This is a genomic window from Methylomonas sp. (assembly GCF_023228165.1).
Classification (GTDB): Bacteria; Pseudomonadota; Gammaproteobacteria; order Methylococcales; family Methylomonadaceae; genus Methylomonas.
Genome location: NZ_JALOBS010000023.1, coordinates 1 through 95,468 on the forward strand (window position 1 = coordinate 1; position 95,468 = coordinate 95,468).

General features: G+C 52.0%; 93 protein-coding genes. 37 read left to right on the top strand and 56 right to left on the bottom strand.

What is annotated here, in order from left to right; genetic code table 11:
• Positions 1 to 350 precede the first annotated feature (350 nt).
• Genes M0R33_RS16585 through M0R33_RS16600 form a run of 4 tightly spaced genes read right to left on the bottom strand, consistent with a single transcriptional unit; the run spans position 351 to position 3,741 of the window.
• A complete protein-coding gene (locus tag M0R33_RS16585) occupies positions 351 to 1,223 on the bottom strand; it encodes a phosphate ABC transporter ATP-binding protein (RefSeq protein ID WP_292571712.1) in 873 nt (290 codons plus the stop codon).
• Positions 1,220 to 2,056 (bottom strand): phosphate ABC transporter permease PstA, encoded by an 837-nt coding sequence (pstA, locus tag M0R33_RS16590; RefSeq protein ID WP_292571715.1) that lies wholly within the window; start codon positions 2,054 to 2,056, stop codon positions 1,220 to 1,222. The genes M0R33_RS16585 and pstA overlap by 4 nt, the downstream gene beginning before the upstream one ends.
• Entirely contained in the window at positions 2,049 to 2,927 is an 879-nt protein-coding gene (gene pstC / locus M0R33_RS16595) for a phosphate ABC transporter permease subunit PstC (protein WP_292571718.1), read from the bottom strand. Before pstC ends, pstA begins: the two co-directional genes overlap by 8 nt.
• The gene (locus M0R33_RS16600) at positions 2,884 to 3,741 is read right to left on the bottom strand and encodes a phosphate ABC transporter substrate-binding protein (protein WP_292571721.1); all 858 of its coding nucleotides are present in this window, start codon (positions 3,739 to 3,741) and stop codon (positions 2,884 to 2,886) included. Before M0R33_RS16600 ends, pstC begins: the two co-directional genes overlap by 44 nt.
• Positions 3,742 to 4,021: 280 nt before the next feature.
• Here M0R33_RS16600 and M0R33_RS16605 point away from each other — a divergent pair, with 280 nt between their 5' ends.
• Positions 4,022 to 4,948, top strand: coding sequence for an HD domain-containing phosphohydrolase (locus M0R33_RS16605; protein WP_292571724.1), 927 nt, complete (start codon positions 4,022 to 4,024; stop codon positions 4,946 to 4,948).
• A gap of 47 nt (positions 4,949 to 4,995) precedes the next feature.
• Here M0R33_RS16605 and M0R33_RS16610 read toward each other — a convergent pair whose 3' ends face one another.
• From M0R33_RS16610 to ppx, 12 genes are all read right to left on the bottom strand, one after another.
• Entirely contained in the window at positions 4,996 to 9,441 is a 4,446-nt protein-coding gene (locus M0R33_RS16610) for an EAL domain-containing protein (protein ID WP_292571727.1), read from the bottom strand.
• Positions 9,442 to 9,447: 6 nt separating this feature from the next.
• Positions 9,448 to 10,395 (bottom strand): ABC transporter substrate binding protein, encoded by a 948-nt coding sequence (locus tag M0R33_RS16615; RefSeq protein ID WP_292571730.1) that lies wholly within the window; start codon positions 10,393 to 10,395, stop codon positions 9,448 to 9,450.
• 50 nt (positions 10,396 to 10,445) lie between these two features.
• Complete coding sequence (locus tag M0R33_RS16620) at positions 10,446 to 12,641, bottom strand: TonB-dependent receptor (protein WP_292571733.1); 2,196 nt, start codon at positions 12,639 to 12,641, stop codon at positions 10,446 to 10,448.
• A gap of 64 nt (positions 12,642 to 12,705) precedes the next feature.
• Complete coding sequence (locus M0R33_RS16625; protein ID WP_292571736.1) at positions 12,706 to 13,530, bottom strand: citryl-CoA lyase; 825 nt, start codon at positions 13,528 to 13,530, stop codon at positions 12,706 to 12,708.
• Positions 13,527 to 14,333 (bottom strand): citryl-CoA lyase, encoded by an 807-nt coding sequence (locus M0R33_RS16630; protein ID WP_292571739.1) that lies wholly within the window; start codon positions 14,331 to 14,333, stop codon positions 13,527 to 13,529. Before M0R33_RS16630 ends, M0R33_RS16625 begins: the two co-directional genes overlap by 4 nt.
• 9 nt (positions 14,334 to 14,342) lie before the next feature.
• A complete protein-coding gene (locus M0R33_RS16635; RefSeq protein WP_292571742.1) occupies positions 14,343 to 15,101 on the bottom strand; it encodes an SDR family oxidoreductase in 759 nt (252 codons plus the stop codon).
• A 4-nt stretch (positions 15,102 to 15,105) separates the two neighbouring features.
• Positions 15,106 to 16,980 (bottom strand): thiamine pyrophosphate-binding protein, encoded by a 1,875-nt coding sequence (locus M0R33_RS16640; RefSeq protein ID WP_292571744.1) that lies wholly within the window; start codon positions 16,978 to 16,980, stop codon positions 15,106 to 15,108.
• A gap of 436 nt (positions 16,981 to 17,416) precedes the next feature.
• Entirely contained in the window at positions 17,417 to 17,617 is a 201-nt protein-coding gene (locus tag M0R33_RS16645) for a zf-HC2 domain-containing protein (protein WP_292571746.1), read from the bottom strand.
• 1 nt (position 17,618) lies between these two features.
• Positions 17,619 to 18,206 carry a sigma-70 family RNA polymerase sigma factor gene (locus M0R33_RS16650; protein ID WP_292571748.1) on the bottom strand — a complete coding sequence of 196 codons (588 nt, stop codon included), beginning with the start codon at positions 18,204 to 18,206 and terminating at the stop codon, positions 17,619 to 17,621.
• Positions 18,207 to 18,220: 14 nt separating this feature from the next.
• A complete protein-coding gene (locus M0R33_RS16655; protein WP_292571750.1) occupies positions 18,221 to 19,264 on the bottom strand; it encodes a methyltransferase domain-containing protein in 1,044 nt (347 codons plus the stop codon).
• A 245-nt stretch (positions 19,265 to 19,509) separates the two neighbouring features.
• A complete protein-coding gene (locus M0R33_RS16660) occupies positions 19,510 to 20,775 on the bottom strand; it encodes a hypothetical protein (protein ID WP_292571752.1) in 1,266 nt (421 codons plus the stop codon).
• A gap of 3 nt (positions 20,776 to 20,778) precedes the next feature.
• Positions 20,779 to 22,272, bottom strand: a complete 1,494-nt coding sequence (gene ppx, locus M0R33_RS16665; protein ID WP_292571754.1) for an exopolyphosphatase — start codon at positions 22,270 to 22,272, stop codon at positions 20,779 to 20,781.
• 106 nt (positions 22,273 to 22,378) lie between these two features.
• On the opposite strand from ppx, the gene M0R33_RS16670 reads away from it, so the two are divergent.
• Together M0R33_RS16670 and M0R33_RS16675 are read left to right on the top strand one after the other, a co-directional pair.
• Complete coding sequence (locus M0R33_RS16670; RefSeq protein WP_366044143.1) at positions 22,379 to 23,296, top strand: ABC transporter ATP-binding protein; 918 nt, start codon at positions 22,379 to 22,381, stop codon at positions 23,294 to 23,296.
• Complete coding sequence (locus M0R33_RS16675; RefSeq protein WP_292571758.1) at positions 23,293 to 24,057, top strand: ABC transporter permease; 765 nt, start codon at positions 23,293 to 23,295, stop codon at positions 24,055 to 24,057. The genes M0R33_RS16670 and M0R33_RS16675 overlap by 4 nt, the downstream gene beginning before the upstream one ends.
• 41 nt (positions 24,058 to 24,098) lie before the next feature.
• Here M0R33_RS16675 and M0R33_RS16680 read toward each other — a convergent pair whose 3' ends face one another.
• The 16 genes from M0R33_RS16680 to M0R33_RS16755 form a co-directional block, all read right to left on the bottom strand.
• Positions 24,099 to 25,841 (bottom strand): CHASE domain-containing protein, encoded by a 1,743-nt coding sequence (locus M0R33_RS16680; protein ID WP_292571761.1) that lies wholly within the window; start codon positions 25,839 to 25,841, stop codon positions 24,099 to 24,101.
• Between the two features lie 603 nt (positions 25,842 to 26,444).
• The gene (locus M0R33_RS16685; RefSeq protein WP_292571764.1) at positions 26,445 to 26,918 is read right to left on the bottom strand and encodes a hypothetical protein; all 474 of its coding nucleotides are present in this window, start codon (positions 26,916 to 26,918) and stop codon (positions 26,445 to 26,447) included.
• A gap of 113 nt (positions 26,919 to 27,031) precedes the next feature.
• Positions 27,032 to 27,892, bottom strand: coding sequence for a carbon-nitrogen hydrolase family protein (locus M0R33_RS16690; RefSeq protein ID WP_292571767.1), 861 nt, complete (start codon positions 27,890 to 27,892; stop codon positions 27,032 to 27,034).
• A complete protein-coding gene (locus tag M0R33_RS16695; protein ID WP_292571770.1) occupies positions 27,885 to 28,487 on the bottom strand; it encodes a GNAT family N-acetyltransferase in 603 nt (200 codons plus the stop codon). Before M0R33_RS16695 ends, M0R33_RS16690 begins: the two co-directional genes overlap by 8 nt.
• 153 nt (positions 28,488 to 28,640) lie before the next feature.
• Positions 28,641 to 29,141 carry a hypothetical protein gene (locus tag M0R33_RS16700; protein WP_292571774.1) on the bottom strand — a complete coding sequence of 167 codons (501 nt, stop codon included), beginning with the start codon at positions 29,139 to 29,141 and terminating at the stop codon, positions 28,641 to 28,643.
• Between the two features lie 492 nt (positions 29,142 to 29,633).
• Positions 29,634 to 30,002 carry a hypothetical protein gene (locus M0R33_RS16705; RefSeq protein ID WP_292571777.1) on the bottom strand — a complete coding sequence of 123 codons (369 nt, stop codon included), beginning with the start codon at positions 30,000 to 30,002 and terminating at the stop codon, positions 29,634 to 29,636.
• A gap of 148 nt (positions 30,003 to 30,150) precedes the next feature.
• A complete protein-coding gene (locus M0R33_RS16710) occupies positions 30,151 to 30,717 on the bottom strand; it encodes a HupE/UreJ family protein (RefSeq protein ID WP_292571780.1) in 567 nt (188 codons plus the stop codon).
• 283 nt (positions 30,718 to 31,000) lie between these two features.
• On the bottom strand, positions 31,001 to 33,253 hold the full coding sequence (locus M0R33_RS16715; protein WP_292571782.1) for a TonB-dependent receptor: 2,253 nt from the start codon (positions 33,251 to 33,253) through the stop codon (positions 31,001 to 31,003).
• 182 nt (positions 33,254 to 33,435) lie between these two features.
• Entirely contained in the window at positions 33,436 to 34,761 is a 1,326-nt protein-coding gene (locus tag M0R33_RS16720) for a sensor histidine kinase (protein ID WP_292571785.1), read from the bottom strand.
• Complete coding sequence (locus tag M0R33_RS16725) at positions 34,758 to 35,423, bottom strand: response regulator transcription factor (RefSeq protein ID WP_292571788.1); 666 nt, start codon at positions 35,421 to 35,423, stop codon at positions 34,758 to 34,760. The genes M0R33_RS16720 and M0R33_RS16725 overlap by 4 nt, the downstream gene beginning before the upstream one ends.
• A 78-nt stretch (positions 35,424 to 35,501) precedes the next feature.
• A complete protein-coding gene (locus M0R33_RS16730) occupies positions 35,502 to 35,933 on the bottom strand; it encodes a hypothetical protein (RefSeq protein ID WP_292571790.1) in 432 nt (143 codons plus the stop codon).
• Between the two features lie 42 nt (positions 35,934 to 35,975).
• On the bottom strand, positions 35,976 to 36,464 hold the full coding sequence (locus tag M0R33_RS16735; protein ID WP_292571792.1) for a hypothetical protein: 489 nt from the start codon (positions 36,462 to 36,464) through the stop codon (positions 35,976 to 35,978).
• Between the two features lie 30 nt (positions 36,465 to 36,494).
• A complete protein-coding gene (locus M0R33_RS16740) occupies positions 36,495 to 37,115 on the bottom strand; it encodes a hypothetical protein (RefSeq protein ID WP_292571795.1) in 621 nt (206 codons plus the stop codon).
• Entirely contained in the window at positions 37,112 to 37,507 is a 396-nt protein-coding gene (locus M0R33_RS16745; protein WP_292571797.1) for a copper resistance protein CopC, read from the bottom strand. The genes M0R33_RS16740 and M0R33_RS16745 overlap by 4 nt, the downstream gene beginning before the upstream one ends.
• A gap of 5 nt (positions 37,508 to 37,512) precedes the next feature.
• The gene (locus tag M0R33_RS16750) at positions 37,513 to 37,920 is read right to left on the bottom strand and encodes a hypothetical protein (RefSeq protein WP_292571799.1); all 408 of its coding nucleotides are present in this window, start codon (positions 37,918 to 37,920) and stop codon (positions 37,513 to 37,515) included.
• Positions 37,921 to 37,935: 15 nt separating this feature from the next.
• On the bottom strand, positions 37,936 to 38,514 hold the full coding sequence (locus tag M0R33_RS16755; RefSeq protein ID WP_292571802.1) for a hypothetical protein: 579 nt from the start codon (positions 38,512 to 38,514) through the stop codon (positions 37,936 to 37,938).
• 132 nt (positions 38,515 to 38,646) lie between these two features.
• Here M0R33_RS16755 and nikR point away from each other — a divergent pair, with 132 nt between their 5' ends.
• Entirely contained in the window at positions 38,647 to 39,096 is a 450-nt protein-coding gene (nikR, locus tag M0R33_RS16760) for a nickel-responsive transcriptional regulator NikR (RefSeq protein WP_041363885.1), read from the top strand.
• Between the two features lie 346 nt (positions 39,097 to 39,442).
• Here nikR and M0R33_RS16765 read toward each other — a convergent pair whose 3' ends face one another.
• The 9 genes from M0R33_RS16765 to M0R33_RS16805 all read right to left on the bottom strand — a co-directional run bounded on the left by M0R33_RS16765 (position 39,443) and on the right by M0R33_RS16805 (position 49,647).
• Positions 39,443 to 41,716, bottom strand: coding sequence for a C13 family peptidase (locus tag M0R33_RS16765; RefSeq protein ID WP_292571809.1), 2,274 nt, complete (start codon positions 41,714 to 41,716; stop codon positions 39,443 to 39,445).
• Between the two features lie 261 nt (positions 41,717 to 41,977).
• Positions 41,978 to 42,445, bottom strand: a complete 468-nt coding sequence (gene ybaK / locus M0R33_RS16770; protein WP_292571812.1) for a Cys-tRNA(Pro) deacylase — start codon at positions 42,443 to 42,445, stop codon at positions 41,978 to 41,980.
• A 133-nt stretch (positions 42,446 to 42,578) separates the two neighbouring features.
• Entirely contained in the window at positions 42,579 to 44,585 is a 2,007-nt protein-coding gene (gene asnB / locus M0R33_RS16775; protein WP_292571815.1) for an asparagine synthase (glutamine-hydrolyzing), read from the bottom strand.
• A 3-nt stretch (positions 44,586 to 44,588) separates the two neighbouring features.
• Positions 44,589 to 45,647 carry an aspartate carbamoyltransferase gene (locus M0R33_RS16780; protein ID WP_292571817.1) on the bottom strand — a complete coding sequence of 353 codons (1,059 nt, stop codon included), beginning with the start codon at positions 45,645 to 45,647 and terminating at the stop codon, positions 44,589 to 44,591.
• Complete coding sequence (locus tag M0R33_RS16785) at positions 45,641 to 45,763, bottom strand: hypothetical protein (protein WP_292571820.1); 123 nt, start codon at positions 45,761 to 45,763, stop codon at positions 45,641 to 45,643. The genes M0R33_RS16780 and M0R33_RS16785 overlap by 7 nt, the downstream gene beginning before the upstream one ends.
• Positions 45,760 to 47,199, bottom strand: a complete 1,440-nt coding sequence (locus M0R33_RS16790; protein ID WP_292571822.1) for a sodium:solute symporter family protein — start codon at positions 47,197 to 47,199, stop codon at positions 45,760 to 45,762. Before M0R33_RS16790 ends, M0R33_RS16785 begins: the two co-directional genes overlap by 4 nt.
• The gene (locus M0R33_RS16795) at positions 47,196 to 47,945 is read right to left on the bottom strand and encodes an isochorismatase family cysteine hydrolase (protein ID WP_292571825.1); all 750 of its coding nucleotides are present in this window, start codon (positions 47,943 to 47,945) and stop codon (positions 47,196 to 47,198) included. Before M0R33_RS16795 ends, M0R33_RS16790 begins: the two co-directional genes overlap by 4 nt.
• Positions 47,942 to 49,189, bottom strand: coding sequence for a Zn-dependent hydrolase (locus M0R33_RS16800; protein WP_292571828.1), 1,248 nt, complete (start codon positions 49,187 to 49,189; stop codon positions 47,942 to 47,944). The genes M0R33_RS16795 and M0R33_RS16800 overlap by 4 nt, the downstream gene beginning before the upstream one ends.
• Positions 49,186 to 49,647 carry a hypothetical protein gene (locus M0R33_RS16805; protein WP_292571831.1) on the bottom strand — a complete coding sequence of 154 codons (462 nt, stop codon included), beginning with the start codon at positions 49,645 to 49,647 and terminating at the stop codon, positions 49,186 to 49,188. Before M0R33_RS16805 ends, M0R33_RS16800 begins: the two co-directional genes overlap by 4 nt.
• Before the next feature lie 217 nt (positions 49,648 to 49,864).
• Between M0R33_RS16805 and M0R33_RS16810 the strand changes: the two genes are divergently transcribed.
• The gene (locus M0R33_RS16810) at positions 49,865 to 50,431 is read left to right on the top strand and encodes a MarR family transcriptional regulator (RefSeq protein ID WP_292571834.1); all 567 of its coding nucleotides are present in this window, start codon (positions 49,865 to 49,867) and stop codon (positions 50,429 to 50,431) included.
• A 638-nt stretch (positions 50,432 to 51,069) separates the two neighbouring features.
• Here M0R33_RS16810 and M0R33_RS16815 read toward each other — a convergent pair.
• The 4 genes from M0R33_RS16815 to M0R33_RS16830 all read right to left on the bottom strand — a co-directional run bounded on the left by M0R33_RS16815 (position 51,070) and on the right by M0R33_RS16830 (position 53,766).
• Positions 51,070 to 51,441, bottom strand: coding sequence for a hypothetical protein (locus M0R33_RS16815; RefSeq protein ID WP_292571837.1), 372 nt, complete (start codon positions 51,439 to 51,441; stop codon positions 51,070 to 51,072).
• Between the two features lie 258 nt (positions 51,442 to 51,699).
• Positions 51,700 to 51,966: an RnfH family protein gene (locus M0R33_RS16820; RefSeq protein ID WP_292571968.1), complete on the bottom strand. Its 267-nt coding sequence runs from the start codon at positions 51,964 to 51,966 to the stop codon at positions 51,700 to 51,702.
• Between the two features lie 4 nt (positions 51,967 to 51,970).
• Positions 51,971 to 52,408 carry a type II toxin-antitoxin system RatA family toxin gene (locus tag M0R33_RS16825; protein WP_292571839.1) on the bottom strand — a complete coding sequence of 146 codons (438 nt, stop codon included), beginning with the start codon at positions 52,406 to 52,408 and terminating at the stop codon, positions 51,971 to 51,973.
• Entirely contained in the window at positions 52,408 to 53,766 is a 1,359-nt protein-coding gene (locus M0R33_RS16830; protein ID WP_292571843.1) for a sodium-dependent transporter, read from the bottom strand. The genes M0R33_RS16825 and M0R33_RS16830 overlap by 1 nt, the downstream gene beginning before the upstream one ends.
• A gap of 99 nt (positions 53,767 to 53,865) precedes the next feature.
• Here M0R33_RS16830 and smpB point away from each other — a divergent pair, with 99 nt between their 5' ends.
• The 15 genes from smpB to M0R33_RS16905 all read left to right on the top strand — a co-directional run bounded on the left by smpB (position 53,866) and on the right by M0R33_RS16905 (position 68,013).
• On the top strand, positions 53,866 to 54,351 hold the full coding sequence (gene smpB / locus M0R33_RS16835) for an SsrA-binding protein SmpB (RefSeq protein ID WP_292571846.1): 486 nt from the start codon (positions 53,866 to 53,868) through the stop codon (positions 54,349 to 54,351).
• Positions 54,344 to 54,922 (top strand): hydrolase, encoded by a 579-nt coding sequence (locus M0R33_RS16840; protein WP_292571849.1) that lies wholly within the window; start codon positions 54,344 to 54,346, stop codon positions 54,920 to 54,922. Before smpB ends, M0R33_RS16840 begins: the two co-directional genes overlap by 8 nt.
• A gap of 16 nt (positions 54,923 to 54,938) precedes the next feature.
• A complete protein-coding gene (locus M0R33_RS16845) occupies positions 54,939 to 55,961 on the top strand; it encodes an FAD:protein FMN transferase (RefSeq protein WP_292571852.1) in 1,023 nt (340 codons plus the stop codon).
• 49 nt (positions 55,962 to 56,010) lie between these two features.
• Positions 56,011 to 56,730, top strand: a complete 720-nt coding sequence (locus tag M0R33_RS16850; RefSeq protein ID WP_292571855.1) for a DUF2231 domain-containing protein — start codon at positions 56,011 to 56,013, stop codon at positions 56,728 to 56,730.
• Positions 56,731 to 56,834: 104 nt separating this feature from the next.
• Positions 56,835 to 57,455 carry a phosphoribosylanthranilate isomerase gene (locus M0R33_RS16855; protein ID WP_292571858.1) on the top strand — a complete coding sequence of 207 codons (621 nt, stop codon included), beginning with the start codon at positions 56,835 to 56,837 and terminating at the stop codon, positions 57,453 to 57,455.
• A gap of 6 nt (positions 57,456 to 57,461) precedes the next feature.
• Positions 57,462 to 58,664, top strand: a complete 1,203-nt coding sequence (trpB, locus tag M0R33_RS16860) for a tryptophan synthase subunit beta (protein ID WP_292571860.1) — start codon at positions 57,462 to 57,464, stop codon at positions 58,662 to 58,664.
• Positions 58,661 to 59,464, top strand: coding sequence for a tryptophan synthase subunit alpha (gene trpA, locus M0R33_RS16865; protein WP_292571863.1), 804 nt, complete (start codon positions 58,661 to 58,663; stop codon positions 59,462 to 59,464). The genes trpB and trpA overlap by 4 nt, the downstream gene beginning before the upstream one ends.
• Before the next feature lie 24 nt (positions 59,465 to 59,488).
• A complete protein-coding gene (accD, locus tag M0R33_RS16870) occupies positions 59,489 to 60,409 on the top strand; it encodes an acetyl-CoA carboxylase, carboxyltransferase subunit beta (protein WP_292571866.1) in 921 nt (306 codons plus the stop codon).
• Between the two features lie 6 nt (positions 60,410 to 60,415).
• A complete protein-coding gene (folC, locus tag M0R33_RS16875; RefSeq protein ID WP_292571869.1) occupies positions 60,416 to 61,681 on the top strand; it encodes a bifunctional tetrahydrofolate synthase/dihydrofolate synthase in 1,266 nt (421 codons plus the stop codon).
• Between the two features lie 11 nt (positions 61,682 to 61,692).
• On the top strand, positions 61,693 to 62,430 hold the full coding sequence (locus M0R33_RS16880) for an SPOR domain-containing protein (protein WP_292571871.1): 738 nt from the start codon (positions 61,693 to 61,695) through the stop codon (positions 62,428 to 62,430).
• Between the two features lie 32 nt (positions 62,431 to 62,462).
• Positions 62,463 to 62,981 (top strand): CvpA family protein, encoded by a 519-nt coding sequence (locus tag M0R33_RS16885; RefSeq protein ID WP_292571875.1) that lies wholly within the window; start codon positions 62,463 to 62,465, stop codon positions 62,979 to 62,981.
• A 15-nt stretch (positions 62,982 to 62,996) separates the two neighbouring features.
• Complete coding sequence (gene purF / locus M0R33_RS16890) at positions 62,997 to 64,496, top strand: amidophosphoribosyltransferase (protein ID WP_292571878.1); 1,500 nt, start codon at positions 62,997 to 62,999, stop codon at positions 64,494 to 64,496.
• A gap of 12 nt (positions 64,497 to 64,508) precedes the next feature.
• Positions 64,509 to 65,690 (top strand): O-succinylhomoserine sulfhydrylase, encoded by a 1,182-nt coding sequence (locus tag M0R33_RS16895; protein ID WP_292571881.1) that lies wholly within the window; start codon positions 64,509 to 64,511, stop codon positions 65,688 to 65,690.
• A 9-nt stretch (positions 65,691 to 65,699) separates the two neighbouring features.
• Positions 65,700 to 67,346, top strand: coding sequence for a bifunctional diguanylate cyclase/phosphodiesterase (locus M0R33_RS16900; RefSeq protein ID WP_292571884.1), 1,647 nt, complete (start codon positions 65,700 to 65,702; stop codon positions 67,344 to 67,346).
• A gap of 88 nt (positions 67,347 to 67,434) precedes the next feature.
• Positions 67,435 to 68,013: a PilZ domain-containing protein gene (locus tag M0R33_RS16905; protein ID WP_292571886.1), complete on the top strand. Its 579-nt coding sequence runs from the start codon at positions 67,435 to 67,437 to the stop codon at positions 68,011 to 68,013.
• An 8-nt stretch (positions 68,014 to 68,021) separates the two neighbouring features.
• Here the strand turns inward: M0R33_RS16905 and grxC are convergent, their stop codons facing one another.
• Together grxC and M0R33_RS16915 are read right to left on the bottom strand one after the other, a co-directional pair.
• The gene (grxC, locus tag M0R33_RS16910; RefSeq protein ID WP_292571889.1) at positions 68,022 to 68,276 is read right to left on the bottom strand and encodes a glutaredoxin 3; all 255 of its coding nucleotides are present in this window, start codon (positions 68,274 to 68,276) and stop codon (positions 68,022 to 68,024) included.
• A gap of 35 nt (positions 68,277 to 68,311) precedes the next feature.
• The gene (locus M0R33_RS16915) at positions 68,312 to 68,962 is read right to left on the bottom strand and encodes a class II aldolase/adducin family protein (RefSeq protein ID WP_292571892.1); all 651 of its coding nucleotides are present in this window, start codon (positions 68,960 to 68,962) and stop codon (positions 68,312 to 68,314) included.
• A 46-nt stretch (positions 68,963 to 69,008) separates the two neighbouring features.
• Between M0R33_RS16915 and M0R33_RS16920 the strand changes: the two genes are divergently transcribed.
• The 11 genes from M0R33_RS16920 (at position 69,009) to M0R33_RS16970 (ending at position 79,615) form a co-directional block, all read left to right on the top strand.
• The gene (locus tag M0R33_RS16920; protein WP_292571895.1) at positions 69,009 to 72,392 is read left to right on the top strand and encodes a mechanosensitive ion channel domain-containing protein; all 3,384 of its coding nucleotides are present in this window, start codon (positions 69,009 to 69,011) and stop codon (positions 72,390 to 72,392) included.
• A 92-nt stretch (positions 72,393 to 72,484) separates the two neighbouring features.
• Positions 72,485 to 72,937: a transcriptional regulator NrdR gene (gene nrdR, locus M0R33_RS16925; protein WP_292571898.1), complete on the top strand. Its 453-nt coding sequence runs from the start codon at positions 72,485 to 72,487 to the stop codon at positions 72,935 to 72,937.
• Positions 72,934 to 74,022 carry a bifunctional diaminohydroxyphosphoribosylaminopyrimidine deaminase/5-amino-6-(5-phosphoribosylamino)uracil reductase RibD gene (gene ribD, locus M0R33_RS16930; protein ID WP_292571901.1) on the top strand — a complete coding sequence of 363 codons (1,089 nt, stop codon included), beginning with the start codon at positions 72,934 to 72,936 and terminating at the stop codon, positions 74,020 to 74,022. Before nrdR ends, ribD begins: the two co-directional genes overlap by 4 nt.
• Positions 74,023 to 74,038: 16 nt before the next feature.
• The gene (locus M0R33_RS16935) at positions 74,039 to 74,695 is read left to right on the top strand and encodes a riboflavin synthase (protein ID WP_292571904.1); all 657 of its coding nucleotides are present in this window, start codon (positions 74,039 to 74,041) and stop codon (positions 74,693 to 74,695) included.
• A complete protein-coding gene (ribBA, locus tag M0R33_RS16940; RefSeq protein WP_292571907.1) occupies positions 74,692 to 75,804 on the top strand; it encodes a bifunctional 3,4-dihydroxy-2-butanone-4-phosphate synthase/GTP cyclohydrolase II in 1,113 nt (370 codons plus the stop codon). Before M0R33_RS16935 ends, ribBA begins: the two co-directional genes overlap by 4 nt.
• Positions 75,805 to 75,855: 51 nt before the next feature.
• Positions 75,856 to 76,332, top strand: a complete 477-nt coding sequence (ribE, locus tag M0R33_RS16945; protein WP_292571910.1) for a 6,7-dimethyl-8-ribityllumazine synthase — start codon at positions 75,856 to 75,858, stop codon at positions 76,330 to 76,332.
• Entirely contained in the window at positions 76,332 to 76,775 is a 444-nt protein-coding gene (gene nusB, locus M0R33_RS16950) for a transcription antitermination factor NusB (RefSeq protein ID WP_292571913.1), read from the top strand. Before ribE ends, nusB begins: the two co-directional genes overlap by 1 nt.
• The gene (thiL, locus tag M0R33_RS16955) at positions 76,775 to 77,710 is read left to right on the top strand and encodes a thiamine-phosphate kinase (protein WP_292571914.1); all 936 of its coding nucleotides are present in this window, start codon (positions 76,775 to 76,777) and stop codon (positions 77,708 to 77,710) included. Before nusB ends, thiL begins: the two co-directional genes overlap by 1 nt.
• On the top strand, positions 77,694 to 78,191 hold the full coding sequence (locus tag M0R33_RS16960) for a phosphatidylglycerophosphatase A (protein ID WP_292571917.1): 498 nt from the start codon (positions 77,694 to 77,696) through the stop codon (positions 78,189 to 78,191). Before thiL ends, M0R33_RS16960 begins: the two co-directional genes overlap by 17 nt.
• Positions 78,192 to 78,449: 258 nt before the next feature.
• Positions 78,450 to 79,226 carry a heme-binding protein gene (locus M0R33_RS16965; RefSeq protein ID WP_292571920.1) on the top strand — a complete coding sequence of 259 codons (777 nt, stop codon included), beginning with the start codon at positions 78,450 to 78,452 and terminating at the stop codon, positions 79,224 to 79,226.
• A gap of 131 nt (positions 79,227 to 79,357) precedes the next feature.
• Positions 79,358 to 79,615 carry a hypothetical protein gene (locus tag M0R33_RS16970; protein ID WP_292571923.1) on the top strand — a complete coding sequence of 86 codons (258 nt, stop codon included), beginning with the start codon at positions 79,358 to 79,360 and terminating at the stop codon, positions 79,613 to 79,615.
• 35 nt (positions 79,616 to 79,650) lie between these two features.
• On the opposite strand, the gene M0R33_RS16975 is transcribed toward M0R33_RS16970, so the two are convergent.
• Positions 79,651 to 80,049 (bottom strand): hypothetical protein, encoded by a 399-nt coding sequence (locus tag M0R33_RS16975; RefSeq protein WP_292571925.1) that lies wholly within the window; start codon positions 80,047 to 80,049, stop codon positions 79,651 to 79,653.
• A gap of 33 nt (positions 80,050 to 80,082) precedes the next feature.
• The gene (locus tag M0R33_RS16980) at positions 80,083 to 81,399 is read right to left on the bottom strand and encodes a TolC family outer membrane protein (protein ID WP_292571928.1); all 1,317 of its coding nucleotides are present in this window, start codon (positions 81,397 to 81,399) and stop codon (positions 80,083 to 80,085) included.
• A 144-nt stretch (positions 81,400 to 81,543) separates the two neighbouring features.
• Here M0R33_RS16980 and galU point away from each other — a divergent pair, with 144 nt between their 5' ends.
• Positions 81,544 to 82,425 carry a UTP--glucose-1-phosphate uridylyltransferase GalU gene (gene galU, locus M0R33_RS16985; RefSeq protein WP_292571931.1) on the top strand — a complete coding sequence of 294 codons (882 nt, stop codon included), beginning with the start codon at positions 81,544 to 81,546 and terminating at the stop codon, positions 82,423 to 82,425.
• A gap of 127 nt (positions 82,426 to 82,552) precedes the next feature.
• Positions 82,553 to 83,860 (top strand): ATP-binding protein, encoded by a 1,308-nt coding sequence (locus M0R33_RS16990; protein ID WP_292571934.1) that lies wholly within the window; start codon positions 82,553 to 82,555, stop codon positions 83,858 to 83,860.
• Positions 83,861 to 83,875: 15 nt separating this feature from the next.
• Here M0R33_RS16990 and M0R33_RS16995 read toward each other — a convergent pair whose 3' ends face one another.
• Together M0R33_RS16995 and purD are read right to left on the bottom strand one after the other, a co-directional pair.
• Entirely contained in the window at positions 83,876 to 86,524 is a 2,649-nt protein-coding gene (locus M0R33_RS16995) for a PAS domain S-box protein (RefSeq protein WP_292571936.1), read from the bottom strand.
• A gap of 376 nt (positions 86,525 to 86,900) precedes the next feature.
• Complete coding sequence (gene purD, locus M0R33_RS17000; protein ID WP_292571939.1) at positions 86,901 to 88,175, bottom strand: phosphoribosylamine--glycine ligase; 1,275 nt, start codon at positions 88,173 to 88,175, stop codon at positions 86,901 to 86,903.
• A 167-nt stretch (positions 88,176 to 88,342) separates the two neighbouring features.
• Here purD and M0R33_RS17005 point away from each other — a divergent pair, with 167 nt between their 5' ends.
• Complete coding sequence (locus tag M0R33_RS17005) at positions 88,343 to 88,681, top strand: histidine triad nucleotide-binding protein (protein ID WP_292571942.1); 339 nt, start codon at positions 88,343 to 88,345, stop codon at positions 88,679 to 88,681.
• 16 nt (positions 88,682 to 88,697) lie between these two features.
• On the opposite strand, the gene M0R33_RS17010 is transcribed toward M0R33_RS17005, so the two are convergent.
• From M0R33_RS17010 to M0R33_RS17030, 5 genes are all read right to left on the bottom strand, one after another.
• The gene (locus M0R33_RS17010; RefSeq protein WP_292571945.1) at positions 88,698 to 89,012 is read right to left on the bottom strand and encodes a DUF190 domain-containing protein; all 315 of its coding nucleotides are present in this window, start codon (positions 89,010 to 89,012) and stop codon (positions 88,698 to 88,700) included.
• Positions 88,988 to 89,695 (bottom strand): fluoride efflux transporter CrcB, encoded by a 708-nt coding sequence (gene crcB, locus M0R33_RS17015; RefSeq protein WP_292571948.1) that lies wholly within the window; start codon positions 89,693 to 89,695, stop codon positions 88,988 to 88,990. The genes M0R33_RS17010 and crcB overlap by 25 nt, the downstream gene beginning before the upstream one ends.
• Positions 89,696 to 89,779: 84 nt before the next feature.
• Entirely contained in the window at positions 89,780 to 90,508 is a 729-nt protein-coding gene (locus tag M0R33_RS17020; protein WP_292571951.1) for a TSUP family transporter, read from the bottom strand.
• A gap of 44 nt (positions 90,509 to 90,552) precedes the next feature.
• Positions 90,553 to 91,443, bottom strand: a complete 891-nt coding sequence (rsgA, locus tag M0R33_RS17025) for a ribosome small subunit-dependent GTPase A (protein ID WP_292571954.1) — start codon at positions 91,441 to 91,443, stop codon at positions 90,553 to 90,555.
• A complete protein-coding gene (locus tag M0R33_RS17030) occupies positions 91,443 to 92,693 on the bottom strand; it encodes a M48 family metallopeptidase (RefSeq protein WP_292571956.1) in 1,251 nt (416 codons plus the stop codon). Before M0R33_RS17030 ends, rsgA begins: the two co-directional genes overlap by 1 nt.
• A gap of 101 nt (positions 92,694 to 92,794) precedes the next feature.
• Here M0R33_RS17030 and orn point away from each other — a divergent pair, with 101 nt between their 5' ends.
• From orn to M0R33_RS17045, 3 genes are all read left to right on the top strand, one after another.
• On the top strand, positions 92,795 to 93,340 hold the full coding sequence (orn, locus tag M0R33_RS17035) for an oligoribonuclease (protein WP_292571959.1): 546 nt from the start codon (positions 92,795 to 92,797) through the stop codon (positions 93,338 to 93,340).
• Between the two features lie 85 nt (positions 93,341 to 93,425).
• Positions 93,426 to 94,697, top strand: coding sequence for a serine--tRNA ligase (serS, locus tag M0R33_RS17040; protein WP_292571962.1), 1,272 nt, complete (start codon positions 93,426 to 93,428; stop codon positions 94,695 to 94,697).
• A gap of 151 nt (positions 94,698 to 94,848) precedes the next feature.
• Positions 94,849 to 95,229 carry a group 1 truncated hemoglobin gene (locus tag M0R33_RS17045; protein WP_292571965.1) on the top strand — a complete coding sequence of 127 codons (381 nt, stop codon included), beginning with the start codon at positions 94,849 to 94,851 and terminating at the stop codon, positions 95,227 to 95,229.
• Positions 95,230 to 95,468: the final 239 nt, after the last annotated feature.

Here is a 95,468-nt window from a genome sequence, read left to right on the forward strand (position 1 = left end):
GTAGACTTTTGCCAGGGCTTGCTCTCTGAACTCGTCAGAATACTGTTTCTTGGAAAGATTCATTTTTTATCTCAAATTTAAAGGGTTCTAAAAATTTGAGGCGACAACTATTTTGACGCGGGGGGGCTCTGATAACCTGCTGGCCGATCTGCACCCAGATTACCCGTTACTACATCTATGGCTTGGGTCTAGCGCGGGTTGACTCGCAGCCCAACTCGATAGGTGTGCGGATAGGAATGCCGCCGTCATGCGCATCGGTCGCGATCGGGTGGAGATAAGGGGATTGCGTCCGTTATCCTTCCCATACCGTCGGATATGCGGTTGAACCAGTGTAACGCCGTTTTGCAGGTTTACCCGCGTTGGCCGTTCACATAGGCCGCCGTCAGACGATGGGCGGGGGCTTCGAATACCTGCTGACAGCGTCCGAATTCGATCAGGCGGCCGCCGCGTTCCTGCATCCAGAATAGGGCGGCATAATTGGCGATGCGGCGGGCTTGGGCCAGATTATGGGTGACGATGACGATGGTGTAGCGGCCTTGCAGGCGGCTGATCAAATCTTCCACGACGGCGGACGCGATTGGATCCAGCGCGCTGCAGGGTTCGTCCATCAGCAACACCTTGGGCTGCAAGGCCAGCGCCCGGGCGATGCACAAACGTTGTTGCTGGCCGCCGGACAGCGCCTGTGCCGGTGTTTCCAGCCGCTCCCTGACTTCATCCCATAAACCGACATCCCGCAGCACTTCCTGCAACCGGTCGTTTATTTCGGCTTGGCTGCGCATGCCATGTTCGCGCAACGGCAGTTCGATATTGCGGCGGATGGATAACGGAAACGGCACCGGTTTTTGAAAAATCATGCCAATGTCGCGGCGTAAATGCTGTACATCCAGGTTCGGGCTGCGTACATCGAGGCCGTCAAAGCGGATGGAACCGCTGACCCGGCAGCCCGGAATCATATCGGTCAAGCGGTTTAAGGAAGACAGAAAGCTGGTTTTGCCGCAGCCGGAGGGGCCTATCAAAGCGGTGATACAACCCCGGTAAATAGCCAGCGATATGTTTTCCAGGGCTATTTTGTCGGCATAATGCAGCGATAGATTGTCAACCCTGAGCAGCGGTTCGGGATCGCAGCAGGGCGGACCGACCTGTAGAGGGCCGAGGGTATAAGCGTGTTCCGGCGGGTTACCGTTGTCCGCGCAGTGGGATGTGTTGCTAGTGTTGGTAGTCATGAAGTCATAATTCTATTCCGCAGCCAATGCTGCGTCAGGCTGCTTGCCAAACTGTTGATGATCAATAACAGTACCACTAAAACCAGTGCCGAGGCATAGGCATTGGCATCCCCCCCGGCCACGTTCATGGCCAAGTCGTAAATATGCACGGATAAAGCCCGCCCGGAATCCATTAAGGTGTCCGGCATGCGGTCGACATAGCCGCTGGTAAAAATCAGCGCGGCGGTTTCGGCACCGGCCCGGGCTATGCCCAGCATCAAGCCGGCGATTATGGCCGGTGCGGCGGCGGGCAGCAGTAGATGAAGCAACGCCGCGCCGCGGCTCATGCCCAGGGCCGCGGCGCACAAGCGGTAATCGTCCGGCGCGGAGCGCAGGCCGACCGTCGCGGTGTTGATCATGATGGGCAGCGCCATGCAGGCCAAGGTCAAGCCGCCGGAGAGTATCGAAAACCCCAGACCCAAATAAATACAAAAAAAGGCATTGCCGAACAAGCCGAATACGATGGACGGCACTCCGGCCAATACCTCCAGACTGCGTTCGATTACCTGACAAAAGCGGCTGTTTGGCGAGCTGAATTCGCTGAGCAATATGGCGGTGGCCAGACTTAGCGGTGCGGCGGCGCTAACCGCAACCAGCACGATCAGGCCGGTTGAGACAATTATCGGCGCTATGCCGCCGGCTCGTCCGGCATCGCTCGGTGCTTGGGATAAAAACGACCAGGACAGCCGGGGTAAACCGTTCCGCAACATGTCGGCCAATAAACAAACGAATACTGCGCAGATCAGCGCGGCACTCAGCCAGATCAGCACAGTGGCCAGCCGGTTTTTAAGCATAAGTCGCTTTCCTTTGAAACACATCGGCCATGCCGACCAGTATCAGTACCAGTAGCATCAAGGCTAAGCCCGAAACGAACAGCGCGGCACGGTGATCGCCCATCGCATAAGCCATTTCCAGGGCAATATTCGCTGTCAGGGTGCGTACCGAATCGAACAGGCTGTGCGGTTGTTGCACGGCATTGCCGGCTACCATCAGCACTGCCATGGTTTCGCCCAGCGCCCGGCCCGTGGCCAGTAGCAGGCCGGATACCAAGCCAGTGCGCGCCGCCGGCAAGGCGACACCGGCTATCATTCCCCAGCGCGATAGGCCCAACGCGGCTGCGCCGCGCAAATAGGCCGCCGGTATGGCGGCGAGCGCGGCATCGGCAATCAAGGCCACGGTCGGCAATACCATTAGCGCCAATACCAAAATGGCAGTCAGCAGGCTGACGCCGGGCGGATGCAGCCGACCGACCAGCGGCGCCAAGGTAACTAAACCCCAAAAACCGTATACCACCGAGGGAATGCCGGCCAGCAGCTCGATCAACCGCCGGTAAACGCCGGCCAGCCGCGGCGGCGCGTAATAATGCATGAACAGCCCGGAGGCGATGCCCAACGGACCGGCCAATAATAAAGCGCCCAGGCTGGATAGCAGGGTCGCCGTCAGCATGGGCATGACGTTATACAAGTGTTGGGTCGGGTGCCATGAAGCATCGGTGAAAAAATGCGTCAGCGGCGCATGATGTAAAACCGGCCATGATTCGCCAAGCAGGAAGCCTAAAATCAACACCACGACTAAAGCCGCCAGCAGCGCGCAGCCGCCCAGCAACCGCGCCAGGCGCTTGTCAGTGAGCGACAGGGACAAAATATTGCGCTTCGATAAGGTCATTGACTTCAGCCGAACCGGCAAAATCGATAAAGGCTTTGGCAACCCCGCCGGGTTCGGTTTTGGTGACCAGATTCAAGGGTCTGGACAGCGGGAAACGACTGTTGCGGACATTTTCCACCGAGGCTTCTATGCCGTCCAGCGGCAGTAATTTAATGGCGACCGCATGACCGGCTTCGTATTCGGCGGCGCCGACCGACACATAGCCGATGGCATCCGGATTGCCGGCCACGGTTTTAATCCCTTGTTGATTATCGCCTATCACTACTTGCGCCTTGATATCGGTATTTTTTAAGTCGAAATAATGTAAGAACAATTCCAGCGTGGAACGGCCTTCGGCTTTGTTGACCACGGTAATCGGGGCATCGTGACCGCCAAGCTCGTTCCAGTTAGTAATATTACCGGTAAAAATGTCGATGATTTGTTGCTTGTCCAGCGTGGTCAGCGGATTGGCTGCATTAAGGATGATGCTGATGCCGTCCAAGGCAATGGTAAAACCTCTTAGCTCGGCTTCATCCGGTTTCAATGCCCGCGAAGCCATGCCGATGTCGGCTAAACCCGACCGCGCATCGTTAACGCCGCGGGATGAGCCGCCGGTTTGCACATCGATGCGGACCTTGGGGTGCCGCGATTCGAAGCGTTTGCCGATCTCCGCCGCCAAGGGCGCCACCGTGCTGGACCCGGTCAATACCAGTTTTTCAGTGCTGCTTGCAGCTGGATTAGCCGCCTCGCTGCCGGATAGATTGCTACGGTTAGCAAAATAGCCCAGGGCTAAAATAAGCAACGACAAGACCGCGACACTGATAGCTTTTTTCATGAATATTCCTTAATGTGTTGACCTGCCTGGGCAGGGCGCCTCTGTGGGTCGTTATTTTGCTACTTTCCTTACATGATGCGGAAAAATTTTGTACCGGCGGCGGATGGGCGGGAGTAGGCTACAGCGCTTTATCGGTTTGGCATGGGCGCGTGGACACGGGAAAGTTGAAATAACAGGCCAGCCGTGTAAGTTAATCCGGGTGCTTGACGACTAACGATATCCAGCTTGCTTAGCAGCCGAGTCAAATAATCATTACTGACGTGAATGCGAGGAGAACCGAATGAAACTGACCAGTACCCATACCGAAGACTTGCTGCATACTCTTTACAGCATGGCGTTTTTGGTAGAAGCGCGAGATCCTTATACCGGCGGACATTTATGGCGGGTATCGCAATTTTCAACCCGGTTGGCATTAGTGTGCGGCTTTAGCAAAAAGCAAGCTGTGATAGCGGGATTAGGCGGCTTCTTACATGATCTGGGTAAGGTAGGGGTGCCGGACAGCATACTGAATAACAACAGCCAACTTAGCAATGCCGAATACGAGGTGATGAAAACCCATCCGCAATTGGGTTCACAGGTGTTACAAGGCCACCCTTTGGCGCCGTTGGCGATGGACGCGGTAATTGGACATCATGAGAGGATGGATGGCCTGGGTTATCCTTTGGGTTTAACCGGCGCCGCCATTTCGAATACCGCCAAAATCGTTGGTTTGGCGGACGCGTTCGACGCAATGACCAGCTCCCGGCCATATCGCAAAGGTATGGCGGTGGCCGCGGCTGTCGAACAAATAGTCGTGAATTTAGGTACGCAGTTCGAGTCTACTTATGGGCGACAACTGGTCCTGCTGGCCAATTCGGGCGAGTTGGACGATATTGTCGGTCATAGCGATGCGGGTATTCCGATGCACGATTGCCCTATGTGCGGGCCGGTTGTAGTGGTGCATAAACACCAAAAACCCGGTGATAAGGTATTTTGCCGGGTATGCGGAAATGGCTTTCAGCTGGAAAAACAGGCGGACGGGATACAGTTGCAGCCCAGTGGCGGCCTCGGTACGGCCCAAGAGCTGCAAGCCACTATCGATCACGATTTGTTGGGGCGCTTGCTGGAAGAGAGTTTGCCGCATTTGAGCGTTGATGCTGATAACAGCGGCAAGAGCTGGCTGAAACGGTTTCGCGAGGCGTTGTCTTCCGTAAAGCCGGTTGTTTAAACCCTATCCGGCTTGCTGCGCCGCGCGGCTGGCTTCAAAAGACCGAATTAGTGCATACGGGTGCGCGGATGCTGGGTTTCATCCAGCATCCGGGTAAACGCTTCGGCGATCATTGGCTTACCGAACAAATAGCCTTGCGCTTCGTTGCAATTGTTTTGTAATAAATATTGCGCTTGTCGCTCGGTTTCCACGCCTTCGGCAATGACTTTGAATTTCAAGATTTTAGCGATGGAAATGATGGCCAGCACGATGGCGGCATCGTCCGCGTCATGCATGATGTTGGCGACGAACGATTTGTCGATCTTCAGTTTGTCGAACTCAAACTGTTTCAGTTGATCCAGACTGGAATAACCGGTGCCGAAATCGTCGATTGAGATTTGCATGCCGGCTTCTTTCAATTGCGCCAGAATCGCGCGTTTCTGTTCCGGGTGGCGGATAAACAGGCTTTCCGTTAATTCCAGTTCCAGATATTCCGGCGGCAATCGGGCTTCGGTGACGATATCTATGACTTGGGTGGCGAAATAATCCTGGTCCAACTGGCGGGCCGAAACATTGACCGCCATGATGAACGGTGCGTAGCCGGCCTGCTGCCAGGCCTGGTTTTGCCGGCAAGCTTCCCGCAATACCCAGACACCTATGGCTTCGATCAAGCCGATTTCTTCGGCAACCGGAATAAACACGTCGGGTGGAATCGAACCGAGTTCGGGATGTTGCCAGCGTATCAAGGCTTCGGCGCCGATAATGCGCCCGCTGTCCAAATCGATTTGCGGCTGATAATGCAGAGAAAACTCTTCGCGTCGCAGTGCACGGCGTAAATCGCTTTCCAGCCGTAACTTGGACGACACTGCAAATTCCATGCTGTCTTCATAAAAGCAATAGGTATTGCCTTGCTCTTTGGCGCGGTACATCGCAGTATCGGCGTGTTTGATCAGCAAGCCGCCATCGGTACCGTCGGCCGGATACAGGGAAATGCCGATACTGGCGCTGATATAAAATTCCTGATCCATCAGTACAAACGGCATGGCGATGTTTCTACAGATTTTATCGGCCACCGCCGCCGCGATTTGCGGGCTATCGATTTTTTCCAAAAGCAAGGTAAATTCGTCGCCGCCGAAACGCGAGACCAGATCTTCCTTGCGCACGCAGCCTTGAATGCGCTCCGCGGCGGCTTTCAGCATTTGGTCGCCGACCTCGTGGCCCATGGTGTCGTTGGTCAGCTTGAAGCGGTCCAAGTCCAAAAACAGCACCGCATGCGGGTGACCTTGCGTGGAGGTACAGTGGATTACCGTGTCCAATCTGTCCATGAATTGAGCGCGGTTGGCCAGATTGGTCAACGGATCGTGATAGGCCATACGGTTCAAGGTGCGCTGGCTGTGGCTGGCCTCCAGTAGCAGGGAGATACGTTTGCGCAGTACCGCGAAATGGATGGGTTTGGGAATGAAGTCATTAGCACCCGTGGAAAAGGCCAACTCGACCGAATGCTCGTCCTCCAACGCGGTAATCATTAATATAGGCACTTCGGCTCCTTTTGCCAGCGCCCGGATTTTTTTGCAGGCCTCGAAACCGTTCAATTCCGGCATCATGGCGTCCATTAAAATCAGATCGGCCATATTGCGTTGGCAAAGAGTTACCGCCATATGGCCGGTGCTGGCCACGTCGACCACATAACCGTCTTTTTCCAGGACATCCTGCAAGGCAAACCGCATCGCTCTATCGTCATCGGCCACCAGAATTCGGGGGCCGAATTGTTCGACGGGTTCGGCATCGATGACCCCGCCGCTTTCCCGTTGCAGCAATTGTTCGATGAGTCGGTATTCTTCGCGAAGCTGAGCCAAAAGAGCATCGCTGCCTTCGGTTTGCCGTTGCCCGGCCTGTTCTTCCAGCTGTCGGGCGATGGCCGCCAGTTTTTCGGCGCCCAGGTTACGGCTGGCGCCTTTCAGACTGTGGGCCAGATCGCGCAATGCGAGATAGTCATTCGTAGCCAGGGCGCGGCCGATTTGCTCGATTTGCTGCGGGGTGTCTTCCAGATAAAAACTCAGCATTTTGACGAAACCCTGGCCGATTTCCTCGCGTAGCTGCTGCAAGACCCGCCCGTCCAGCGTCTCCAGAGATTGAGTGTTGACGGATAACAGGGCCTGTTCCGGCGGTTTCGAGCGTTGGTCCAGCCAGTTTAACAACTTGTCCCGCAATGGATTCAGCTTGATGGGTTTGGAAAGATAATCGTTCATGCCGGCGGACAGGCATAAATCATTATCGCCCTGCCGGGCATTGGCGGTCATTGCTACAATAGGCAACTGCCCAATCGGTTCCGCCAACAGACGAATCCGACGGGTGGCTTCGAATCCGTCCATGTTGGGCATGTGGCAATCCATCAAAACCAAATCGAAGTCTTTCCGCTGCAGCCATTCCAGCGCTTCGACGCCGGAAGAGGCAATTTCGTAGCCGCAACCCAGCCGATCCAGCATGCCGGCCGCCACCATCTGGCTGGCTCTATTATCTTCAACGATTAGAATGTTGTATCCCAGCATTTCCGGGCGCGGGGTTTCCGTCGGCAACACCGGCGCGGGCGCGGGCTCTTGATAATTCTGGCCGACTGTCAAAATAAAGTCATAGAGTCTGGAAGCTTGTATCGGTTTGGTCAGATTGGCAGCCACATTGGGCAAGTCGGTCAGTCTGTTGGGGTTGCCCGGATTGGATAGCAGAATGATTTTGAGTTCGGTCAGCGCCGGGTCGTGGACGATCAGATCTATCCAGCCGGTATCGCTAGTATCTTTGAGGTCGATAATGGCAAATTGATAAGCCGTGTCTTGTTCGCTGGCGGAACGGAGCATGTCGACCGCGCGTATACCGTAGCTGGAATGGCTGTGGTGGATATGCCAATGATCCAGGCTATGAGCCAAAAATTGGCGCATTTTGTCGTTTTCCGTGATTAGCAATATCCGCAAGTGCGAGAAATAGGCCTGTCGCGACTCCGATAGAATTCGGCTACCGCAGGGCGGACCGAAAGGTACGGTAAACCAAAAGCAGCTACCCTGGCCGGGCTGGCTGTCCACACCGATCTGGCCGCCCATCAGTTTCACCAATTGTTGGCAGATTGCCAGGCCCAGTCCAGCACCTTCGTGATGCCGGGTAGTTGAGCCGTCCGCCTGCACGAAAGCATCGAATATGCCGGCTTGCGCGGCGGCGGGTATGCCTATGCCGGTATCGATAACGTTGAACCGCAGCAAGGTTGAGACGTTATTCGATTCTTCGGCGTTGACCTTGATGTAGATGGAACCTTGTTCGGTAAATTTGAGTGCGTTACCGACCAGATTGATCAGTACTTGGCGCACTCTGGAGGCTTCGCCGTTCAACACCAAGGGAATGTCGTCGACGATGTCGTAGTCCAACTGCAGATTCTTGCGCTGAGCTTGGGCCGACATCAATTCGGCGACTTCGTCCAGCGTTTCGTACAGCACGAAATCGACCGGCTGACGCTTCAGCATGCCGGCTTCAATACGGGAAAAATCCAGGATGTCCTCGATCAGTTTTAGCAAAGCTTCGCCGGCATTGCGGGCAATCACGGAGTATTCCAGTTGCTTGGGGGTCAAGCCCATATCCTGCAAAAGTTCCAGCATGCCCAGTACCGCGTTCAGCGGAGTCCGCAGTTCATGACTGACCGTGGCGGCAAATTCGCCTTTCATGCGGGCCGAATCCAAAGCCGCGTCGCGGGCGCTTTCCAGCTGTTTTTCACGGGTTTCCAAAACTTCCATCATGGTGTTGAAAGCGGTCCCCATATCCGTGATGTCGCGCGGACCAGTCAGTTTGGCCCGCACCTTTTTTTCGCCGGCCGATGCCTGGCCCATGCTCAGCGCCAGTTGTTTGATGGGCGAGGTCAGGCGCCGCGACATAGCCAGCAAATATAATAAAAATAATAATGCTGAACAGCTGGAAACCGTCAGGGTGGTCAAAAGAATTTGCTTCTGCATGACGTTGAGCGATTGCTTGCCGAGTCCCAGGCGCACGTAACCGATCAATTCGGGGTCGGGAATTTGCGCTTCGAACGGCGAAGTCTCTTGCCGGGTACGATTATGGGCAAATACCGGTGCGGTAAAATACCACGCATCAGGCGTTTCCTGGGTTGACGGCGATGAGAGCGGCCATTGCGATCCGTTATCGACCGCGGCGAGCGGTTCGCCGCGCTCCAGTAAGGGTTGGTGGGCGATATTATAGACGGCCACACCGCGTACATCCGGAAACGCTAAAAAACGCCTGGCCGGTTCCTCGGCATTCTCCTGGCTTTCGTAAAGCAGGGCCAGCGCGCTTTGGGCGGCAAAAACCTCGGTCGACTGGCGGCCTTGCGCGATCCATTTGTCGCGTACGATCTGGTACGACAATGCGGATATGCCGAACGAGGAAAGTAGCGACATGATCAGCAATCCGAACAGAAATGTTACCGTCAGTTGCTGCTGGAAACTGGTGCCCTTGAAGCGGGGCAGGCTGGGAAACTTCATCAAGATTTAACGGGTTGGGAAAACCATGGCGAATTCGCGCCGAGTCTGATTGGAAAAACGTAGGCCTAAGTGATCGGCGGTACGTAAATTGACCGCGACCAGTAAATCCCTTAGTAACTTAACCGATTCGAATTTGCCCTTCGACTGCGTTTGCTGTAAGGCCAGATTGGCCAGGCTGCGGCCCATGCCGAAATTGTCAGGGTAAAGCGAAAACAGTGCGCCCTTGCGGACGTGATCCAGATTGCTGGAGAATACTACGAAGTTTTTCTCCCAGGCCTCCCTAAGTACTTCCGGCAGCAACGATTGTTCGTCCATGGCGGTGTTTTCGCGCGGCAACCATAAGGCAATGGAATTGTCCTTTACTTCCCGCAAAATCTGCTGGAACAATTCGGAGGAATCGCGCAGGTTTTCGGTTGGCTTGGCGTTCAAAATCAAGCCTCGTTCCAGGGCGGCTTGCTCGGCGTGATCAATTTCCCAGGCGGTTTGGCGAGAATCGTAGATGACCGTGACTTTCTTGATATTCGGCACCAGCTTGATCAAATGATCGAACATGGCTTCCGGGGCCGGTGTCAGACTGATGCCGGTCAACCCGCGCGGCACTTCGTTCGGCCGTATTATGGTGGCGCCGATCACTACCGGAAACACGGAGGACAAAGGCTTTGCGACTGCCAGCCCGGCCCGGCCCAAGGTGACGACCACGTCGATCCGGTCGTTTTTCAAAGTATTAATTAAGCGTTCGGCCGTGACAGTATCGCTTTCGTTTAACAGATAATGCCTGACAGGCTTGCCTAATTCCTGCTCCATGCCCCGGGCGATTTCCTGAAACACAGACAGGTAAGGTTCATGAACTTCAGGATAAACAATGGCTACCGAAGGCGTATCCGCGCGCGAAACGACGCAGAAAGGCAGTAACCAAAACGCTAACCAGAGCGGAAAAAAGACTCGATAGAACAAAATGACTCCTGGGTAACTCAATATAAGCGTAATACCGTTAAGGGGTATGGCTAAAATTTAATATTGACTTCGCCGTAAAAATGCCGGGATGCCAGTGGTAAGTCGTTGGGTATAGCGGCTTGCGGGTTGCCGGCCAAGCTAGGTTCCCGAGCGCTGACATCGAACAAATTGCGCACCGAAAAGGCTACTTCGACATGTTCAAGTATATTGTGCCGACGCAGAGTCAAATCTACCCAAGTATAGTCGGCTACCGGCTGACGTGTGTCGCCAAAACTACGGGCGCGGCCGATTATCCATTTGGCTTGCGGGCTGACACTCCAGTCCGGCAGAAATTCCCAATTGGCGCGCAAATAAACCTGGTGGTGCGGCGCGTAGCCCGCATCGTGGTCTAAGGCTTCGTCGCGGTTGCGTTGATAAGCGTAATTGCCGACGATTTTTAAGGTGTCTGTCGCCTGCCATTCCGCCTCCAGCTCCGTGCCGTAACCTTGTTGAGTTCCGGCGTTGCGGGCCATCGATGTCGTGGCATTGCTGTCCGGCACGAAGCGGATGATGTCCTTCCACCAGTAACCGAAGAAATTCAAGCCCAGACGCAGGCTGTCGGCCGGGCGGTAATCGAAACCCAGTTCGATATTTTGCATTGTTTCCGGTTTCAGGGCCGGATTGCCGAGCTGTGCCGGGTTGTTGATAATATACATCTCCTGGAATGACGGCGCCCGGAAGGCCGAGCCGTACATCAATTTGGCGGTCAGGTCGTAGCTGGCCTCCCAAATCAGCGCCGCGCGCGGATTGAAGGTATTGCCGAAATCCGAATAATGGTCGTAACGGGCACCGGCTGTCAATGTCCAGTCGTTGGCGAAATTCCACTGGTCCTGTAAAAACAGATAGGCCACTTTTCGATCCACTTCCGGAATAAAGGTGGATGAGGTGCCGGAGACGTCGGTTAGTGGTATGCCGGGTAACGACGGTATCGGTGTGCCGGTGGTGGGATCGATGCCGAAGTTTTGGCTGACGTTGGCTTTGAAGAGGCTGTCGTAATTAAAACCGATACCGCTGCGCAGTTGGTGCTGCTGGAAACCGCTGTAAGCGAAGGATTGGCTGATGCGGACATGGCGTTCCCAAACTTCCGGGTTGCCGATGTATCCGTTAGGGAACGTTACCGGCGCGCCGGCGCCGATCTGACCGTTGGCGCCGATCGGCAACGTGGTACCGGCCGGAAATAGAGTCAGGTTGCGCTCGATTTCCTGACTGGTTTCGAAATAGCTGAGCTGAGTGGTCAGGTCCCAGTTATCGATTTCGTCGGTATGGTAAGTCAGGTCGGCGTTCCAGCGGTCGCTGGCATAGCGGTTGACCGGGTCCAAGGCCTGGGCTATGCCGGCACCGTTACCGAAATTGCTGCGGTGTTGCAAACCGCCGCGAAACCGCCAGTTACCGCGCGACAAATCCAGCCTGGCATCCAGATTATCCCGCGACAGATTGACCGGTCCGGGTGCCAACGAAGCCCGGGAGCCTAAGTTCAGACTGTCGAACTGGCTTTGCAAATCGGAGTCGACAATCGCGCGTTGGCCGTTGCTCAGGTGGGATTGCAGGGACAGCGCCACGTCGAAGCCTGCCCATTCGCCGCCGTGTAGCGCCCAGCTGTCGTAGGTGTCGAAACTGCCGACCCGGCCGCCGACCTGGGTGCCGTCGATGTCCTGGCGGGTTTTGGTAATGACGTTGATCACCCCGGCGAAGGCGTCGGCGCCGTATACCGCCGAGCCTGGCCCGCGTACCACTTCGATCCGGGCAATGTTTTGGATCGGCATGCCGCCCCACACTTCGCTACGGCTGCCGGTATACGAGTTGGTGATCGGAATTCCGTTGATCATCATCAACACTTGCTGGTTGAACTGCGAATAAATGCCGCGAAAGGTGTAGATGGGGTTGTAGCCGATGCTACTGCGTTCGACGTGAAGGCCCGGCACGGTTTCCAGGGCTTCGTCGATGTCGGTGGCGCCGATCTGCTTGATGTCGGCGGCGGTGATTACGGTAGCGATGGATGGGGCCTTGGAGATAGGTTGTTGATAACCGCTGGCGATGCTGACCATTTCCTCGCCACCGTATATCTGCGACAGGGCCTTTTCCTCTTCCTCAAGCGAGATCGGTTGTGCTAGCGCATGAGTGCTAAGGCTGGCGGCGCAGGCCAGCAATTGCATGCGTTGTGACAAAACGAACGTCGGTTTGGGTACATTCACGTTTACAAAACTCACGGTTATTTATGATTAACATTGGCCGGATCGGGGCAACCCGCCGGCGAATTTGATCTATTTTAGTTCAAAGCGCGCGGTTTGCCTTTGATCGGGCCCAAGCTCGCTTGGGCGGGCCAGCATACAAAACATGGTCGCAAGGGAGAGGATAGAGCGTACCTTCCGTGCGGTAGCTGGCTTCGATGTAGCCGGGCGGCATGCCGGCTAGAAATACCGGAAAGACGAATAAGTATAGTTCCCGCGCATTGAGACCCAAGTCCGAACCTAATGCGGCTACCAGCGCCGCATAATTCATCCGCATCCGCCAGCGGCCGTGCAAAAGTTTATCTTCCACCGCGAGTGCCAGTTTGAGGTAAGGGCCGTTATGTAGGTTCAGCTCGGCGGCCAGATTAAGCAAGGGTTGGATGCGCTCGTCGCTGTTGACCAGCGGTCGGCCGTAACCGCCGATATTGCGGTGTCTCGCCAGCTCTTCGCGAATACACTGCTCCAAATTTTCACCTTGGTCGAGCTGTTCTAGGCAACGATTGAAAAATGCAACGGCGCGTTGCATAGGTGGGCCACCGTAAATGGAGGCTTCCGAAACCGCCAAGGCCGCCGCGATCCCCAACATACCCGAACTGCGGGTACTGCCGGCCAGGGCGGCGACCCGGTTATTCCACAGTCGCACATCGGCGTAACTGGTGTAAGACCATAGTGCGTTCATCAGCCGTAATTGCGCTTGGCTGAAGTGTCGGCCGGTAATGCCGAACACATACAGCGCCAGCCAGTCCATATCTTTCAAGTCTTCATGCAGATTTTGGCCGCGATAGATAACGTGGCTGCCGGGATAAAAAGTACCCATGCGGCTTTTCAAAACGCCGACGTGCTCGTTCAGTAAATCCGGTCCGTTCATGCGGTTTGCTCCTCGGTAGCGCTTTCCAAGTCGACGACGCCGAACGGAAATTTTTTATACCCCAGCGCTCGCTGCTCCAGAGCGTGAGCCGCCGCGCCGGGTAGCCGCAGCAACAGATACAGCATTTCACTTTGTTCCGGATTAAATTCCAGATCGGCAAGCGCGGCGGCGGCGACGCCGGACAGGGACAATGGCCGGCCCGCCGCCGCTTCCATCTCAGGCAAATATTGTTGTAACCAGGGCAGGCGTGGGCCGGCACCGTAACCGGCCAGACAAGCCAAGGTCTGCCTGACCGGTGTTGCGGTCCCGAGGCCGTGAGGGTCGAATCCCGGCGGATGTTCCGGAGCCGGCCAGATGCCGTTCGCCAGCTCGCTTGTATTGGCAAGCCACCCTTGCCAGGCGGCAAGATTGGTTCCGCAGCTTGCCCAGCCACTTGCTGCGCTGTACACCTCGCGCGCACCGCCCAGTTGCCCGGCGCCTACCGCCAATGCGGCCATTAAGGACGAGGCCGCGGTGGAACCGCAAACGCCGCCGCACATGGCTGCATGCACGGATGGCTCGCGCGGGCCGGGATTGGCCAAGGCCAGAGCCAAACTCTCCAATAACTCGGTTTGCGCGGGCGTCGGCGGGTCCGGCATAAACAGCAGATACAACATCTCCGCCCAGCGGGCTTGCCCCAGCATTTCGCCGTAAACATCGTAGCCCCGGCAGTAGGCGGTCCTTGCGGCAAAGGGATTGTCGGGCTCGGCGTCCTCATGCCAAATGCTGCTGCGGACGGTATTCGGGTTTTCGTCGCTACTCATCCCCATTCCTTAAGGTAAACATACTAAAGTCATGCCACCGTCGACGACAATTTCTTCGCCGACCACATAGGCCGAGTCTTCGCAAGCCAGAAACAAGGCTACCTTGGCGACCTCGTCCGGCGCACCGAAGCGTTTGATCGGCGAGCGAGCCTCGATATCATTTTTGATGGCCTGAAAAACCTCGCCGGGTAATGGCAGGCGGTTGAAACCCTCGGTATCGATCGGGCCGGGATTGATGGCGTTGACCCGAATGCCGTGTTCTATCAATGTTAAGGCCAGCGATTGCACCAGCGAGCGTAGGGCAGCCTTACTGGCTGCATAAATACTGAAATTCGGCGTACCGCTGCGATTGGTGATGGAGGTGGTCACGATGATGGAGGCGCCCGGGTTTAGTAGCGGCAAAGCTTTCTGGATGGTAAAAAACACCCCTTTAAAGTTAACCCGCATGATATTGTCGAATTGTTCTTCCGTGGTCATTTCCAGCGGGGTGGGTTCGGCAATGCCCGCGTTCAGAAACAATACATCCAGCTTGTCGTAATGCTGTTTGACCCGGGTCAGCAGGGTTTCGATATCGTTCAGGCAGCCGGCCTCACTGGCAATAGTCACGGCGGCGTCGCCCAATTGCTGTTGGGCGGCGGTCAGCCGGTCAGGGTCTCGCCCGGTAATCGCCAGCCGGGCGCCTCCCGCGATGAAAAGCCGGGCCGTTGCCAATCCTATACCGCTGGAACCGCCGGTAATCAATACTGTTTTGCCTTCGAGTTTTCGCATGGATTTATCTGTCTCCTGTGTTAACCAAAACCCGCATCCGCACATTCATGGGCGGTTCTTCTTCGGGATCTATGTATACATCCAGCAAGGTCGGCCCCTTGTAGGCGCAGATGGCGGGGATGTCCAGTTTTGCCAGGTCTTCCGGTGAACGGATGGTATGCGCAACGGCACCCAATGCCCGGGCCAGGGCGGCGAAATCGTTGGGCGGTAGATCGCAACCGATTTGCTCGGCACCGGCCATGCGTTGACCGTGCTTGACCATGCCCAAGGATTGGTCGTTGAGTACCACGAAGACGATGCTGACCTTTTCGGCGACGGCCACCGAGATCTCCTGGCCGTTCATCAACATGCTGCCGTCGCCGGTAATGCAGACCACCGGGTCCTTTCGATTGGCGACCGCGGTACCGACCGCACCGCCTATGGCCCAGCCCATCGCGGCAAAGTTCATGGTTACCCGCAACCAGCCGCCGTCAGTTTTGCGCTGGCCGGGCGAGATTTTGCGTCCCCCGCCGCCCAACCGTCTTTCGCCCATGCGCCGGTCTATGCCGGAATGTAAATAGTGCACCGACCAGGATACGCTGTTACCGGTATCGGCCAGAAAGCGGGTGGTCGGCGGAAATATCAAGCCCAGCTCCTTCATCAGTCGTTGCGGTTTAATCGGCACAGCATCGCTTTCGTATTTCTCCGGTTCCATGAGCATCAAGTGAGGTTCCCAATGCGCGGCGTTGTTATCGCGGGATTGGCGATGGCGGGCATATTCGAAATTGTCGGATTTTTGTTGATTGTGTAATTGCTCCACCAGTCGGCTGAAGATCGATTGGATACGACCGCGCACATGCAGTTTGGCCATGGGCGTGCGAGACAGATGTTCTTCCGATTCGTCGATATGTACCAGGCGGTTATTTAATACGCTGTCGCTCCAGCCGCCGCTGTTCCATTCGCCCATGTTGGCGCCTATGGCCAGAATCAGGTCGACCGATGCATCCCGCAGGGCCGCTTCGGCCGAATTATGGCCGCCGAAACCGAATACACCCCGAAACAATGGGTGTCTGGGGTTAACCAGGCCTTTGCCGTCCGGGGTGGTGACGATGACTGTTCCTTTCAATGCAGCAAACTGCAAAATCGAGCCTATCGCTTCACCGCACAAACCGCCGATCAGTAAGACTACGTTCCGAGCCGTGGTCAGCATGTCCCGCAGGTGTTCGATGGCATCGTTATCCACCATGGAAGATGGAGCTAAAAGATTTCTCAAGTCGTAGGAGGGTTCATGACGAGCGCTGGGGCTGCGGAAGATATCGACCGGAACCGTTAGATGAGAGGGGCCTTTCGGCGCGCGCACCGCGCGTTGCAAGGCGGTCACCAGTTTGGCTTCCAGTTGTTTGGGGTGGGAGACCAAGGAGTTATAGCGGGTACAGTGGCGAAACATACCCAGGGTGTTGATACCGGTACAGGACGATTCTTGCAGCGGGTTTTTGCCGAAGGCTGGCAGAGCCGGTTGTCCGGTAATGACCAGCATCGGAATATTATTATCGTAGGCGCAGGCAACGCCGGTGATCAGATTAGTGGCACCCGGTCCGGAGGTGGAGCAGCAGACGCCGATCTTGCCGCTTTCGCGCGCATAACCGTCGGCCATGAAGGCGGCTCCGGCCTCATGACGGGCCAAAATGTGGCGGATACGGCCGCGGCGGGTGCTTCTGGCAATGGCGTTATAAAACGGTTCGATCGCGCCGCCCGGAACCCCGAATACGTATTCGATTTCCAATTGTTCCAGATATTCCACCAATAAGTCCGCGACATCCTTGGGAGAGGGCGGTTTGCCTTCGGGATTTCCCCCGCTTAACTCCGGTTGATTGTGAATAAGAGAAATGAGAGCATTCATGTTTTCCTCTGTATTAAAAATGGGGTGTCATTGTTGGCCGACCGGGGCCGGATAATGGTGCTCTATGCCATAAGCAGATGAGCGTCCTGATTACGCACTGGACTAGCGGTGCCGGTGCCGTTCGAAACCAAGAGTGTAGAGTAGAGATTGCGGCTTGCAAAGGTATGGCGCTGTATTTTCGGATGGAATGCCCAGATTTTCCGGGCATCTCGGCTTATAGCGCGCGGATAGGTAGGCGGAAAGCAGGGAAACGGGTTTTGCCGCGCAATTAAGCCATTGGCTTACTAGCGCTTGCAGAGTAGTGGAGCGCCAGGTGTTACGCGAAAATACCCGAGTGGTAGCGCTTATAACGGCTTATTTCCGCCTTCGCTGGCGAGATTGATGTGAATTGTTAGAGATGGGTTAGTTTAGCGGCGATTGTGTTTGGCAGAACCGGTTATGACTTTTTGCCGAAACGGTTTTCTAAATTGGTACCGAATCGGCGGGCTGCTTTACGCATAAATTGCGTCTGCAGCTGGAAGTTGCGACAGCTAGAGCACATCGAAATATGCAGGCGGATCTCCAGTCGTTCCCGCCAATTTAAGGGTTTGTCCAGGCCCTGGGACACCAGCGCGGAAATTTCGCGGCAACTACGCATGTTATTTCTCCTGTTTTTGGCTATGGAACCAGCGGATTTCCAGACATTCGCGCAGTCTGAGCCGGGCTCTGTGCATAACAACCCAATAATTGGCTTCGCTTAAGCCGATTTCCTGGCAGATTTCATCGGCTTCCAGACCGACTAATTCCCGCAACATGAATACCTTGGCCATTTTCGGCGGCAGATTGTTTTGGCAGACCTCGTAGACGGCCCAAAACTCCTGTTGTTTAAATGCCGCTTCCGGATCGTTCCAGGTGCTTGGGCCGCTGTTCCAATGGCCGTTGCTCATAAAAAAAGCGTCTTCATCCATGTCTGTATCCTCGGCATCAAACTGGTTGATATCGGAAAAAGGCACGTCATTGGTACTACGCCGCCAATGGTCGGCGATTTTGTGTTTCAAAATACCGATCAGCCAGGTGCGCAAGCCCGCCTTGCCGGCAAAGCTGGCCGAGCTTTGCCAGGCTGACAACAACGTTTCCTGCACTGCGTCGTCGGCCAATTCGGCATCCCGCATTTGTAGCAGGGCGTAACGGAATAATACCGGCCGGTGCTCCGCCAAAATGCGCTCGCTCAATGGATTTTTTGTCATCGTGGCAGTCGGGTTTAACAGCAGGCGCCGTCCGCGGAAGCGGTCGCTCCCTGAGGGCCGGGCGCGCAATCGAACAAGCCAAAATGGCGGGATTTATCGCCGAGCACTTGGAAGTGATCGCCGAAACGGCTGGCGGCCAACATGTCGGCGGTATTGCCGCATACTCGCAACGGTCGACCGGTTTCGAAGTGATGGTGGTCGTCCAGATCGAAGCTGTGCGGATGCTGCTCTATGCTGCCCAAATAAACGGCTACTTGGCCGAAATCTTCGCAACGGTCTTCCAGCGGCATTTTAAAGGCCCGTACCGTTACCGAGTTGAATTTGACCATGCCGATTTTGGCAAACACCTCGGGATCATCAAGCGTGATAGGGTTTTGTTTGACGGTGCGTACGTCCGGGCAGCCCAGTTCGTGTAAAATTCGCCGGAAATCTTCCCAATACAGGGCGCCGCCCAGGCACTCGCCTAGCAGTACCGGGTCTTGGCGCAGTTGGGCCGGAATACGGCGGTCGGAAAAAACATCGGAAAAATACAGTTCCCCGCCCGGCTTCAGGACCCGGAATATTTCCGCCAGCACTTTAGGTTTTTCCGGCGACAGGTTGATCACACAGTTGGATACCACCACGTCGATACTGTTGTCCGCGATGCCTACCGTGGCCAGATTTTCGATATGGCCGTGCAGAAATTCCACGTTGGCGTAACCGAAACGTTCGGCGTGCCATTCGCGGTGTCGAACCGCGATTTCTAACTGCTCCGGCGTCATGTCGACTCCAATCACACGGCCGGTCGGTCCTACTAATTTCGACAGCAAATAGCAGTCGCGGCCACTTCCGCAGCCTAAGTCCAATACGGTTTTACCTTCCAAGGCCGGGGGTAGCGGCGAGCCGCAGCCGTAAAATCGTTCCAGCACTTCAGGGTGCAATCCGGCCAAAAGGGCTTTTAAATAGTTGGGCATGGCGTCGATACTGCAGCAGGCGCTGGTTTTCAGGTCATTACTGGATTGCAGAACTTGTCCGTAGTAATGGCGGACCGATTCGCTGATTTCTATACTGGTAGTCATGAGATGTCTCGTGTTTATAATTATTAAAGAGTACCAATAACGGCAGTGTACTGGATTACTGCGGAACAAAGCACTCTGCACGGGTATGGAGCAGTTGGGGTCATCCCGACTTTAGCTGTTTTGTAGATCAGTGTCGACGGATGATATGGCATTGTGTCGCTATTCGGCAGCGATTCCTTACAAAAATTTAAACATCTGGAAACTTTGTTATTGCGACCGACTATCGCGGCGGGGAAATTTTTGAATTAATGCTTTTGATATAAAGGCAGTGCATTGATACGGTCGTCGATTTCCGCAATCATGTTTCGATAGAGCACGCTGTCCGTGTCGCTAAAGCGGGCCTTGAAGGCTGGTTCATCCATGTGTTCCGGCAAGCCTTGAATATCGGGAATGATGCTGGTGTAATCCTTGGCTTGCGACATCAGGTGTTGCAATTCCCGAGCCTGTTTTGGAGAGCTTATGGCTTGTCGTCCGAAACGGGTGCCGGCGCGGTCCGCGGTTAAATCGATAAAGCTGAAACCGCTACCTTTTTTGGCGTCGGCCAGTTCCTTGTCCTCGCCCAGGCGTTCGCCGAGGAGCGGTGAGTCTACTGCCGCCAATAATGCCGATGCGATGAAGTGTTGCGGTATATCAATGCGTTTATAGGCAAACACCGAATATTCCTTGCTGTAAACCAAACCCAGCGGCAGGTAGCGCCGCAGGTCGTATTTGTAAATGTAACCGCCCACTGCAATGATGACGGCCCGGTTTTCCCTAATGGCGGTGTCCTCGTTTGAACGAAGATAGGCGGATAAAAATAAGGGCTGCATTAAATCCATTAAGGACAGGCGCCAGGCCGGATCGTGCTGACTGACGATGTCGTTGATTTGTTGCTGGTATAAATGCAGATTGGGGTACTCGCGATGCTGTTGTATGACCAGTTGTTTGGCGGCATCGACGATGGCCCCCAGGTAACTAATTTGTATGCCCTCGGCTGTAAAATGAACCTCCTTGAGGTACTGTTCGCCCAAGTGCCAGTATTTTTTGAACGGGGTGGTATGCAATATGGCCGGAATCAAATAATTCGCGGCCTGGTCGGGTATTGAAATTTCACCGATTTTGAATGACGTGATTTCAAAACTATTGCCGTTTTGGATTAATTTGAAACTAAAATCCAGATAACGCCCCCAGACGGTTTGCGGGACAAACACGGCAATTTGGGCAAATATCAGGTGTTTGCCGATTTGGATCTGCACCGTATTTTCGAAAAAGTGATTCAGCAGATAGCTGACGGCAATATTGACGTCTTTCTGATTGAGAACGATGGTTTTGACTTCGCTGCGTTCTTCCGGCGACAAGCGCAACAGTTGTTTGGCGCGCTGTATATCCTCGCGATTGAAACCCTGATGTATTTTCAACAAGGGGGTGTCGTCCACCGCAAGCCATAACAGCAGGTTAAACAGTACTGTTACGATCAGACAGGTATAAAGTAAAAGTTTGACGGGCCTCGGCAGGTTGAACGATTTGCGCATGGTTTAAAAAGACAGATTAAACCGGGCTTCTTTCAGGTACTGCACTTCTTGTTTCAAATCGGCCTGAGTCAACGGCGCCTGTTCCAGCCATTGTTCGGGGAAGGTCAATTCTATATCGTTATCATCGATGCCGATTTGAAAATCCGGGCGCAGGCTATGCCGGTTTCGGTGCAGCAGGGTGGCGAGGCGAAAAATGATGGTCATGATTGGGGTATGCCGGCGCCAAGGGTCCGGCAAATCCTCAAAACGCGAGTGGCTGAGCTTTTTGCGGTGGCTGCGGACCAGCCGGGAAATAATCAATTGGTCTTGTTTGGAAAAGCCTGCCAGATCGGCATTTTCGATAATGTAGGCGCTGTGCTTATGGTATTGGCTATGGGCAATTTCAAAACCGATTTCATGCAGATCGGCGGCCCATTCCAGAAATTGCAGGCTGGCCGGGTTGTCATCGAAGCACGGGTGATGTTCCAGTTGCGCCACCATATAGCGGATGGTGTCTTTGAGTTGTTCGGAATGGCGGCTGTCGGTGTGGTAACGCTCGGCGGTGGTGCGGCTGGTTTGCGAGCGGATGTCTTGATCGTAAATGCGGCCCAACAGGTCATAGACCAGTCCTTCCCGCAGGGCGCCATCCGATACGGTCATTTGTTGAATGGTCAGGGTTTTAAAGGTGGCGTAAACAATTGCGACCGCGCCGATGAAGACCGGTCGCCGTTCGACGCTAAGCGCCGGAAAATTGATTTGATCGACATGATCCAGACTCAGCAAATGCGCGACCAACTGTTCCATGCCGTGCAGGGTGATGCCGTTATTGCTGAACCCGGAAGTCTGCAACACACTACTGATGGCTTTTAAACTGCCTGATGCACCAATAGCCTCGTCGAAATGTTTGCTGTTGAATGTATTCTGAAACGGTTCGAGTTGTTGCTCCACAAATAGGCAGGCTCTTTTAAAGGCTTTTTTAGATAGTGCGCCATTCTTGAAAAAATTTTGGCTGACCGTCACGCAACCCATGTTCAAGCTTTCTTTGGTATGCGGCGTATCCTGCTTGCCGATGATGTATTCGGTGCTGCTGCCGCCGATATCCATCACAAAGCGTTCGTTGGCATTGCTGGCCAGGCTGTGCGCAACGCCTTGGTAAATCAGACGGGCTTCCTCGATACCGGACACGATATGTATCGGATGACCTAAGGCTCGCTCGGCCTTTTTAATGAATTGCTCGGCGTTTCGGGCTTGCCGCAAGGTGTTGGTGCCGACGATTCGCACGCTATGGGCCGGAAAATTATTAATACGTTGACCGAAGCGCTCCAGACAGGCCAAGGCTTTTTCCTGGGTCGCTTGGTCCAGGATTTTGCTGTCATCCATGCCGGCGGCCAGTCTTACCATTTCTTTCAGGCGGTCTATGGTTTGCAATTTACCGTCCTTGAGACTGCAGATGATCATGTGAAAGCTGTTGGAGCCAAGGTCGACGGCGGCTACATTGGTGGGTATGGCATGTGGCAAGGCAGTATTCCTGTTTAGGCATGGGCGGAGTGGGGATTTCTGTTAAAATTTGCCCCTTTTTAGGCGGTGTCTTCGGAAATCGCGCCCGTTCTAGTCTATCGGCATTATAAACTACCCCATGAAGGCTTTATCCATTCAAAATCTAAAAAAGACCTATAACAACGGCTTCCAAGCCCTGAAGGGTGTGGATCTTGAGGTGGAAAGCGGCGATTTTTTTGCTTTGCTGGGCCCGAACGGCGCCGGTAAGTCCACCATGATAGGCATTATCAGTTCCTTGGTGAACAAAACCGAGGGCCATGTCAGCATATTCGGCCATGACTTGATTAAAGACAACGAAAAAGCCAAAAGCTGCATAGGCTTGGTGCCGCAAGAAGTCAATTTCAATCAATTTGAAACCGTTAAAAATGTGGTGCTGATTCAGGCCGGCTATTACGGGATTTCCCGAAAACAAGCGCTGGCGCAAACCGAGCAGAGTCTGAAACAAATGGATCTGTGGGATAAGCGCGATGTGGTGTCGCGGCGCTTGTCCGGCGGTATGAAACGGCGTCTGATGATTGCCCGGGCCATGGTGCATAAACCCAGACTGTTGATTTTGGACGAGCCGACCGCCGGGGTGGATATCGAAATCCGTCGGGCCATGTGGCAATTGATGCAAGAGGTAAACCGGCAGGGTACTACCATCATCCTGACCACGCATTATTTGGAAGAAGCGGAAAGCCTGTGCCGAAATATCGCCATTATCAACCATGGACAAATCGTCGAAAAGTCCGCGATGAACAGCTTGTTGCAGCGCATTCATACCGACCATTTTGTTTTGAATATCGCTGAAGATTTGCAAGCCGCGCCGGTCATCGATGGCTACGAGATAGAGCTGGCCGAAGGCCAGGTGCTGAATGTGGCAGTGCCGAAAAGTCATGGCCTGAACCGTTTATTTCAGCAATTGTCCAGCTTGGGGATTGAAGTCTTGAGCTTGAAAAACAAATCCAACCGTCTGGAACAACTTTTTATTGATCTGGTGCAATGAATTATTCCGTCCCGTTTTTTACTATTCTGTATAAGGAAGTCTGCCGCTTTACCCGCATTTGGCCGCAAACCTTGCTGCCGCCGGCCATTACCACCGCCTTGTATTTTCTGATTTTCGGCAAGCTAATCGGCGCGCGTATTGGTGCCGTGCTCGGGGTCAGTTACATGGATTTCATCGTGCCGGGGGTGATATTGATGTCGGTGATCAGCCACGCCTATTCCAATGTGGTGTCGTCGTTTTATTCCACCAAATTTCAGCATCACATCGAAGAATTGTTGGTGTCGCCGGTGCCGAACTGGATAATATTGACCGGTTACGTCGGCGGCGGAATTGCCCGCGGCGTTCTGGTGGGCGCGGTCGTGGCGGGCGTATCCATGCTGTTTACCGAGGTCAATGTGCTGCATTGGGGTATTACCATCGCGATATTGCTGTTGACTGCTACCCTGTTTGCCTTGGCGGGCTTTATCAACGCGGTATTTGCCGACAGTTTCGACGATATTTCCATCATTCCCAATTTTGTGCTGACGCCGCTAAGTTATCTGGGCGGGGTATTCTATTCACTAGCCATGCTGCCGCCCACCTGGCAAATCATCGCCCAGGGCAACCCGATCTTGTACATGATTAACGCTTTTCGATACGGTCTGATAGGCGTTACCGATGTGGATATTGTGTTGGCTTTTGAAATGACGATTGGGTTTATCGGGTTTTTGGGGGCGCTTAGCTTGTGGCTGTTGCATAAAGGCGTGGGGATTAAAAATTGACTGCCGGGATAAGAAAACCATTACCGGAATTGGGTGGTAGTCTAATGGCGTGGCTGGATGTTTGTGATTGCGAGCAATGACTGGACGGCTATTTGGTTTCGCCCTGCCTCTTTTGCGCGATATAGGGCTTGGTCGGCCTGTTTCAGTGCGCTGTCGGCGCTTTCGCTATGGATGTTCAATTGCGCGACGCCTATCGAAATAGTTATTTTAATCAGGGATACTTCGTGAGCCAATGGCGTCCGGGCTACTGTATGAAGCAATCGTTCGGCTAGCACGCGCGCTTCGGAAAGATTGGTATCGGGCAAGATAACGGCAAACTCCTCGCCGCCCATACGTCCTACAATATCGACTTTACGTTGTTGAGAGCGAATGATTTGGGCGAAATGTTTCAATACCTCATCGCCGATGGCATGTCCATAACTGTCATTAATCCGCTTGAAATGATCGATATCAAGCATCAGCAAGGCTGACTGCAGTTTGTCATTGCGTTGTATTCGATCGAATTCCTCTCGCAGGCGCACTAGAAAATGCCGGCGGTTTAAAAAGCCGGTCAAACCATCCGTGGTGGCCAATTCCCATAATTCTTCTTCCATCTCCTTATGTTGGGTGATATCGATGCATGAACCAATGAATCCGACAAAATCACCGTTATTATTGAAACGCGGCACGCCTGTATTGAGTATCCAGCGATATGCTCCGTCATAGCGCCTTAAGCGAAATTCGAGGTTAAACGGTTTGCGTATTTGATAGTGCCAATGCAGTACTTTAAGCAACCATTTCTTTTGCGAGGATTCCACTAAACTTAGCCAACCTTGGCCTAAATTTTCGGACAGCCGCTGCCCGGTAAACTGCAACCACTGTTTGTTAAACCAGATAGCGGCTTGGTTGACGTCGGTCAGCCAAATTAATACTGGAGCCGAGTCGGCCATTAAGCGGAAGCGCATTTCGCTTTCTTGCAGCTCCTGATTGACCGCCGCCGCCATGGCCAAGGCTTGGCCTCTCGCGATGTATTGACGTATCGATAGCGACAGCAACATGCTCAAGCCCACGCCGCTGATCAGGATGATTAACGGGTGGTAAGTATTCAGCCAATCTTTCAGACTGGTTTCGCTGTGGATTGCCAGTGTCCATATATGCCCGCCAATGGCTAAATGTATTGTTTTGCTAATGCCTTTTCCCTGAATCGGATCCGCTTGATCGGTATACATCAGGGTCGCTGCCGATATTTTCTCGCCGTCGTAAATGCTAAGGCGTAAATCGGTACCGCGTTCACCGCCGATCTCGGCCATAAAATCGCGAATCTGGAAAGGCGCATACACCCAACCAAGGATATGGTTGCGTCGGTCGACTTCATTGTCATGGGGGCGGCGGTTTTGGAAAACGGGCAAATACATCAAAAAACCCGCTTGATTGTCGCTATCGAGTTCCTGCACCAAGCTAACTCGGCCCGTTATACCTATCGTGTCGGTGTCGCGCGCATGAATCATGGCGTGGCGGCGGGTTGGATCGGTAAACATGTCGTAACCGAACGCTCTCAGATTGCCGTCCGAAAAAGGTTCCAGATAGATGATTGAAGTATACATATCCCGCTTCCCGGCAGGATAAATATCATAGTGCGGAAAACCTTGTTGGCGAATTGATTCGGTATGAGATAGCAATTGTGCTTGCGGTACAACCAGGGAAAAACCGACTCCCTGCACGCCGGGATATCGATTCGCAAGATTCAGAGAGGCGACGTAACGATGAAATTCGGATCGGTCTACCGCTATTGAAGCCGCAAACAAACCGCGGGTGCCATGCAGTACTTGCTGATAATTTTCGATGCGGTTTTCGATTGTTGCCAGTAGTTGATGCGAAATACGTCTGGATGTCTTGCTGAAGCGTGCGTTCGGCGGAATACCAGCAGACTGCGGTAATCGATAAGCTTATGATTAATACCAAAAAAGCGCTGCCTTCCGCCCGTAGTTTTCTGCGCCATGAACCTCCAAAGGCGACTCGAAAAGGCTTTCTAAGCAACATGATAGGCATCCTGGGTACTCCCGAATGTACGCGCTGGTACAATGCTCTGAAGATAGACGCTAGAAAGGAATGATACAAGAGCGGAATGGCGGGTATATCGAAAGCTTAACTGAGGTGCTGTGCTTTGCCGCCAACATTAGCGTTGGCAATGTCAAGAATTTGCCGTTGCGCCGGCAACTAACCCTGGAAGCTTTGCAAGCAAGCGGTATCGCGGCATCATGGACTAGCTTAAACAAACGGAGTATTTAGATTGGGATGATTGGAATTACGGTATTTGCTGCGTTCAAGCCGGGTTTTGCAGTCGCGCCACCCAGCCAGGATCCGATAGAGAAAACAATAGACTGGCCTATTGTCTGTTTCGGTGATGGTTATTTTTTGGTCATGAAGTAATAAACCGTCGGACATTTCAAAACCATTTGATTGCCGTTTTTTTCGATGGCTTCACAGGTTTCCATTTTGCTACGACCCGGTGCCGCTTGTTTGACTAATTTACCATCTTGAATGGAATAGTTCAGTACGGCTTTAAGACTGTCGATACGGGCGTGAGCATCAGAATCTTTGGTTTCGCCTTCAAGCGTACCGTCTGCTTTGAGGGTCCAGGTGGTGTTCGAGGTTCTGGCATTGCTGCCGTCGCTGTTGGCGGATTCTTTATCGATTTGCCAGGTGCCCAAGACATCGGCTTGCGTGAGGGGGACTTCGGCTGTTGCCGCAAAAGATAAAACCAGCAGGGCGAGGACAGGAAGTGTTTGAATTCGCATGATTAAAGCCTTCTGAGTCTTGTTTAAAGAGCGCAAACTATACCATAGTCGGTAAATAACTATAAGGAGTAAGGTAATTTGCATGGCAGGATTGAACGGCCTTGCATCAGCCTGCAATAAGGTTGTCTGTTAGCGCTCAACAGCATATCCGGTTGCGAATTCGAAGCCGGATATGCTGTCGCAATAGGGAAATCCCGTTATTGGCAATCAAACTGTTTAGGCCAATCTCGGTAGTTAAATACCTGGCCTTCCCGGCGCACGGTGTCGACGGCGGCCATATCCAGCTCGGCGTAGACCCATTGGACTTGATTGTATTCGCCGATGGCTAAAATGCCGTTATTCGGAAACGCTCTGTCGACCGGCGTGTAAACCGCCGAGGCGCCGCGGTTGACGTCCACGGCTTCCGACCAGTCGGCATCGCCGACCAGAGAGGCTTGCGCGACATAACACTGGTTTTCCAGGGCGCGGGCTTGGCAGCCGATCCGTACCCGGTAATAGCCGGCTTCGGTATCGGTGCAACTCGGCACCAGAATTAACGTGGCGCCGCGTTCGGCCTGCTGCCTGGCATAGTGCGGAAATTCGCTGTCGTAGCAGATATTGATCGCCACCTTGCCGAACACCGTATCGAACAGCTTGATCTCCAACCCCCGGCTGATATGCCATTGCTCGTTTTCGAAACGGGTCATGGTCAGCTTTTCCTGATAATCGGCATCGCCTTGCGGCGTGAAAAAATAGGCGTGGTTGCGGAATTCGCCGTTGTCGTGTTTGACCGGGAAGGTGCCGGCCTGAATATACACCCGGTGTTCGGCGGCCAGGGCTTTGAACAGATTTAGATAATCCGGCAGCAGGCTTTGCAAGGCATCGAGTTGGCCGGACAGCGAGGCATAAATCGCTTTGGGGAACAATGAGGCCAGTTCCATGCTGGCATATTCCGGAAATAGCAGAATATCGGCCTTGTTATCGGCGGCTTGTTTCACCCAGTGGCGGGTTTTGGCTTCAAAATTGGCCCAGGTTTCCAGGAAACCGATATCGTATTGGGCGCAAGCGATCTTAGGCATGTTCTTCCTTCAACCAAAAGGTCATGGGTTTAGGGGTTTCAAAGGCTTCGTCCAGGTCCTTCCAGCTGTAGGTGGTTTGCAGTTCCGGATGTTTGACGTAACCGCGTTTGTTCCAGAACGCATCCAGCGGTACATAATCGGCCGGACGGCGCGGGTGGTCGGCCGGGCGCTCGACGCAGCAGAAGGTGATGTGTTTGAAACCGCCCAAATCCTCGGCATGCGCTTCGCGTTGTTCGAAAAATCTTACTCCGATGCCGAGGCCGCGATAGGCCTTGTTCAGTACCGATTCCCCGCAATAAAACACTTCGTCCGGGTTGTAGCCGTTATCCAGGAACGGTTTTTTGACTTCGTCGGTTTCGTATTTCAACGGAATGGCGGTGGAGGCGCCGATGATGGCGTCGCCATCGAAAGCCAGCACAATCACGCTTTCCGGGCAATTGATGTAGGTTTGCAGATACTTCTTTTCATACTCGTAATCGCCGTCGTACAGATACGGAAAGTCGCGGAATACTTCGATACGGAGGCGGGCCAGCTCGGGAATGTATGGAATCAATGCCTCGCCGCTTAAACGCTGTATGCGGATATCTTTGCTCATGGGTTTAGGTCTGCTGAAAAACGAAACAACCGCCGCAGGCGAACCGGCGGCATAAAGGTGCGTATTGTATTGCAGGCCGGGGGGATTGCCTATCCGGATCGGCTGCGGCTGCGATTACGTCGAGCCAATCGGAGCGGATGGTGGAATCAATAATTAGGGGTTACAGCTTTTACCGTCGTATTCAAAATGGTGTTGCTTATATTCCTGGCCATTCCAGCGCATGACGGGAAAGCAGAATCCTGGACCGCCAATCAAAATATCCGGCCAACCATCAACGCCCTTGGTAGTTAAAAATTCCGGGATGCCTTGGCTACTGATGACTAATTTCCAATTACCGCTTGGCTGCTGACTGACGATACTGAATCCGGTTCCCGTGTTTCCGTAGCAAAATGTGCCGCCTTCGGTAATGACTGCGTCCAAATGGCCGTCTCCATTGATGTCTCTTACATCCTCAATAGCTCCGGGCGTATAAGAGGCAGACTCGGTGTCTTCAAGGCCGCAGGCGCTACGCCATTGCCTACCTTTCAATACATAATCCCCCGCCGTGAATGCAGCGAACTCGTCGGCAGGTGAAAGCTGTTTGGGTGACGCAGATCCGATTGAACATGCCAGTAATATCGGTGCACCGATTATTAAAATAGTTCTTCGTTTCATTGGGTTGCCTTCATTCTGATCGATTAACGGATGTTAGAACTCATAGTTAATGAAGTAAATATCACAATAGTGAAATGGAATCTCATAATTTATGAAAAGAGCGCTGAAGACCCGCTAAAGGCAGGACGCTTTTAACGCGGAACTTAAGCAGGCAAAAGTGATTGGAGAAGGGATTATGTCTAAATGAGGGTTGACGGGCAAACCCCGACCCAAAATGCGGGGGGCAACCGGCATTCCTACCGAGACCCTTCGTAATTCACATTTTTCGATGTCGGTAAATTACCGTTTAGCCGACAATTAAATTTTCAGTCTGTCAGGCGAATTTTTGTTGATACGCACGATAATCTTGATAATATCAATTTCAGGCAACTTGTAGGTATTCTAAATCTATAAATTTGTGTTTTGATGCGTTAGCTGGCTGTTTCCATGGAATTTATGCTTCTAATACAGCCACGCAATAAAGCCATGGCTGTATTTTTTCGCTAAATTGCGTTATTGGAATTTTGGGAGGGCTGCAAAGCTTTCCCGGGCGTTTTTCAATTCTTGTTCCGCGCCGGAGAAATCGGACGCTTTGGTTAACTGTCTGGCTTTTTTCAATTTAATTACGGCCTTGTCGCGCTCGAACTCGAATTTATAGTTTGCGCTCAGATCGCTGGCGGTTTCGGACGCCTCTTTAATCCGTGTTGCTAACTCGTCGGAGTTTCCGGCGGGAACGGCATCCAAAGCGGCTTGAATTTTTGCATCGACTTCTTTCAATATCTCGGCGTTATCTCGTCTGACTTCTTTTGCATATGTTGCTCCAGACAGTCCCAGCATGGTAAAAAACAGGACGACAGCGATAAAACTTTTTTTAAATGGCATAGATTATCTCTTTATTATTAATGAGTTGTTTATGTGGAAAGGTTTTTTCGATTTCGCAAATACTATTGGGATTTGAAGTACTCCTTATTTGAAAGTTATAGCTTTGTGGATGATCGTTGCACTATTAAATTCGATAGCCCGAAGCGCATTAACGCTCGGATTCATCGAAAAAAAAGGCGGCATAATTGTGTGTGACGCGTTTGACGATACTTCTCAGCAATATGCCAATTGATATCAGCGCTATCGTTCCCAAGGCAAACCCCGTTGCGTAAGCCAAGGCATTGCTATCCAGCCAAATGTCGTAGGCATGCACATACCCGTGAAACAGTGCAAGATTGCCGGCAATAATCGACGCAGTCAGTAGCGAAACTTGATGGCCCGAAGCCAACAGCAAACCCAAGAATAACGCGGACAGATTCATGATATTTTCGGCATGCGCGATCTCGACGCCAATGAGCGTCAAACCCCCGCCCATCAACAGCAAAGCCGCAAATACCAAGGCGATAGCCGCCATCGCGAGACGACCTGCTTGAGATATCCAAAAGCCGACAATCAGCATGGTAATGATGTGATCGGATGCAGACAAAGGGTGCAGCAAGCCGTCATAAAATCCGACTGATTCGCTTGCCCAGTGAAACGGATGCGCATCGGCGACTATAGGCTCTGCCGTGACTGCTAAAATGGCCGCTTGAAAAACGCCTGCTTTGAATTTCATCACTACCTCCCAATCTTGATGACTGCAATTCACAATGAGGTATCAAACATGGCTTGAGTGTAATACCTTTACATGATTATTCATACACATAACAACTTTATAGCAAACCCAACATGGGATGTATGGCTGTTGAACGGATGGGCACATCCATGTGCCGTATTTTCTTTGTCTTATGAAGAACAGTCGAGATTGAGGAGATTGCGAATTCAGTCCCGGGCCAAACTTGCAAGACACTTATATTTTAGCAGAAGTATGAATTAATTAAAATTATTCATACATTTTTTTAGAATTCATATTTAAAGCCCGCCTGCACCAATCTCGGCATACCCGACTGAATACCGCGCACTCGGTCGGTGATGTAGGTATTGTCCAGCAGGTTTTTCATCGATACGTATAAGGTCAAATCCTTCCGCACCTTATACGAGGTAGCGAAGTTGACCACCACGTAGTCGTTGATTTTGCCGTAAGAACCGGTGCGGGCATTCGAGCTATTAGGTCCATCCGGATGATCGGCGCCGCTTTCCAGATTTAGAAAATCCGCATATTGTTCGCTGACGAAAGCCACTTCCAGATGCGCGTCGAAGCCACTTGGATGCGAATAACCCAAGGTTGCGGTCAACAGACTTTCCGGCGCATACGGCGCACGCTTACCGGCGGCCGAGCCGAACACATAGCCGCCCGGACAAGCGGCCGGCGTTGCACCGCTGGACAGCGTCACACAGCGGAATGCCTCCGTCGTTTCCGCCGTGGGCAGCCACATGTAGGCTATCTGCGCATAGGGGTTATGCGTCCAATTAAATACCTCACCGAAGTCCGCGCGCGTCATCAACTCAATACCTTCATACAGCGCCTTGCCTTGCGCGACCGGCGTGCTACCGCCGCCCACCGTACCCAAAACCGTCAAGGCGTCGAAATCGTTGTGAAAGTAGGTCAAATCGGCTTTGACGCCACGCGCGGGTCTGGTTCTAATACCGAATTCAGTATTCCAGCTGATTTCCGGTCCGATTTCGGCCGACCCGCCGGTGTCGTTGTAAACGGCGTCCTCGACTCGGGGCGGCGCAAATCCTCGATGAATACCGAAAAACAGCGTGGCTTCGTCGGTAGGCGAATAAGTCATCGCGAACGACGGCAAGATTTCCGTTAAGCTGCTTTGGCCCGCCGTACCGTTTAACAGATTCTTGCGTTCGTAGCCGACGGACTCAACCCGCACACCCGGCGTAAAACTCCAATCCTTCCAGCTAAATTTGTTTTGTACAAAGCCCGAATAGGCTTCGGCGAAACGCTCGTTTTTTTCCAATAATTGGCCGTCGCGGGCGTTGGGCGAACTTCCCCTGATCATCTCCCGGCGCTGATCCTCGAAGTGGGCGCGAAAACCGGCATCCAACTGGCTTTCGATACCGAACAAATCGTGCTTGGCGTGCAAGGTCGGCGCCACGCCCCAGGTTTCGTAATTGCGCTTACGGCCGACATCGTAACTACATAAATCCATGTCGACCGGAGTGCCGTTCAACCGATCTTGAACATAAGTGGGATAACTCGCGGAACATTGGTTCTCGGTCGGAAACTCATTCTGTTGCCGCCACCAATTGCGCTCGTATGAAGACCAGTAAAAACTGGTTTCCAGCGTCACATCGTTGTTGAAGCTATGCTCGTAGGTGGCCGAGGTGGACCAGCGGTCGTTGATGAAACTGGCGTTCTTATCCGGATTATAATTTGCCCCCAACTTGCGGTATTCGGCGTCGGTCAAACCGAATGTCGCACCTTGTTCGTCCTGGTGGTAAAAGTCGCCGCGTAAGGTCAAACGGTTGCGGGCATCGAAGTCGATGATGCTTTTCAAGTTGGCATCGTCAACGGTGGCAAAGGTATTATCCCGTCTTTCCATACCTTCCTTGTGGATGTAATCGACCACCCCGCCTACCGCATCCAGTCCGTTGACATTCTTGACCATTCCCCCGTAGCGGGCGTGGCCGTTACGGTAATCCCGGTTGCCGCCCATGAAGCTGACGAAGCCGCCGGACTCGACCGGCACTTTCGGCGTCAGATAATTGATCGCACCGTTGATGGTCTGCGGGCCGAATTGAGTCAAATCGGCGCCTTTGTAAATCTCGATGGCGTCGTAACGCTCGATGGGCGGATGATAATAGATGTCGTTATCGCCGTAGGGGGCAAAGTTGAACGGAATGCCGTCTTCCAGAAACAGCACCTTGGTGGAACGAAAGGGGTTCTGGCCGCGGAAAGCGATATTCGGCCGCAGACCGAAGCCTTCCTCGTCGCGCACGTAGACGCCCGGCACCTTGCGTAAGGCTTCGTTAATCGTAAACACTTGGTCGCGCTCCAGAGTGTTCTTGTCGATGATCGACGTGGAACCAGAAAAAGTTGCTGCTCTCTCAACGCTTTCCTCGACGTCTACACTGGGCAGCACATCGGAATTGGTATTGTTGGCGGCCTGCACGACTTGGGATTGTTCCTTGGCGACAGCCCCCTGCGCAATCACGCTTATTAACAACGCCGGCAGTAATCCGTCTTTATAGCTCATAGTCCCCTCTCACTCTTCTAAATTTGAAAATGCTTGTCGGTTGAGAACCCGGAAATTGCTAGTGTCTTAGCGGAATTTCCGTTAAGAAAAACGCTACTTTTTGTCGGGTACTTAAGCTAATTTAGCGAATGAAGGTGAATCGAAACTGAAAAACGGGGCGTGATAAGGGAGTGGCGAGAGGATTACCGGTGCAATGCCAATTTCAGCGTAACCGAAAAACCGCCCAACGACTCGCTACGCCCGATTTGCAAACTGCCTTGGTAGGAGTCGACAATATCTAAAACAATTGCCAGACCAAGACCGTGCCCCTGAATCGACTCGTCCAAACGCAAGCCGCGTTGAGTAAGGGTTTTCGCATCCGCCTCGGCACATCCGGGGCCATCGTCGGCCACACGGATAGTCAAGGAATCTGAAAAGGTTATATCGACATCAATACGATGGTTTGCCCACTTACAGGCGTTATCCAGCAAGTTGCCCAGCATTTCCATCATGTCCTCCCGATCGAAATGAACCCACCCATTGGGTGCGGTAAATTGAATGTCCAAGGCTTTTTCGGCGTAAATGGCCCGCAAGGTCCTTTTTAGGGCGATGAATTCCTGGCGCGGATTGAATGCAGTAGTCGCCTGCCGATCACCGGCAATGCGCGCCCGTTTGAGCTCCCTTTCAATACAACGATGGATGCTTTCGGTTTGAGCCTGTAGGAGCTGGCGCAAATCGGGGCGGTCGTTAAACAACGGCTCTTCGGCTATCCTGAATAAGATTGCCATCGGCGGTTTCAAGGCGTGCGCCAGATTGCCGATTGCCGTGCGGGATTGCTGCAAGCGGCGCACGACCAGCTGCAATAAATGATTGATCTCTTTCACCATCGGCTTGATTTCAGTCGGCACCTCCATCTCAATCCTCTGCCGGCGGCCGCCGGATACTTGCTCAATTTCTTTCCCCACCGAAACCACGGACCGTAAAGACCGCTTGACATCCCAACCGAGTAAGCCGATCGCACAGATCAAAATCAGTAGCGTCAAACCGAAATAGCCGATGCGTATAGAGGTAATATCGTGGTCGACGGCGGATAAATCTTCGGCTAGATTAATGTTGATTCTGTGACCGAATTTCACCAGCCCCAAACCGAATACCAATAAGGGTCGTTGACCGGGGCCGCTTGTATGGTAGATTTTGATTTGTTCCGGACCCATGGGTTGCACTTGCAGGGGAAAATTGGCCAGTGAAGGCGAAGGGTAAGCCCGAGCGTCCACTTTGACGAGATAGTAGTGACCGGAGAGTGGGCGATTGTAGACCGTGCTGATGTGGTCGCCGTTGAAACCGACTTGATCGTCGTCGCTGCCGGCCAACGTATCCATTAACGAATAGCCGTCGTCAGCCAAGCGGTTGGCCATTTGCTTCTCGGCAACGGCGCGTATCACCCAGTCGGCGGCTATCCAGTGGAGTACGAAGATGACACACAACACCGAGGTCAATCCACGGCCCAAACGCTTGCGTAAAGACATCATGATTTTGACCCGAACACATAGCCTTGACCGCGGCGGGTTTGAATCAATTCGTTGCCGACGATCCTGCGCAAACGTTTGACGTAAACTTCAATAACATTGCTATCCGGTTCGGCGGACTCGTAATAGATATGCTCGCTGAGTTGTACTTTGTTAAGGACTTTTCCGGCATTCAACATGAAGTAGCGCAGCAGTCTGAATTCAATGGCCGTCAACGGGTAAGCAGGGCCGCCGTCGACCGACGCCGATTGTTCATCTTCATCGAGCTCGATACCCAATACCTTTAGCGCAACCAGATTGTGGCGGTGGACGCGTTTCAGTATGGCTTGCAATCGGACCAGTAGCTCTTGGGTGTGAAAGGGCTTGCCGAGATAGTCATCCGCGCCGGCTTTAAAACCGTCCACTTTTTCATACCAGGTATCCCGGGCTGTCAGCACAATCACCGGCATGCTGTTGTTGGAGGCCCGCCAGCGCCGCAGCACCTCGATACCGGATAGTGCGGGTAATCCCAAGTCAATAATGGCGGCATCGTAATGTTCTGTCGCCCCCAAAAATTCACCGGACTCGCCATCCATGGCGGCATCGACAATGTAGCCAGCCGCCTCCAAATCCATTTTCAACGATCCGGATAAGGCCAAGTCGTCTTCAACCAGCAGTAGTCGCATGCTTTGGTCTTAATTCACTACATTATTTTTTATACAGATAAGCGCAGTCGGATGAATGCCATACTCGATGCAGATACGTTACATAGCGTGCATTTTGTAATCGACTCGCGGATAGCCCTTCTTGTCCTTAGGATCGGTTGCGCTACGATCCTGTTCTTCACGCTGCCCGATTTGGCTGGCAATCATCTGTTCCCAGTTATCATAGCTGGCAAGCTCCGGTACGCCGGCAGCTTTGTCTTTGGCAAAGCCGGCTTTTCCCAAGGCAATGATATCCGCCGAGGTTTTTTGATCAATGGCGCTAAGGAACGTCTTGTCGTCTTTGATCTGCTTGCGTAGCGCCCAATAAGCCACTTCAAATTCGACTTGCTGATTTGCCGGCAGATATTTTTTGATTATAGCCACCGATTGATGGGCGGTTTTCATGCTGTGACCATTGATTTGGTTCGCGTTGCCGCAGGCATTGAGCAATAGACACAGCGAAAACACCAAAAAATCGCGGGAAGCTTTCATCATTAACCCTGCTTATTAAATCTCGTTTTACCAAAAACTTGGCTATTGGTTTGATAGTCCGAATGCTTGATTGGCAAACGGGTTAAACGCTGGCCGCGTCACGCGGTTAAAGCCAAAATCGGTGACCTGATGGCAAGCGTTGCACGCCACGGTCAAGTCATCATAATGCCGGACGAAGGCCTGCAAGTTTTTGTCTTTGATCGCTCGTTCGATGCCCGCCAAGGGTTGGTCCATGTGTTGAGCGATTAACTCCGGAATGGTCTGCTTGATTTGCTTATGCGTGCGATGATAGTTAGCCGCATCCTCAAAGCCTTCATGCAATTCGTCCACTTCGTAAGCCGCCAACTCCCAATTCAGTGCTTGTCCGGCAAACCATAATTTGGCATGGCGGGCCGCGCTCTGCGCCATGATTTCGCCCAAGCCGGGGGTAAAGTGAGTATGAGCTTGTTCGGCTGACTGATGACCGGCGCAAGCCGTCAACAGGCTAGCTGCAGCAAGCACCAAACCGAACTTAATAACCTTTAATTTCATGCTAAATTCCATTGATGGCTAAGATTTGCGTTAGTGCGCGGATTTAACGTTTTGCGGCTTGAGTAACCGTGGTACGAAATAAGCGGCCGCGACAACAAGGAGACCAATCACGCTAATCAGTATCAGCAGGCCATTCTGTCCTCCGGATTGCTCGGCAACCATCGCCACGGTTATCGGTATATTCAAGGCGCTGACAGCAAGCGGCGTATGCAGGTCTTTATCGTCAACGGTCAGCACTGCCTGATACTTGCCGGCGGTTTTGAAGTCGACAGTGATCGACAGTACGCCCTGTTTAACTATGGCCATCGGCAATTCGGCGATGGTTTTCCCGTCTTCAAGCAGAATTTTTAATGCCACCGGTTTCTTGCGTACATCCAGATCGAGTAAATCGATAGCAATCTGGGTTTTACCGGTTTTTGGCAGATCGATGCATTCGGCTTCCGGCAAGCTTCGGCTGTCTTTGGCTTGATCAGGGCTAATTTGATAAGCGGAGAAATTAGCCACATAGTAGTCATTGCTTTGCATGCAACCATACATATCGTAATTGCCGCCAACGCCTTTGCGATTGCCGCCCAAGGGTACGGAGGCACTTGCCTGACCAATCGCGACAAATAACAGTGTGAAAATCAGGTAGGAACGAACTGAATTCATGGCTTCACCTCTGCGCTGGCTGCATTGTCGGTGATGGAAAATTTCGATACGCCGCTTACGATCAGGCCATCTTCTGTCACGACCCGATAACGCATGGCATAAGGTCCAGGCGATAACGGCTTGGTGGTAGCCGTCAGGCGGTGGCGTTCGCCCAGCACTAGCCGAGTGTCGCCGTTGTCGACCCGGTTTCCCTTGCCATCCACCACCACGACTGACGGATAACGCTCGCTGACATTGCCGCTGAACCATAGCTTGACTGTGCCGTCAAAATTAGCGACTTCGGCATTATTTTTGGGGTCGGATTTCAGGAGTACACCTTCCGCGAGACCGATCGGGCTGGCGATTACCAGCAATACGGCTGACAACGCTTTAGCAGCAATTTTTTTCATCATGACAATTAATGTATCCCAAATAAACCGGCGACAAACAATACGATAGGGTCGGACAATGGATGAAAAAATCCCAGGGTAATCACAACCAGGCTGATGACAAAAAACCGGGTCCAGACCTGCAAAGACAAATCCTGTTTTCGCCACAGCTGATGAAAAATCAGCCAGCTACCCAGCCAAACCATCAAGGCTAAGGTTTCCTTGCCGGAGTAGGAGCCGATGCTACCGTCAGGACCGCTTCCGGTCGATCCGGGGATCCAGTGGCCATAAGCATGCACCATGTTGTCCAGTTCCCTGGTCAATCTGGAAATATGATGGCTGACCATTAGAGTCAAAAACGCCAATAACAAGGACAAGCTGGCGGCGACTACCGGGCCGGAATGCAGTACTTGCTGATTGTCTGCTGGGTTTTGCATGCTAATTCCCCCTTATTAAACGAAACGTAATTTGGCTAACACCAGACCCGCCGCGAAGCCCAGCAGTAAAAAGCTCCACGACACCAGAATAGTAATACCGACAAAACGGGTAATATCGCGGCGATATTGAATCGGCATACCGTAGTAATACAACGTGAATGTGGCGGCCAGCATTAAAGGGAAGGGGAACAAGGAGACAAATTCCTTGAATTCCATCAGTACGTTATGAAAGTTAGGTACATGAGCCAGAATCCAGTCGCGCGGCCCGTCCTGGCCGCGATAGCGCATGTAAATCCAGTTACCGCTAATTGCGCCGGCCAAATTCAACACGGTAGCGAACAACACCCAGCGACGTAAGGATTCCAGTCTGACATGCATGCCTTTGATTAGGGGAATGGCGCGATGGGTCAGGTAAGTGCCGATGACGATAGCCAGTATCGCGCTGACCCCATGGATACCGGCTTTCAAGCCGTAGTCGGTGGGATAAAAGAAATTGGCGGCAGGCAGCAGCAGTAACAATGTGAAGGCTATTGCCACTTGGCTGCGGACGACGATTTTAGTGAAATGATCGTGTATGTATTCGCCAGCTTGCATGAAGACCTCAAAATATCGGTGTTGAATCAAAATTCCAAGCACATTTAATCGATTGTCACGATCAGAGTGCTTTTAAAGCCATGGGTTATAATCTCCATACCCTTAATAATAAGAAAACAAAGGAGTAGCACCTTGGAGCGTTTCACTATCTCTCTCAGCGACGAACTGGCCGCCGATTTCGATCAATGGATCGATGCCCGCGGCTATAAAAACCGTTCCGAAGCCGTTCGTGATTTACTCCGAAAAGAAATCGAAACCAAACGTCTGGATCAAGACCAGACCATCCATAGCGTCGCCACGCTTTCATATGTATATAACCATCATGAGCGCAATTTGGCGGAGCGTTTGACCGCACATCAGCACGAGGCGCATGACTTGGTGGTTTCAACCATGCATGTACATCTCGATCACGATGACTGCCTGGAAACCCTGTTTCTACGCGGCTTTACCCAGCAAATCCGTAATTTTGCCGAAAAGATTACCGCTGAAACCGGTGTGAGACATAGCGCGCTTAATCTGATTCCGGTAAAAGTCGCGGCTCTTCACTATGCCCACCACGCGCATTTTCATCCCCATAGTTAACCTAAAATGCCGTCTTTACTTGCTTTTATAATGCTGCCGGGCAGGCTAGGGTCTCAATAGTATGAATATTTTTTGTATTTTCATACAAAATGGGCCGTAATGTCCAGTTCTTTTGACGATGAACAGGATCGGCGCAATTTCGATGGGCCTAATAATATGTAGCGGGCAATCAGCAAAAATGCGCGCCTTAACATTAGCTGGATCGCTACCAATATGCTGCTATTAGATGCAGGGGTTATGAATTAACTATAAAATGTAAGAAAAAAATATTGATTCGTCTTAGGCGGCAGCCTATGAGGTTTGTTTCAATCACAAACTTACGACTTTCCGGTAGAACACTATCCACTCATTCGGCCAACACCATCTCGTAAAACACCGGTAGGCGGCTTAATTCATCCGGCAATGGCGGTAAACTCAGGCCACCCAAGGCCTTGCCGAAGCACTCGGCGGTATTGGTGACGGGTTGATAATCGACATTGCCAATTCCGCCGTCGGGCAATATGTCCGCCACCAGAGTGAAGTTTTCGTGATTGGCGTCGTGCTGCGACAGGCAGTCGGTTAGCGATTTGGACATTACGGCGCTCATGGCCGGCAACACATGTTTTTTTTCATAGTCCCGCGCCGTTGCATCCTGTTCGAAGCGGCGGCCCTGCCGGACTCGTTGATCGAAATTTAACTCCGCCGCGAGCGATTGGTCGGGTTCGGCCGCATCCACTTCCAGATTTTCCAGAATGCCGGCAATATTGCGCCCCACGTCGATCTGCGGGCCGGACGGATCTAATGCTTCGTTTTGTTCGCGTTCTTCTATCAGTCGCCGGGCTGCCTCAAACGCGGTAATAAACGAATCGTCTTTCGCCAGCGCCTTGGCGAAGTAGGATTCGCCGAAGTAAGTAAATCGGGTGAAATCGCCGCAGCCGTAGGAGACGTGGTCGCGGCTGGAGGCAGTCAAAACCAGCGTGTTATCGTCTTTTAGCACGTCCAGAAACCCGCCCGAATAACAGGCCGAAACCACGATAACCCGGTTACTGATGCCGACGTTGTCCAGCATGGTCTTTAAATCCTCGGCTTTTAGATCGTTCAGTCTTAACGGCCAAAACGAGACGGACAATTTATGATCCTGGGCGCCGTGGGAACTCAGATACAGGAACAATACGTCTTCTTCCTTATCCATGCGTTGGGCGATACCCTGCAACACCGCTTCCAGGTTGTGCCGGTTGGCCAGCGGGGCGTTGTAGACCGTATCGGCGTTATTGACCAGCACCAGGGAGCGGCCGGCCGTGTTAAAACGGCGGTCCAACACATTTCTGGCCAGGCTGACGTCGTTAAAAAACACCCGTTCGTCCGCTTGCCCGGCAAAGCCGACGAAATAAAGGTCCGTCTTGCCTGGGCGCTGATAGTGCAAGGCCGCCAACTCTTCATTGAGCAGTTCGGGTTGCCGATAAAACACATCTTCCACGTCCAAGCGGTTTGCCGCCTCGTATTCGGCGGAATCGTCTTCGGCCTCGGCGGGGTAATACAAGCGATACGAGGGTAATAATCCGTTCAAGGACAGGGTAAAAAAGGCGTAAATACTCAGTAAAAATAACAGAGAGGGCGCGGGTTGCGGATACAGCCGCCGTAAGACTCCGAATACTGCCGCCAATGTCCAAACCGCCGCCGCCACGTATAAGCCCAATAACAGTTGCGGGACGTCCGGCCACCAATGTTCGGCGGCCAGCCAGCTGGAAAAGTAAACCGTATGGATGACGATTTGCGAAGCGGAAATAATCACCAGCAACCGCAGCGTATGCTCGCGCCGAAGCGTCAAATTGCCGATAATTGCCGTGCCACCCAGCATCAATAAGGTCGTGATGCCGAATTTATTTAGGCCGTAAATATTGAATTCCGGAGCCGGCATGGCGTCGACATAGTCCACGATGCCGATGCACAGCAGGTTCAACAGCAGCAGTTGCAGGAATATGCCAAGCGAAACCCGGAACGAGCGGGGCTCATAGTTCATGAAGAACGCCAGACGGGTTGCCTGCAACAGGTTGCCGGCCAGCGCAGACAGCTGGATAACCTGCGGCGTCGGCGCCATGGCCGGCAGTGTTTTGCCGGCGTTGTCGGGATGCGACGACCAATAATCGCGTATCTTTTCAGTGAACTCATCGACATCGGTCGTATTGCCCAAAACCGGGCAAGGAATAGGGATGGCGACATCGCGGCGCAGATATAAATACAGATCGGCAGCGGAAACCTCGAACCCGGCTATTTCCGGCCAAGCGTAAAAACTGATGCGACCATCGGGCGTCTGGTAGGAAACGCCGGCGGGCGTCAGATTGAGCTGGTAGTTCCCTGCGTACTGCTGCAGCCAGCGCTGCCCGTATTTGGAGCGTTGCCAGATCGACAGCCAGATTCGCGAAACGAAAAACAGCGCAACCGGTAATAGCCAGATTAAGTAGTGGTAGGCGTTTGCGTTTTCCTGCCGATCCAAGCGCATGACAAACCACACCGCAAAGCCGATAAATACCCAGCCCCCCAGGCGTCGGATCGTTCCGCCGGTCTGCTGGCGCTGGCGCAACGATAAATGTCGGCGCAGGTTTTCCAGATCGAGGCCTTGCAATTGATAGTTGATTTCCATCTTCATACCGTAGGCTAATGGGGGAAGCGGCTTGGGAAGGTTTATATGGGAAAGGCCCAATCGATTATACCCCGGCGGGTGTTCTGGTCATCGAAGCCGTCTAGCCATCCGCCCAGGATTGTTTGGGGAATGACTGGTTTTGCGGTGATATTAACCCAAAATCAGTGGGTCATCACTCTGCAACGTGTCCGGTCTTGCCCGTTCGGGATATGCCGACGGAACTCTGTCCGCTTCGTAACGTTGAAAATCCACATCCCGATACTACAGATGTATTTTATCGAAAAGGCCATTGCTCAATTCTTGCAGGTCTGTGGGGCTTAATTCGATCTCCAGCCCCCTGCGTCCGGCGCTGACGTAAATAGTGGCATATTGTTGCGCCGATGAGTCGATGACGGTCTTCAGTCTGTTTTTTTGGCCTAAGGGGCTTACGCCACCCAGTACGTATCCAGTTGAGCGCTCCACATCGGCCGGATTGGCCATGCTGGCTTTTTTGGCGCCTGCCGCCTTGGCGAACAGTTTTAGATTCAACATGGCCGAAACCGGCACAACGCCCACGGCCAAAGACCGATTGTCCAAATCGACCACCAAGGTCTTAAAAATTCTGTCGGCGGGAACGCCCAGCTTTTCCGAGGCTTCCAAGCCATAAGACTCGCTTGACGAGTCATGCGCATACTCATGCACGCGGTGAGCGATTTTATGTTTCTTCACAAGATTAATGGCGGGCGTCATTTTTATTAAACGTCTATTTCGGAGCGAGGTGAAGTTTAGTCGGAATTCTTATTTTTTGGTGGTTACTCCGGCAGAAATTGCCGGAATAACCATTACAGATTGCGGCGAAGCTTGCCCGTTACGACTGTATTCGTTAAGCTCGCCAGCCAAGTTCCGCGGCCTTGCGTCGGGCCTGGGCCGGAATATCGGCGGCGATAAATCGCTCGTGGAGGATTTGCACGCCGAGCAGGTGGTTGATGACCGCGTCGAGCTGGGTCTGGGTGGCGACCGAAGTGTCCGGTGCGTCGTGTAAGTCGAATAACGCATTCACACCTTTTATGTCCAGCAGGCCGGCCTGGCCGATGGTTTCGGGGCTCAGATGGCGTTCCGCCAGTACCCGCATGGCCGCCCATTTGCCGGGATCGGTATGTGCGGGCGGCGCCATGAAAGCGAATTTTTCCCGTTTGTAGAGGGTTTCCGGCAGCAGGCCTTTCATCGCCTCGCGCAGCACGTATTTTTCGGTGCGTCCGTGAATGCGCATGGACGGCGGCAGCGTGGCCGCGTATTCGGCCAAGTGGTGGTCGAGAAACGGTGGGCGCGCCTCCATGGAGTTGGCCATATCCACCCGGTCGCCGCCCCAAGTCAGAATCTGGCCTTCCAGCATGGTTTTAATCCACACATATTGGGCGCGATCCAACGGATGCCGACCTTGCAGGGCGTCCCGGTCCAGTGCATCGGCAATCGCCGCCCCCGGCGAATAATGCGCCAGTTCGGTTCGGCGGTCGGGGTGCAGTAGATCAGGTACCCGGCGGGCGCTGGCCAGCCAGGGTTGCAGGCAGGACGGGGTGAAACCGACTTTTGCATTCAGTGCGGGATCGTCAATAGTGTCTTCGGACAGCATGGCGCCGGTGAACAATTTGTTGCTCTCGGCCAGCATGGCTTCCCACTCTCGGCGTTCATCGGGCGGCATATGATCCAGGCCATGCAAAAACATGTCGCGGCGGAAGGCCGGATAGCCGCCGAACAATTCGTCGGAGCCTTCGCCGGTCAATACCACCTTGTAGCCTATTTCATTGACGCGGCGGCTCATCAGCAGCTTAGCCACGCCCAGCGTGTTGTAAATGGTACGCTCGGTATGCCACAGGGTTTCTTCGAAGTGATCGTAGAGATGGGTGGCGTTTAGACGCAATATTTCCTGGTCGGCGCCGGTGGCTTGCGCCATTTCGGTGGCGATGGGTGTTTCATCGTAATCGGCATTATCGAAACCGATGGTAAACGCCTTGACCGCGCCTTGGGTGCTGGCGGTGGCCAGGCCGATGATGGAACAGGAATCGATGCCGCCGGACAGGTAGCAACCGACCGGTACATCGGCTTCCAGACGCAGTTGCACGGCTTCGATCAGACGCTCGCGCACCCCGTCAATATATTGTTCCTGGTCGCCGGGCGCTCCGCGCTGGTGTTCTTGCGGAAACGGCATATCCCAATAACGGCGATCGCTAATCCGTAAGCGGCCGTCGCGGCGTTCGATACTGACCACGTGACCGGGCTTGACCTGATGCACGCCGGCAAAAGCGGTACTGCCCGGCACCATGGTCTGCATTAGTTGGTGATACAGGCCGGCGGAGTCGAAGCTGCGGGTAACTTCGGGATGGGCGAACAACACCTTCAGTTCGGAACCGAATACCAAGCCGCCGTCGATTTCGGTCCAGTACAACGGTTTGACGCCGAAGCGGTCGCGCACCAGATGCACAACGTCCTGTTCGCTGTCATGCAAGGCGAAGGCGAATTCGCCGCGCAGGTGCGGCAGACTGGCGTCCAGTCCCAAGCGGGGATACAGATGCAAAATCAGTTCCGAGTCGCTTTTGCTGCGAAAACGGTCGCCGCGCGCGGTTAAGTCGGCGCGCAACCTTTGGTAATCGTAGAGCTCGCCGTTTTGAGTCAGCATCAGTCGGCCGTCGGCGGAAATAAACGGTTGTCGGCCGCGTTCCTGATTCAGATCGATGATGGACAGACGGGCGTGGCTGAAGCCGACTCCGTCCCGAGCCTGCCAGCCGAAGCCGTCGGGTCCGCGATGATGTTGAATGGCCGCCATTGCAACCAAGGTTTCGGGGTCGACGGGACGGTTGCGGTCCGCGTAAATAAATCCGGCTATTCCACACATAATTTAAGTAAACATTTTTAAGATTGAAGACAACAGCGCCATGCGCATGAATACCGCGCCGCGTGCTTGAGCGAAATACCAGTTATGCGGGGTATCGTCGAGTTCCCGCTGCAGTTCCTGGCCGCGAGCCAAGGGGTGAAGAATGATGGCATCCTGTTTGAGCGGGGAGGAAAGGTCCAGCCGGTAACGGCTGCCCAATTCTTCGTAGTCATCGCCGAGCCAGGCGATGGCATTGATGTAGACCACGTCCAGCCTGGGCAATTCCTGGTTGAGGTCGGTGCCGACCCGCAGTTTCAGCCCGGCCTGTTCCAAGGTTTCGCGCTGATCGGGGCTGAAGGGATGTTCTTCGTCGCTGATGATCAACACCTCGTTGATGGCATCGGAGAACAGCGACAGAAAGGTCAGCAGGCTGCGCACGGTACGCATGCGTCCCGGTACGCCGATGATGCCGATATGAATGCGTTGCTCGGGGTCGATGTCGGCACTGCACAGCGTGGGCCGCCATTTCAGTAGTGTATAGATATCGGCCATGGCCTGAGTGGGATGTTCGTCGGCGCCGTTGCCGCCATTGATGATAGGGATACGCAAGGATTCCAGCATTTGATAGACGGCGCTGGCGTCGTTATCGCGCAAGACCACCAAGTCGCCGTAGTGATTGAGCATTTCGCCGACGTCGTAGAGGGATTCGCCTTTTGCTATGCCGGTAGAGGCCGGATCGGTGATCGACATGATGTCGCCGCCCAGGCGATGCCAGGCGCTTTCGAAAGACAAGCGGGTACGGGTGCTGGGTTCGTAGAAGGCGCTGATCAGGATTTTGCCGGTCAGCGGCCGGGTAATCAGTTGCGGCTGGGTCTCGTATCGGGCCGCCAATCGCGCCAGCTGCACGAGTTGTTCGCGACTGAACTGGTTGGCCGAGACGACCGGTCTTTGTGCCAAGCTGAGCAAGGGGGTCAAGTCTTCTTTGATATGCTCCAGCAGTTGGCGGGGGCATTCGAAGCCTTGGGTATCCATCAGCTGTTTATCGACGGGTGCGTTAAGTTTGGGGTGGAATTTGTCTACCATAGCTGTCCCTTTAATAGGTCTCTTATCCAAAAAATGATTAATACGACGGGCGCGGCCATGGTTGCCAGCGTCGCGGCGCTCACCAGCCAGGCCAGGGCAGTGACGGAAATGATCATGATCGGGCCTCGTCAGATGCCGCCAAGCGCGCCCAATCGAAGTCGTCGGGGTGCAGCCAGGTGCTTAACAGGACGATACTCATCGAAACCGCGGCAGACACCAAAGCCGCCACGTAAAAGCCGATCAGAAAATAACTGGCCAGACCGCATGCGCTGCCCGCGATCATCGCCAGCGCCGCGCCGCGGGGATTGGCGCGCCGCCAGAATAGTCCGGCGGCGATCGGCCAGATGGTGCTGGCGACGAATGCCCCCATGAAATACAGTAATTGCGCCAGCGTGGTCAGGCGCGGCAGACACAGCAGCCAGGCGACAAAACCCAGGCCCAAAATCATCCAATGGGCGGCGCGAGCCAGTTCATCGTCGCCGGCCTGGGGCCGGAAGTGGCCTTTATAGATGTCGGTCAGAATCAGGTCGGAGGTGGCGGCAAGCAGCGAATCCAGGCTGGAAGCCAGGGCGGCGAATACCACGATGAATACCAGTACCGCGCCGCTGCTGCCCAGCAGTTTGGCGGCCACCAACGGTCCCACCATGTCCGCGGCCGGCACGTTCAGGTTCAGGGCCGGTACCGTCAAGGCGACGAAACCGGCCACAACCGGAATCGGCATCCAAAGCAGGCCGGCGGTAAAGTAGGCCTTGAATCCTATGCCTTCCCGAAAGGCAAATGCCCGGCTCCACCAGACATTGGAATGAAATACCTCGCCGATACCGAACAATAGATTGTTGAACAGAAACATAATGGCGGCCGGCATTAGCAAGTTCAGTAATTCGGGGCGCTTGGACAATGCCGCCTGGTGCATGCGCTCGAAACCGACCTGGGTGATGGCCAGCCAGGCCAGTGCCACGATGCCGATCAGAATGATCAAGGTCTGAATGAAATCGGTACCTATCACTGCTTTGAGTCCGCCCAGCATGGTGTACAGTACGCAAACCGCCAGTATAACGCTCATACCGATGCGGTAGTCTATGCCGGTCAGTGCATTGACCAGCACCCCGCCGGCCATGCCCATCGATACCAGCCAACCGAAGGCATATAGCAGCGAGATCAGCAGAAATACCCGCCAGGTGAACCTGCCGTAGCGCATCCTGACGAAATCGCCGCTGGTGAAGCCGGTGGGCATCAACAGCCGGATCCGCCGCGCCAGCGGCGCAAACATCATCAAGCCCACCGCACCCAGCGAATAACCCAACATGCCCCAGATACCCATTTGGAACGCCAGTTGCGGTGCCGCCATCGTAGTGTTGCTGGTTACCCAGGTGGCCATCGCGGTGGCGGTACCCAGGGCCATGCCCACTTTGCGTCCGGCCAGCATGTAACCTTCCAGACCGGACGAGCGGCGTCCCAGATAGGCACCGAGTATCACCCACAGTACCGAAAAAGCGATCAAAATCAGCCAGCCGGTGGTGGGATCCAGCGATGCGCTTTGCATACCGTTCATGGCTCGACCACTTTTTGGATTTCAGCAATCGCCTCGTCCGTATCCATGACCCGGGCGTAACGGTCTTTCATGGTGGTGATGGTGGCTTTTTGCAGCTCGGGAGTCACCGTCGCGCAGCAATCGGCAATCAGGGTGACGTGAAAGCCTAGGTCGCAGGCGTCGCGGATCGCGGTGGAAACGCATTCGTTGCTGTAGACGCCGACCACGAACAGGCCGTTGACACCCATATTACGCAGGATGTATTCGATATTGGTGGCGTTGAATACGCCACTGGCGGTTTTGTTGATGACGATTTCGTTTTCTATCGGTGCCACCTGTTCCAGAAACTCGGCCTCCTTGGAACCCGGTGCCGCGTGCAACCCCAAGCGTTTATGACCGACACTGCGGTCGCGGCCGTCCTGGGTCAGCGACTGAATCCGGGTATGAATCACTTCCAGATGCAGCGCGCGAAAGGCGTCCTGCAATTTGCGTACGTTGGGCAGTACCGTGGTCTGCAGACGATCGAAATAGTATTCCTGCGCTTCGAGCGGTATGCCGGACGCGGTTACATCGGCGAACACGCCATGGCCGGGCGCGGCATCCAGGTATTGCAGGTCTATGCACAACAGCGCCGTGTGGTGGGCCTGTAGCGAGCGGGTGACGGCCGGCGTGTGAGTGATGGAGTTGCGGTATACGTCCCTTAACGGATCGATCTCCAGAAACGCCTGACTATCGGTCGTGCCGTTTTTTTCGTCTTGGTTTGTCATGATGTGCTCGCCAGTCGGCGTAATGTGTTCAATAAGGTGTTGGCGCCGGCCTCGATGTCGGCCCAGGCCGTCCATTCCGCGGCGGAATGGCTGCGGCCTTCCTTGCTCGGTACGAAGATCATCCCGGCCGGGGCAATGCCGGCGATGATCTGGGCATCGTGGGCGGCGCCGCTGGGTAGGTGGGTTGAGCTCAGGCCGGCTTTCTCCACCGATGCTTCGATAGCCTGAATAACCTGCGGCGCACAGCGCACGGGTGCCAATTCGCTCAATACCGCGAATTCGAATTTCAGGCCGCGGCGGCGGGCTATGGCCGATAAGGCACGGCTGAAGGCCTCGGCCAGCAATTTCAGGGTGGCGTCGTCGGCGTCGCGGACGTCCAGCGAAAAAATCACCTGGCCGGGGATGACATTGGCGGCGCCGGGAATCAGCTCGACCCGGCCTACGGTGGCGGTGCTGCGCGGACTACCGTATTCCTCCAGAATCCGGTCGATCTGGCCCGAGAATTCGGCCAGGCCCTGAAAGGCGTCGTTGCGCATATCCATCGGTGTGGTGCCGGCATGATTGGCGGTGCCGGTCAGGGTGATTTCCCATTTGAACAGGCCGGTGATGGCGTCGACCACCCCTATGCTGACCCCTTTGCGGTCCAGTACCGGACCTTGTTCGATATGCAGTTCCACATAAGCGTGGATGCTGTCGGGTGTGCGCTGCGCATGCAAGGCCTGTTCGGCGTCCAGTCCTTGTTGCGCCATGGCGTCGATCAAGCTGATGCCGTTCAGGTCGACGGCATGGCGAAGATAGTCCGGCGTCACCAGCCCGGCCATAGCCTGGGAACCGAACATGCCACCGAAGCGGCCTTCTTCGTCGGTGAAAGCCACTGCCTCCAGCGGTCGATGCAACGGCACATTTTCTGCCTGCAGCACCCGCAAGGCTTCCAGTGCGCAAACCACGCCCAGCGCGCCATCCAGATGGCCGGCGCCGGGTACCGTGTCGATATGCGAGCCGGCCATGACGCAGGGCGTTTTGCTGTCCCAATTCAAACGCGCGCTAATATTGGCCGCACCATCCTGATGCAGCTCCAGGCCGCTGTCGGCAATGCGTTGACACAACCATGCGCGGCCGGCCATATCGCCGGGGCTGAATGACATACGGTAGATGCCGTGGTCTTCACGGCGGCCGATACGGGCCAAGGTATCGACATCCTCGCGCAGGCGGCGGGCATTGACTTGTAGTTCGGGAAAAGTCATGGATTGTGCTCCGCGCCGCGAATAATCAATAACAACGTGGCGGCAAAAACCAACGCACCCAGGCCGAAAAACAACCAGGCGCGGGACAGCGGGTGGTGAGCCACTTTAACGGCAACGGTTTCGCTCCAGGGGCCGGTTTTGTCATCGCTAATAACGCGCGCCCGGTAATACCATGCTCCGTCCGGCATCCCGGAAATAACGCTGGCCCGGTCTTGGCCGCGATAGCGAAAACTGGCATCGGCAAATCCCGGGTTGTCGGCCTGCTGTAATTCGATGACGGGATTCATATCGGCGCTTTCCCAATTCAAGCGGAAGTAGCCGGCGGTTGCGGTTTGGGTATCGGTGAGCAAGCGCGGGGCCGGCTGCTGGGCCAGCGCAAGGCTGGGAAGCTGTAACAGCATCAGTAGGCCGGTAACGATACTGAAAAAGTTAAAATGGCATTGGAACAGCTTGGTCAAAAATGGCCTCATGTCACAGTGAGTTAATGGAAAAATCGAAAATACGTCATGATGATCTTGGCAAAAAATTACTTTGTGTCGAAATCAATTTTGACTGGATGTGGTTGCTGTGGTGAGTTGTTTGGTTACTATATTGCAGAAAAGTCGGGTTTTTTTCAAGGACGGAGCCAGAATATGATGTATTTAATTTATTACAGCCCTAAGTAATTTTGACTATATGCCCAATCACAACGACATTGCCGATCAGATCATCATCGCCTTGCGGCGCGTCATTCGCGCCGTGGATCTGCATTCGCGCACATTGGTGCAAAGCCACGGTTTGACCGGGCCGCAAGCACTGATTCTAAAGGCTTTGCCAATAAATCCGCTGCCGGTCGGCGAGCTGGCGGGGCGGGTCAGTCTGAGTGTGGCGACAGTGACCGATATTTTGAACCGCCTGGAGCAGCGCGGCCTGATTACGCGGGAAAGGGATGAACAGGACAGGCGGCGGGTATTGGTGGGCGCGACACCGGACGGTCTGGCATTGCAGCAATCGTCTCCGCCTTTGTTACAGGAGCGCTTCGTGCAGAGTTTGAATGCGCTGCAGGATTGGGAGCAAACCATGCTGCTGGCCTCGTTGCAGCGGCTCGGGGTCATGATGGGCGCCGAAAACATCGACGCCGCGCCGGTATTATCCAGCGGTTCCCTGCGCGCCACCGCCGAAGCCTTGGAAGAGGTTCTGGAGCCTTTAGGCCAGCAGGATGAAACGGGGACTGAATCTCAAATGCGGAGCGAGTGGGATTGAGGGGGCTTGAATATAGGTTTTGGGTAGTCTGGATGTGGCGAAGCGGAAACCGGGAGTTGCCAGCCAAAATCACCCGGATTCCATTGCATTGCATCCAGGCTACGCGGCTTGCTTTAGATTGTCACGTAACCGCTATTGCTGCAACGTGACCTATCAGTTGGCTAAGCCCTGAACGGTATCGTTGAGGCAACAACTCGTTTTGCAAGCGCCGTCCTACCGTTAACTTCTAAGAGTCTCAGTACGGCTAATTTTGCCAATACAGATGACAACGATGGACCCAATATGATTTTGGCTACTATTCTCTCCAGAGAAAGATCAGCGGAGAATGTTTTTGGTTGTGGGGCAACGTTTAATCTCAACTTGGGCTCAACTCCCCGATTCGTAATTGCATAACCAAGCATCTCACTTAGTGAAGCGGAAGGATCTCGCTCTTTCAGATAGACAACTCTCTACTCCCTTTCTTCGTCGAATCCCGGGTGCTTCGTGAAGAGCGAAAACAACTTAATTTTCTCAAGCCAGTAGTGCGCGACAGAAATAAGATCTCTGTCATTAAGGTCTCGCTCAGCAATCAACGATGCAATTTCATCAAGCCTCTCATTCAGCCTTGTCTTATGAGTCTCTGGAGTCATGTAGTCGACCTAGTCAATGATGAGTGGTGATTTTTCGTTCTTCTCAATCTTGGCTGGATCAAAAACTATTGCTACTCCTGTTCCATTAGCTCCATAGCCAGGCCATATCGATAAAATTCCATCATTATTTTCTGGTTTATGCTCAGCAAGACAGAACGCGTAGGTGTCAAATGCATGTTCGTTGTCGTAACGCGCAAATCGCTCTTTAAAATGGTTAAGCAAAACTTTTTGTTTCTCATCATTTCCACATGCCGTTTTGAGTCCCTGATGAGTGCGAAAGGCATGAGCTCCTTCGTGCATTCCAAATCGAAGTTCGTCCAGATCGTTGATTAAAAGAGGATTGGAGAACCTAATCTCATTGGTCTGAATAATCTTCTCCAATGCGCTTAATGAGGTGTAATGTGTAAACTGTAAACTGCTTGAAGAATTTAATTCAGTGGAAGGGGACGATGGTCATAAAAGCCTTTCTAATTCTTCATCTAGTGCCGTTTTCATCGCAGTGATGCGCTCTACTAGTAATTAAGTTTCTTGATTAGCATAAACCAATGTGTAAAACGACATTTGAAGTTCAGTCAAAGCAAAAATATTTATTGATTTAAGTAATACTTAAATCAAATCCGGTAATCTGTGTCGCCAAATTCACTTCTGCACCCGATTCCGCCTAGCTTCCATCGGGTCTTGCATCAACGGCCGATAAATCTCCACCCGATCGCCAGTTTTAAGCGCTTGGTCCGGCTTGCAGACCGAGCCGAAGATGCCGATTTTTTGTGCCGACAAATCAATCTCCGCAAACTGTTGCAAAATACCGGATGCCTGGATAGCCTGCTCGGCGGTGCTGCCGGCGGGCAGGGTAACTGCAATGATCACCTGCCGCTCGGGCGTGGCATAAGCCACTTCCACGCCAATCAATTCATCCGCCATAGACGACTTTGGCCCGCTGTGTGAACGAGCTGATCATGGTGTTGCAAATCTGGTTGAACACCGGGCCGAAGGCCAGGCTGGCAAAGGCGCTGGCGATTTCGAATTCCAGGTCCAGGGAGATTTTGCTGGCATCTTCGCGCAGCGGCATGAAGCTCCAAAAGCCTTCCAGGGACTTAAACGGCCCATCCAGCAAGCTGATGTGAATTTTTCCACCGCGATCCAGATAATTGCGGGTGGAGAAGGACTTGTGAAAGCCGGCTTTGGCGATTTGGATTTCGCCTTCTACGACATTGCCTTCGCGCTTTAAAACTCGGCTGCCGCTGCACCAGGGTAAAAATTTTGGATACGACTCAATGTCGTCGACCAGATCGAACATCTGCTGGGCGGAAAATTTTACCAGGGCGCTTTTTTGTACGACCGAGACCATTACAATACTCCGAGCACATGTAAAAATACTAAAAATACTGCTGCTGGCGAAACGTACTTGATCAAAAATTGCCAAGCTTGAAAACCTTCCGCCGGCAGTTCCAGTTCCTGCTCGGCGTGCTGGATTTTCATCATCCAGCCGGCAAACACGGCTATGGCCAAGCCGCCCAGCGGTAACATCAGGTTGGCGGTCAGGTAATCGAGCAGTTCGAACAAGTTCTTATCGAACAGCTTTATATCCGACCAGATGTTGAACGAAAACACCACCCCCACCCCCAATGCCCAGCAGGCTGTCCCTGACCAGACGCAGGCTTGATGGCGTTCGACATTTTTATTTTCCGCCAGCCAGGCCACGGCGGGTTCGATCAAGGAAATGGAAGACGACAATGCGGCAAAAAACAGCAGGATGAAAAACAGCAAGCCAAATAGCCAGCCGCCGCTCATGTGGCCGAAAGCCAACGGCAGGGTTTGGAAAATCAGGCCCGGGCCGGCGCTGGCTTCCAGATTGTTGGCAAACACCAATGGAAAAATGGCGATACCGGCCAGCAAAGCCACCACGGTGTCGGCGCCGGCAATGAAAAAAGTGGTTTTAACAATCGACACATGGTTGGGCAGATACGAACCGTACGCCATGATGGCACCCATACCCAAGCTCAAGGTAAAGAAGGCGTGGCCCATGGCGGTCAGTACTGCGTCGGCGTCTATCTTGCTGAAATCGGGGCTGAACAAAAAGTGCATGCCCTGTTCATAGGCGCCGGTCGACATGGCGTAACCCACCAGCAAAATCAAAATCACGAACAGGGTCGGCATCAAAAAACGTACGGCTTTTTCCAGACCGCCTTGCACGCCGCGCATCACCAGTTGCATGGTGATGATCATAAACGCCGTGTGCCAAAAAATTTGTTGGACCGGGCTGGCCATCAAATTTTCGAACAGGCGTTGAATTTCTTCAGCGTCGCTATTAATAAAGCTGCCGAAGAAGGCTTTGACGATGTAGGCCATGGACCAACCGGCGATGACACTGTAATACGCCAAAATCAAAAAGCCGGCGATCATCCCCGCCCAGCCGACATAATGCCAACGCGGATCGACGCCCGCTTCTTCGGAAAGTGAGCGCATGCTGTTGATAGGGCTTTGCCGGCCGCGCCGGCCCAGCATGATTTCGGCAATCATGATGGGAATGCCGAGTGCGGCTATGCATAACAAATAGACTACAACGAAGGCGCCGCCTCCGTTTTCGCCGGTGATATAAGGAAATTTCCAGATATTTCCCAGGCCGACCGCGGAACCTGTGGCGGCCAGAATGAATGCGAAGCGCGACGACCATTGGCCGTGAATGGATGGGTTTTTGTCCGTCATGGTGCGTTGCTCTGTTATTAAGTCGTTATTTTGTGGGCGGGTCGGGTAAAATAACAAAATTATTGTTTTCAGTCAGTCTAAAAAAATCGACACAACGCCATGGCAGCCAAAAAATCCAAAAAGGACAGCAAGCAAAACGACAATACCATTGCCGTCAATCGGCAGGCTTCCCACGAATATTTTATCGAAGAACAATTCGAGGCAGGGCTGGTATTGGAAGGCTGGGAAGTGAAAAGTCTGCGTGATGGGCGCATCCAGTTAAAGGAAAGTTATGTCGATATCCGCCGTGGCGAAGCCTGGCTGTGCAGTGCGCACATCTCGCCGATGCTGTCGGCTTCGACGCATGTTAATCCGGATGCGGTGCGGCGAAAAAAATTATTGTTGCACAGACGCGAATTGAGCCGTTTGATCGGTTCGGTGGAACGTAAAGGCTTTACCTTGATTCCGCTATCCATGTATTGGGTAAGAGGCCGGGCCAAGTTAAAAATCGGTTTGGCCAAGGGTAAAAAGTTGCACGATAAACGCGCTACCGCCAAGGATAAGGATTGGCAGCGTGAAAAGGCGCGGGTCATGAAGCATGGCTGATGCAGCCAATAACCCGGTCGGTTTGCTGAAGGTTGAGCACAGTCTGTTGCTGATTGTTGATATGCAAAGTCGATTGCTGGCGGCCATGCCGCTGTCGGAGGCGCAAGCCATGACGGACAATTCAGGCAGACTGTTGAAAGCGGCCGCGTTACTGGATGTGCCGGTGCTGTTGACCGAGCAATATCCCAAGGGCTTGGGACGTACGGCCGAAAGCGTCAAGCAAGTGTTGCCTGATGCCGCGCAATGTTTCGAAAAGACGGCATTCTCATGTTGCGGTAGCGCGGAATTTAAGCAGGCCTTGTGTGTAGGCTCTAAAAACCAAATCATCATTGCCGGCCAGGAAACGCATGTTTGTGTGTTGCAAACGGCATTTGATTTGTTGCGGCAGGGTTTTGAAGTATTTGTGGTCGAAGATGCGGTTTGTTCACGAGCGGTTCCGCATAAGCATAACGCTCTGAGGCGCATGCGCCAAGCCGGTGTCGGTATTGTCTGTCATGAGTCGGTGTTGTTCGAATGGCTGCGCGATGCGCGGCATCCCCAATTTAAAATGATTTCCGCGCTGGTGCGCTAGATTATTAGTTGACGAGATGAAAAATTTCACCCCATTACTCTGCGGGCTGGCGCTGGCCGCCGGATTATTCGGTTGTAGCGAGCCCGGCCCCGATATCGCTAAATTCGAAGGCTTTACGCAAGGCACTAGCTATCACATCAGTTATTGGTCGGAAACACCGGTGGATGCTAAGGCGCTGGAATCGTCGGTGAACAAGGCGTTGGCCGATATCGATAAAAATTTATCCAATTACCGGCCTGACTCGGTTATCGAGAAATTCAATGGTAATCCATCAGCTGATAGCCAATTCGTCGGCGATGAAATTGTGGCATTAATTAAGGTGGCGGGTAAAGTCGGTCACGCCAGTCAGGGTTGTTACGATCTGACGATCAAGCCTCTGTTCGATTTATGGGGTTTTCAAGGCGACGCACTGAGCATACCCGATGAGGCAGTGTTGCAAAATGCCCGGGCGGAAATCGGCTTGGATAAAGTCGCGGTGGTCGACGATACCCATTTGCGGAAGCCCGCCGGTGTTCGCATAGATGTATCCTCGGTGGCGCAGGGTTACAGCGTGGAAAAAATTAGCCGGATTATGGAACGGCAGGGCGTACCTAACTACCTGGTTGAAATCGGCGGCGAACTGAAAACGCACGGTCACAAACCGGATGGTTCGGCCTGGCGCATCGCGGTGGAAAAACCGTTACCGGGCGAGCAGCGGTTGCTGAAAGTGTTGACCGTACCCAAGGACCAGCCGTTTGCGGTGATGACCTCGGGAACTTATCGGCACTATTTCGATGTCAATGGTCAGCGCTATAGCCATATTCTCGATGCACGCACCGGCAAGCCGGTGACGCATGATTTGGTGGCGGTCACGGTGTTGCATGAAGATCCTACCGTTGCCGACGCCTGGTCGACCGCTTTACTTTGCGTGGGTCAGCAGCAAGGCATGCAGCTGGCTAACGAGGAACACCTGAAAGTCTTGTTTATTCAGCAGCAAGGTGATGCTTTAGTGGAAACCAAGTCGCAAGCTTTAGAGGCTAGCGGTCTATCGTTTGAATGAGCCGTGTTTGAGCGTGGTAGTATCGCGGCAGGTTTTTCAGGGGGAACCGATGTTTGATTTAACCGATAATTTGCTGTTTTCCGTGCATGGCGGCGCCGATTCAGGCGGCGGTGTGGCGGGTACGGTGGCGGGTTTACTTAGTTTTGTGGAAGGTTTGCTGGCATTATCGCCGGCGGAGGTGTTTGCCAGACTGATGCCGGGGGTGTCCGCGCTGGAAAATCTACATCCTATGTTCGTGCATTTTCCGATTGCCTTGCTGCCGCTGTTTTTCCTGTTGGATGTAATCGGCACCCTCGCCAATAAACCCGATTGGCAGCGGGTTGCCGGTTGGTTTTTATATATTGGCGCGCTATTTGCCGGATTTACGGTAGCCGCCGGCCTAATTGCCGCCGGCGAGGTTGCACATGGCGGCGATGTGCATGAAATTATGGAAAATCATGAGCATTTAGGGATTTCGGTGTTTGCGCTGGCGACAATACTGGCGGTTTGGCGCTGGGCGGCCAAAGGGCGGGTTTCCGGTCCCGCCAACACCTTATATTTAATCTGTGCCGCCATTCTGGCTGTGTTGTTGCTGTTGACAGCCGATTTTGGCGGATTGATGGTTTATAAGTACGGTGTTGCAGTAGAGCCCGTGTCGGAAATGAATAAAGAAGCTGCGGCCCGCCACCAGCATGGGGAAGGAGTCTCCGGGCTCGATGCTCCGCGGATATCGGAGGATGACGATGAACAGCCTGAACATCGGCACGACCACCACGACCACAGTCATTAATGGCTAAAATTTCGGGTTTGATTTTTCAGGTTTTTTTGCAGGTTTAGATCATGAATTTATTAGCTTGTGTGGTATTCTAGCCGGCCTTTTTTGTGAGGCTTTTTATGCGTACCCGCGTTAAAATCTGTGGCTTTACCCGGGCGGAAGATGCATTGGCGGCCGCGAGGCTGGGTGTTGATGCGATTGGTTTGGTGTTTTATTCCCAGAGTCCGCGTAATGTGTCAATTGCCAGGGCCGCGGAAATAACCCGGGTTTTACCGGCTTTTGTTAGCGTGGTGGGGCTGTTTGTGGATGCCGAGCCGGACTGGGTGAGGGATGTGTTGGCCGAGATCAACATCGATTGCTTGCAGTTTCATGGCAACGAATCGCCTGAAGACTGTCGGCTGTATGCCAAGCCATATATCAAGGCAATTCGCATGCGGCCGGGCGTCGACCTGGATGATATTCAGGCACAATACGCCGACGCGGCGGGTTTATTGCTGGATGCCTATCATTCCGACGTGCAAGGTGGAACAGGCAATGGGTTTGACTGGGAACTGATTACCGGAAATCTGTCATTACCGTTGATACTGGCGGGAGGATTGTCGCCGGAAAACGCGGCGCTGGCTGTGCAGCAAGTCAGGCCGTATGCACTGGACGTGAGTAGCGGCGTGGAAGCCGGCAAGGGCATCAAGGATGCGGAAAAAATGGCTGCCTTTATAAGAAAAATTAATCAAACGACTTAAATAACTATGACAGACAAATACGATATGCCGGATGCTCGGGGCCACTTCGGGCCTTATGGGGGTATCTTTGTAGCGGAAACGCTGATGCCGGCTATAACCGAACTGAATGAAGCGTATCAACGCTATTTAGTCGATCCGGAGTTTATCGCCGAACTGGATGCCGATTTAAGAGATTACGTCGGCCGACCCTCGCCGCTTTATCATGCTCAGCGTTGGAGCCAGCACCTGGGCGGCGCGCAAATTTATCTGAAACGGGAAGACCTGAATCATACCGGGGCGCACAAGGTTAATAACACGGTTGGTCAAGCTCTACTGGCCAAACGCATGGGTAAAACCCGCATCATCGCCGAAACCGGTGCCGGCCAGCACGGTGTGGCCACTGCAACCGTGGCCGCGCGACTGGGGCTGGAATGCGTGGTTTACATGGGGGCGGTTGATGTAGCCCGTCAGGCGTTGAACGTTTATCGCATGAAATTGTTGGGCGCCACCGTGGTGGCGGTTGAATCCGGCTCGAAAACCCTGAAAGACGCCCTCAACGAAGCATTGCGCGATTGGGTGACCAATATCGATAACACCTTTTATATAATTGGCACCGTGGCGGGCCCGCATCCTTATCCGGCCATGGTGCGAGATTTTCAAACCGTGATCGGCCGCGAAGCCAAACAACAGTGCGTCGATCAGGCCGGTCGTTTGCCGGATGCCTTGGTGGCTTGTGTCGGCGGCGGTTCGAACGCGATCGGCTTGTTCTATCCGTTTATCGATGACAAGTCCGTGAAAATGTATGGTGTCGAAGCGGCGGGCGATGGTATCGAAACCGGTCATCATTCCGCGCCGTTATGTGCCGGTCGTCCAGGTGTGTTGCACGGCAACCGTACCTATTTGATGGCGGACGACGATGGCGAAATTATCGAAACTCATTCCATTTCCGCCGGTCTGGATTATCCCGGTGTCGGTCCCGAGCATGCCTGGTTGAAGGATACCGGACGGGCCAATTACGTTAATATCACCGATGACGAAGCCTTGGCGGGTTTCCATGCGCTAACACGCATGGAGGGCATTATTCCGGCTTTGGAATCCAGTCACGCCTTGGCTTACACCATGAAGCTGGCCCCGACCATGCGCAAAGATCAAATCATTATCGTTAATTTGTCCGGACGCGGTGACAAAGACATGCACACTATTATGCAACGCGAGGGGATCAGTTTATGAGTCGCCTTGCCAACAAATTTGCCGAGCTGAAAGCCTCGGGCCGTAAAGCGTTAATTCCGTTTGTTACCGCCGGCGATCCGTATCCCGAGTTCACCGTGCCGCTTTTGCACGAGATGGTGGCGGCCGGCGCCGATGTCATCGAATTGGGCGTGCCATTTTCCGACCCGATGGCCGACGGCCCGGTGATCCAACGCGCCAGCGAACGCGCCCTGGCGCACAAGGTTGGCTTGCGCAAGGTTTTGAGCATGGCCATGGAGTTCCGTAAAACCGATCAAGCCACGCCGTTGGTTTTGATGGGCTATTTGAACCCCATAGAAATGATGGGCTATGAAGATTTTGCCAATGCCGCGCAACGCGCGGATGTGGATGGTGTGTTGACGGTGGATTTGCCGCCCGAAGAAGCCGTGGATTGCGTAGCTTTGCTGCGCGAGCGCGGGATTGATCAGATTTTTCTGCTGGCGCCCAATAGCGATGCCGAACGTATCGCTAAAATGGATGCGGTAGGCAGCGGCTATTTGTATTATGTATCTTTGAAAGGCGTGACCGGGGCCGGCCATTTGAATACCGAGGACGTCAAGGAAAAGCTGGAATTGATCCGGGCAAATACCGTCCTGCCGGTAGGGGTCGGTTTTGGGGTGAAAGACGCCGATACCGCCAAAATCGTCGCGAATTTGGCCGACGGCGTGGTGGTGGGAAGTGCCTTGATCAGCAAAATCGAAGCCAATCTGGATGAGCCCGAGCAGGCTAAAAACCAGATTATTGCCTTGTTGAAATCCATGCGCACGGCGATGGATAGTTAAGAATTCAAGCGGAGTAGACAACGAATGAGTTGGTTTGAAAAATTAGTACCGTCTGTCATCAGAACTGACAATTCGGAAAAAAAGACCACCGTACCGGAAGGCTTGTGGAACAAATGTCCACGCTGCGATGCGATTTTGTTTAATGCGGAATTGGTTAAAAATGCCAGTGTTTGTCCGAAATGCAATCACCATTTACGTATTAATGCCCGCACCCGGTTGGATTTATTCCTGGACCCGGAAGGCCGGTTTGAGATCGGCGCGGGCTTAAAGCCTAGCGATCCTTTGAAATTTAAAGACAGCAAACGCTATAAGGACAGAATCAGTCAGGCGCAAAAGCAGAGCAATGAAAATGATGCGCTGGTCGTGGTGAAAGGCGCGTTAAAAGGGCAGGGCATTGTAGCGGCCGCGTTCGATTTTACCTTTATGGGCGGTTCGATGGGCTCGGTCGTTGGCGAACGTTTTGTGCGGGGCGTCAATGAAAGCTTGGCGTCACGGGTACCGTTCATCGTGTTCACCGCCAGCGGTGGTGCCAGGATGCAGGAGTCGTTGTTTTCCTTGTTTCAAATGACTAAAACCAGCGCGGCCTTGACTCGTCTGGCGGACGCCGGCATACCTTACATTTCCTTTATGACCGATCCGACCATGGGCGGTGTATCGGCCAGTTTGGCCATGTTGGGCGATATCAATGTAGCCGAGCCGGATGCTTTGATCGGTTTTGCCGGGCCGCGCGTGATTGAGCAAACCGTGCGGGAAAAATTACCCGAGGGTTTTCAGCGTAGCGAATTCTTACAAGAACACGGCGCGATCGATATGATTATCGATCGCAGAGACATGCGCGATAAAATTGCCAGTATCCTGTCCATGTTGTTTCCGAATGTGGTCCACAGCCAACCAGTCCCCGAACAGCCTGCCGAAGTCATCGAAAGCGAAATATTCGTCAATTAGCCTGCGATGGCACGCTTTACAGCGCTGGAAGACTGGCTTGCCTGGCAGGAGCAATCTCATCCACGGCCGATAGATTTGGGTTTGGAGCGGGTGGCGGGGGTTTTTTCGCGGCTTGCCGTCAAGCCCAAAAAAATCCCCACCATTACGGTTGCGGGGACTAACGGCAAAGGTTCTTGCGTGGCGTTTCTGGAAGCCATATACCGTGCGCAAGGCTATAAGGTGGGCGCCTATACTTCGCCACACATATTGCGCTACAACGAGCGAATTCGGGTCGATGGACAACCCGCGGCCGATGAGGATATTTGTGCTGCCTTTGAATGTATCGATGCTGTACGGGCCGATACCAGTTTGAGTTATTTTGAATTCAGTACTCTGGCTGCGCTGGATGTTTTCAGCCGGGCCAAGGTCGACGTGCGGATTTTGGAAGTGGGTTTGGGCGGACGCTTGGATGCCGTCAATATCGTGGATGCCGATGTGGCTTTAGTTACCACCATCGCGATTGATCATGTCGACTGGCTGGGCGACACCGTGGAAGCCATCGGGCGGGAAAAAGCCGGTATTTTCCGCAGCGGCGTGCCGGCCGTGATAGGCGATCAACAGGTTCCCGGGTCTTTATTGCAAGCCGCCCGGGAAAAGCGGGCCGAGCTGATGCAAATCGGTTTGGTGTTTCATTATGAAACGCAAGCGCATGCCTGGGCTTGGTGGACGGATCAGCTAAAATTAACCGACTTGCCGTTGCCCGCGTTGCAAGGCGAACACCAGTTTCGTAATGCTTCTGCCGTGATTATGGCCGTGATGTGTTTACAAGCAGTCCTGCCGGTCGAGCCGGCGGCTATTTGCCGGGGGGTACGGGAAGCGCATTTAAACGGGCGCTTTCAACTGATAGCCGGAGAAACGCCTGTATTATTGGATGTCGGGCACAATCCGCAGGCCGTGCAAACGCTGTTGAGCTATTTGCAGAGTTATTTTCCGGAAGTCAAAATTCATGCGGTATTCGCGATGATGAAAGACAAGGATATTCCCGGCGTATTGGCCATGATGCGGGACAGGGTGGATCATTGGTATTTAGCGCCATTAAAGAATCCGCGTGCCGCGAATGTAGAATTATTGAATCGTTATTTTCAGCAACAAGACATTAAGAACGTGAACAAAGGATACACCGACTTTGCCAGCTGTTTCGAAGCGGCCCAAAGCGCAGCCAGGTCCGGCGAGTTAATCCTGATTTTCGGTTCGTTTTTTTTGGTGTCCGAGTATTTATCCCAATTTGCCTAGAGGTGATCAACATGGATCAAGAGTTAAAGCAACGATTGATTGGCGCCGCTGTCATTACGGCACTGGCAGCCATTTTTGTACCGATGCTATTCGATGACCCTATCGATGAATCGGGTAAGAGCATTAATGAATTGAAAATCCCGGAATTGCCCGCCAAGGCGCAAGACGTGGAAATTATGCCGTTGCCGGAAAAAGTCGAGGATGTGGCGACTTTGGCCGAAGAAAAAAAACCTGACGCGCCGGCTGTGGTTTACGAAGCAGACGAAGAAGCCGATCTGGAACCGTCTCGGCCGCTGACGCGTATCACTGCAAAGGAAACCGCCGCACCGCCGGCCCCTCCCATCAAATTTGTCGAACCCGATGCGGAGGAAGAGGATGTTGCGATTCAGGCTGCACCGGTTGAATCCAAAGCCCAACCGCTAAAACCCGCGCCTGCGGTGGAAGCGCCGGTTAAAGCGGTAAAACCGGCGGTTGTCGAGCCGCCCGCCAAAACAACCGCTGCCGCTGAAAACGCGGTGACCCGCTTATATCTGAATGCCGGCAGCTTCAGCCAATTGTCTAATGCGCAAAGCTTATTGGACACGCTTAAAAAACAAGGCTTTGCGGCTTCGATAAAAGAGGTGGCCACCGAAAAGGGCAAAATCTACAAGGTCAGGGTCGGTCCCATGCTGGATAAAGCCAGGGCCCAGGCGGTCAAATCCAAGCTGTCTCAAATTAATATCAACAGTTTTGTTACGGGTGATGAATAACGGCTTCGGTTTCATTTTAGCCGGGTTTAACCGTGCTTGACAGCTTGTCCATGGATAAGATGATTTGGGTTGATTACGCCATTAGCGGATTGATCCTGGTGTCGGCGGTGATCGGTTTGCTACGCGGGTTCATCAAGGAAGCCTTTGCCTTGACTATCTGGGTGGTCGCTATTTGGGTAGGTATGTATTACAGCCGTGATTTCGCGGTGTTGCTGCAAAGTACCATCAGTTATCCGTCGGCCCGTATCGCCGCCGCTTTTGGTCTTCTGTTTTTTATGACCCTGCTTTTGGGGGCCCTGATCAGTTTTATTCTGAATCAATTAATCGAAAAAACCGGCTTAACCGGCTCCGACCGTATATTAGGCATACTATTTGGTGTGTTGCGCGGTGCGGTATTGGTATCGGTTTTAGTGATGCTGGGGGGGATTACGCCATTACCCGAAGATCCATGGTGGCAGCAATCTTTGTTGATTCCGCCGTTTCAATCTCTCGCCGTTTGGCTGAAAGATCACATCCCGTCAGATCTGGCGGGCTATATCCATTTTCGTTAGCTATTTAGGTTTGTTATGTGTGGTATTGCCGCGATTGTTTCCAATCAAAATGTCAATCAGGATTTGTATGATGCCTTAACCGTATTACAACATCGGGGACAGGATGCCGCAGGGATTGCCACCTGTGAGGGTGCGCGTTTGCATTTGCGTAAGGAAAATGGCTTGACCCGGGATGTGTTTTCTAACAAGGAAATGCTGAAATTGAAGGGCACCATGGGGATTGCCCATGTCAGATACCCGACCGCGGGCTGTACCAGTTCAGAAGAAGCGCAACCTTTTTATGTCAATTCGCCCTTCGGTTTGACGCTGGCGCATAACGGCAATTTGACCAATACCGAAGAATTGAAAATTCAAGTGTTCGTCGACGATCAACGGCACATCAACACCGAGTCCGACTCGGAAGTACTGCTTAACGTGTTTGCGCATGAGCTGCAGCAGGCCGGTAAGCTGACCTTGACGGTCGAGGATGTGTTCAAGGCCGTCAGTGTGGTGCATAAACGTTGCCGCGGGGCTTATGCGGTCGTGGTGATGATTGCCGGTTTTGGTATTTTGGGCTTTCGCGACCCGCATGGGATACGCCCCATCGTGTTTGGCGAGCGTAAAACCGAGGATGGCACCACGGATTATATGATCGCTTCGGAAAGCGTGGCGCTGGACGTACTGGATTTCAAATTAATCCGGGATATTGCCCCTGGCGAAGCGGTGTTCGTCGAAGCGGCGGGTAAGCTGCACATCAAACAATGCGCGGAAAAGACCAACCATTGCCCTTGCATATTCGAGTATGTCTATTTTGCCCGTCCCGATTCGATTATCGACAACATATCCGTCTATAAAGCTAGAATGCGGATGGGTAAAAAACTAGCCAAAAAGATCGAAAAAGAATGGGGCAATCATGATATCGATGTGGTGATACCTATTCCCGATACCAGCCGCACCTCGGCTTTAGTGATCGCGCATGAGTTGGATGTTAAATTTAGGGAAGGGTTTATGAAAAACCGCTATATCGGGCGCACCTTCATTATGCCGGGCCAGAAAATGCGTAAAAAATCGGTCAAGCAAAAACTGAATGCCATTCCCCTGGAGTTCAGAGGTAAGAATGTGTTGCTGGTGGACGATTCGGTGGTACGCGGTACGACTTCCGAACAGATTATTCAGATGGCGCGCGATGCCGGGGCTAAAAAGGTTTATTTTGCCTCCGCGGCGCCGCCGGTGCGCTATCCGAATGTATACGGCATCGATATGCCGGCCGCCCATGAATTGATTGCGCATGGCCGCACCGAGCTGGAAGTTTGCAAAGCCATAGGCGCGGACAAGTTGATTTACCAGGATCTGGATGATCTGATCGATGCGGTGGGTAAGGGTAACCCTAATATTAAACAGTTCGATACCTCCTGTTTTAGCCATGAATACATTACCGGCGATATTGATGACGACTACTTGGCGCGTATTGAAGCGTTACGAAACGATGGCGCGCAGGAACAGCGTAATGCTCCATTAGCTGCCGCGCAAAAATAGCGGGATAAAGTTATGACAGATATTGATTGGCAGGAATATTCCCTGGAAACCCAGGCTATCAGAGCGGGGCATCGGCGGACGCATGAAGACGAACACAGTATTCCGATTTTTGCCACGTCCAGTTATGTGTTCGAATCCGCCGAGCAGGCTTCTTTGCGGTTTACCGGCAAGCAACCGGGTAATATCTATTCGCGCTTTACCAACCCTACCGTAAGCGCTTTTCAGGAACGGCTGGCCTTGATGGAGCGGGGAGAACGCTGTTTGGCGTTTGCATCCGGCATGGCGGCGATCATGGCGGTGGGGATGGCCTTGTTAAAGGCGGGCGATCATGTGGTGTGTTCGCGTAGCGTGTTCGGCAATACGGTACTCACCTTTCAAAACTATTTCGGCAAATTCGGTGTGAGCTGCGATTTTGTCAGCTTGACGGATCTGTCCGCCTGGGAAGCGGCCATTCAACCCAATACCCGGTTTTTGTTTTTGGAAACCCCCTCAAATCCGCTGATTGAAATTGCCGATATCCAGGCATTGGCCGATATTGCGCATGGTCATGGTTGCCTGTTAGTCGTGGATAATTGTTTTTGCACCCCGGTGCTGCAGCAACCGCTGACCCTGGGTGCGGATCTGGTGGTGCAATCAGCCACCAAATTCATCGACGGACAGGGGCGTTGCGTGGGCGGAGCCGTGATCGGCAGTGAAGAGCTGATCGAAAAGGACATTTACCCTTATCTGCGTACCGGCGGCGCCTGCATGAGCCCGTTTAATGCCTGGGTATTTTTGTCCGGCTTGGAAACGCTGGCTATACGCATGAAAGCGCATTGCGACAATGCTTTTATATTAGCCGCATGGCTGGAAGCCCAGCCTGCCGTCACCAAGGTACATTATCCGGGTTTGGAGTCTCATGCCCAGCACCAGTTGGCCAGACGGCAGCAAAGCCATTTCGGCGCGGTGGTCAGTTTTGAACTGACCGGCGGCAAGGAGCAGGCCTGGCGGCTGATCGATGCGACCCGCATGTTATCGATTACCGCCAATCTGGGCGATGTAAAAACCACTATCACCCATCCCGCCACAACGACTCACGGCAGGTTGAGTCCCGAGGCGAGGGCGGAAGCCGGAATTTCGGACAGTCTGGTCAGAATGTCGGTTGGTCTGGAAAATATCGACGATATCAAGGCTGATTTATTAAGGGGTTTGTAGGGGTAGCGAATGGAATTTGCCAAGAATGTGCTCTCCGACAATGTCAGGGTATTGAAAAGCCAAGTTTCCAAAACCGCTTATCAAGGTGTAGCCATCGCAATTTCCAGCATTATTCTCGCCACGCTCGGCGTCAGTCTTTATCAAACCGGCGCTATCAGCCTGGATAGCGTTGTTAAAGCCCAATCCGATAACTATGGTCTCTGGGTATTGGATTGCATACCGTTTGTTTTCGGGTTTTGGGGGCAGTATTCCAGCTCGATCATAGCCTATCAGGCTGGTGCGATGATCTTCGATCAGACGCATGAATTGCGGGCGCATGCCGAGTCGATGGAAAAACAGGCCAATTACTCCGCAACCCATGATATTGCTACCGATTTACCTAATCGGGCGTTATTTTACGATCGGGTTGAGCAAGCCATTCTATCGGCCAACAATCAAAATAAATTACTATCGATTTTATTGGTGGAGTTTGCCAATTTTAAGGAAGTTTATGATACGTTGGGACGCAACAGCAGCGATTTAATCTTGAAGCAAATCGCCACCCGCTTGCAAAGCGTGGTGCTGGGTAACGACAGCGTCGCCCGTATCGACGGTAATATTTTTAGTGTATTGGTGCCTGCCACTGAAAACGAAAATGCCGGGGTCATGTTGGCCAAGAATGTCCAGGTCGCCTTGGAATCGCCGTTTAAGGTGGAGCGGTTGAGTCTGTCCATTCATGTCAACATCGGCATAGTCAACTTTCCCGAGCATGGCGAGGATGTCGACACCTTGGTGCAAAAAGCGGGCGTGGCGCTGTTTATGGCGGGCAAGTCTCATGAAGGTTACTCGGTTTATACCTCGTCATTTGACGATCATAGTCCAAGACGTTTGACGCTGATGAGCGAACTGCGCCAAGCATTGGAAAGGGAAGAATTGCAGATTTACTACCAGCCTAAAGTCTGCATAAAAACCGGCCGGTTATATGGCGCCGAGGCCTTGGTGCGATGGAATCACCCCAAGCATGGTTTTGTTCCGCCCGATGAGTTTATTCCCATGGCGGAAAGAACCCGCATGATCAAGCATTTGACCTTGTGGGCATTAAAGCAGACCTTTAGGCAGTGTGCCGAATGGCACCGGCAGGGTTTGGATTTGACTATTTCCGTCAACTTGTCGGCGCGGGATTTGCATGATCCGGAGTTGCCGGACATCGTTGCCGGCCTGGCGGCCGCTTCCGGGATCCAGCCCTCCTGGATGATGTTGGAGATTACCGAGAGTTCCATCATGACCGATCCGCAACGAAGTCTGGAGATTATTCAGCGTCTGCATGATATGGGCTATAAACTTTCAATTGATGATTTTGGTACCGGTTATTCGTCATTGGCCTATTTGAAAAAAATGCCGTTGACTGAGTTGAAAATCGATAAATCCTTCGTAAGCGACGTGCTAAAAAGCGAAAACGATGCGGTCATCGTTAAAGCCACTATCAATCTGGCCCACAACTTGGGTTTGCAGGTCGTTGCGGAAGGCGTGGAAAACCAGCAAGTCATGGTGCTACTGGATAGTTATGCGTGCGATCTGGCGCAAGGCTACTTTTTAAGTAAACCGATTGCATTGGAAAATTTTAATGAATGGATGCGTTCCGACTCGGCAAAATTTATTCATCCCAAATCCAATTGATGCGTACTGGATCACCGACTGATCTAAGCGCGGAATGTAAAAATAAGCTATCTTTGATGCACCCATCGATATACACGAGATTTTCACCATGTTTCAAGAACGAAAAGAATATAGAAAAAATTTCAACGCCATTGGTCAGTTGAATGTAGGAGGTGAAACCTTGCAGTTCAATTGTTATGACGTGTCCGTCAAGGGTGCCATGATTGAACTGATACCCGGACATCTTTTAGCGACGGTCGAGGATTTTGAACACTTGCTGTTCGAAGACAATCGGGCGGAAGTGTTTATTGAAGAACTGATGCTGGCCGGGGAAGTCAGCATCGTCTGGGTGCGGGAAGAACGCGGCAGAATTTTGATGGGGTTGGAGTTTGAGTCCGTGGTGCATAACGCCGAGAAATTATGGCTGAAACGGCGCGGCTACCGCAAAACCGAGCCTTTTACCGCCGAGCTATTCATCGATAAGGACCGCTTACATGTAGAAGGCATTAACCGGTCGACCAAAGGTCTTTGCGTAAAAATGTTGGTTCAGCATCCGGCCGTTAAAGTGAATGCGCCGGTTAAGTTACAGATCAAGGAATTCGGTCTGGTGGCCTTGGGTAAGGTGGTTTGGGTTAGTTCCGCGGATGAGTCTACCTTGATCGGCTTGCAGATCATCTCAATCAGCTGAGCGGGATTTCAAACCTGCAGCAAAGGGTCTAGCTGCTTTTGCATATCGAGGGCGTGTAAATCGTCAAAACCGCCGATATGCCGTTCGCCGATAAATATTTGCGGTACTGTCCTACGTTTGGTTTTTTCCATCAATTCCTGACGCAATCCAGGCTCTGAATCGACATCGATTTCGCTGTAGCTTGCGCCCTTGCGCTCGAATAATTTCTTGGCCATCGTGCAATATGGGCAAAGCCGACCCGTATAGATAATGATTTCAGGCATAGTTTAAATTAATAAATTCTAATAAAGATGATATTCTAACCAGCATTCTGGCTTTGCTCAATAGCCAATGCATGGGCCAACGGGATTAATAATGTTTGGGCGGCGCTGGCGAGCGAGTCGCCAAAGGCAACGATGCCGTCCTCGTGGCCGAGCATACTGAAAATGGGTAGGTTATTCAGTTGTCCGGAATTAAAAAGCTGCTCAACTGCTTCAGTCATCTCTATGCTGCCATAGGCAATCTCAGCCCGAGTGTATGGCAAATCCAATCGGTGAGTGTGCCGCCAAATTTCAGGACAATGCACATGTATTACGGCTTGAGCCTCGGGCGCTAACGCATAGATACTGGCATGGGTTAATGCTTCCGAGGATGGCCTGCTGGGACCGCGCGAACGGATAGTATTGAGTTTTGCAGAAGCCGTTTCAACAATGGCAAAATGTTCGCGGTTAAGGCAAGCCAGATGTCCTGTTTGAGTGGCGGATATCAAAAAACTATTTCGGCCGGGCGTCAGTCGTTGGCTGATATTACCGTATCCGAGGCCATGATACTTTTCCGGTTTTTGTCCAATTATCCCTAATCTAAAGAATAGGCCGCGCCAGCCGTTGATGGGGCCAATATCGATTGAAGGCAAAAGCTCGCTTTGATGATGCTCAAGCCGATATTTGATGACGCCTTCTAGTTCAGACATGTTATTTTCTTTCCCATTGTTTATTTTCCGTCTGGTTTTCAAATACATGAGTTTTAATACTTGCAAATATGGCTTGTCGCTTGGGTTGATAGCGTTTTTATTCAGTGTAAACCTAGCTTGGGCCGGGAATCAAAAACAGGCTGTAAAAAGTATCACGTTGGACGAGATTCAGCAGCGGATAGCGTCTATTAAAGATAGGCAAAACATATCGGAAGAACTGAAAAATCGCATTCTTGCCGCTTATCAGGAAAGTGACGATAACCTAAGGCAAGTGCAGCGCCAGGAAAATCTAGCCGAAGACTTTAAACGCTCCACAAGAAATCTGCCGCTGGATTCCAAGCAGTTGCAGTTGCAAATCAATGAGACTGAAGCGTTGCTGAGGCAGCGCAAATCGGAAAAACTTAGCTCATTTCCGGTTGACGAGCTTGAGCAACGTTTGGTGATTGAAAAAACCCGGCTCAGCGATTTGGATGCCGAAATTGCCAAAAACGAAGGACTGATCACTGAATTGATGAATAGTCCGCAATCCATTCGGGAAAAAACGGCCGAAATAAAAACCAAGCAATCGGACGCTCTACAAGAACAACAGCGACTGGCCAGCAAGAATACTGAAAATTTGTTGGAGAAAGAGGCACGGCAAATTCAGGTGGAAACGCGTCTAAGATTGTTCAATAGCACTTTGAAAATGCTGGGACTGGAAAGTATTAGCGATCCCTTGCAATTACAGCTGCAAAAGGACCGCATGCACCTTTTAAGTTTACAGCGGGAAAGGCAGATGTTGCTAATCGGTGAACTGGATGCCTATCTGCTGGAAAGGCGCCAACAGGAAATCGATAGGGAGCAGGCTGAATTGCTGTTAGCCGAAAAGGAAGCGGAAGGCAAGCACCCTTTGATTCGGGAAGCGACCAAGGAAAACATGCGCTTCAACCGGGATTTGCAGGAAGTCAATAAGAATATCGAGCGCTACCAAACTCAAAAAAATGAACTGGATACCCGCTCGCAACAAATAGAGAAAGATTTTCAAAGTGCCGAGCAAAAAATCAGTCTGGCGGGTTTGAGTCCGGCTTTGGGAAATTTACTGAGAGAGCAGCGCCGCAACCTTCCGCAACGCAAGCAATACAACAACCTGAATAACAACATTCAAACGGAAATTGCCGCGGCTAGCTTGGAAATGTTCAAACTCGATGAAGTCAAAAAGCAGCTGATGGACGTGAATCAGGCTTTGCTTAGCCGTTTGGAACAACAATTACCGGCTAATGTTGATCCGGCTGAATCGTTGCGGATCAGAACCGAGCTGCGCATGTTGTTGAACGACCAGAAAGATCTGGTTGGGCGTCTGGCCTTGGCTTACAGCGACTATGCTCGCTTATTGGGCGATGTCGATTTTGTCTTACAACAAATGCTGAACGGAGCCGACCACTTCGGTGCTTATCTGGATCAGCGCTTGTTGTGGGTGCCAAGTGCGCCGGTGATCACCCAAGCTTATTTAACCAATATCTTTCATTCCGCGGTGTGGTTTTTTGCACCGTCCAACTGGTTGCATGCGGTTGAAAATCTGATCCAGGGCTTGGAAACCTATCCGGTGTTTTTGCTGGCTTTGGTCTTTGCCGTCATCGTTTTATATTGGCGGTATAGGAATGATTTAAAACAGCGCTTATTGGCGATATTGAGTAAATGCAGTTCCAATCAATATTTGGTGAATTTTAGCCAAACGTTAAGCAGTTTGGGTTTTATCCTGCTGTTGTCGTTGCCTATGGCGTTATTAATGGTGTGGACGGCTTGGGTGATGACCTTGACCGGCAATGCGGATGCCTTTAGCCGTGCCGTGGCCGCCGGATTGATAGCCGCCGCGGTGCCGTTGGCGATAATGCAGTTTTTTTATCGAATGCTCAAACCGGAAGGTGTGGCGGAGTTGCTGTTTCACTGGCAAAAGCGTTCGGTGCAATTGCTGTACAGTCAAATTAAGTGGGTGCGTTTCATCATCATTCCGGCGGTATTTATCGTCAGCATGGCCAATACCAATTTGTTTTCGGAGCAAAGCCACGCGTTGGGCAGAACCGCGCTAATTATTATGATGATGACGATGTCTTATATTTTTCATCGCTTTACCCACCCGCTGACCGGTTTGGCTAAATCGTTTTATACCTATTCCGATAACTGGCTCAGTCGTTTTCGCTATATCTGGTATCTGATAGCGACTTTGGCGCCCTGGGTTGTGATTGGGTTTGCAGTAATGGGTTATTACCAAAGCGCGTTGGAGTTGGAAAATAAGTTGATTATCACCTTGCGTCTGGTGTTTATCACGGCTTTGTTTCACGCGCTGGTTTTGCGTTGGCTGACGGTAACCAAGCGCCAGCTAGCGTTGCAAAATGCTCGGCAGAAACGCAAGCAAGCCGATCAGGTTAATGTGAATACCGGCGCGGAAGGGGCTTATGTGCAGGAAGAAACCCTGTTGGATCTTTCCAAAATTAATCAGCAAAGTAATAAATTGTTGACGACCGTGGTTGCGGTGACATTAACCGTCGGGGTCTGGATGATTTGGAAGGACATCTTGCCGGCATTTTCCATTTTCGAACGTATCGAGCTTTGGCAATATAGCGATATGGTGGACGGCAAGGAAACCGTCATCAGGATTACCCTGATCAATTTATTGATCAGTATCTTCTACATCGGCTTAACGGTGGTGTTCGTCAGTAACTTTCCCGGATTGGTCGATTTGATGTCCGCCGGTAAATTTTCCATGACGGCGGGTAGCCGATACGCCTTGATTCAATTGATGCGTTATTTGTTAGTTAGTATTGCTTTTTTGTGCATTGCTAATGAGCTGGGCGGTAGTTGGTCGCAAGTGCAATGGTTGGTGGCCGCGCTCAGTGTGGGTTTGGGTTTCGGATTGCAGGAAATTTTCGCCAATTTGGTTTCCGGGATTATTTTGTTATTCGAGCGACCTATCCGGGTAGGCGATACCGTAACGGTAGGCGATGTCACCGGGCGGGTGTGTAGAATTCAGATGCGAGCGACCCACATTATCGATTGGGATATGAAAGAACTGGTAGTGCCGAACAAAAATATCATCACCGAGCGCTTGGTGAACTGGACTCTGACCGATACAGTCACGCGGGTTGTGTTGATGATAGGTGTCGGCTACGGCAGTAATGTCGATCTGGTGGAACGGGTGTTAAAGGACGTGATTAATTCGGTTAAATTGGTATTGCCGGAACCCGAGCCCTCCATCAGTTTCATGACATTCGGCGAAAGCTCCCTGGATTTTCGGGTTTGCGTATTCGTGCGCGAGTTGGGGGATAGGATACCGGTGACGCACGAATTGCATAAAAAGTTTTACGCGGCCTTGCAAGAGAATCATATCGAGATTCCGTTTCCACAACGAGACATCCACATCCGCTCGGTGGAAGAAGGTATTTTTTCTGCTTGAGAGTTTGGATAAGTCAGCGATTTCATTAAAAAACCAATCTGTAATAAAATGACCGGCTTTCCAATAGTTCGGTTTTAAGCCCAATTTAGCAAATGCGTTGTCCTTTTTGCTCTGCACAAGATACCCGGGTCATCGATACCCGATTGGCCGATGAGGGCGATCAGGTTAAGCGTCGCCGCGAGTGCGTGGCCTGCAAAGAACGTTTTACCACCTTTGAGGTGGTGGAATTGACGCTACCGCGCATTATCAAACGTAATGGCGCGCGCGAAGCTTTTAACGAGGCCAAATTGCGCGCCGGTATGCAACGGGCATTGGAGAAACGTCCGGTTAATGTCGATGCCGTGGAAGCGGCGCTTAATCGGATTAAAAAAGTCCTGGTGGGTAAAGGCGAACGGGAAATTCATGCCAATGAGCTCGGCGAATTGGTCATGAAGGAATTGAGCGCGCTGGACCATGTGGCTTTCGTGCGGTTTGCCTCGGTTTACCGTAGCTTTCAGGATGTCAGCGAATTCACCGACATGATTGAACAATTGCAGAACAGATGAGTGCCGCCGACGCCGGGTTTATGGCTAGAGCCTTGCAACTGGCCAGGAAGGGGGTGTATACCACCGATCCCAATCCGCGGGTCGGTTGCGTGTTGGTGAAGGATGGGCAAATACTTGCCGAAGGCTGGCATGCTAAAGCCGGTCAGGCTCACGCCGAAATCGATGCGCTGGCGAAACTGGCCGAACCGAGGCATGCACTGGGCGCAACGGCTTATGTCACCTTGGAGCCGTGCAGTCATCACGGCCGCACCGGCCCCTGTTGCGATGCCTTGATTCAGGCCGGCATTAGCCGTGTGGTGGTAGCCATGCAAGATCCCAATCCGCTGGTGGCCGGAAATGGCTTAAAAAAAATGCGCGCGGCCGGCATAAAGGTTAGTTGCGGGTTATTGCAGGCGGATGCCGAACAATTGAATCGCGGTTTTATCAAGCGCATGGTAACCGGTTTGCCTTATGTGCGCAGTAAACTGGCCATGAGTCTGGATGGCCGTACAGCGTTGGCCAATGGTGAAAGCCGGTGGATTACCTCGCCGCAAGCACGCCAGGATGTGCAAACCTTTCGGGCTGAAAGTAGTGCCATCGTCACCGGCATCGATACCGTGCTGGCCGATGATCCGTCTTTAAATGCGCGAGTGGAGTTTACCGCCAGACAGCCGGTCAGAGTGGTGCTGGACTCGAAGCTGCGCATGCCGCTGAATGCTAAAATGCTGCAACTGCCCGGCGAAACTTGGGTAATCACTTGCCATGACGACCCCGCCAAACAATTGCGGCTGCGGGATGCCGGTTGCAAGGTTTGGCAGGTGGACAGCCGATTGGGCCGGGTGGATTTGAGCGAGGTTTTCAAGCTTCTGGCGCAACAGCAAATTAATACGGTTTGGATTGAGGCGGGCGCCACTTTGAATGGTGCTTTGCTGGAAACGGATTTGGTGGATGAATGGCTGGTGTATATGGCGCCTTGCGTATTGGGCGATCAAGCCAGGGGCCTGTTTCATTTTTCCGAATTGCAAAGCATGGCGGCTAAAAAGAACTTTAAATTTAACGCTATCAGGCAGGTCGGTCCTGATCTGCGCTTGACATTGTCCCGATAACTCATAGAGGAAAGCGATGTTTACTGGCATTATCCTGGCGGTCGGCAGCATAGCCGCCATTCAGCCGAGCGGAGGCGATTGCCGTTTGAAGGTCGACACCGGGAAGTTGTCGTTGGCGGATTGCGCGCTGGGCGACAGTATTGCCGTCAACGGTGTCTGCCTGACGGCGGTGGAGTTGGGGGCGCATTATTTCTGCGCGGATGTCTCCAATGAAACCTTGTCGCGCACCACCTTAAAAACCGCCCGCACCGGCACCGAAGTCAACTTGGAATTGGCGCTGACCCCATCCACTCGTCTGGGCGGACACATTGTCAGCGGGCATGTGGATGGCATTGGCAAAGTAGTGGAAAAACAAGCGGACGGTCGTTCCCTTCGTTTTAAATTCAAGGCTCCGGACGCACTGGCTAAATATATTGCCGAGAAAGGTTCGATTTGCATCAACGGCATCAGCTTAACGGTCAATACGGTCGAAGGGGCTTATTTTTCCGTCAACATCGTGCCGCATACCCTGCGGGAAACCACACTGGGTACGACCGGGGTCGGCTTTGAAGTAAATCTGGAAGTGGACCTGCTGGCCCGCTACATGGAGCGCTTGATGCAAGGCGACGCGGCAGCGAGGAGCCAAGCCGGCGTCACCGAGGCCTTATTACAAAACAGTGGTTTTATTAAATGAATAGTATAGAAGAAATCATCGATGATTTACGCCAGGGCAAAATGGTTATCATCATGGACGACGAAGATAGGGAAAACGAAGGCGATTTGTTGATGGCGGCAGCCTTCGTTCGGCCCGAAGACATTAATTTCATGACTAAATATGGCCGGGGGTTGATCTGTCTGACCTTGACCCGCGAGCGCTGCCAACAACTGCGCCTGCCGTTGATGGTCAGCGACAATCAAACCCCGTATACCACTAATTTTACCGTGTCGATTGAAGCCGCCGAAGGGGTTACTACCGGTATTTCCGCGGCCGACCGTGCGCTGACCGTTAAAGCGGCAGTCTCCAGGGATGCCCAACCCACCGATTTGGTACAGCCTGGCCACATTTTTCCGATAATGGCGCAGGCCGGAGGTGTGTTGAACCGGGCGGGGCACACCGAAGCAGGATGCGACTTGGCCCGCTTGGCCGGCGTGGAACCGGCGGCCGTGATTGTCGAGATTTTAAACGACGACGGTACCATGGCCCGACGTCCGGACTTGGAGAAACTTGCCGAGCAACATGGCCTTAAAATCGGCACCATTGCCGATTTGATCCATTACCGCATCAAGCACGAAAACACGTTGGAAAGAATCAGCGAATGCAGCTATCCCACCGAATTCGGCGAGTTCAGGTTATACGCTTATCAAGACCGCAATGATGACAACGTGCATCTGGCCTTGGTGATGGGCGATGTGGCGGGCGACGAGCCCGTACTGGTCAGGGTGCATGCCCGGAATCTGGTAGACGACTTGTTCTTCTCGCAACGCAGCGATTGCAGCGTGCCGGTGCGTGAAGCTATGAAAAAAATTGCCGAAGCCGGTTGCGGTGTGCTGGTGGTGATTCGCCAGAAAGAAGATAACAAGGCGTTGGTGGAACTGATCCACGCCTATCAAATGCTGGATCATGGCATTAAAAATAGCCGGGATTTAAGCGCCGATGCCGATTGGCGTACCACCGGAACCGGTTCGCGGATATTGTCCGACTTGGGCGTGCGGCGCTTGAAAGTGATGGGCACGCAGAAAAAATATATCGGTTTGTCGGGTTTCGATTTGGAAGTGGTCGAGCATGTCGACGCTGCCGTTTAATCGGGCCCGCAAACTCTTAAATTCATTTAAACCATTAACGAAGGTAAACCTATGACAGCAGTCACTACTCTGGAAGGTCATTTTTCCGCGCAAGGCGGCAAATTTTGTATCGTCTCCTCGCGTTTCAACAGCTTTATTGTCGAACAGCTGGAAGCGGGCGCCATTGATACCTTGGTGCGTCATGGCGCCGACAAGAACGAAATTACCTTGGTGAAAGCCCCGGGAGCGTTCGAATTGCCGATGGTGGTGCAACGCATCGCCGCCAGCAAGAAATACCATGCGATTATTGCTCTGGGTGCGGTGATTCGCGGCGGTACGCCGCACTTCGAATATGTGGCCGGTGAATGCGTCAAAGGTATCGCGCATGTGGCATTGCAATATGATATTCCGGTCAGTTTCGGGGTGTTGACCGTGGACAGCATCGAACAAGCCATCGAGCGTGCCGGTACCAAGGCCGGCAATAAAGGTGCTGAAGCGGCTTTATCCGCTATTGAAATGGTCAGTCTGTTCAACACAATGGACGTTTAATGAGTCAAGCAAAAACCAATGCCCGCAAATGTGCCGTTCAAGCCTTGTACCAGTGGCAGATGAGCGGCGAAAGTCTGACGCGTATCGAAACCTATTTTCTGGAAGAAGAGCACTTAAAAGGTGCGCAAAAAACTTATTTCAACGAGTTGTTTCACGGCGTTCCCAAACAACTGGCGACTATCGATGCTGCGTTGGCGGAATTTGTCGATCGGCCGGTGGAAAAAATCGATCCTGTCGAGCGGGCCATATTGCGTATTGGTGCTTATGAATTGATCAACCGGCTGGAGACGCCATACAAGGTCATCATTAACGAGGGCGTCAATCTGGCAAAGGATTTCGGCGCGGAAGGCAGTCACAAATACGTGAACGGCATACTCGATAAGGTGTCGCACAAACATCGTGCCGTCGAAATTGCCGCCAGACAGGCCAAGTCGCAAAACTGATGGCTTTGGCCGAATTTGATTTGATTAAGCGCTATTTTGCGGTGCATGCGCCGCAGCATCCGTTTAATTGGCTGGGTATCGGCGACGATTGTGCCTTACTGAATCCGCCAGCCGATTATCAATTAGCCGTCACCACCGACACCATGGTGGAAAACGTGCATTTCTTTGCCGATGCGGATCCCTATTTTTTAGGACACAAATTGCTGGCGGTCAACTTAAGCGATTTGGCGGCCATGGGCGCGGAACCGTTTGCGGTGACCTTGGCTTTAACGTTGCCCATAGTGGATGAAACTTGGCTGCAAGCCTTTGCTGCAGGGTTCATTGGTTTAGCTCAACAACACCATGTCGATCTGATCGGTGGCGACACCACCTCGGGGCCCTTGACCTTAACGGTGCAAGCCATGGGTGTGGTACCGAGAGGCGGGGCGCTGTTGCGTTCCAACGCGAAAGTCGGTGATCTGATTTTCGTGACCGGCCAATTGGGCAACGCCGGCTTGGGTTTGAAAGTCACGCATGGCTATGTCTGTGATGATCCGCAATTGCCGTTACGCTGTTTTAATCAGCCAGAGCCGCGTGTTGCCGAAGGCATCTTGCTGCGCGAGGTGGCGCACGCCTGTATCGATATTTCCGATGGATTGGGCTCCGATTTGAGGCATATTTTGGAGCAAAGCAAAGTCGGCGCCTGTTTGGACTGGGAGCGATTGCCAATGTCCGCTCAGGTACGTCAATACATCGAAATTTCCGGCGATTGGCCAATGCCGCTCACGGCCGGGGATGATTACGAATTATGTTTCACCCTTCCCGCCGAGTCAGTTCCACAATTACCCGAAGGCTGCCACTACGTCGGGGTGATCGAGGCGGAGCCGGGCTTGCGGATTGTCCGGGCCGGTAAAATCGAAACATTCGAGGCAAAAGGTTTTGAGCATTTTTCTTAGAGACTCCTACGGCAATAGCCGCTTGACTGCGCTACAAATCATCAAAGACCCGATTCTGTTGTTGGCTTTCGGTTTTGGTTCCGGCTTAAGCAGGAAAATGCCGGGTACCCTGGGTACGCTTGCGGCCGTACCCATCTATCTGCTATTGATACAAGGTCCTGAGTGGGTTTATTTAGCCGGTACGATAACCAGTATATTGGCCGGCATAACGATTTGCGATAAGGCGGCGCAAAAATTACAGGTACATGATTACGGCGGCATTGTTTGGGATGAAATCGCCGGGTTTTTGATCACCATGTGCTGGCTGCCTTTTTCCTGGCAAAGTTTGCTGGCGGGCTTTGCTTTGTTCAGATTCTTCGATATCGTCAAACCCTGGCCCATCAAATGGTTTGATCAGCATGTCGAAGGCGGCTTTGGCATTATGCTGGATGATGTGGTGGCGGGTCTGTTTGCAGCGGCCGTGATGCGGCTTTGGTTTTAGCCTTCGCTTATTCGCTGGTCGAGGCCTGTTTTTTCCAGGTTCTATTTTTATCGGGTAAATAAGTCAAAAAAAATTTTTGAATTAACTCATATTTTTTTGTTACTAACCTTGATTAATCATGCTTGTTGATAATTGACCTGTTTTGAAAATACCGGATAGAATCCGCCAACCCTGATGCGATTTGGGGTTGGATTTTATGTATAGGGACTGAGTTGTTAAATAAAAGCATGCATAAAAATAACCAGAGGAAGAATAAAAATGAAAAAATCAATCGTAAATTTGGCGCTATTAGGCGGTTTAGCGGCAGCATCGAATCCGGCCTTTGCTGATTCGGATCATTCAAAAAAAACACATTCGGCATCTTCGCATTGCGCGGCCTTGCCAAACCATGCCGCTTTGAAAGCGGCTTTAACCGCTGCCAGAACAGCCGCGAACGGCGGTTTCGATTTGGATATGTGGGGCACCATCGTGGATAGGGACGGTGTCGTTTGCGCGGTGGCATTTACCGGCGGAGACCGGGGAGACCAGTGGCCCGGTAGTCGGGTAATTTCCGCGCAAAAAGCGAATACAGCGAACGCCTTTAGCCTTCCGGGGCTTGCGTTGTCTACCGCGAATTTGTACAGCGCCACTCAACCCGGAGGGAGTTTGTTCGGCCTGCAATTCAGTAACCCGGTCGATACCGGGGCCGCCTATAAAGGACCTTCTAAGAATTACGGCCAACGTAATGACCCTTTAGTAGGAGAAAAAATAGGTGGTGTTAATGTATTTGGCGGCGGTCTGGCGCTCTATGACGCTTCCGGAAAGCTGTTGGGCGCCCTCGGCGTCAGCGGCGATTCTTCCTGCGCTGATCACAATATAGCCTGGAGAACCAGAACTGCATTAGGTCTGGATCATATTCCCGGCGGCGTAGGTCCCGGTGGTACGGACGGTATCGACTACGAGCAAACCAGTGGTTGGGCGCATCCGCTTTGTGCCGTTGGCGGCGAAGATGAAATAGCTGTAGAGATTGGCGCGGGCGGCCCGGCGGTTCCGTAAAGAATCGATTTTTGGAGAGGTTCCTCTCCGCGGATATGACACTACTTAGAACGGGGCGCTTAGAAAGGTTGTCTTAAGTGGCCATTTTATATTCAGCCCTTTTCAGCTAAACAATATTACGCCTAAACCTCATGAAATTAATGCTGCAAATCGCTTTTGGAGTTTTTTTGGGGACTTTAGGGGCGCAGCTTGTCGTCGATATCTGCCACACTCGTCAGGATCAGCGAGCTAAACAGCTCGCTGATCAACGCAACGCCGAACAGGAAAAAGTGCGGCGCGAGCAGGGCGAACGAATTCGGGCTTTATTATTACAAGGGCAGCAAAGCAAGTCATTGGGTGGCGCTAAAGCGCCTCACGGATTTATACCAGATGATGCGGCTCAGCCCTAGGCCGCAGTATGCTTACCTAAGCAGCAAACCGGGTTTTATTGGTCGCAAATATGCTTGGGACTGCCTGATGCATTGGTGGTTTGCGCGGTTTTAGGCAGCATCGGCATCATGTTTTTCATGCCTTCACCGCATTTTTTCATGTCCTGCATAATATTGCTTTGAGCGGCTTCCTTGCCAAATGCCAGCGCGCGCGCCATGGCCGCATCGCGCTTTCCCGCCGCGCAAAGGGCTTTGACTTCGCTGTCCAGGGCTTCGGCTTTTTGTTTAAAAGCCTCCATTTCGGCTTGATCAATGTTAGCCATACAATTTTGCATGCTTTTTGCCTGTTGCATCATCTGTTGCATTTGCGCCTCTGTCATTGGCATACCACCCATGTTCTGAGCCGAGGCGGTAATGGGCATTAGTAACAAGCCAACGAGTAAGTGTTTTTTCATGATTTCCCTCGTAAATGATTTGATGGTTTAAGGTTAATTTTGCAGATATTGATTAATGATTACTAAATCGTCTTCGCTCAAATTGCCGGCAGCTTGTTTCAGCTTTATGCCGCTAATCAGATAGTCGTAACGGCCTCGGGCGTAGTCGCTTTTGGCTCTATATAGGTCGCGTTGAATGGCCAGCACATCGACCATGGTTCGCGTGCCTACTTCCAAGCCGGCTTCCGCTGCTTCAACCGCCAAGGCGCCGGATTCAGTGGTGGATTTGAGGGCTTGTACTTGATCGATACTGGCGATGACACCCCGGTAGGCATCTTTTACTTCGCGGTTAACGCTACGTTTCACTTTGACCAGGTCTTCTTTAGCTTGTTCGAACTCATATTGGGCCTGGCGGGTACGAGAAACCGTGCCGCCACCTTCGTATAACGGCATGTTGAATTGCAGGCCAAAGCTTTCGTTGTCACCGCGGAAACCGACCTGGTTGCCGTTATCCAATTGTCGGTATTGCGCCACCAGATCCAACGTGGGGAGGTGTTTTGATTCTTGCAGCTCTATGTTTTTGCGTATGAATTCGGTTTGGTTAATTTGAGAAACAATGGAAAAGTTGTTGCTTTCCGCTGAGTTGGACCAGGATGCAATATCTTGCGGCTCAGGTGGAATCAGGGGTATGGCTTCCGGTAGTTTCTTTAAGTTAACGTTGTGTAAACCAACGATTTCCTGGAGTTTTTCCTTGCTGTTATCCAGCTGATTTTCTGCCGCGATAACGGCTGCGCGGGCCCGATCGAAACCGGCTTGCGCCTCATAAACGTCGGTAATGGCAATGATGCCGACGTCGAAACGTTGTTTAGCCTGTTCCAGTTGTTTTTCAATCGCTTTCTTTTCGGCCTGTACAAACTCCAGGTTATCCTGCGCCGCCAGTACATTAAAATAGGCTTCGACGGTTCGAACCATTAAATTTTGTTGCTCGGCTTGAAATTGCGCTTCCGCCTGAGCGATTTTGTTTTCGGCTTGATCCAGTTGTACCCAGTGCGCCCAATTGAATACCGGTTGTTTCAGGCTGACGGCTAAGGCACTGTCCCAATAGTGTTGCAAGCCTGTACCCGAAATACTGAATCCACCCCTGATGCTTTGAATGCGTTGGCGATTACTACTCGCGGAAAGCGCTAAATTGGGCAGCATTTGTGCGATGCTCTGCGACTTGACTTCAGCTACAGCAAGCTGGTTGATGTCACTGCTACGGTATTGAGGATCATTTTGCCGGGCCAACTGATAAATATCCATCAAGTCGTCGGCAAAAGCCAAATTTAATGGTATCAACGCTAGCCAGAGCGTCGCCAACAGTCTTATCATTACAATGTCTCGTACGAAGGTGTGAAAATTAAAATGCATTATGGCCTAAAATACAGATACTTCTGCAGCTTAATTTAAGTCTTGCATAAGGTTAGGCCCTCAGTATCGATTCGTCAAAATAAAAACCCAACTCAAAGAGCTATTATGACCAAAAAAGTTACCAAAGCCGTTTTTCCTGTTGCCGGTCTTGGCACCCGTTCGCTGCCCGCTACCAAAGCTGTGGCCAAGGAAATGTTGCCTGTTGTCGATAAGCCCTTGATTCAATATGCAGTTGAAGAGGCCATAGCAGCCGGCATCGACACCATGATTTTTGTTACCGGCCGTAATAAAGATTCTATCCCGAATCATTTCGATAAGTCTTACGAACTGGAAAAAGAACTGGAAAAAAGCGGTAAAACCGAATTGTTAAAAATGTTGCATGAACTGTTGCCTGCGCATGTGTCTTGCGTATTCGTGCGTCAGGGCCAAGCTTTGGGCTTGGGGCACGCGGTGCATTGCGCCAAACCCATTGTCGGAGACGAGCCGTTTGCGGTGATTTTGCCGGATGATCTGATTGAGGACGGCAATCGCGGTTGTATGAAACAAATGGTGGAACTGTTCGAACAGCAACAATGTAGTATTTTGGGCGTCGAGCGGGTCGACCCTAAAGAAACGCATAAATACGGCATTGTCGAACATAACGAAACCGCGCCTGGCGTGGGCCAGTTGAAATCGATCGTCGAAAAACCCAAACCGGAAGTGGCACCTTCCAATATTGCCGTGGTTGGCCGCTATGTTTTAACGCCAGCTATTTTCGAGAAAATCGAAACCACCGGTCGCGGTACTGGCGGTGAAATTCAGTTGACCGACGCCATTGCAGCCTTGATGCAAGATGAACAAGTCTTGTCGTACGAGTTTAAAGGTAACCGATATGATTGCGGCTCCAAATTTGGTTTCTTGCTGGCGAATGTCGAATACGGTTTGTTGCACCCGGAAATCAAAGCGGAATTTGCCGATTATCTGAAACAAAGGGTCGAAAAAATCTAATTTTCATACCCGGATATCGGTCACTGCCGGTATCCGGCCTGAGTATTTCCACCATAAAAAGAATTTTTCCTATAGCAAACAGGCAGTTGAGCGACCATAATAGCCGGTTTATTTTCTACCGGTTCTTATGAGTCTGCGCTACCAGATTATTTTTCGCATTCTATTTTCGTCGCTGTGCATTTTGCTGCTCGGGGGCGCTATAGCGATCTGGCAGGCAAGACAGGCGGTCGAAAAAGAAGTCGATGCCTCTGTTCATCTGGCTTTGCAACTCATTACCCTCGGCATGGCCGAGACCGCACAAAATGTTGGGGATTTGTCTCGGTTTCGGGCTCTGCGTCAAACTCGTCATCTGAGCATTCAATTACAAAAACCGGATGGGCAACTGATGCATTTTGCCGGCGAACAGCAACCCAGTCATCCGGAAGATATGCCGCCGGCCTGGTTTATACGGGCGGTCAAAGGGGATTATCCAAAAGCCGAGCACCAAATCTATACGCAGGACGGTGAGGTACTGACGCTGATCATCGAGCCTCGGCCATTGGATGAAATCACCGAAGTCTGGCAAGAAAGCCTGGGTTTTTTTAGCGCACTTTCACTGCTGACCTTATTGAGTTTTTTTGGGGTTAATCTGGTTTTCAATAAGTCGTTGAAAGCTATCAGCGTTATTGTAGAGGCCTTGCGTATTATCGAAACCGGTCGGTACAAACAGCAGTTGCCGGCGTTTTCTACGGTAGAATTCGACAATATCGCTAAAGCCATTAACCACATGACGGTAGAGTTGGAAAAGACCCGCCAGGAAAATAGCGATTTGACCCAGCACTCGTTGGCCATTCAAGAGGAGGAGCGTCAGCATTTATCGCAGGAATTGCATGACGAATTCGGCCAATCCTTGACCGCCATCAAGGTCATGGCTGTCACGGCGTCCCGGCAAACTGCCGACGTCGGACAAATTACCGCCACCATCAGCGATATTTGCGATCACTTGACTTTGGTTTTGCGTTCGATGATGCAGCAATTGCACCCGTTGGTGTTAACCGAATTAGGTTTAAAGGCCACACTGGAAGATATGGTTAATCATTGGTCGGAACGTAATCCCGATCTGAAATTAAATATTATCTGTAGCGATGAAGTGGACGAGCTGCTGGACAAGAATATTGCCCGGCAAATCTTCAGAGTGATACAGGAATGCCTTACCAACGTAATCCGTCATGCCGACGCGCAACAGGTTTGGATTGAGCTGCGGTTGCAGGATGCCGAACATAAATTGTATTTGAACGTGACGGACGATGGTCAGGGTTGTGATATGCGTAGCCCTAGCCGGGGTTTTGGTTTGCGCGGCATCAAGGAACGTATCAAATCATTGGCGGGCGAAGTCGCGTTAAACTCGAGTCCGGGTGCCGGTATGCGCGTTTCGGCCTGGATACCTTTGCCGTGATGGATAACAGTTTACTCAGGCCGACCCCTTAGGCCCAGTTGGTTTATGCTGTTCGTTGAAAAACTTGAAACAACTCCGTCCAGCTTCTTTGGCCTGATACATGGCGTTGTCGGCTCTTTTTAGCAAGGTTTTGGCATCAATGCCGTGCGAAGGGTAAAGGGCGATGCCCAAGCTGATGGAAATGTTGATGGTATGTTGTTCAATTTGAAATGGCTGGTTGAGTGCATGCACCACTTTTTCCGCTACCGAGGTAGCGTCTTGCGCATGGTCGATAGGGGAAAGCAAAATCACAAATTCATCCCCGCCTAAACGGGCCACGGTGTCGGTTTCTCGCTTTATGCATGTTTGTAAACGCTTGGCAACTTCGCGCAGCAGCAGATCGCCAATGCCATGTCCCAAATTGTCGTTGACCGGTTTGAACTTATCCAAATCCAAAAACATAACAGCCAGTTTGGCTTTTTCGCGTCGAACTTGGGCCAAAGCTTGCTGCAGGCGGTCAGTAAGCAGGGTGCGATTGGGTAAGTCCGTCAGTACATCAAAATGGGCTAAGTGTTTGACTACCTCTTCTTGCTCTTTACGGGCCGTAATGTCTAGCATGGTGCCGACATAATGAGTTACAACCCCTGCTTGATCCTTGACGGCGGTAATGGTGAGCCATTCCAGATAGGGATCACCATTTTTGCGGCGATTCCAGATTTCGCCCTGCCAGTAACCTGATTTTGCAATGCTAGCCCACATCTCGCTATAGAACGCGTCATCGTGAATGCCGGATCTCAAAACATTCATGCCGTGGCCGACCACGTCTTCAGGCTTAAAGCCGGTAAGCTCGGTAAACGAGCGATTGATATTCAAAATCACGGTATCCGCATCGGTGATCACCATGCCTTCCTGAGCTTCGAAAGCAGTGGCGGCAATACGCAATTGGGTTTCGCTGCGTTTTCGGTCGGAAATATCATGGGAAAAGCCGACTGTGCCTAATAGTAAGCCGTTGGTGTCGATAACGGGTGCTTTGAAGGTTTCTATCCAGCGTGTCCCGTGCGCATCTTCAATGCATTCCACCGTCATTTTTTGTTGTCTGGAAATCATGACGGATATATCGTCGTCACGGTGGGCATCCGCTATTGTCTTACTATTAATGTCGTAATCCGACTTGCCGATTAATGCATCCGGGTCGGTCGAGCCATAGGTATTGGCAAATACTTTATTTACAGCCAGGAAATGGCTTTGAGGATCTTTTAACCATACTTCAAAAGGAAAGTTATCGAGCAGAGCGCGTTGATAACGCTCCTTTTTCTTCAATGCGGCTTCAATACGTTTGCGTTCCGTGATGTCTTGAGCAATGGTAAAGCTAATTTCTTCTCCATTGTAAATGATGTAATGACCGGTGATACTGACGCTAAATAATTGGCCATTTTTATGGCGATGGCGGGTTTCAAGGTTGATGAATTTATCCGTCCGTAGTGATCGCCAGAGATCCGGCCAGGCAGTTTCTGGAAAGTCCGGGTCAAAGTTCCAGGGGTACATGTCTAATAATTCTTCTCGGCGATAACCCAGCGAAGAGCAGGCGCAGTCATTAACATATTGGATTTTGCCGGAGGCATTAATCATGAAAAATGCGGTTTCGCTTCTATCCAGCATGGTTTTGGCTAACCATAGCTCGTGTTCAGATTGCTTGCGTTTGGTAATGTCTTCGTATACACCTAAAACGCCGATTACCTTGGCCTGGTTGTCCCGCAAAGGCGTTTTGGATGTGCGTAACCAAATGGGCTGACCTTCGGGAGTGGTTTGCGGTTCCTCGTAAGTCAATTTGCTCAGGCAGGATTGCATGACTTGTTGGTCATCGGCGCGATATAACTCGGCTTGATCGCGCCATGCAAGCTCGGAATCCAGTCGGCCAATAACATCGGCTGGCCTTGCCGCGCCGCTATCCCGAGCGAATGCAGTGTTACAGCCCAGATAGCGGGAGTCAAGATCTTTCCAGAACACCCGCATCGGGATGGTTTCAATAATTGATTCTAGGATGGTATTGGATTCCCGCAGGGCAGCGGACGTGTGCGCTTTTTCGGTAATGTCGTACAGCACCACCAGGTGCAAGCCCCGGTGAGCGGGTTCCAAAGGGGTGGCTGTGGCAAGTGTGATTTTGGTATCGCCGTTTTTACAGCAAATCTTGACTTCCAGAGGGTCGAAAGTACCGCCATTGGAGCGGATGACGTCCAAATGAGACCGCCAAGTATCAGCTACCCATCGTCGGTAATTGGCGTCGGGATAAGCTTTCGACCACCAGCACTGCAAGGTCGGAATATCGTCTCCGGTGTACCCGAATACTTTAGTGAATTCAGGGTTGATTAGCAGGATATTCGTAGAGTCGTCATTTAGGGCGATCGGTACCGGGCAGGCGTTAATAATGCTGGCAAGGTGTTGGTTTTCTTGCTGGGTTTGGGTCAGCGTGGTTAAAAAATAAATCGTTAAGCCGCTAATGACCGACGCTACCACAATGGATGTCACCAGTCCGGTCAGCAGATAATGGGCTGTCACTCGATCTTCGATGAGTATATTCATGCCCGCAACAATGGGCAATATCATAAATACCGCCAATACCTCGGCCGCCAGCCATAGCTGCCACTTTTTTTTGTCTTGCAAGCGGGCGATGAGTGAATTATTCAAGGTGTTTTATGAATTTGGGTGTTAACTCTTAAGCATGGTCGGTGAAAAACAGCTAGTTATAACAAATTATCTGCCAACCCGATAATCGCAAGGCTGTGTTGGAATACCCGGGTAGGGTGTTGGCTTTGTGTTGTAAGCATATTCTTACAAAATACGCATAATTGAAACGTACAAACGTGCAATATGTGGACTTGCCGCTCAAATTTTGCGGACGAAATCAAAAAGTAGAATTACGCCGGTCTGTATATACCCTATGTACGCAGTCAGGTATTTGCCGGGAAAGTAAATCAGTGGCCGATGATATGGGGGATTTACTGAAAATAAGCAGGCCAGTCTATTAGGTCTGCTTATTTTTTGTCTAAGCGAAAATGTGAATTTAGCGAATGGCTTTAAAACCAATGTCGGTTCGGTAATAAATATTCTGCCACTCGATTTGCTGACAAAGCTGATAGGCATTTGTCTGTGCGTCGGCAATCGAATCGCCTAATGCGCAGGCGCATAGCACACGGCCTCCGGCGGTAACTACTTGTGCGTTTTTTTGCTGGGTGCCGGCGTGAAAGACTTTGCTGTTCTCGCTTTCGCGGTCGGGTAAGCCTTGGATGACATCTCCCGTGGCGTAGTCGTCCGGATAACCGCCCGCTGCCAATACCACGCCCAAGGCCGGGCGTTGGTCCCATTCGGTGCTGATCTGATCGAGCGTTTTGTTAAGTGCCGCCTGACACAGTTTGATCAGATCGCTTTTTAAACGCATCATAATCGGTTGAGTTTCCGGGTCGCCGAAACGGCAGTTGTATTCCAATACTTTGATGTCGCCGTTTTTATCGATCATCAGGCCGGCATACAAAAATCCCGTGTATTCGTTGCCGTCTTCGCGCATACCCTTTAGTGTCGGGTTTATGACTTCGTTCATCACTCGTTGGTGAATTTCCGGCGTGACAATAGGCGCGGGTGAGTAGGCGCCCATGCCGCCGGTATTAGGTCCCTGATCACCGTTGTCTCGGGCTTTGTGGTCTTGTGAGGTGGCCATGGCTAAGGCATGCAGACCGTCGGCGATGACGATGAAACTTGCCTCTTCGCCGGCTAAAAATTCTTCGATAACCACGCGGTGGCCGGCGTCGCCAAAGCTATTGCCGGACAGCATGTCTTGTACGGCATCAATCGCCTGTTGTTCGGTTTGCGCCACAATCACGCCTTTGCCGGCGGCTAGGCCATCGGCTTTGACTACAATCGGCGCGCCTTTGCGCTGGATGTATGCGATCGCTTGTTCCGTATCGGTAAATGTTTCGTATGCTGCGGAAGGGATGCCGTGGCGGGCCATGAAATCTTTACAGAAGGATTTAGAGCCTTCCAATTGCGCGGCTTGCGCGGTGGGACCAAAACAGGCCATGCCGGCGGCGGTAAAGGAGTCGACGATACCTTTTACCAAGGGTACTTCAGGACCTACGATGGTTAAACCAATATCACGGGCTTGTACAAAATTTAACAAACCGGCTATATCGTCCAGCTGTATGGCGACATTTTCTACGCCGGACTCCAATGCAGTGCCGGCATTGCCGGGGGCGACGAAAACATGGCTGACTTGTGCTGATTGTTTGGCCTTCCAGGCCAGGGCGTGCTCACGGCCACCGCTGCCGACGATCAAAATTTTCATGTGGATAAAACCTTGGGTTAATGGTTGGTGCAAATTTTGGGGTAAATTTTAACGGGATTTACCGGTGTGGGTTGGAATTTATGTGGCGGCCGTGTTAGCGTGAGCGATGCGTTGTTTTGTTGTTACGCATACTATTTGATTTCAATTTTATAAGTTTAGGAGTTGCTATGACGGATTGCCTGTTTTGCAAAATGGTAAGGGGCGAAATCAAACCGGATGTGGTTTTTGAGGATGAAAAAGTGTTGGCGTTTAAAGATATTAACCCGCAAGCACCCATGCATGTGTTAGTGGTGCCAAAACTGCACATTGCCAATTTGAATGCCCTGCAGGAAGCGGCCTTGGGCGGTCATATGCTGAAAATCGCCGCTTGTATTGCGGAAGAACACGGCTATGCCGAATCAGGTTATCGTGCCGTATTTAACTGTAACGATGATGGCGGACAGACCGTGCATCACCTGCATTTACATGTCATGGGCGGCAGACGTATGGCATGGCCGCCGGGTTAATGGTGTATTTACGGACTTAACGGTTCGGCAAACGACCCTGGGCTTGCCATGTGACAACATGGGACAAGCCCATATGGGTTTCCAAATGCAGCAAAATCGTTTCCACTCGTTCCGTGGTGTCGTAAAACTCGACGATTAACGGCAAATCCAGGGAAAGATCTATCAAGGAGGCTATATGTACCTGACCGTCCGGGCCGAAACCGCCGATGCCGCGCAGCACGGTCACGCCTGACACTTTTTCTTCATCGTGCAGCAGTTTAATCAAAGTAGCGAGCAGGTGTTCGCCTTCCCGCAAGTAAATGCGGGCTACGGTGACAGTTTGAATTGCCATAACCAATTTCCTATCCATGAACCAGACCAGATCATCAATACGCCCAATAAGCTGTTGATGATAAATAAGCTCAGCAGGTGATGAAACTCAGCCTGCAGTGATGAGATTTTAAAGCCGAACCATAAGGTTGAGGAAATCGTCAATACGCCCAGCAGTAGCACAAAAAAAATGGCCCGCATTTCGGTGCTCAAGTTGAAACGATTGATCAGCCACTCGGCCAGTATGGAAAGAGCGAACACGGCTAGAAAGCTTGCTACAAACTCCAGGGCCGGCAAATGTTGGTTTAACCAGGGTGCGATAGGCTCTGAAAATACCGTGCGGCCCCAGATCAGGCCCACCCAGCAGGCGGTCAGACATAGAACCACGCTCAAGAAAATATTTAAAAACGCTTTTAGCAGACTACCTGCCTCAAGCAGATATAACGTTTCTAGGGCGAAGGTAGAGAAAGTGGTAAACGCGCCAAGAAAGCCGACTAAAATCGCGGCACGATACTCTACAGCGAAGGCGAAGCGTTGTACCATCAACTCGGTGAGCAACCCCATCAACAAGGAACCCAGCACATTCACAAACAGAGTGCCGTGGGGAAAACTGCGGCCTAAAACGGCGTATATGCCGTTTGCCGCCAAAAAGCGCAACACGGCGCCAAGGGAGCCGCCTAATGCGATGGCGATCAGTTGGTTCATGGCTTATCTTGAATCATCGGGCTCGGCCTCGGAATCTGAATTAGCGTTGCGGCAAAAAAGATTGTCCAGTGTGCGGTTGCATTATTAACTTAAACCTTTACCAATTAATATCAAGCCGGACAAGGCCAGAAAGCCGGCGAAAATACGTCGGTATTTCCGGCGGTCTATCCGATTATAGAAGGTTTCATCGGTGAAAACGAAGACCAACGCACCCACGGTAAGATAAATGACGTCGTCGTAAATTGGCACATCGATTTGTTGTCGAGTAAACAGCCAAAGCGTCAGCAATTGAATCAGGGCAAAGGTGCCGTAACAGGCGGCGATGGTAACCCGCGCCACGTCTTTCTGGTAATTTTTGTGGTGAACCAGTGCCGTCAATAGCGAGCCGCCCAGATTGCTGATCCCATGTACCACGCCCATGACGACACAATAAACCGTTTCGTGGCGCATTAACCGGTCTATTAATCGGGCGCTAGCAGTGGAAAGTTCTTTCAAGGCAATCAATAGCAAAAATGGTCCGATAACCAGCCCTATGTTGAGGCGGATATGAGTGACCAGAAACAAAAATATTGCAATGGGAGGTAGTGTCAACAGCAAGATTTTTCGGTACAAAACAACATCGACATGGGGATGATGCTTAAGTATTTGCAGCAAATTAATCACCAGTGATACCGGCAATAATACCACTAGTACATCGACGAAAGGGTAGCCGAGTAGCAGTAATAGCGGGGTGCCGAACAGTAATACCCCGGCACCGAAGATACTTTGAATGAAAGCGGTTATTGCTATAGTCAGGAAAATTTCAGGAGGCATGATGATCTCCGGTAAGCCATGAATTTAACGAAATATCTGAATATTTAGTTGCGATTGCCCGGCGGCATTTTTTCTCGGAGTTTGAGAAATCGTTGGTAGCGGCTGGTAGGAATCGAGCCGTTTTCCGCTGCTTGCCTAACGGCGCAATCTTTATCGTTAAGGTGGCGGCAATCATTGAACCGGCATTGGCCTATAAAGGGATGGAATTCCCGATAGCCCCAGGCGAGCTGCGCTTCCGATAAACCCGCCAAACCAAAAATCGCCACGCCGGGGCTGTCGATCAAATCGCCTCCAGCGGGTAAATGATACAGGGTGGCAGCGGTTGTGGTGTGGCGGCCATGGCGGGTGGTTTCGGAAACGCTGTTGATTTTTAGCGTTCTGTCGGGCAGCAATGTGTTCGTCAATGAGGATTTTCCAACACCGGATTGGCCGGCAAACATGCTGGTTTGAGTCGATAAAACTTTTTGCAAAGCGTCCAGGCCAATCTGTTGGTTGGCGCTTACCCGGTATAGACAATAACCCAACGCCAGGTAATTTTGCAGTTCCAGTTCGACCGTATCGGAACGGGGCAGGTCGATCTTATTGAATACCAGGGCGGCATCGATAGTGCAGTTTTCGCATATGGCCAGATATTGATCCAGCAATAGAAAATCGCAATCCGGTTCGGCGGCAAATACGACGAAAATCGTGTCGATATTGGCGGCGACGGGGCGGATCTGCTCGCCGCGACTGGGGCGTTGCAATACGGATCGTCGTGGCAGCAGTTGTTCGATACGGCCTTGATCGGGCGCGGGCAGCGATAGTAAAACCCGGTCACCCACCACTACCGTATCCAGCTTGCGCAGGGTCTGGCAGAGGATGATTTGTCCGCCCACTTCGACAGCTATACCCTTGCCAAGGTGGGCGATAACCAATCCTTCCGTCAGTGTGGTCATCAGGCGGATTGCATTTTTTCTTCGATATGCGCAATGCGGATCGCTGCGGGTGGATGGCTATAATGGAAAGCGGAATATATAGGGTCAGGGGTCAATGTGCTGGCGTTTTCTTCGTAGAGCTTTACCAAGCCGCTGATCATTTTGCTGCCTTTGGCGTGGCGGGTGGCGAATTCGTCGGCTTCAAATTCAAATTTGCGTTGAAAATAGGCGCTAATGGGCTGCATAAAGGTGGTAAATACCGGCGATACCAACATGAACAACAGCAATGCCGCTGCGTTGGAGTGCGTGGTGACGCCCAGTCCGTCGAAAAACCAATCCTGCGTAATCAGCCAGCCTAATACCGCAAAGCTGATCAGGGTCATCACGGAAGAGGCGATCAGCATTTTAATCACATGTTTGCATTTAAAGTGGCCTAATTCGTGGGCCAAAACGGCTTCCAGTTCTTCTTCATCCAGTGAATTGACCAGCGTATCGAAAAATACGATGCGTTTGTTATTACCCAGGCCGGTGAAGTAAGCATTGCCGTGGCCGGATCGGCGTGATCCGTCCATGATAAAAATACCCTGACTGTTAAAGCCGCAGCGTTCCAGCAGGTTCTTGATGCGGTCTTTTAGGCTGCCGTCCTGCATAGGGGTAAATTTGTTAAATAACGGTGCAATCAGGGTAGGGAATAGCCAACTCATCAATAAAGAGAAAGTCATGATGATGGCCCAGGCATAAAGCCACCATAGGCTGCCGATGCTATCCATCACCCACAAAATCAGGGCCATAATGGGTAGGCCTATGCCTAGTGTAAGGCTGATAGAAATGAGTTGATCCTTGGCGAATTGCGGCAGGGTGTTTTTGTTAAAGCCGTATTTGTCTTCAATCACAAAAGTTTGATACAGACCGAACGGAATTTCGATAACTGTCATCAACATGAAAATGCTGGCTACGGAGATCAAATCCGCCCACATGGTCGATAGGTCGAAAGTCGACCAAAAATCGAATACCAAGCTGATACCGCCACCCACGGTCAACAACAGTAAGAACAGCATGCCGACGCCGCCGTCGATATCGCCCAATTTACTTTTTTCAATGGTGTAATCGGCGGCTTTTTGATGGGCGGGTAATGTCACTCTATCCTTGAAAGCTGGTGGAACCTGTTCGCGATGCCCGGCGACATAGGCTTTTTGCCGGCTGGACAGCCAAAACTGTATGCCATAGGAAAGAATGAGCGCAAATAAAAAAATGACTGTAAAGATGTTCATTGATACGAATATGTGGAAGGGGTTAACAATTAGCGGTACAGAGTAGCTAATGCTACAATTTGCCGCAACATATTAATCTATAAGTCTCAACGGAAATATAAATGGCTCAGGATGCTGACAACCTCATTTGGATCGATCTGGAAATGACCGGGCTTGATCCTGATACCGATTTGATAATCGAAATTGCCACGGTCGTCACCGACAAAAATCTGAATTTGCTGGCGGAAGGTCCTGTTCTGGCTGTTCATCAATCCGATGCGGCGTTGGCTGGGATGGATGAGTGGAATCAGCAGCATCATGGCCAATCCGGTTTGATCCAACGCGTTAAGGAGTCAAACATTACTGCCGCCGCTGCCGAAGCTTTAACGCTGGAGTTTTTAGAGAACTGGTTGCCGCCCAAAGCATCACCCATTTGCGGTAACAGTATTTGCCAGGATCGGCGGTTTTTATATCGATATATGCCCAAGCTGGAAGCGTTTTTTCATTATCGAAACCTGGATGTGTCCACGGTAAAGGAATTGGCAGGGCGCTGGGCGCCGCATCTCAAAAATGGTTTTAATAAGAAAGCCAGTCATAAAGCCTTCGATGACATTATTGAATCCATTGAAGAGCTGAAATATTATCGGGAACATTTCTTCAAGGTATAAATTTAGATATCGCTTTCCCGGTCTTTTAAAGTCGAAATGATACCCTCTCGACTCAATTTATTTCAAATTCAGGTAACACATTCACATGCTAGATCCTCGTTTATTCAGAAGCGAACTGGAATTGGTTCAACAACAACTTAAAAGGCGCGGCATAGACTTCGATGCCGAGACTTATCTGGGATTGGAGAATCGCCGAAAAGATATTCAGGTTAAGACCCAAGAGCTGCAAAATGAGCGCAATACCCGTTCAAAAGCCATCGGTCAGGCTAAAGGCAAGGGTGAGGATATTCAGCCGTTGCTAGATCAAGTCCAGGACTTGGGTGATCAACTTAAGTCGGCGGAAGCTGAATTAGGCGAGATTCAAGCCCGGTTGAACAACATCATGGAAGGCGTGCCGAACATGCTGGATGCGGCTGTTCCGGCCGGAAAAAGTGATGCTGATAACCTCGAAATCAGTCGTTGGGGCGATTTGCCGCAGTTTAGTTTTACGCCTAAGGACCATGTTGATTTAGGTGAGCCGCTAGGCATGAATTTTGAGTTGGGCGCAAAAATTGCCAGCGCGCGTTTTGTGGTGCTGGCTGGAAAGCTCGCGACTTTGCAGCGGGCCATTATTCAGCTGATGCTGGATACACATACTAATGAGCATGGTTATCAGGAAACCTACGTGCCCTTTCTGGTAAATGCGGATAGTTTAAGGGGGACCGGGCAACTGCCTAAGTTCGAAGCGGATTTGTTCACGGTCAAAAATGACCCGGCATTTTACTTGATTCCAACTGCCGAAGTCCCGGTTACTAATATCGTCCGAGATGTGATAGTGGATGCTAAACACATGCCTCTGAAATACGTCTGTCATTCACCTTGTTTTCGTAGTGAGGCAGGAGCTTATGGTAGCGATGTGCGCGGTATGATTCGGCAGCATCAGTTTGAAAAGGTCGAGTTGGTGCAAATTGTCAAGCCTGAACAATCGGCGCAAGCGCATGAGGATTTGACCAATCATGCCGAAACAATTTTGAAGAAATTAAAGCTACCCTATCGTAAGGTTTTGTTATGTGCCGGCGATACCGGTTTTTCTTCGTCCAAAACTTACGATCTGGAGGTGTGGTTGCCAGGTCAGCAAAAATACCGTGAAATTTCATCATGCAGTAATTTTAAAGATTTTCAGGCAAGACGGTTGCAGGCGCGTTGGCGAAACCCTGAAACAGGGAAGCCAGAATTGGTGCATACCCTGAACGGTTCCGGTTTGGCGGCAGGTAGAACGTTGATCGCGGTTATGGAAAATTATCAGAATGCAGACGGAACCATCACAGTGCCTGAGGTTTTGCGACAGTATATGGGTGGGTTGGATCGTATAGATTAACTAAATATACGCAACTGATTGTACGGATTGGTTTTGAGTCAAAACTATTCGGTAGTATCATTCCTCGCGATTTCGCACCGGCGGTAGTTTTTAGGCTGACGGGTGCTGAAGTCAAAAACAAATAAAAAACCAAACTTTTAGAGGAGGTGCTATGAGCGAAAACCAAACCATGTCTCTGTATGAGCGATTGGGTGGCGAAGCGGCGGTTAACGCGGCCGTGGATGTTTTTTACGATAAAGTTTTAAGCGACTATCGTATCAATCGTTTTTTCGATAAAACGGATATGGCAAAACAGGTTGCGCATTTAAAAGCCTTTATGACGGTTGCGTTTGGCGGCCCGAATCAATATACGGGGCGTTCGTTGCGAGACGGCCATGCTCGGCTGGTTGCCATGGGTTTGAACGATACGCATTTTGATATTGTTATGGGGCATTTAGGTGCAACCTTGCAGCAATTGAATGTACCCGCTGAATTGATTGAAGAGGCCGCTACTTTAGTAGAATCGGTTCGTGGTGAGATTTTAGGTAAATAGACCAAGGCGCGAGGCCGTGGGACTCCGATCCTGCGGCCGATTTGGATTTTAAAAATAGTAAAATAATTTCTTGACGAGAAATAAAGAGGCCGTATAATGGGCGGCTCTTCGGGGTTGACGTGTTTTGGTCGACGGAGTCTCGGGGCGATGCGGCGGTGTTTAAGTGGTTCGTTGGTGTCGGGTTTGTTTGCGGTTTCGGTTCGGGCTTCGGGCGGTGGCTGAAAAATAAATTTGACAAT

What these genes read in the sequence shown, in the direction of transcription:
- M0R33_RS16880 (WP_292571871.1), top strand. Translation starts at nt 61,693, where the DNA reads ATGGATCAAGAGTTAAAGCAACGATTGATTGGCGCCGCTGTCATTACG.
- purD (WP_292571939.1), bottom strand. Translation starts at nt 88,175, where the DNA reads ATGAAAATTTTGATCGTCGGCAGCGGTGGCCGTGAGCACGCCCTGGCC.
- M0R33_RS16685 (WP_292571764.1), bottom strand. Translation starts at nt 26,918, where the DNA reads ATGCAAATTACCTTACTCCTTATAGTTATTTACCGACTATGGTATAGT.
- M0R33_RS16810 (WP_292571834.1), top strand. Translation starts at nt 49,865, where the DNA reads ATGCCCAATCACAACGACATTGCCGATCAGATCATCATCGCCTTGCGG.
- M0R33_RS16970 (WP_292571923.1), top strand. Translation starts at nt 79,358, where the DNA reads ATGAAATTAATGCTGCAAATCGCTTTTGGAGTTTTTTTGGGGACTTTA.
- M0R33_RS16855 (WP_292571858.1), top strand. Translation starts at nt 56,835, where the DNA reads ATGCGTACCCGCGTTAAAATCTGTGGCTTTACCCGGGCGGAAGATGCA.
- M0R33_RS16765 (WP_292571809.1), bottom strand. Translation starts at nt 41,716, where the DNA reads ATGGAAATCAACTATCAATTGCAAGGCCTCGATCTGGAAAACCTGCGC.
- M0R33_RS16725 (WP_292571788.1), bottom strand. Translation starts at nt 35,423, where the DNA reads ATGCGACTACTGCTGGTTGAAGACGACTTGGCCTTATCCGGATCGTTG.
- M0R33_RS16700 (WP_292571774.1), bottom strand. Translation starts at nt 29,141, where the DNA reads ATGAAACGAAGAACTATTTTAATAATCGGTGCACCGATATTACTGGCA.
- M0R33_RS16735 (WP_292571792.1), bottom strand. Translation starts at nt 36,464, where the DNA reads ATGAAATTAAAGGTTATTAAGTTCGGTTTGGTGCTTGCTGCAGCTAGC.
- M0R33_RS16585 (WP_292571712.1), bottom strand. Translation starts at nt 1,223, where the DNA reads ATGACTACCAACACTAGCAACACATCCCACTGCGCGGACAACGGTAAC.
- M0R33_RS16605 (WP_292571724.1), top strand. Translation starts at nt 4,022, where the DNA reads ATGAAACTGACCAGTACCCATACCGAAGACTTGCTGCATACTCTTTAC.
- M0R33_RS16705 (WP_292571777.1), bottom strand. Translation starts at nt 30,002, where the DNA reads ATGCCATTTAAAAAAAGTTTTATCGCTGTCGTCCTGTTTTTTACCATG.
- M0R33_RS16990 (WP_292571934.1), top strand. Translation starts at nt 82,553, where the DNA reads ATGAGTCTGCGCTACCAGATTATTTTTCGCATTCTATTTTCGTCGCTG.
- M0R33_RS16825 (WP_292571839.1), bottom strand. Translation starts at nt 52,408, where the DNA reads ATGGTCTCGGTCGTACAAAAAAGCGCCCTGGTAAAATTTTCCGCCCAG.
- M0R33_RS16660 (WP_292571752.1), bottom strand. Translation starts at nt 20,775, where the DNA reads ATGCGCAAATCGTTCAACCTGCCGAGGCCCGTCAAACTTTTACTTTAT.
- M0R33_RS16695 (WP_292571770.1), bottom strand. Translation starts at nt 28,487, where the DNA reads ATGAGCAAAGATATCCGCATACAGCGTTTAAGCGGCGAGGCATTGATT.
- smpB (WP_292571846.1), top strand. Translation starts at nt 53,866, where the DNA reads ATGGCAGCCAAAAAATCCAAAAAGGACAGCAAGCAAAACGACAATACC.
- M0R33_RS16690 (WP_292571767.1), bottom strand. Translation starts at nt 27,892, where the DNA reads ATGCCTAAGATCGCTTGCGCCCAATACGATATCGGTTTCCTGGAAACC.
- nrdR (WP_292571898.1), top strand. Translation starts at nt 72,485, where the DNA reads ATGCGTTGTCCTTTTTGCTCTGCACAAGATACCCGGGTCATCGATACC.
- ribE (WP_292571910.1), top strand. Translation starts at nt 75,856, where the DNA reads ATGACAGCAGTCACTACTCTGGAAGGTCATTTTTCCGCGCAAGGCGGC.
- M0R33_RS17020 (WP_292571951.1), bottom strand. Translation starts at nt 90,508, where the DNA reads ATGCCTCCTGAAATTTTCCTGACTATAGCAATAACCGCTTTCATTCAA.
- M0R33_RS16645 (WP_292571746.1), bottom strand. Translation starts at nt 17,617, where the DNA reads ATGCGTAGTTGCCGCGAAATTTCCGCGCTGGTGTCCCAGGGCCTGGAC.
- M0R33_RS16965 (WP_292571920.1), top strand. Translation starts at nt 78,450, where the DNA reads ATGAAAAAATCAATCGTAAATTTGGCGCTATTAGGCGGTTTAGCGGCA.
- M0R33_RS17045 (WP_292571965.1), top strand. Translation starts at nt 94,849, where the DNA reads ATGAGCGAAAACCAAACCATGTCTCTGTATGAGCGATTGGGTGGCGAA.
- M0R33_RS16905 (WP_292571886.1), top strand. Translation starts at nt 67,435, where the DNA reads ATGTTTCAAGAACGAAAAGAATATAGAAAAAATTTCAACGCCATTGGT.
- M0R33_RS16800 (WP_292571828.1), bottom strand. Translation starts at nt 49,189, where the DNA reads ATGACTTTTCCCGAACTACAAGTCAATGCCCGCCGCCTGCGCGAGGAT.
- M0R33_RS16715 (WP_292571782.1), bottom strand. Translation starts at nt 33,253, where the DNA reads ATGAGCTATAAAGACGGATTACTGCCGGCGTTGTTAATAAGCGTGATT.
- M0R33_RS17010 (WP_292571945.1), bottom strand. Translation starts at nt 89,012, where the DNA reads ATGGCAATTCAAACTGTCACCGTAGCCCGCATTTACTTGCGGGAAGGC.
- crcB (WP_292571948.1), bottom strand. Translation starts at nt 89,695, where the DNA reads ATGAACCAACTGATCGCCATCGCATTAGGCGGCTCCCTTGGCGCCGTG.
- serS (WP_292571962.1), top strand. Translation starts at nt 93,426, where the DNA reads ATGCTAGATCCTCGTTTATTCAGAAGCGAACTGGAATTGGTTCAACAA.
- M0R33_RS16845 (WP_292571852.1), top strand. Translation starts at nt 54,939, where the DNA reads ATGAAAAATTTCACCCCATTACTCTGCGGGCTGGCGCTGGCCGCCGGA.
- M0R33_RS16755 (WP_292571802.1), bottom strand. Translation starts at nt 38,514, where the DNA reads ATGCAAGCTGGCGAATACATACACGATCATTTCACTAAAATCGTCGTC.
- asnB (WP_292571815.1), bottom strand. Translation starts at nt 44,585, where the DNA reads ATGTGTGGAATAGCCGGATTTATTTACGCGGACCGCAACCGTCCCGTC.
- orn (WP_292571959.1), top strand. Translation starts at nt 92,795, where the DNA reads ATGGCTCAGGATGCTGACAACCTCATTTGGATCGATCTGGAAATGACC.
- M0R33_RS16780 (WP_292571817.1), bottom strand. Translation starts at nt 45,647, where the DNA reads ATGGTAGACAAATTCCACCCCAAACTTAACGCACCCGTCGATAAACAG.
- accD (WP_292571866.1), top strand. Translation starts at nt 59,489, where the DNA reads ATGAGTTGGTTTGAAAAATTAGTACCGTCTGTCATCAGAACTGACAAT.
- purF (WP_292571878.1), top strand. Translation starts at nt 62,997, where the DNA reads ATGTGTGGTATTGCCGCGATTGTTTCCAATCAAAATGTCAATCAGGAT.
- ybaK (WP_292571812.1), bottom strand. Translation starts at nt 42,445, where the DNA reads ATGACGCCCGCCATTAATCTTGTGAAGAAACATAAAATCGCTCACCGC.
- M0R33_RS16745 (WP_292571797.1), bottom strand. Translation starts at nt 37,507, where the DNA reads ATGATGAAAAAAATTGCTGCTAAAGCGTTGTCAGCCGTATTGCTGGTA.
- M0R33_RS16730 (WP_292571790.1), bottom strand. Translation starts at nt 35,933, where the DNA reads ATGAAAGCTTCCCGCGATTTTTTGGTGTTTTCGCTGTGTCTATTGCTC.
- M0R33_RS16635 (WP_292571742.1), bottom strand. Translation starts at nt 15,101, where the DNA reads ATGCGAAAACTCGAAGGCAAAACAGTATTGATTACCGGCGGTTCCAGC.
- M0R33_RS16720 (WP_292571785.1), bottom strand. Translation starts at nt 34,761, where the DNA reads ATGATGTCTTTACGCAAGCGTTTGGGCCGTGGATTGACCTCGGTGTTG.
- ribD (WP_292571901.1), top strand. Translation starts at nt 72,934, where the DNA reads ATGAGTGCCGCCGACGCCGGGTTTATGGCTAGAGCCTTGCAACTGGCC.
- pstC (WP_292571718.1), bottom strand. Translation starts at nt 2,927, where the DNA reads ATGACCTTATCGAAGCGCAATATTTTGTCCCTGTCGCTCACTGACAAG.
- M0R33_RS16625 (WP_292571736.1), bottom strand. Translation starts at nt 13,530, where the DNA reads ATGAACGGACCGGATTTACTGAACGAGCACGTCGGCGTTTTGAAAAGC.
- M0R33_RS16675 (WP_292571758.1), top strand. Translation starts at nt 23,293, where the DNA reads ATGAATTATTCCGTCCCGTTTTTTACTATTCTGTATAAGGAAGTCTGC.
- M0R33_RS16915 (WP_292571892.1), bottom strand. Translation starts at nt 68,962, where the DNA reads ATGTCTGAACTAGAAGGCGTCATCAAATATCGGCTTGAGCATCATCAA.
- nusB (WP_292571913.1), top strand. Translation starts at nt 76,332, where the DNA reads ATGAGTCAAGCAAAAACCAATGCCCGCAAATGTGCCGTTCAAGCCTTG.
- folC (WP_292571869.1), top strand. Translation starts at nt 60,416, where the DNA reads ATGGCACGCTTTACAGCGCTGGAAGACTGGCTTGCCTGGCAGGAGCAA.
- M0R33_RS16630 (WP_292571739.1), bottom strand. Translation starts at nt 14,333, where the DNA reads ATGAGTAGCGACGAAAACCCGAATACCGTCCGCAGCAGCATTTGGCAT.
- M0R33_RS16785 (WP_292571820.1), bottom strand. Translation starts at nt 45,763, where the DNA reads ATGATCATTTCCGTCACTGCCCTGGCCTGGCTGGTGAGCGCCGCGACG.
- rsgA (WP_292571954.1), bottom strand. Translation starts at nt 91,443, where the DNA reads ATGACCACACTGACGGAAGGATTGGTTATCGCCCACCTTGGCAAGGGT.
- galU (WP_292571931.1), top strand. Translation starts at nt 81,544, where the DNA reads ATGACCAAAAAAGTTACCAAAGCCGTTTTTCCTGTTGCCGGTCTTGGC.
- grxC (WP_292571889.1), bottom strand. Translation starts at nt 68,276, where the DNA reads ATGCCTGAAATCATTATCTATACGGGTCGGCTTTGCCCATATTGCACG.
- M0R33_RS16600 (WP_292571721.1), bottom strand. Translation starts at nt 3,741, where the DNA reads ATGAAAAAAGCTATCAGTGTCGCGGTCTTGTCGTTGCTTATTTTAGCC.
- M0R33_RS17030 (WP_292571956.1), bottom strand. Translation starts at nt 92,693, where the DNA reads ATGAACATCTTTACAGTCATTTTTTTATTTGCGCTCATTCTTTCCTAT.
- thiL (WP_292571914.1), top strand. Translation starts at nt 76,775, where the DNA reads ATGGCTTTGGCCGAATTTGATTTGATTAAGCGCTATTTTGCGGTGCAT.
- pstA (WP_292571715.1), bottom strand. Translation starts at nt 2,056, where the DNA reads ATGCTTAAAAACCGGCTGGCCACTGTGCTGATCTGGCTGAGTGCCGCG.
- M0R33_RS16655 (WP_292571750.1), bottom strand. Translation starts at nt 19,264, where the DNA reads ATGACTACCAGTATAGAAATCAGCGAATCGGTCCGCCATTACTACGGA.
- trpB (WP_292571860.1), top strand. Translation starts at nt 57,462, where the DNA reads ATGACAGACAAATACGATATGCCGGATGCTCGGGGCCACTTCGGGCCT.
- trpA (WP_292571863.1), top strand. Translation starts at nt 58,661, where the DNA reads ATGAGTCGCCTTGCCAACAAATTTGCCGAGCTGAAAGCCTCGGGCCGT.
- M0R33_RS16610 (WP_292571727.1), bottom strand. Translation starts at nt 9,441, where the DNA reads ATGAAGTTTCCCAGCCTGCCCCGCTTCAAGGGCACCAGTTTCCAGCAG.
- M0R33_RS16795 (WP_292571825.1), bottom strand. Translation starts at nt 47,945, where the DNA reads ATGACAAACCAAGACGAAAAAAACGGCACGACCGATAGTCAGGCGTTT.
- M0R33_RS16895 (WP_292571881.1), top strand. Translation starts at nt 64,509, where the DNA reads ATGACAGATATTGATTGGCAGGAATATTCCCTGGAAACCCAGGCTATC.
- M0R33_RS16750 (WP_292571799.1), bottom strand. Translation starts at nt 37,920, where the DNA reads ATGCAAAACCCAGCAGACAATCAGCAAGTACTGCATTCCGGCCCGGTA.
- M0R33_RS16790 (WP_292571822.1), bottom strand. Translation starts at nt 47,199, where the DNA reads ATGAACGGTATGCAAAGCGCATCGCTGGATCCCACCACCGGCTGGCTG.
- ribBA (WP_292571907.1), top strand. Translation starts at nt 74,692, where the DNA reads ATGAATAGTATAGAAGAAATCATCGATGATTTACGCCAGGGCAAAATG.
- M0R33_RS16975 (WP_292571925.1), bottom strand. Translation starts at nt 80,049, where the DNA reads ATGAAAAAACACTTACTCGTTGGCTTGTTACTAATGCCCATTACCGCC.
- M0R33_RS16935 (WP_292571904.1), top strand. Translation starts at nt 74,039, where the DNA reads ATGTTTACTGGCATTATCCTGGCGGTCGGCAGCATAGCCGCCATTCAG.
- M0R33_RS16640 (WP_292571744.1), bottom strand. Translation starts at nt 16,980, where the DNA reads ATGAATGCTCTCATTTCTCTTATTCACAATCAACCGGAGTTAAGCGGG.
- M0R33_RS16980 (WP_292571928.1), bottom strand. Translation starts at nt 81,399, where the DNA reads ATGATAAGACTGTTGGCGACGCTCTGGCTAGCGTTGATACCATTAAAT.
- M0R33_RS16850 (WP_292571855.1), top strand. Translation starts at nt 56,011, where the DNA reads ATGTTTGATTTAACCGATAATTTGCTGTTTTCCGTGCATGGCGGCGCC.
- M0R33_RS16840 (WP_292571849.1), top strand. Translation starts at nt 54,344, where the DNA reads ATGGCTGATGCAGCCAATAACCCGGTCGGTTTGCTGAAGGTTGAGCAC.
- M0R33_RS17005 (WP_292571942.1), top strand. Translation starts at nt 88,343, where the DNA reads ATGACGGATTGCCTGTTTTGCAAAATGGTAAGGGGCGAAATCAAACCG.
- M0R33_RS16710 (WP_292571780.1), bottom strand. Translation starts at nt 30,717, where the DNA reads ATGAAATTCAAAGCAGGCGTTTTTCAAGCGGCCATTTTAGCAGTCACG.
- M0R33_RS16650 (WP_292571748.1), bottom strand. Translation starts at nt 18,206, where the DNA reads ATGACAAAAAATCCATTGAGCGAGCGCATTTTGGCGGAGCACCGGCCG.
- M0R33_RS16920 (WP_292571895.1), top strand. Translation starts at nt 69,009, where the DNA reads ATGAGTTTTAATACTTGCAAATATGGCTTGTCGCTTGGGTTGATAGCG.
- M0R33_RS16900 (WP_292571884.1), top strand. Translation starts at nt 65,700, where the DNA reads ATGGAATTTGCCAAGAATGTGCTCTCCGACAATGTCAGGGTATTGAAA.
- M0R33_RS16740 (WP_292571795.1), bottom strand. Translation starts at nt 37,115, where the DNA reads ATGAATTCAGTTCGTTCCTACCTGATTTTCACACTGTTATTTGTCGCG.
- M0R33_RS16830 (WP_292571843.1), bottom strand. Translation starts at nt 53,766, where the DNA reads ATGACGGACAAAAACCCATCCATTCACGGCCAATGGTCGTCGCGCTTC.